Source organism: Candidatus Sphingomonas colombiensis (assembly GCA_029202845.1).
In the GTDB taxonomy this organism is placed as follows: domain Bacteria; phylum Pseudomonadota; class Alphaproteobacteria; order Sphingomonadales; family Sphingomonadaceae; genus Sphingomonas; species Sphingomonas colombiensis.
Genome location: CP119315.1, coordinates 1,989,885 through 2,103,332, shown reverse-complemented (window position 1 = coordinate 2,103,332; position 113,448 = coordinate 1,989,885). Strand labels below are relative to the sequence as shown.

The following is a 113,448-nucleotide window of genomic DNA, read 5'->3' as shown; positions in this document are numbered from 1 at the left end:
CCTCGCCCTGGATCGGCTCGACTAGGAAACCGGCCGTGTTTTCGTCGATCAGCGCCAGCGCACCGGCGAGATCGTTGAACTTGGCGTATTTGAAGCCCGGCAGAAGCGGCTCGAACCCGTCGCGCATCTTCGGCTGGTTGGTGGCGGAGATCGTCCCCAGCGTCCGCCCGTGAAAGGCGGTGTCGAAGGTGATCAGGTCATGCCGCTCGGGATGGCCGTTGGCGAAGTGATAGCGGCGCGCGGTCTTGATCGCGCATTCAACCGCCTCCGCACCCGAATTGGTGAAGAACACCGTATCGGCGAAAGTGGCGTCGATCAGCCGCTGCGCGAAATGCTCGCCCTGCGGACTGCCGTAGAGGTTGCTGACGTGCATCAGCGTCGCCGCCTGATCGGCGATCGCCTTCACCAACTTGGGATGGCTATGGCCGAGGCAGTTGACCGCGATGCCGCTGGCGAAATCGAGATATTTCTCGCCTCGCTCGCCATAGAGATACGCGCCCTCGCCTCGCACCGGCCGTACTCCGCAGCGCGGATAGACGGGCATCAGTGCGGTGATGGTCACGGGGCATCTCCTGAAAAAGAGCAAGGGCGACCCGGAAGGGGCCGCCCGGACAACGCTAATACCGGGGGCGTGGCGGCAGCGTCAACATCGGTGCGTTCGGCGCTTTCGCATCGTGCGATTCCGCGCGTTTCGCGGGATCGAGACTATCGACCCAGCGCGCTATCCTGATCTGCGTATCGGGCAGGAAAGCGATTTCGTGGCCGATATCGCGCAGGATATGCAGCCCCGCACCCGGCACCGCTTCCGCTACCTTGCGTCCCTGCTGCCATGGAATGACGCGGTCGCGGTCCCCGTGGAGGACAAAGAGCGGCAGGTGGCGCCCACGTAGCTTATCGAGATTGGCGTAACGATCGCGCAGCAGCAAACGCACTGGAATATAAGGAAAATGATGTGAGGCGGCGTCCACCAGCCCGGTAAAGGGCGCGATCAGCACCAATCCGCCCACGCCGCGTTCGGTCGCCAGTTGCGATGCGATGCCGGATCCGAGTGAGTAACCGATCAGGATCACGTCGCGCCCCGCGATTCCCCGCGCCGCGAGCCAGTCCAGTGCGGCGCGACCGTCACGATAGAGCCCATCCTCGGTCGGCGCACCCGGGTTGCCGGCATAGCCGCGATATTCCGCAAGCAGCACGCCAAACCCCTGTTCGCGGAGCAGATCGGTCGCGCGGTTCGATCCCTCGAAGGAATCGCCATTGCCGTGGAAGAACACCAACGTCGGGCGTCCGACGGCGGCGGGGTGATAAGCGGCGGTCAGCGTCAGGCCGTCGCTGGTGCGCAGCGTGATACGATCGAAATCGGCGGGGAAATAATGCTCGGCATCGCCTGGCGGCCGATAGATGAGCCATCGCTGCCCGACCGTCAGCGCGAGAACCGCGAGCAGATAGGCAGCCGCCACGACGAGCGCCGCGATCCCCGCCCAGCGGGTCATGCGTCGATGGTTTCCTCGTCGATCCGTGCGGCATTTTCCTGGATGAAGGCGAAACGGTGCGCGGGATTGGTGCCCATCAGCCGATCGACCAGATCCTTCACGCCCGCGCGCTCCTCATATTCCTGCGGCAGGGTAATGCGGATCAGGCTGCGCGTCTTGGGGTCCATCGTCGTTTCGCGGAGCTGCCCGGGATTCATCTCGCCAAGACCCTTGAAGCGCGCCACTTCCACCTTGCGGCCCTTGAACGGCCCGGCCTCGATCTCGGCGCGGTGCGCGTCGTCACGGGCATAGAGGGACTTTGCGCCATGCCGTCAGACGGTAAAGCGGCGGCAGGGCGAGATAGAGGTGCCCGCGCCGTCACGATCATCCGGCATCTGCCTGAAAGAAGAACGTCATCAGCAGGGAGGCGATATGCGCGCCGTCGACATCGGCGTCGGTCATGATGATGACGCGCTCGTACCGCAGGTTATCCGCCTCGCGAATCCTTGCGCGTGCCGCAGCCGAGCGCCTGGCCCAGATCGGCGAGCTGCTGGTTGGCGAAGATCTTGGCCGACGTGGCGGAGGCGACGTTGAGGATCTTGCCGCGAATCGGCAGGATCGCCTGCGTCTTGCGATCGCGCGCCTGCTTGGCCGAGCCGCCGGCCGAATCGCCCTCGACGATGAACAGCTCGGTCCCTGCCGGGCTGTCGGCGGAGCAGTCGGTCGAGCTTGCCGGGCAGGCGCAGCTTGCGGCCGGAAGTGGCGGTCTTGCGCGAGACCTCGCGCTCCTGCTTGCGGCGCAGGCGATCGTCGGCATCCGCTCGAGCACACAGCCGAGCAGCGCGCGTTGCCGCGATCCATGTTGCGGCTGAGCCAATGGTCGAAAGGATCGCGGACCGCCTTCTCGACGATGCCCGGCCGCCTCCGGCGAGGCGAGCCGATCCTTGGTCTGTGCCCTGGAATTGCGGCTCGCGGATGAAGACGGAGAGCATCAGCTCCGATCCGACTATCACGTCGTCGGCGTTCAGATCCTGCGCGCGCTTGGCTTGCCGACGCAGTTCGCCAAAGGCGCGAAGCCGCGCACGCAGGGCGTGCCGCAAGCCCTGTTCATGCGTGCCGCCATCGGGCGTCGGGATGGTGTTGCAATACCAGCTAGTAGCAGCCGTCGCGTCCATAACGGCCAGGCCACCGCCCATTCGACGCGGCCCTGCTCGCCGGGAAATTCCTGCGTGCCCGCGAAGAAGATCCGCCGTCGCGCATTCGCGTGCCGGCGACCTGCTCGCGCAGATGTCCGCCAGCCGCCCGGGGAACTGGAACACCGCTTCGGCGGCGTATCGTCCGAGGATCAGATCGGGCGCGCATTTCCAGCGGATCTCGACGCCGCGCGAAGAGATAGGCCTTGGAGCGCGCCAGCCTGAACAGCCGCGCCGGCTTGAAATGCAGCTCCGTCCCGAAGATCTGCGCATCGGGACGGAAGCGCACCGACGTGCCGCGCCGGTTCGGCGACGGCGCCGACCTCTCGAGCGGACCGAGCGGCAGGCCCCGCGAGAAGCTCTGGCGATAGAACGTCTGGCCGCGCGCGACCTCGACCCAGCCGTGTCGGACGACAGCGCGTTGACCACGCGAGACGCCGACGCCGTGCAGGCCGCCCGAGGTGGCATAGGCCTTGCCGGCGAACTTGCCGCCCGAATGCAGCGTGGAGAGGATCACCTCCAGCGCCGCTCTTGTCCGGGAATTTCGGGTGCGGATCGACCGGCATGCCGCGCCCGTTGTCGATGATCGGTCAGCCGATTGCCGACGGCCAGCGTCGACCTCGATCCGCGTGGCATGCCCCGCGACCGCCTCGTCCATCGCATTGTCGAGCACTTCGGCCGCGAGATGGTGGAGCGCGCGCTCGTCGGTGCCGCCGACATACATGCCGGGCCGCCGCCGCACCGGCTCCAGCCCCTCCAGCACCTCGATCGACGAAGCGTCATAATTGGTGGTGGGGGAGGAAGACGAAGGCGCTGCGAACAGATCGGACATTGCACAGCTATATCGACGCGTGCGGCGACGGCAAACCCATGCGCGGTGGTTACCGTCTCAGGGCCTATGGGGATTCAGCCCACGAGTGCAGCCGCGCCACAGCGCATGCCGGTGGTCCGAAGGTCCGCCCTCGCCGATTCCCACGCCCAACGCGCCGGTGGTGGTCATCAGCAACGTATCGAGCGCGGGCGAGACGAGTTGCAACACGGCCGCCCACGGAGCGCAGCAGCGGGTCGATCGGGATCGGCAGCCCGATCAGCTCGACCTTGAGCGAGGCCTGTGTCGCGGAGCGAGGTCGCCAGCCCGTTCACCGGCGACGTGGCACGAATCGTCCTGCGCGTGCCGGACTGGATCGCATTCCAGTCGAAGTTCAGTTTCTTCTGCCACGGCTCGGCCGCGCCGGGCCGAAATGTTGCTGCTGCCGATCACATCGACCAGCAGCGTATCGACCAGCTTCGCGGGCGTGGGCGTGAGCGGCGCGGGTAAAATCACTCATGCGGGTTTCATCGACATTGCCGATCGCGGCGCGCACCGCATCCGTTCTCGCCTCCAGCGTCACGCCGCGCGTCGTCTCGCTGGCGCAATTGATCGCGTCGAGCCGCCCTTCCGCGCCGGCCAGTTCGACGAAGATCGGCAGATCGACCGAGATCAGGCCTGACAATCCCGCCAGCGCGGTCGGCGCCACGCGGCTGCGCACGTAAAGCCGAGCCTGCACGGTGTGGATCACCGGCGTGCCCTTGTCGGTGATCGATATCCACGGGGACTGCGCCTCACGCTCGCCGATCGCCAGCGTCACGCGGGTCGAGGTGAGGCCGGGCACACTCGGCCCCGAGATCGAGCGACACCTGCCGCGTAGGCGACGCGAGTTGCAGCATCGCCGTCGTCAGCGCCAGCGCATCGACCTTGGCGATCCCCGTGCCGCCCTCGCTCTGCGCGGCGAGCGGACCGGCATCGATCAACGCCGCCAGCGAGATCGAACGCCCGCCGCTCATGTTGAGCAAGGCCTTGATCGCGTTCGCCGCCTGCGGCTGGCCGTCCGCGGACAGCGCCGATGCCAGCGCATCCAGCGCCTGCGGGGTGGAGACGTTGCTCTTGAGAACATCCCCGAAGCTCGCCGCCTGCAACCCCGCCTTGGTGCGTAACAGCGGCAGATAGCGAAACAGATCGACATCCGCCCCGGCGAGCGCGCGATAATCCATCACCGACAGCGAAACATTGCTGCCGGTCAGCGCGGAGAGATAGGCGTTGAGCAGGCCGCCATCGAGGCTCGCCAGCCGCGAACCGATCGAAAAGCTCGCATAGCGTTGCCGCGCCGCGATCGCCTGCCGCCCGATCGCGATATCATGCCGCCCGAAGATCGCGGCGAGGAACGTGGGAGAGGTCGATTCAAGCTCGACCCGCACCGCATCCGCGCTGCCGCTGGCCGGGGTGAAGCGCGCCGCTGCGGCGATGCTTGCGTCGGCTCGATAGCTGCGGTGGTCACCCGCGCCGTCACGGCACGGGGAAAATGCGCGGCTAAAACCATCGCGTCGGCCGCTTTCTGCCCATCGGCCGGATCGCCGGATGCGGCGGCGAGCGCGGCGGCATCCGCCCATCCCCTGCAGCCGCCGGGCATCGAGTTGCCACCGCGCCGAGATCCACCGCGAACGCCGCGATGCCGATCAGCACCGCATCGCCAGCGCCACGAGCATGCCGACCCCCGCCGCGCTTGTCAGCCGCCAGCCACCTCACAACACGCCCGCCCTGCTGGATCACCGCGCTGCGCTCGATCATCGAATCGGGCATCGGCAACAGCTTGATGCGGAACAAGCCGATCGCGCTCGCGTCGATTCGCACCCGCACCGTTATCAACGGGGGCGCTTCCTCCACCGCGATCGCGGCGGTGCCGGCTTTGATTCAGGCAGGCGGGAAAGGGATCGGGCCATCGCCGCGTTGGCAAGGCCCAGTCGCTCCGCCGCGCTCATCCCGGCGATCGTCGCGCGCGCCGAATCGTTGGCGAGTTGCTGCGCGCTGTGCGCCAGCAGGAAATACTGGCCGTAACCCAGCACCCCCAGCAGGACTGCAAGCAATATCGGCGCGAGCAGCGCGAATTCCACGATCGCGGCGCCCGCGAATCGCGGGCGAGCGGACGCTGGCGAATGGCGAAATCTTCCCCTCATCATGGGGAGGATGATCCCGCAGCCCGCTTAAGGGCGGCACCCCATGGCGCGGGCGCGATTTACGCAAATCACGCCGTTTCACGCCCCTAAAGCGACGGGATCGCACCGAAATGGCGCGATCCCACGCAAAATCAGCGCGAGGCGCGGGCCGCCGAACGGAATTGGCGGTGCGCGGCGATCACGGCGCGGCAGCTGCGCCTGATAGGCGTGGCCGCAATGCGCGACGCAATATGGGAAGCCGGGGTTCACCTTGTCGCCGCAGAAGTGGAAATCGGGCTCGCCGGGGTGGCCGAGCGGCCATTTGCAGACCTTGTCGCTGAGATCGAGCAAGCGAGGTCTTGCCGGCGATGTCCGGCCGAAGGCCTGGCCGGGACCAGGCGCCGGGGCGGGGCGGGCGTGACTCCGGCGCCTGCTGCTCGCCGCGGCGCCTGCCGGAGGAAGCCGCCGGGGCCGACCGAGCGCAGGACCGGCTGACGGTGCCAGCGGCTGGCGCGGGCGACAGATCGGCGTGGTCGCCATGGTGATCCGCGTCTTCGGCCTCGGACGGTCTGCGATCAGGACGGGTGCCGGGGCAGGGGCGGGCGGCGGCGTTACGGGGCGACCGGCTTGGGGGCGGGCGGCGCGGCTGGCACCGGCGCGGGCTTGGGCGCGGGGGGTGGCGGTGCGGCGGCGGCGGCCTGCAGCCTTGGCTGTCGGGCTTTGCCTCGGCATCCTTGGGCACCACGGCGACGGGCGCGATTGCAGGCCAAGGCGATGCGCCTTGCCGATCACCGCATTGCGGCTGACACCGCCCAGCGCCTCGGCGATCTGGCTCGCGGTGCTGGCCGCCTTCCCACATGGTCCTGAGCGTCTCGAATACGCTCGTCGGTCCAGCGCATCTCAAATCGTCAAATCTTGGCAATCGTTTACTGCTGGCGGCCGGGTTGCGGGCAGCGCGCGGCACGTCATTAGCCGCGTGCGCGATGAGCAGCCAGCCCCCAATCGGCCCAGAAATCCAGTCAGCGGCAATCGGCGGATGATAACGCGCCCGGCGTTCCCGGTGATCCGGAACGTCAATTGGGGCGGTCTTCGAAGACCCTCTATGTGAAGGAGGTGCGCCGATTCTTCAAGGTGCAGCTCCAGACGATCTGGGCACCGGCGAGTCCAACCACAGTTGCTATTTCTGATCGTTTTCACCGTCGCGACGGGCGGTCGCAGCGGCCGGTGCATGTCGGCGGGACCGAGGTCGCCGTTCGCCGATTTCCTCGCCCCCGGCCTGATCGTCAGCCATGGGCATGCTGGGGCCGACGCCTTCGCCAACGCCAGCTTCTCGCTGCTGGTCGGCAAGATCCAGGGCACGATCGTGGATTATCTGCATGCCGCCGCTGTCGACCGCGGAGCTGCTCGCGGCGCTGGTCGGCGGCGCGGTGACGCGGGCCTTCCTGCGTGGGCATCGATCGGCTGTGGCTGGCGATGCGGCGCTCTGGCCCGGGGTGCATGTCACCCCGGGAGCACCCGATCGCGGTGCTGTGGTTCGGCCTGCTGGGCGCAGGCATTCCTCGTCGCTGCTCGGCGTGCTGACCTCGATCTGGGCGGAGAAATTCGATCACGCGGCGGCGGTGACCAATTTCGTCATCGCGCCGCTCGCGCTGCTATCGGGCACATTCTACTCGGTCGACAATCTCGCGCCGGCATTCCGCGCGTTCAGCCATGCCAATCCGTTCTTCTACATCATATCGGGCTTCCGCTACGGCTTCCTCGGCACCGCCGATTCGCCGGTATTGGTCGGCAGCGTGGTGATCCTCGCGATCGACGTGACGCTGGGCCTGCTGTGCTATCTGCTGCTGCGGAGCGGGTGGAAGCTCAAGAGCTAGGCCAACGCAAGGCGAACGCCGGGCGCATCGCGATCGGATGACCGCACGCGCGCCGGCGAACGCTGGGGCATCAGGCCCGCTTCGCGCAACGGCAATCGTTGCCGCAGGTGCAATTCTCGCAGGTGCACTTGGGCGAGCAGCGGGTCTTTTCGGATTGATCGGTCATGGTCGTTCTCCTCAGTTGGTGAGAAGTTTCCGCTAGACGCGGCCGCCGCTCGCGGATTGAACGTAACGGCTAAAGTCGCTCCAGCGTCGTCGCCGGCAATCCGAAGTTTCGTTTGAAGGTTCGGCTCAGATGCGCCGAATCCGCAAAGCCCGCGGCATGGGCGGCCTCGGTCAGCGACTTTCCCTGCGCATAGACATCCAGCGCGCGCACCAGCCGCAGCCAAAGAAGATAGGTGCGGAAGGCAAGGCCGGTCTGTTCGACGAACAAATGCCGGAGCCGGCTGGACGACAGGTGCACCCCCGCCGCGTCGGCGGCGCGTTCGAGCGAATCGTCCAGATGCATCGATGCCCGATCGATTACGCGCCGAATGCGCGGATCGGGAAGCGGCGCCCGAATCTCCGGTAGCAAAGCGGATACCGCCTGTTGCCCGGCTTGAAGCAATTGATCGGCCGTCGTCTCGGCGTCGAACGCCGCGGCGAGTGGCGCGAGCGCGGGCGCAAGCGGCCCGGCGTCGAACGACGCCAGTGCCCGATCCGCGAACAGGATGCGGCGAAGCGCCCTGCCCGATCGGCTTTCCGGCTCGACGAATATGATGGCCAGCAAGCCGTGCGCCTGAAAGCGATGCGGCACATCGGCGTCGACCGCGATAGCCGGCCCGCGCTCGGAGAAATCGTCGTTCCTCAGCTCGAGCCCGCCGGACAGGCTGATCGTAAGCTGGATCGCGTGATGCGCGTGCGGACGTGCATCGCCAAAGCCGTCCGGCGCGTCCAGCAGCCAGATGCTCACCCCCCCGCCCCATCGCCAGCTTCGCCCGTCCGCGTGTCATGTCACATCACTAGCAAAGCATCCGCATCGGGAAAGACGGCGCGTAACGCGATTCGCCCACCGCCGGGGCGCCGGATTCGCCGTCGCCGGCTAAAACCCCTCCGGCATCGCCACCGGCCCTATCACGCGTTCATATTCGCGGATCGCGAAGCGATCGGTCATGCCCGCGATATAATCGGCGATGTGGCGGCTGAGCGCGGGTTCCTCGCGCGGCACGTCGGCGCGCCACTCCTCCGGCATCAATTGCGGGTCGGCATGGAAGGCCGCGAACAGCCCCGACACCACGTCATGCGCGGCCGCCGCCGCCTCGAGCTGGCGCGGGTGGTGATAGAGATTGGCGTACATGAAGCGTTTGAGGTCGCGCTCCTCCTCGCGCATCGCGTCGGAGAAGGCGACGAGCGCGCGGCCGGCGGCGCGCACGTCCGTCGCATCGCCCACGCCCGATTCGGCGATACGCCGCTTCGTTTCGGTGATCAGATCGAGCACCATCGTCCCGATCTGCTGGCGCACCAGCTCGCGCGACAGCCGCCGGTCGGAGATGTCCGGGAAACGCTCGCGCGCCGCCGCCCAGCCGCGCGCCACCAGCGGCACGTCGCGCAATTGTTCCGGCGTCAGCAGCCCGGCGCGCAGGCCATCGTCGATATCGTGATTGTCATAAGCGATGTCGTCGGCGATCGCCGCGATCTGCGCCTCAAGGCTCGGCCAGGTGTCGAGTTCGAGCGCGGCATCCGCATCCGCCTGCGCCAGCGCCCAGCCGGGATGGCGCACCGGGCCATTGTGCTTGGCCAGCCCCTCCAGCGTCTCCCATGTCAGGTTCAGCCCGTCGAAGCGCGGATAGGAGCGCTCGATCCGCATCAGCGTGCGCAGCGCATGGCCATTATGGTCGAACCCGCCCGCCGCCATCGTCGCCGCCTTCAGCGCATCCTCGCCCGCATGGCCAAACGGCGGATGGCCGATATCGTGCGCGAGACAGATCGCCTCGGTAAGATCCTCGTTCAGTCCAAGCGTGCGCGCGATCGTGCGGCCGATCTGCGCCACCTCCAGGCTGTGCGTCAGCCGGACGCGGAAGTGATCGCCATCGGGGGCGAGGAACACCTGCGTCTTGTGGCGCAGCCGGCGGAAGGCGATCGAGTGGATGATGCGATCGCGATCGCGCTGATAATCGTCGCGCGGCCCGCGCGGCACGCCGCCCTGCTCCTGATGCAGCCGCCCGCGCCCCGCCGCCGGTTGCGACGCCCAGGGCGCGTGGGTGGCGCTCACTTGCTCTCGATCTTCGTCATCTTCTGCCCGGCCGTGCTGGTGAAGGTGAAGGCGGATACGCCCTCCTTCGCCAGCTTGTTGACCATCGCGCGAGCCTCCGCCTCCGTCTTGAACGGGCCGGTGACCACGCGATTGGTGGCGCGCAGCGGGGTGGTATAGGCGCTCTTGCCGGCGAGCGTCGCGGTCTTGCCCTTTACCGATGTCCACGCCTTGTGCAGATCGCCTTCGTTGGCGCCGCCCGCGACCTGCACCCAGATCCGCGCCGGCTGCGCCTTCTCCGCCTTGCGCTCCTCGGCGAGCTTTTTCGCTTCCTCGGCCTTTTTGGCTGCGGCGAGCTTTTTGGCCTCCTCCGCCTTTTTCTCGGCGAGCGTCTTCTTCTTCGGGGCCTCGGCGACCTCTTCCTCGGCCTTGGCGGTCGCCTTGCCGCGCCCGCGCGTCGCTTTCGCCTCGGGTGCGTCGGCGGTTTCGCTTTCCGCTTCCTCGGCCTTCGCGGCGGCCTTGCGCCGTGCCGCCGCGGTGCCGCGTGCCGGCTTCGCCTCCGCGATCTCGCCCGGAGGCTGATCCTTCTTCGGCGCGGCGGCGCGCACCGGCGCGGTTTCGCGCTTCACCGCCACGCGCGGCGGCGCTTCCTCACGCTCCGAATCCGGGACCGAGATACCCGCGATGATCTTCGCCAGGATCGAATCCTCGCTCATCTTGGGCGGCACCGGCGTCTTGGACGCAACCACGCGCGGCGGCGAGCGACGCGGCGGCGGGGCGACGGGCGGCGGCGCGCTCGCGATCTCGGCCGACGGCTGCGGCGCGGAATTGGTCACCACCGGCGGCGTCGGCGTCGGGCGAGCGATTTGCACCGGCGCGCGCGGCGGCAGCTTCTGGGTGATTTCCTGCGGCGCGGCGAAGACCACGCCATTGCCCGGATAGCTCGGCGGCGGCGGCAGCGCAGGGTCGGCCGACTTTTGCGGGACGGGCGTCGACGCCACGGCGATCGGCGCGGCCTTGCCCCCGCGACGCGCACGCTCGCGATCGCGCCGTTCGCGCGCGGTTTCGGCGCGGGCGGCGGGCGGCGGCGGCGTGGCGGCCGCGACTCGCACCGGCGCGCTCGTCTCTGGCCCCAGCGGCGGCAGCGACGGCGCCAGCCGCGCATCGGCCAGCCGCGCCGCGCTCGCCCGCACTTCTCCGAAATGCACCGCGAACGCCTTGTCCACCGGCGCAAGCGTCGGCAACCGCTGGAAGAAGCCCGCCAGCCCACCGGCCAGCCCGGACGGCATCATCGTCGTCGCGATCTTCTCCGCGCCCGGCACGTCGCCACCCAGCGCGAGAATGAAGGCCCGCGCACGCCAGGCACCGCGATCGCCATTACGGAGCAGCGGCTCGATCTGCTTCAGCGCCTCGTCCTGCCGCCCGGAAATGGCGAGCGACAGCGCATAGCGCCGCTGCACCTCATCCTGCGCGCCCGCCTTGAGCACCAGCCGGTAATCGCGTTGCGCGCGCTCCTGCTCACCGATCAGATCATAAGCGAGGCCGCGATCGCCAGCGAAACTGCGCGGATCGAGGCCATAACCCGCCGCCTGATCGAAATAGCGCAACGCCTCGCCCGGCCGCTCCTGCTGCACCAGGATCCGCGCCATGCCGGCTTTCACGCGGCCGTTCATCGGATCGACTTCTTCGGCGCGCTTGAACAGCGCCGCCGCCGCGCTCGCATCACCAAGCTTTAGCGACAGCTCGCCGGCGTTGATCAACGCATTGAGATCGCGGGGATTGGCGCCAAGCGTGCGCATCGCGGCGGCCAGCTGATCGGCATCGGAACCGGCCTGCGGCAGTTGCTGCACCATTTGGGCGGCGGCAGGCGCCGGGAGTGCGGCGGCCGAGGCCAGCAGCAGGAAGGCGAAGGAAATCGTGCGCTTCATCGCGTCGGAAAATGTCTCATCTGATACGGCGGAATGCCGAATTGCCTAGCGCGTGCGCCGCCACGCCGCCAGCGATGGCCGCGCCGCCCGCAATCGTCGAGCGCCGCTATGGCATCGCGCGCATCGGGCAGAAACCCGCCCGCGCCGATCCGGGGGCGGGAAGCGGCGAACGCCATCGACATCGCGACACGCCCCGCCCGCCTTGCGGCGATCCGCGCCGGCCGCTTCACGATCGAGCGGCCGGCGCGGGAATGCCGCAACGGCATATGCTGCTTACTGGTTGTTCTGGCGGTGCAGGAAGCGCGGGATATCCAGCGAATCCTTGTCTTCGCCGTCTTCCGGCCGCGCCGCGCCGCGCGACGCATTCTGCATCCGCTCGAACAACGTGCCGCCAAGCTTCACGCGCGGTGCCGGCGCGGCTTCCTCGCTGGCGTCGCTGCCGGATGACAACCAGCGGCGGCGCGGTGCCGGCGCCGGGGCATCATCCTCGAACACCTTCGGCGCCGCCTGCTCGGCGGCAGGCGCCGGTGCGGCAGCGGCTTCGGGCATGATCGTCTCGCTGCCCAGCAACAGTTCCTCATCGGCCGGCGACGCGGCGGTTTCGGGCTGCGCGACAACCTCGGTCAGTTCGATTTCCGGCTGCGCCGGCTCGGCTGCCTGAGCAGTTGCCGGCTGCTCGGCCACCGGCGCGGGGGCCGGGGCAGCGGGGGCGGGCGCTGGTTCGGCGCGACGCGGCGCGGAGAAGCTGAACGCGCGGGCCGGCTCGGGCGCCGGCGCGTCGGTGCGGGCTTCCGCCTCGATGCCGGTGGCGACGACCGAGACGCGGATCTTGCCTTCCAGCTCGGGGTTGAACGCCGAACCCCAGATGATGTTGGCGTCGGGATCGACCAGTTCGCGGATGTGGTTCGCGGCCTCGTCGACCTCAAGCAGGCGCATGTCCTCGCCGCCGGTGATCGAGATGATGACGCCCTTCGCGCCCTGCATCGACACGCCGTCGAGCAGCGGGTTGGCGATCGCCTTCTGCGCCGCCACGAGCGCACGGTCGTCGCCCTCGGCCTCGCCGGTGCCCATCATCGCCTTGCCCATCTCCTGCATCACCGAGCGGACGTCGGCGAAATCGAGGTTGATGAGGCCCGGCATGACCATCAGGTCGGTGATGCCGCGCACGCCCTGTTGCAGCACCTCGTCGGCCATTTCGAAGGCCTGTTTGAACGTGGTGTTGGCGTTGGCGATCAGGAACAGATTCTGGTTCGGGATGACGATCAGCGTATCGACATACTTCTGCAGCTCCTCGATCCCGCTTTCAGCGGATTTGGAGCGGCGGCTGCCTTCGAACGCGAACGGCTTGGTGACGACGCCGACGGTCAGGATGCCCATGTCACGCGCCGCCTTGGCGATGACCGGGGCCGCGCCCGTGCCAGTGCCGCCGCCCATGCCGGCGGCGATGAAGCACATGTGGGCGCCCTCGAGTCGCTTCGACATCGCCTCGATGGTTTCCTCGGCGGCGGCACGGCCGATTTCCGGCCGACTGCCCGCGCCCAGGCCCTGCGTGATCTTCGCCCCGAGCTGGATCTTTTCCGGCGCATTGGATTGCTTCAGCGCCTGGGCGTCCGTGTTGGCGACCAGGAAGTCGACCCCCTGCACCTCCGCGCGCATCATGTTGGCGATTGCGTTGCCGCCCGCGCCACCAACGCCGATCACCGCAATGCGCGGGGTCAGCTCATCCGATTCCGGGGTGATGAATTCGATTCCCATCGCGTACTTACTCCGCCTGTCCGGGCCGTTCCCCACAACCGGACGTGTCGATTAACCTTCCTGCAACATAGCGCCCGGCCGTGCCAGCCGAAAACCATTATGCAGCCTAATAATTGGCCTTCACCGTCTGGAAGAGGCGTTTGAGCGCCCTGATCCCCTTCGGTCGATAAACCTGCTGTTGCTGCTGCGGCGCCAGACCGCGCAGATCGATCGGATCGTTCGCCGCGAAAAAGGCGAGGCCAGCGAGCGTTGCGAAGCCCGGCCCGGAATGCGCCTCCGGCAATCCGGTCAACCCGCGTGGCCGCCCGACCCGCACCGAACGCCCCAGCACCTGCTGCGCATAATCGGCGATGCCTTTCAACTCCGCGCCGCCGCCGGTCAAGACCACCTGACGGTTGATCGGCCCTTCGAACTTCAATTCCTTGAGCGCGGCCTGCACCTCGCCCACCAATTGCTCCAGCCGGGTGCGGATCACCGCGATCAGCGCCGCCTTGGTGATCTGCAGCGCGTCGCCATCCTCCTCACGTGCGGGCGTGCGGATCGTGATCATCTCGTGATTGTCACGCGGGGAGGCGTTGGCCGAGCCGTGGAAGCACTTCATCCGCTCCGCCTGTCCGCGCGTCGTGCCAAAGGCGGAGGCGATGTCGTCGGTGATGTCGGCCGAGCCGATCGGGATCGATTTCAGCCCGACCAGCATCTCGCCCGCGAACAGCGAGACGTTGGTGATCCCCGCCCCGATCTCCACCAGCGCCACGCCCAGATCGCGCTCCTCGCCCGACAGGCAGGCGAAGCCGGTCGCGACCGGAGAAGCGATGATCGACTTCACCTCCAGATGTGCGGATCGCACGCACAGATCGAGGTTGCGCACCGGCGAGCCATCGGCCGCGATGACATGGATATGCACGCCCAGCCGATCGGCATGGAGCCCGAGCGGCTTCTTCACGCCCTCCAGCCCGTCGATCGTATAGAGCGCGGGCTGCGCGTGGAGCACCATCCGGCCCTGCGGGTCGATCGACTGGCGCCCTTCCTGCAACAGCGCGTCGATATCCGCCTGCTCGATCCGGTGGCCGTTCAGTTCCGATTCGATGAATGCTTCGTCGGACACGAGCCCGCCGGCGGAAAAGCCCGCCCAGACGTTCTCGATATTGATCCCCGCGATCCGCTCCGCCTGCTCCACCGCCTCGCGCACCGCGACCTCGGTGGCGGCCATGTCGGCGATATAGCCGCGCTTCACGCCGCGCGATTCGCGCTGGCCGGTGCCGAGCACGATCAGTTCGCCGCCATCGCCCTTTTGCGCGATCATCGCCGACACCTTGGAGGTGCCGATATCCAGCGCGGTGATCAGGCCCTCCGGTGCTGCCTTAGCCATATCCCCGTTCCCCCTTCATCAGACGTCGCCGACGCGTGCGACGCGCATCTCGCTGGTGGTGCCGCCATTTTCCCCCTGGTCGGCGTCAGCGCGATTGCTTTCCGGCCCCGGCTTGCGCGCGACCAATTTGGTCGGATCGCGCATGTCGAAGCGAACCCATCCCTTGCCGAGCAGCGGGCGAGCGCCCTCCATCTCGGCGAACTTCACCAGCGCGCGATCCGCGCCGTCCTGCGGCAGCAGCAGCGTCTCGCCGCTGTCGAACGTCAGATCCCAGCGCCGGTTCCCGACCCATGTCGCGGCCTTCACGCGCGGGCGCAACGCGGGCGCGGCGGCGAGCAGCTTCTGATAGCCCGCCTCCTGCTGCGCCGCGCCTGGGCCGATCACCAGCGGCAACCCGGCAGGCATATGGCCGGGATCGACCGGATCGAGCAGCGTGCCGGTAGCATCGATCAGCGTGAGCTGCCCTTCGTTCTGCCAGATCGCCGCCGGCTCGCGCTCGACGATGTGGATCAGCAGGCGATCGGGGAACCGCCGCGAGACATAAGCGTCCGCGATCCAGCCGTAAGCGAGCAGCCGCTTGCGCACCGCCTGAAGGTCCACCGCCAGCATCGGCCGCGCCACCGTCTGATTTTCCAGCGCGATGGCATAGACCGTCTCCCGATCCATCCGCTTCAGCCCGGTGATATCGACCTGCTCCACCCGCAAGCCCGCACGCCCGGCGCCCTCGGCCACCGCGCCACCGATCATCCCCGGCACGCCGAACCAGGTCGCGCCGGCAACCATCACCGTCGCGCCGACGCCAAGGAAAATCCACGTCACCGCGTGACGCAGCATATCGTGGCTGACCGGCAGCTTCGCGATCATCCGATCGCCGAGCGAGGCCTTGCGGCGCTTTGGCGCACCCGGACGGCGCGGCGGGGAGCGGCGGACTTGCTGGCGGCTCATACCCCCGCCTCCCGCAACGCTTCGTCGACGATCACCTGCACCAGCTCGGGATAGCTCATGCCGGTGTGCCGCGCCTGTTCGGGGACGAGGCTCAGCGGCGTCATGCCCGGCTGGGTGTTCACCTCGAGCAGGAACAGCCCATCCTCGCCGCGCTCGTCATCCCAGCGGAAATCGGCGCGGCTGCATCCCTTGCAGCCGAGCAGGCGATGCGCCTCGATCGCGATCGACATGCAGGCTTGCGCGATCTCGTCCGGCACCGGCGCGGGAAAGAGATGCTCGGTCATCCCGTCGGTATATTTGGCGTCGTAGTCGTAGAAGCCGCTTTTCGGGCGAAGCTCCGTCACGCCCAGCGCGCGCGGGCCGTCAGCGCCGCCCAGCACGGCAGTGGTCAGTTCGCGGCCGCGCACATAGGGTTCGGCGAGCAGTTCGTCGAACTCCTGCCACGGCCCCTTCACGTCGCGCCCGATCGGCGATCCGTAATTGCCGTTTTCGGTGACGATCGCGATGCCGACCGACGATCCCTCGTTGACCGGCTTCAGCACATAGGGGCGCGCCAGCGGATCGCCCTCGAACAATTCGGCCGACTTCACGATCCGCCCGCCCGGCATCGGGATGCCATGCGGGACGAGCTGGTTCTTGGTCAGCACCTTGTCGATCGCGATCACGGAGGTGGCGAGGCCCGAATGGGTATAGGTCAGGCCGAGCAGGTCCATCAGCCCCTGCACCGATCCGTCTTCCCCCGGCGTGCCGTGCAGCGCGTTGAACACCACATCGGGCTTCGCCTCGCTCAGCCGCGCGGCGACATCGCGCGCCATGTCGATCCGCGTCACGCGATGGCCGAGCGACTCCAGCGCCTCGGCGATCCCCGCGCCCGACGACAGCGACACCTCGCGCTCCGCAGACCAGCCGCCCATCAGCACGACGATGTGAAGTGGACGACGATCAGACACGCGAAACTCCTTGCGAAACAAGCGAAACCACCGGCGCGATACGGGCAGCGCGCATCATGCCGCCACTCCCACGCGCTGAATCTCCCATTCGAGCGTCACGCCGCTATGCGCCTTCACCCGCGCACGCACGTCTTCGCCCAGCCCCTCGATCTCCGCGCTGGTGGCGTGGCCGAGGTTCAGCAGGAAATTGGTGTGCTTTTCGCTCACCTGCGCGTCGCCGTTGCGCAAGCCCCGACAGCCCGCCGCATCGACCAGCGCCCACGCCTTTTCGCCCGGCGGGTTCTTGAAGGTCGATCCGCCGGTCTTGGAGCGCAGCGGCTGCGATGCCTCGCGCGATGCGGCGATGCGATCCATCTCCGCCTGGATCGCGGTCGGCTCGCCGGGTTCGCCGCGGAAGGTCGCGCTCACCACCACCGCGCCTTCGGGCAGGTCCGAATGGCGATAGGTATAGCCAAGCTCGGCCGCCGCCAGCACCCGGCGTTCGCCCGAGCGCAGGACGATCTCGCATTCGACCAGCACGTCCGCCGTCTCGCGGCCATAAGCGCCGCCGTTCATCCGGACGAAACCGCCGACCGTGCCGGGGATCGAGCGCAGGAATTCCACTCCGGCGATGCCGGCATCGCGCGCGGTGGACGAAACGAGGATGCCGCTCGCCCCGCCGCCGCATTTCAGCGTCGTCGTATCGAGCGCCTGAACCTTCGCAAACGCCTTGCCCAGCCGCACCACCACGCCCGCCACGCCGCCATCGCGCACGATCAAATTCGATCCCAGCCCCAGCGCCATCACGGGCACGGCGGGATCGAGCCGCACCATGAATTGCGCGAGATCGTCCGCGTCCTTCGGCTCGAACAGCCATTGCGCCGCACCGCCCGCCTTGAACCAGACGAGCGGCGCGAGCGGTGCATCCGGCGTCAGGCGACCGGCGACCTCAGGCATGGCAGCCAAGGAAACTATAGGCGCGACGCTCATCGTCGCGCCACGATCGCCGGAGCAAGCCCCGCCGCCCATTTGGTGATGTCGCCCGCGCCCAGGCAGACGACCTGATCGCCGCCGCGCACCACGCCCGCGAGCGTCTGCGCCAGCGCGTCCGCGTCCGCGATCGTCGCCGCCGCGCGATGGCCGCGCCGCTTCAACCCTTCGACCAGCGCATCCGCGTCAACGCCCTCGACCGGCGCTTCGCCCGCGGCATAGACCGGGGTGACATAGACCATGTCGGCGTCGTTGAACGCGCTCTGGAAGTCGTCCATCAGATTGCCGAGCCGCGAATAGCGATGCGGCTGCACCACCGCGATCACCCGGCCCTGCGCGCTTTCCCGCGCCGCGGACAGCACCGCGCGGATCTCCACCGGGTGGTGGCCGTAATCGTCGATCACGGTCGCCACGCCGCCTTCGGCCGGGACTTCGCCGACCTTGGTGAAGCGGCGTTTGACCCCGCCGAACTTCTCAAAGCCCTTCTGGATCGTCGCGTCGTCGATGCCCAGTTCCAGCGCCACGCCGATCGCGGCGAGCGCGTTCTGGACATTGTGGCGGCCGGGCATCGGCAGGTCGATATGCTCGATGGAGCGCGTCGCGCCGTCGCGCTCGCGGATGATCGCCTCGAAACGGTTGCCGCCCGGATAGGGGGTGACGTTCACGCCGCGCACGTCGGCGGACGCAGCGAAGCCGTATGTCACGATGCGCCGATCGCGCACGCGCGGGATCAGCGCCTGCACTTCCGGGTGGTCGAGGCACAGCAGTGCCGCACCGTAGAAGGGAACATTCTCGACGAACTCTACATACGCCTCTTTGGCGCGTTCAAAGTCACCGTAATGATCAAGATGTTCGGGATCGATATTCGTGACCACCGCGATCGTGCCGTCGAGCCGCAGGAAACTCCCGTCGCTTTCGTCGGCCTCAACTACCATCCAGTCGCTGCCGCCAAGCCGGGCGTTGCTGCCGTAACTGTTGATAATCCCGCCGTTAATCACGGTCGGGTCCACCCCACCGGCATCGAGCAGCGCCGCTACCATCGAGGTGGTGGTGGTCTTCCCATGCGTCCCCGCCACCGCAACGGTGGATTTCAAACGCATAAGCTCCGCCAGCATTTCCGCCCGCCGAACCACCGGCACCCGTCGTTCCAGCGCCGCTTCCACCTCCGGGTTGCCGCGCTTGATCGCGGTGGAGGTGACAACCACCGCCGCCTCGCCGAGATTTTCCGCCTTGTGCCCAATCGCGACCGGGATGCCGCGCGCCCGCAATCCCTCGATCACATATCCTTCTGCGACGTCGGAGCCCTGCACCTTATAGCCAAGGTTGTTCATCACCTCGGCGATGCCGGACATGCCGATCCCGCCGATACCGACGAAGTGGATCGTGCCGATATTGGTTGGCACGCCCTTCATGCGAACGCCTCCTTGCGGACAACCGGGCCGATCGGCAGCGCCGCACGCGGCGCATCGAGGCTTTCGACCAGATCAGCGAGATCGCGCGCCGCATCGGGCTTGCCGCACGCACGTGCACGCCCGGCGGCATTTTCCAGCGCCTCGGGATCGAGGCCCAGCTTCTGCATCTGCTTGGCAAGCTCAGACGGCGTGAACTGGCTTTGCGGAATCGTCCGCGCGCCCCCCGCCAGCGTGATCTCGCGCGCATTCGCGGTCTGATGATCGTCGGTCGCGATGGGGAGCGGAACGAGGATCGCCGGACGGCCAGCCACGGTGAGTTCCGCGAGCGTCGAGGCGCCCGCGCGCGCGATCACGACATGCGCCCAGCCGAGATGCTCCGGCAAGTCAGGCAGATAGGTCGCGAGATCGGCAGCGATATCGAGTTCGGCATATTTGGCGCGCACGGCATCGATATCCTCGATCCGCGCCTGATGCGTCACCTGCAAGCGCCGCCGGAAGGCGACCGGCAGCATGGCGAGGCCATCTGGCACCACCTTGCTCAGCACGCTCGCACCCTGCGATCCGCCGGTGACGAGCACCCGAAAGATGCCATCCTCCTCGAGCAGCGGATAGGGCTTCGCACGCAACGCCAGCACGCTGTCGCGCACCGGATTGCCGACGCAATGCGCCTTCATCTGATAGGCGGGCTTGAGGCGCTCCGTCTCGGCATAGGAGGTCGCGATCGCGTCCACCCGCCGCGCGACCAGCCGATTGACGCGCCCCAGCACGGCATTCTGCTCGTGAATCGCTGTCGGAATCTTCTCGGCAAAGGCAGCCGCTAGCGCCGGGAAAGCGGGATAGCCGCCAAAACCGATCACCGCCGCCGGGGTGAAGGTGCGATAGAGTTCGCGCGCCATCGCGCGGCCGCGCCACATCTCACGCGCGGCCTTGGCCCAGCCGAGCGGGCCGCCGCTGAGCCGCCCCGCGGGCAGGACATGCGTCTGCACCCCATCGAACAGGCCGGGAAAGCGCACGCCACGTTCGTCAGATACCAGCGCCACGCGATGCCCGCGACGGATCAGCTCTTCGGCCAGTGCAGCGGCGGGAACCATGTGCCCACCAGTCCCGCCGGCCGCGAGAACGAAATGCCGCGCCCGCGTCATAGCGCACCCCAGCGCGTGACATAGGGGCTGCGCAAAAGGAACGGGTTGCGGCGCGTGAAGGTGAGCAACAGGCCCATCCCGATCGACAGCGCGATCATCGATGAGCCGCCATAACTGATGAACGGCAAGGTCATGCCTTTTGACGGTGCGAGGCCGGTGTTGACCGCCATCGAGACCAGCGCCTGAGCGCCGAACTGGGTAGCAAGCCCGCCGGCCGCGAGCAGTTTGAAATTATCCTGTTCGTCGAGCAGCTTAACGAACACGCGCACGACGATCGCCAGAAACATCACCGCGATCACCATGCACGCGATCAAGCCGAACTCCTCGCCGATGACGGAGAAGATATAGTCAGTATGCGCTTCGGGAAGCCCGAATTTCACGCGGCCGCCGCCGGGGCCAGTGCCGGTCCACCCGCCAGCGGTCAGCGTGGCGTGCGCCGCGTTGGTCTGGAAATGGTCGCTCGCCCCTGCCCCCTCGGCATCGGGGAAGAGGAACGCGTCGATCCGCGTCCGCGCCGTGCCGTAGAAGACATAGGCCGCTACCAGCGCCGCCGGGGCCATCGCCACAAAGGCCGCGATCGTCCGCATCGGTGTACCCGCGATCATCAGCAGCGCCAGCCACACCGCGCAGAAGATGATCGTCTGCCCGAGATCCGGCTGAAGCATCAGCATCGCCGCGACCAGCCCGGTCATCGCGAAGGTGATCGTGGTGACGGGCAGCGATTCATCGCGCGCGCGCAGCGAAAGCAGCCACGCGACCGTGACGATGAAACACGGTTTGAGGAATTCGGATGGTTGGAACTGCGCGAGCCCGAAGCCGATCCAGCGCCGCGCGCCGTTCACCGATACGCCGACGAACGGTGTGATCAGCAGCAGCCCCGCGAAGATGCAACACCCCATCACCGCGAGCCGCCGCGCGGTATTCACCGGCAGCATCGAGGTGACGAACAACACCGGCAGTGACACCGCCACCCACATCACCTGCCGCCAGAAATAGTAGAGCGGCGGGAATTTCACATGTTCGCCCGAATAGCGCACCGCGCTCGCCGGGCTGGCCGCCGCAACCGCGAGCAAACCGACCGCGATCAGAGCCAGCGTGAGCAGCAGCAACACGCGGTCGGTATCCCAGAACCACGTGCCAAGCGGCGAGCGATCGCCGCGTCCCCCACGGCCTTTCAGCCGCGCGCGCAGCCCGGCGTCGGTGACGATCTCGACCTGCTCTTCGGTCATGCCAGCGCCCCCACCGCGTCGCGAAATGCCTGCGCGCGATGCTCATAATCGCGAAACTGATCAAAGGATGCCGCTGCCGGCGATAGCAGCACCGTGTCGCCGGGGCGTGCCTCGCGCGCCGCGCTCGCCACGGCGGCTGCGAGCGTTCCCGCCTCCTCCACCGGCATCGTGTCGCGCAGGATCGCGGCGAAGCGCGAACCCGCCTCGCCAATCGTATAGGCGCGCACGACGTGATCGAAATACGGCCGGCACGCGTCCAGATCGTCGCCCTTGGCCCGGCCGCCGACGATCCAGTGCACGCGCGGGAAAGCGCCCAGCGCAGGGGCGGTGCTTTCCGGGTTGGTCGCCTTGCTGTCGTCGACATAAGCGACACCAGCGACTTCGCGCACCTTTTCCATGCGATGCGGCAGACCCGCGAAGGTCTGCAACCCGCGATCGATATCCGTCTCGCTTACGCCCAGCGCCTTGGCCACTGCGATCGCGGCGAGCGCGTTCTGCGCGTTATGTGGGCCTTGCAGGCTCGGCCAGCGGGACTGATCCAGGCACACACCGGGCGCGATCTTGGTGAGGTGCTCGCCGCGCGCGGATAGCGACCGCGCGATCGCGGCCGACGCGGCGTCGCCGATCCCGATCACCGCCTCATGACGCGGCGATTGCATCGCGAACAGCCGCGCCTTGGACGCGACATAGCCATCGAAGCCGTCATAGCGATCGAGATGGTCGGGCGTAATATTGAGCAGAACCGCGACCTCGCAGTCGAGGCTTTGCGTCAGATCGATCTGATAGCTCGACAGCTCCAGCACATAGACGCCGCCCGCCGGCAGAGGCTCCTGCGCGAGAATCGGCAGGCCGATATTGCCGCCCATCAGCGCGGGAATGCCGGCCGTCTTCAGGATATGGGCGACAAGCGCGGTGGTGGTCGATTTGCCGTTGGTGCCGGTGATCCCGATCACTTTGTGCGCCGGCAACCCGGCACGCGCCTCAGCGAACAGCTCGATATCGCCGGTGATCGGGACGCGCGCCGCGCGCGCCCTCGCCGCGAGCGGATGCGTGTTGAGCGGTACGCCCGGCGACACGACGAGCGCATCGAACCCTGCGAGATCGATCGTATCGAGATCGGAGAACTCGACGCCCTCGCCGGCAAGTGCGTCGCGCCGTGCCGCGTCGGTATCCCAGGCCACGACCTGCGCCCCGCCGGCGACGAGCGCACGCACGGTCGCCGCGCCGGTCCGCGCCAGCCCCAGCACCGCATAGCGTTTGCCGCGCCAGAGGGGCGAGACGATCACCTGAGCTTCAGCGTCGACAGGCCGGCGAGCGCCAGCACCAGCGCGATGATCCAGAAACGGATCACCACGGTCGGCTCGCTCCAGCCGAGCTGTTCGAAGTGGTGGTGGATCGGCGCCATGCGGAACACGCGCTTTCCTGTGCGCTTATACACCGCGACCTGGATGATGACGGACATCGCCTCAACCACGAACAGGCCGCCGATGATCCCCAGCACGATCTCGTGATGCGCGATCACCGCGATCGTGCCCAGCGCGCCGCCAAGCGCGAGGCTGCCGGTATCGCCCATGAACACCGCCGCCGGCGGCGCATTGTACCATAAGAACGCCAGCCCCGCTCCGATCATCGCGCCGCAGAAGATTGCCAGATCGCCGGCGCGCGGCACATGCGGCAGCCCGAGATAATCCGCGAACTTCACGTTGCCGACCAGATAGACGATGATCATGAACGCCACCGCCGCGATGATCACCGGCATGGTGGCAAGCCCGTCCAGCCCGTCGGTCAGATTCACCGCATTGCCAAACGACACGATCGTGAAGGCAGCGAACAGCGGGTAAAGATAACCCAGTTCCAGATAATAGCGGTTGGTGAACGGCAGGAATAGGCCGGTGCCGTTTTCCTGGCTGATGATCCATGCCGCGATGCCCGCGATGATGAATTCCAGCAGCAGGCGGACGCGACCGGGGATGCCCGCGGTGGTCGCCTTGGTCACCTTGTCGTAATCGTCCATGAAGCCGATCGCGCCGAAACCCAGCGTGACGAACAGGCTCGCCCAGACGAAGGGATTGCGCAGATCCATCCAGATCAGGATCGCGAGGCTCAGGCTCGTCAGGATCATCAGGCCGCCCATCGTCGGCGTGCCGCGCTTGGCGAGGTGGGTCTGCGGCCCATCCGCCCGGATCGGCTGACCCTTGCCCTGCCGCACGCGTAGCCAGCCGATGAACTTCGGCCCGATGATCAGGCCGATGAACAGCGCCGTGGCGATCGCGCCGCCGGTGCGGAACGACAGATAGCGGATAAGATTGAGGACACTCGGGAAGCCGAGGCTCTCGGCGATCAGATACAACACTATGAAACGCCCCCGGCCAGCGCCGCGACAACCCGCGACAGCCCGACTCCGTTCGATCCCTTGACGAGCACCGCATCACCCGGCGCGATCACTTGTTTGAGGCGATCAAGCGCGGTTGCGGCATCGGGCACATGAACGAAATCGACGCGACCCTCAAGAGCCTGCGCCAGCGGCGCCATCCTTTCGCCGACCAGAAGCGCCGTTTCGACGCGCGCGGCGATCAGCGCCCCGGCCAGCGCGGCGTGATAGGCATCGCTCGCCTCACCCAGCTCGCGCATTTCACCGAGCACCGCAACGTGCCGCCCAGGCTCGTTTCCCAGCACTTCGAGCGTCGCCGCCATCGACGCCGGATTGGCGTTATAGCTTTCGTCGATCACCAGCGCCTCGCCTCCCCCGATCGCCGCCGTGAAACGCTCTCCTCGCCCGGTCAGGCCGCCCAATTCGCCGAGTGCCAGGCCGGCAAGCCCCAGGTCGCCGCCCGCGACATCGACTGCGGCGATCACCGCAAGCGCGTTCGACACCCAATGCTGTCCCGGCTGCGCGACGGTGAAGCTCAGCTCCCGCTCCCCGACCTTCGCGGTGACGAAAGTGCCGGTCGTCAGCCGCATGGTCTCGATCGGATGCACGTCCGCGCCCTTGTCCAGCCCGAAGGTGACGATCCGTGCGGCGTGCGGGCGAGCGGCCGCGATCAGCCGATCACGATGCGGGCTGTCATAGGGCACGATCGCGGTGCCGCCTGGCTCCAGCCCGCGGAAGATCTCGCCCTTGGCATCGGCGATCGCGCTTTCGTCGGCGAAGAATTCGGTATGCGCCGGGGCGATCGCGGTGACCATCGCGATATGCGGGCGGACGAGCGTGGTGAGGTGCGCCAGTTCGCCGGGATGGCTCATGCCCATCTCGAACACGCCGAAGCGCGTTTCGCGCGGCATCCGTGCAAGGCTCAGCGGCACGCCCGTATGGTTGTTGTAGCTTTTGACCGAGCGATGCACCGCGCCGCGTGCGCCACGATCGAGCGCCGCGAACAGCGCCTCCTTCGTGGAGGTCTTGCCGACCGATCCGGTGACACCGATCACCACACCCGCCATCCGCCCCCGGCTCGCACGCGCCATATCCTCCAGCGCGGCGAACGTATCGGCCACACGAACGTAAGGGTGCGCGGTATCTTCCGATACCAGCGCACCCGCCGCGCCCCGCGCGAAGGCATTGTCGAGGAAGCGATGACCGTCGGTCTCCGCGCCCTTCATAGCGACGAACAGATCGCCCGCGCCGATCTCCCGGCTGTCGAACGCGACACCGGAAACCGCAAAGTCGGCGGAGGCATGGCCGCTGGTGGCGGCCGCAATCTCAGCGGAGGTCCAAAGGCTCATCACCGGCCCATAGCATCCCGAAAAAGGCGAGCGGACCGCGTCAACGCAGCCCGCTCACCGTTTCACCGCTGACCAGTTCATAGCGCAACCCGAGCTTCTGGCGCTCGCGTGGGCGTTTCTCGCCATCGGCCTGGGCGAACGGACGAGCTGGAATGTTGATCTTCCTTTTCACGCTACCTCCCTTGCGACAGTCACGTCGTCAAACGGCAGGACGAGATCGCCAACGATCTGCCCCTGCTCATGCCCCTTGCCGGCGATCAGCACGATATCGGCCGCGCCAGCCATACCGACCGCATGGGCGATCGCCGCGCGGCGATCGCCGATTTCGATTGCGCCGGGCGCACCGGTCAGCAACTCCGCGCGGATCGCGGCAGGATTTTCGGTGCGCGGATTATCGTCGGTGACGATCACCACATCGGCCTGCGCCTCCGCGACCTGCCCCATCGGTTCACGCTTGCCATGATCGCGATCACCGCCCGCCCCGAACACCAGGATCAGCCGCCCGGTGACGTGCGGGCGCAGGGCAGCGATCGCCGCTTCCAGCGCATCCGGCGTGTGTGCGTAATCGACATAGATCGGCGCGCCGGATGCGGCGATCGCGGCGCGCTCCAGCCGCCCGCGAACCGGCTGAAGCCGCGCGAGATTGGCGATCGTTGTGGCGACATCCCCGCCGGTCGCGATCACCAGCCCTGCCGCGACAAGGGCGTTGGCGGCCTGATAGGCGCCGATCAGCGGCAGCGTTACCTTATACTCGCGCCCGTCGGCGGCGATCACCAGCCCCTGCCCCAGCAGCGTGGGATCGCGCGACACCAGCCGCAGCGTATCGCCATGTTCGCCCACCGTGATCAGCCCGTTGCGCCGCGCACGGGCGAGATCGATCACCCGCTCGGACTGCGGGTCGTCGACCCACACCACCGCCGTGCCGTCGTCGCCCAGCACCTCCGCGAACAGGCGCAGCTTGGCGGTGAAATAGGCCGCCATGTCGCCATGATAATCGAGGTGATCGCGGCTGAGATTGGTGAAGGCAGCCGCCGTTACGGGCACGCCCTCGGTGCGATATTGGCTGAGGCCATGGCTCGACGCCTCGAACGCCAGATGCGTCACGCCCTCGCGCGCCAGCCCGCCCACATTGGATAGGAATGTCACCACATCCGGGGTGGTGAGGCCCGTCGTCACGCGCTCATCGGCGGTGGCCACGCCAAGCGTGCCGATCGATGCGGCGTGATGCCCCGCCATGCGCCACAATTGGCGCGTCATCTCTACCGTGGAAGTCTTGCCGTTGGTTCCCGTGACGGCCACCGCGATCTCGGGGAACGGCGCGAAGAATTTCGCGGCCAGCGCAGCGAAGGCCGCGCGCGGATTGGTGGAGGCGATATGCAGCGCACCATCGACCTCCGCCTCCGGCCGCGCGACCACGGCGATCGCGCCGGCGGCAATCGCGGCGGGGATGTAATCCTCCCCATTCACGCGCTGCCCCTCGAACGCCCCGAAGATTGTTCCGGGCGCGACCTTGCGGTGATCGATCGCGAAGCCGGTCACCTGCGCGATCTCGTTGCCGCCGGTGAGCTGACCCAGCTTCATTCGGCGCTTCCTTTTTCTTCTTTCTTGCCCGTCGCTTTCCACAACAGCGCGTTCAAATGGCTGACATCGATATCGTGATGATCGTCGGGAATTACACCCAGCAGCGCGCCAGTGCGACTTATCACCCGGCTCACCACCGGGGCCACGGTATAAGCAGCGGTCGTCTGGAACGAATTCGCCTGAACCCGCTTGGGCGAATCCATCATCGCGATCACCACGTAGCGCGGCGCATCCATCGGGAAAGCCGCCGCGAAAGTGGAGACGTTGACGTTCCGCGCATAGCCGCCGCGTTGGGCGACCTCGGCCGTGCCGGTCTTGCCGCCGACGCGATAGCCCGGCGCTTCGCCCCGGCGCCCGGTGCCGTCCAGCACGACGAGCCGGAGCAGCTGGCGCATCCGGTCGCTGGTCGATTGCTGGAGCACGCGGCGCCCCTTCGGCTCCTGGCCCGGCGCGATCTTGAGCAGCGTCGGCGGATGCCAGACGCCGCCGTTGACCATCACGGCATAAGCGCTCGCCAGATGGAGCGGCGTCACCGCGATGCCATGGCCGTAAGCGGTGGTCATCACCGTGGTGCGCGCCCAATAGGTCGGCCACAGCGGCCGCGCCTTTTCGACCAGCTCAACCTCGGGCTTGGTATTGAACCCCAGCTTACGGAACATTTCCTGCATCCGCGCAGCCCCCACCATGTCCGCGATCCGGGCGGTGGCGATGTTCGACGAATAGATCAGGGTTTCGGGGATGTTGAGCCAGCGCTTCTGCTCATGTCCGCGATCGTCGTGGATCGTGAACCCGCCGACCTTCAATGGCACCGTCGCGTCGAAACGGCGGCTCATGTCGGTAACGACGCCATAGTCGATCGCCGCCGCCATCGCGAGCGGCTTAAACGTCGAGCCGAGCTCATAGACCGACTGGGTGACGTTGTTGCGCAATTCCTCGGTGCCGGCCATGCCAACCCGGTTGGGGTTGAACAGCGGGAACGACACCATCGCGATCACTTCGCCGGTATGCGCGTCCATCACGATGCCGGCCGCGCCCTTGGCCTGCATATCGTTCATCGCGCGGCCGAGTTCGCTTTCCATCGCCGCCTGCACGCGGCTGTCGATCGACAGCGCCACCGGCGCCGCGCTCTGCATCGGATCGGTCAGTCGCGCGTCGAGCGCGCGCTCCATCCCGCTCATCGGCTTGCCCTCGGTCGACAGGAAGCCGAGCGCATGCGCCGCCAGCGTCGATTGCGGATAAAGCCGCTGGGTCTGCCGTTCGAAGACGACGCCCGGCTCGCCGATCGCATTCACCGCTTCGACCAGCGCCGGGCTGGCGCGGCGATTGAGATAGGTGAACGGCACTCTCTTGGTAATCTGGGTATAGAACCACGGCTGATTGCCGACATCAGGCATCAGATCGGCGAGTTTTTGCGCGATCGCGCCACGATCACCAAGCAGGCGATCGGGATGTACACCGATCGTCCATGCATCGATCGTGCGCGCCAGCGGCTCGCCATTGCGATCGACGATATCCCCGCGCGGCGGGGCACCAAGGATGGACGCGCGCGTCGGCTTGCCCTCGATCGCCAGCCACACGAGCCGCCCGGCGACCACCGTCACCGCCGCGACGAACAGCAGCATCAGCATCATCAGGCGCATGTGCTGCGTCGCAAGCAGCGCGTGTCGCTGCTCGCTGGCTTTTACCGATCGGGCAGGGCGCGCGACCAGCGTGGTCAACGTAGCCGCCGTGCCTCGGCGCGAGCGCCGCTTGCCAGATCACCCAGGGTAGTGTCGCTCAGCAGCGACTTGTCGAGCATCGCGACCGCCTTCCCCTTACGCGATTCCGCTACCGGCGTCGGCGCGACCACGGCGGTGCGCAGCACGACGGCGGCGGTGAGCTTCGGCGCGTCCGGCTCGACCGGGCGCGACGCGACCTTCACCAGCGCCGCCGGGCGCGCCACGGCGGGCGCCTCATCGATCACCTGCGCCGGCGCGATCGGCGAAGGCAGCGACGGGACTACCAGCGCGGCGGTGCGGATTTCGCCCTGCTGCTGGCCCGGCATCGGCGCGGCGCGATCGAAGTTGATCGACGCAAGCTGCCCCTCGTCGCGCACGAACTGCCCGGCGGTGGGGGAAGCCAGCGCCAGCGTGTCGCCGTTCCAGCGTTCGAGCTGGGTAAGGTTCGAACGCACATCGAACTCCGTCTCCAGCGCACGGATATCGCGCTGCGCGAGGCCGATCCGACCGTTGAGCTGCTCAAGCCGCTTGCGCTCGGCAGCGACCTGAAGCGAGACGAGATAGAAACCCAGCGACACGATCACCACGCCGCCGAACCAACCCAGACCCTTCAACCGATAAGTCGCTGCCATCGTTACGCCTCCACTAACTCGGCGCCATCCCACGGTGCAGCGTCAGTGCGCCGCGCCATGCGCAACGTCGCCGAACGCGCCCGTGGGTTACGCGCCACTTCAGCCGCGGTCGGGCGAACAGCCTTCGCCGCCGGCTCAAAACTCGGTGCCCGCGCTTCGCGCGCTTCGGGGCGATGCCGCGACCCGGCTGGCATCGCCCCGCTCCGCTCGCGCAGAAATCGTTTCACCAGCCGGTCCTCCAGGCTGTGAAAGGTGACGACCGCGAGCCGGCCGCCCGGCGCGAGCACGCGCTCGGCGGCGGCGAGGCCCTGCACCAGTTCCTCCAGTTCGCGGTTCACATGGATGCGGATCGCCTGAAACGCGCGGGTAGCCGGATCCTTCTTGTCATGCGGGCGATGCCCCAGCGCGCGCCGAACGATCTGCGCCAATTGGCCGGTGGTGGTGAGCGGACGCGCCGCCACGATCGCCTTGGCGACACGGCGCGAGCGCGGCTCCTCGCCATAACGCCACAGCACGTCGGCGATCATCGCTTCGTCTGCGGTGTTGAGGAAATCGGCCGCTGACGGGCCCGATTGCGACATGCGCATGTCGAGGGGGCCATCTCCCTGAAAGGAGAAGCCGCGTTCCGGCTGGTCGAGTTGCATCGACGAAACGCCGATATCCATCACCACGCCGTCGACCGGCGGCACATCCCGCGCCTGAAGCTCGCCGGCGAGGGCGGAAAATTCGGCCGGCACGAGGATCAGGCCCGATTCGGACGCTTCGAGCGCACGCCCGCGCTCGATCGCATCAGGATCGCGATCGAACGCGAAGACTCGTGCGCCCGTCGCTAGCAAGGCACGGGTATAGCCGCCCGCGCCGAACGTCGCGTCGACCATAGTCTCGCCGCGCTTGGGGGTAAGCGCGGCGAGCACTTCGTCGAGCAGCACGGGGACATGGGGCTCAGCGCGGGCGGTCACAGCGCATGCCCCTTTTCCTCGCACGCGAACTCGACATATTCCTTGAGGAACGGGTCGATCCCCGGTGTTTCGATCAGGATCTTCGGGCTCCAGATCGTGATCCAGTGGAACGATCCGTGGAAGAACGCGACGTTGCCGATCCGCGCATATTTGCGCTCGAACGCCGGCATGATGAAACGCCCGCTGCCGTCGAACGGCAACGGCTCCGCGCCGCCGGCGCGATCGAGGATATTATAGTCGGTGCGGCCGGTCTTCTCGAACTGGGCGGCGTCGAGCAGCTCCAGCCGCTCTTTCCAGAACGGCACGAACTGCGGATCATACGCGATCAGGCAGCGATGTTCGGGGTGCGGCGCGATGATGACGGTCCCGCCATCCTTGCCGTCTTCGCGCGGGGAGTTCTTCGCGAGCATGGCGCGCAAGGTGTTAGGAATGGCGACCCGCGACTTATCGTCGACGAGTGCGATTCCTTTTCCCTGATAGTCGACCCTGCCCGACACGCCCACCTCATCCGCGACGGACGCGCCTCTCCGGTCCGCGAAACGGCCCATCCGGCCGTCCCGGCAGTCGCGAAGATAAAAAACAGCGAGTCCGCCCCTCTGCAGCTCTGATTAGTATCAGGGCCGCTCGGGGATGGGAAGGGAAATCTGGGGAAATTCGGGGAAATGGGGGTCAGCCGGGCGGCTTTCCTCCGGAATCGCTCTCCGCAAGCCATGCGCGTTCCGCGTTCGTTCGCACGATCAGGCATGCCGAATCCGGGGAGAAGCAGGGAATCCCCGCTCGTTCCCCGGATTTCCCCGGCGATTCCTCGATGATCATGGTCGATGTCACTGGCGCGGCGCGGCGGGGGCGGCGCCGTTGGCGGTGGCGGGTGCCACCCCTAATTCGGCGAGCGGCTCGTTTGGCGCGGTCGCGGGCACGTTATTGTTGGCGAGCGTCATGTTGGCGACCGCATCCGCCTTGGGCGAGTCAATCGCGGCGACCGGCCGCTCCTGGCTGGCCGCACTGAAAATCGCGCTGGCGAGGCCGATGAGCAGAACCACCGCAGCGAGGCCAATCAGGCCCACTCGCACGCGCTGCATCGTCTGGCTGGTTGTTGATGTTTCGGTCTTCATCCGTCCTACAAGACTAACGCCTTGTCGCCCGAATGTCGAATATGGCGCCGATCAGCGACGCTCCAACCCCTTCGCCGCCAGCCATTCCGGGTTGTAGAGCGTGGAAAGATAACGAAAACCCGTGTCGCACAAAATCGTCGCGATCCGCTTGCCCGGCCCCAGATCGCGCGCCAGTCGCACCGCACCGGCGACGTTGATCCCCGACGACAGGCCGAGACACAGCCCCTCTTCGCGCAGCAGACGCTCGACCCAATCGAGCCCCTCCTGATCGGGGATGCGGTATTGCGCGTCGATCGGCGCGCCTTCCAGATTGGCGGTGATCCGGCCCTGCCCGATCCCTTCGGCGACCGAATTGCCCTCGGCCTTCAACTCGCCATGCGCATAATATTCGTAGAGCGCGGCGCCGTGCGGATCGCTGAGCGCGATCGTCACTTTCTCGTCCTTCGCCTTCAGCCCCATGCCGACCCCGGCGAGCGTCCCGCCGGTGCCGACCGCGCATGTGAAGCCGTCGATCCGGCCATCCATCTGCGCCCAGATCTCTTCCGCCGTGCCGATGATATGCGCCTTGCGGTTGGCGATATTGTCGAACTGGTTGGCCCATATCGCGCCCGGCGTTTCCTCCGCGATCCGGCGCGAGGTGTGCACGAAATGGCAGGGATTCGAATATGGCGCCGCCGGGACGGTCACCAGTTCGGCGCCGAGTGCGCGCAGCGTATCCATCTTCTCCTTGGATTGCGTATCCGGCATCACGATGATCGTGCGATAACCCTTCGCATTGGCGACCAGCGCCAGCCCGATCCCCGTGTTGCCGGCCGTGCCCTCAACGATCGTGCCACCCGGCCGCAACTGCCCGCGCGCCTCCGCATCCTCGACGATGAAGAGCGCCGCGCGATCCTTCACGCTGGCGCCGGGATTGGCGAATTCGCATTTGCCGAAGATATCGCAGCCGGTTTCGTCGCTCGGCCCTCTCAGCCGGACGAGCGGGGTGTTGCCGATAAGCGCGAGTGTGTCAGGGGCGGTATGCATGACGCATTAGATGCCCCCGTCGATCGATCGCGGCAACCACGCTTGCGCTTTAGCGGCGAATAGCCCGGCTGATGCCGTGACAATTGAGGGAAAGGGCGGCACGAAGCGGGCGATAATCGCACCATGGCACGCAAATCTTCCTTCCCACCTGTTACCGACAATCGCACCCGCGTGCTTATCCTCGGCAGCCTGCCGGGCGAGCGCAGCCTTGCCGAACAGCGCTATTACGCACATCCGCAGAACCAGTTCTGGCGCCTCCTCGGCCACGCGCTAAGCCGCGATCTCGCGGCACTTCCCTATGACGCGCGACTCACCGCGCTCATCGCGGCGCGGGTTGGGCTGTGGGACGTGGTCGCCTCCGCGCACCGCGCGGGCAGCACCGATGCCGCGATCCGCGATCATGCCGCCAACAATCTCCCCGCAATGATCGACTCGCTGCCGCAACTCCGCGCGGTCGCGTTCAACGGCGGCACCGCGCTGCGCCTCGGGCGACCTTTGCTCGAAACGCGCGCGCTGACGCTCGTAGCCTTGCCGTCGTCGAGCGCGCTTCACACGATCGGCATCGCGGCAAAACAGCCCGCCTGGGACGCGCTCCGTGCATTTTTGGGCTGATTCGCCACCATCACGACGGGTGAAGGATATAAAATTGCATGCGAGGCCGTTTGCCGCCTTGACGAAGGCGGCATCGGGCGTATGGCGTCGCGATGTTATGAAGAGCCTCATCCTCCTCCCTGCCGCTGCGGCGCTGTTCGCGCTTTCCGCCTGCAATTCGAAGCCGGAAAAGCCTGAAGTGCTCGACATCAATCCCGATCCGATGGCCGCCGAGCTCGCCAACAAAGGCACGGTTGAGCTGCCGCCGTCGATCAAGGCGGAAAAGACCTTCCGCTGCAAGGACAACAGCCTCGTCTATGTCACCTTCTTCCAGGGCGACAAGCAGGCGTTCGTGAAGACGAAGAAGGACGGCACGCCGACCGTGCTGAAAGCCGAGAAGACCGGCGATCCGCTGGTTGCCGAGGGCGGCTGGAAGCTGACGGGCGACACCGCGCACATCACGCTGGATCAGGCGGGCAAGGGCTCGCAGACCTGCAAGTCGTAATTCTAGCAAATCATCAATTTACGGGCCGGCGCACATGTTGCGCCGGCCTTTTTAATTGTCGGCGGCGCTTGCCACGCGCGGCGCGGCGCGGCACGTTCGGCATATGGCGACGATCGCGGTCTATAGCCTGAAGGGCGGCGTCGGAAAAACGACGCTGGCCGCCAATCTCGCCTGGTGCGCGGCGACGCGATCGGCGCGCCGCACGCTGCTATGGGATCTCGATCCGCAGGCCGCTGCAAGCTGGATCCTCGGGCGCGAAGGGAAGCGCGATCGGGCGCAGGCCGCCTTTTCACGCGAAGTCGATGCCCATCGGCTGATCCGCACGACCGATACCGAGCGACTCGATCTCCTGCCCGCCGATGCGTCGCTGCGCGATCTCGATCACCTGCTGCGTGAGATGGATAAGAAGAAGCGGCTGAGCAAGCTGATCGCCGGGCTTGGCGACTATGACCGCGTGATCCTCGATTGCCCGCCGGGGCTGACCGAGACCGCAGAGCAAGTCGCCCGCGCGGCCGATCTGATCGTGATACCAGTCGTCCCCTCCCCGCTCGCGCAGCGCGCCTATGAGGAAATCGAGCGCCATCTCGGCGGCCGCACGCCAACGCTGCCGGTGCATGCGCTGGTCGATCGCCGACGGCGGATGCATATCGATGCGGTTGCCGCACAGCCCGATTGGCCGATAATTCCAATGGCCAGCGTGGTGGAGACCGCATCGGCCGCCCACCGCGCGGTGGGCGACGCCGCGCCACGTTCGGCCGCAGCAGCCGCTTTTCTGAATATCTGGCAGAGGATCGAGCGACGACTCGCTTCCTGAATTACGAACGGCTCGATCCGGCGATGGTGCTCGGCGCCTATTCGGTCGGGGTTTTCCCGATGGCCGATGGTCGCGACGCGCCCGGCGTCTATTGGGTCGAGCCGCGCCGCCGCGCGATCCTGCCGCTCGACGAGTTTCATCTCTCGCGCTCGCTGCGCAAGACGCTGCTCGCCGATCGCTTTCGCGTCTCCGTCGACCGAGCTTTCCCCGCGATCATCCGATTGTGTGCGGAAGCGGCGAGCGACCGGCCCGAAACCTGGATCAACCGCTCGATCGAACAGGCATTTCTCACGCTGCATGAAAGCGGCCACGCCCATTCGATCGAATGCTGGGATGGCGAAGAGCTTGTCGGCGGCCTCTATGGCCTCGCACTGGGTCGCGCCTTTTTCGGCGAAAGCATGGTGAGCCGCGCGACCGATGCCTCCAAGGTTGCGATCGCCGCGCTGGTCGCACGGCTGCGGGCAGGTGGCTTCACCCTGCTCGATTGCCAGTTCATGACCGATCACCTCGCCTCGCTCGGCGCGACGGAGATCGATCGCGCCGATTACATGGTGTTGCTGGGCGAAGCGCTGGCCGGGTTGGTTTCCGTGACCGGGGCGTCGTCACCCGAATCCCCGGAATCGTCAGGCGCAGCGGCGGCCGATTTCTTCGCGGTGGAGGCAGCGATCACATCGGTATCCGCGCCCTTCGCCGGGAAGGACATCGTACAGCTCTTGGCCCACACATCGTAAACCGGGTGCTGCACCACATTGAGCGCGGGGCGCTCCTTGTACAGCCAGCCTGAGAAAGCGCGGCGCCACGCCTTGTCCACGCCCTTCACGTCGAGCTGGACGAAGGCGCCGGTCAGTTGCTCCTGCTCCCACGGCGCGGTGCGCTCGCAGGCACGCAGACGCACGATCGTATCGCCGACGCGCAGCGCCTGCCCCGGCTTCATCGTCAGTTCGCGGCTGACGCCATTGCGCTTGTTGAGGATGCCGATCACCGCGACTCGCTCGGCCATCGGCGTCGTGCCCGCGTCGATCGCCTGATCGCCGCCATCGACGGAGGTGACACCATTCGCCGCAGCAGCGCGCGGCGCTGGAACCGCCTGACTGGCGGCGGGCGTGCCCGGCCTCTGCGCATCGGCACTATCAGCGAACCAATGGCTTCCCTGCCAAAGGCCAATGCCGGCCAGCGCGGCGACAAGCGCGCCCGCCGCCAGCGCGCGCTTCACGCTTCCGGGCTCCATGCTTCATAGTCGCCGGTCGCGGCAGCGCGGACGCCGCCCTTTTCCAGCGCGCCCGGCGGACGATATGCCAGCGCGGTGCCGGTCATGTTGGGCAGCGCCGGCTTTTCCCAGCGACGCGGCGCAGGCAGCGCGCGATCCGGCACATCATCGACATGATGATGCAGCCAGCTGAACCAATCGGGCGGCACGCGGCTCGCGTCATTTGCGCCGTTGTAGATTACCCAGCGGCGTGGCTGGCCGCTCGTGTCGGCTCCGCCTTCATAATAGACGTTGCCGAGCGAATCCTCGCCCATGCGCGTCTTTCCGCGCAGGCCAAACCAGGTGCCGATGGTAGCGCCGTTCCACCAAGTGAACGGGTTCAGATTGATGCCCATGAAATCGCGCTTACCCGCGAAGCCGGCGCGCTTCAACCGGGCTTACTTGCCCCACGACACCTTATCGCCTTCGTTTATGCCCAGTTCGGCGGCGCGCCCGGCGTTGATTTCCAGCACCGCGGCGACCGGCTCGCCCGAGGGAATCGGGGCTTCGGAAAAGGGCACCGTGTTCTCGGCCAGCCGCGCGATTGTATGGTCGGCGCGGATGAACAGGATGTCGAGCGAACTCGGCGTGTTCTTCATCCAAAAGGCGGCGGGCTTCGGCTCGCCCCCGGTGGCGGGATAAGGCGAGAACAGCATCCCGCCATCCTTTGGAATATCCTTGCGGAACATCAGGCCGCGCGCCTGTTCTTCCTCGGTCCGCGCCACATCGACGTGGAAAACATGTGCGCCGTTCGCGCTCTCGATCGTCAACGTCACGCGATGCGCGGCGTCTTCGCCACCGGAAGCATTCTCGGCGCCATTGCTCCCAGAGGCACCACCAGACGAGCACGCCGGAACGAGCGTCGCCAGCATCGCTGCGGCGAGGATACGCAACATCTCAATCCTCCAGCGCGGCACCGACGATCACCGCCAGCGGCCCCTTGCGCCCATCCACAACGCGCGCGCGCAGCTTCTGATCCGGCTCGACCTCATGGATCGCGGCGCGTCGCAAGGTTTCCATGTGGACGAAAATATCCTGATTGCCGCCCGGTCGCACCAGAAAACCATAGCCCTTCAGCCGGTTGAACCATTTCACCAGCACCGGCTCCCATTCGCCGGCGTCCGCCACCAGAGTGGCCGGGTCGATGCGGGCGGGATCGCGCGGCTCGCTGGGTTCCACCGCCTGTGACATATCCAGCGACAGAATCTCGACCGCCTGAAAACCCCGGTCGCGCTTCACCGCAATGACTTCAAGACGAGAGCGTTCGGGCAGGCTGCGCCGGCCAAGCGATTGAAGTACGCTGAAATGGATCAGCACATCGCCCGTATCGCCGGTATCGGGCACGAGAAAACCGAAACCGCGCGTGACATCGAACCATTTGAGGGTACCGGAAACCCGCGCGCCTTGCTCGGCGCCGGCCACACCAATCTCCTGTTCGCGGTCATCTACATCGCGAGGCATGTCGCTACGCACTTTTATGCAATCCCCCCCGGATAGTCGTTACGCTAGCATGGTTGACGTTACGTACAACAGCCCAAGCGCGACTTTTGCGTCATTCCTCGCCCTCGAATGGGACACCGGGGGGAGAAACGACGATCCGCCGGGCCAACGCGGGCGAGTGGCCGGCGCGCACCATCGCCGCCACCTGGCGTTCGCGCAGCCGGTCGTCGGGCGCCGTTCTGCCCCACGGGCCAAAGCGACGACGGCGGGCGAAAGCGAGCGCGACGTCGATCGAGCGCTCAGCCGCCGGCTCCATCGCAATCGCCGCGTCGCTTTCACTGACATGCGCCGCACGCAACGCATCGGCGACGCGCCGTCCGCCATAGCCACGCCGCGCCAACGCAGCCGCGCGCATTTCGGCGAAACCGCGATCGTCGACATAGCCGAGCGTCGCCATTCTCTCCGCCACTGCCGCCGGCTCGATCAAGTCCCCTTCCCATCCCCGCTCGCGGATCTTACGGCGCAGATAATCGGCCAGCTTGCCGCGCGTCGTCGCGAATCGCTCGACATAGCGCAGCGCCAGTTGATCGAGCGTGGCGGCGTTTAGCGGGCGCGGCGGGCGACGTTCGGAGGGCACGGCCATGTTGTTGCCACACTGACGAACGAATTTAAACGCGCGGGGCGCGCAAAGGCAGCCATTGAGCGAGCTTGCGCCCGGCAAGGGGCGCGCGAAAGGTTAAGAATTGGAATGACTACCCTGGATCCGACCGCCACGCACGACGCGTTGCCACGCCGCTTCGCGGATTTCGCGACGCTGGGCGAAGCGCTGGACTATGCGGCGCAGGGTACGCGCGGCCTGAATTTTCACGACGCACGGGGCACGTTGAACCGCGCTTATCCCTTCGCGGAGCTGCAACAGGACGCGAAGGCGGCGGCGTGGCGGCTGATGGCGGCCGGAATAACGCCGGGTGACCGCGTTGCGCTCGTCGCGGAAACCGGGGCCGAGTTCGCCGCCCTGTTTTTCGGCACCGTCTATGCCGGTGCATGGCCGGTGCCGCTCCCGTTGCCCACGTCGTTCGGGGGCAAGGAATCCTATATCGACCAGCTCAGCGTCCAGCTTTCGAGCTGTGATCCGGTAATGCTGATCTATCCGCCAGAGCTTGCCGGCATGGCGGGCGCGGCGGCAGAGGGCTGCGGCGTGCGCGGTGTCGACTGGAGCGACCTGCTCGCGACGGAGGCTGTGCCCGTCGCGCTCCCGCAAGCGAACGGCGACGATATCGCCTATCTGCAATATTCCAGCGGCTCGACACGTTTTCCGCACGGCGTCGCGATCACGCATCACGCGTTGCTCAACAATCTCGCGGCGCACGCGCATGGCATGGAACTGATCGACAGCGATCGCTGCATCTCGTGGCTGCCATGGTATCATGACATGGGGCTGGTCGGCTGCTTCCTGTCGCCGATCGCGAACCAGGTTTCGACCGATTATCTGAAAACCGAGGATTTCGCGCGCCGTCCGCTGGCATGGCTGGATATGGTCAGCCGCAATCAGGGCACTTCGATCAGCTATTCGCCGACCTTCGGCTATGACATTTGCGCCCGCCGCATCTCCAGCCAGACGCGTGCATCGGATCGCTTCGATCTGTCGCGCTGGCGCCTCGCCGGCAATGGCGCGGACATGATCCGGCCGGATGTGATGCAGGATTTCGTCGACGCCTTCGCCGATGCCGGCTTCAAGGCCAGCGCATTCCTGCCGAGCTACGGCCTTGCCGAAGCGACGCTGGCGGTGTCGATCATGCCCCCGGGTGAGGGCATCCGCGTCGAGCTGGTCGAGGAAACGCAGCTTTCCGGCGTCCCTGCCGGGCAGGACCGCCCGCAACGTTACCGCGCGATCGTCAATTGCGGGAAGCCGGTGCGCGACATGGCGATCGAGATCCGCGAAGAAGACGGCACCCCGCTTCCCGAGCGCGCGATCGGCAAGGTGTGGTGCGCCGGCCCGTCGGTGATGGTCGGCTATTTCCGCGACGCCGACGCGACCGAGGCCTGCATGAAGGACGGTTGGCTCGACACAGGCGACATGGGCTATATGTCTGACGGCTATATCTATATCGTCGGCCGCGCCAAGGACATGATCATCGTCAACGGCCGCAACCATTGGCCGCAGGACATCGAATGGGCGGTGGAGCAGCTTCCCGGTTTCAAGCAGGGCGATATCGCCGCCTTTGCGATCACCACGCCGGGCGGGGAGGAAACGCCTGCGGTGCTCGTGCAATGTCGTACGTCCGACGACGCCGAGCGCAGCCGCCTGCGCGACGAGATTCGTGATCGCGTGCGCGCGGTGACCGGCATGAATTGCGTTATCGAGCTGATCCCGCCGCGCACATTGCCACGCACCAGCTCCGGCAAGCTCAGCCGCGCCAAGGCACGCAACCTCTACCTCTCCGGTGAGATCAAGCCTTATGCCATCGCCGCCTGAGCGGTGACTGCATCCGGCAAGAATGCTGCTCAAAAATCGCGCGCACGGAAACGATTGATCAACCCCTGATCGCGTAAACGGGGGGGTGTGAGTAACGTGGAACCCCCCACCGTCCGCCATCCCGCGGTCCCACTCGGGCCGTTACTTGGCTTGTCCGAAGGCAGCGACCCCGGCGCCTGGGCGCGAATCCGTGGCGCCACCCTCCATGCCGGGCGACAACTCGCGCTCTTCATGCTTGGCGTGAATCTGATTGGCGCGGCGATCGCCGTGATGCTCTTTACACCGCATGTGCCGCAATCCTGGCTTGGGACATGGGGCATCGCCGTCATGGTCGTCGCTACCGTGATTGCGGTTCGCCGATTGCGAACCAGCCCGCAGCCGGATGCCCTTGCCTCCGTCGGCGAGTTACGCAGCACCGGGTTCGAAGGCATTGCGCTGGCGCTGGTGTGGAGCGTCCCGATATTGCTGTTCGGGCGCCACAGCGATGCGACGACCGCGCTGGCGCTGTGGATGGTGCTGTCGGTGCTGATGTCCGCCGCCGCGATCGCGCTGGCGCCGCTGGTGCTTGCCGCGCTGGGGTTCATCGGCGGCGTGACTCTCGCGGTGGCGACGGCGTTTGCGATCACGCATGTCTATGTCGGCGCGGCGGGCTCTATCCTGTTCGCCGCAATTCTAATCATCGCATGCGTTTCGCGCGCGCGCGCCCTTGTGCTGCTGCGCGGATCGGAACTGACGCTTACCGAGCGCGATGAGACGGTCAGCCTGCTGCTGCGCGAATTTGAGGACACCGGATCGGACTGGCTGTGGGAAACCGACGTGCAGCGCCGCGTTGTCAGGGGCACCACGCGCTTCGCGATGGCGCTGGGCGTCGCCCCCCACGCGATCGAAGGAATGCCGCTGCTTCAGGTGCTCGCCGGGCCGGCATGGGAATCGGGCAATTTCTCGCCCGCCCTTCGCCAGCTCGCGGAAAAGCTCAAGAACCGTGAGAGCTTTCGCGATCTCGCGCTGCCGGTGACGGTCAACGACGAGCAGCATTGGTGGGAAATCGCCGCCAGCCCACGCTATGACGATCGCGGTGAATTCATCGGCTTTCGCGGGGTCGGCTCGGATGTAACGGAGCAACGCGCCACCGCCGACAAGATCAATCGCATGGCGCGCTTCGATGCGCTCACCGGGCTGCCCAACCGCCTGCTGGTCAACGAAGCGCTGGGCAAGGCGCTCACCGAGGCGGAGAAATGGGGATCGCGCTGCGCGTTCATGATGATCGATCTCGATCGCTTCAAAGCGGTCAACGATACGCTGGGTCATCCGATCGGAGACCGGCTGCTCGGGCGCGTATCGGAACGGCTGGCACAGCTCGTCACCGCAAATGAGATGGTCGGGCGGCTCGGCGGTGACGAATTCGCGGTCGTGGTCCGCGACGCGGCCGACACGGGTCGCGTCGAGCAACTCGCGCGGACGATTATCGAGACATTGTCGCGCCCCTATGAGATCGACCAGCATACGTTGTGGATCGGCGCCTCGGTCGGCGTCGCGACCTCGCCTCGCGATGGCCGCACCGCCGAAAACCTTATCCGCTCGGCCGATCTTGCGCTGTATCGCTCCAAGGACGCAGGCGGCGGCGCGTTCCACACCTATGAGCCGCAACTGCACGTCGCGGCGGAGGAACGTCGCGTATTGGAAATCGCGCTGCGCAAGGCGCTCGAACGCGGCGAGCTGCACCTGCAATATCAGCCGGTCGTTGAAACCATGACCGGGCGGCTCACCGGTTTCGAAGCATTGTTGCGGTGGAACAGCCCGCAGTTTGGTATGGTCAGCCCGGCCAAATTTGTGCCGCTCGCGGAAGAAGCGCGATTGATTGGCCCGATCGGCGAATGGGTCGTTCGCACCGCCTGCACCGAAGCGGCGCGCTGGCCGGACGACATCCGGATCGCGGTGAACGTCTCACCCGAGCAATTGCACAATCCCAATTTCGCAACCGTCGTCGCGCAGGCGCTGGCCACCTCCGGCATTTCAGCCAGCCGGCTGGAGCTTGAGGTGACCGAGAGCGTCTTCATGCGCGAAGGCACCGGCGCGGTGAAGGTGCTGGAGCATATCCTCGACATGGGCGTGCGCCTGAGCCTCGACGATTTTGGCACCGGCTATTCCTCGCTGGGTTATCTCAGCCGCACCAGATTTTCCTCGATCAAGATCGATCGCAGCTTCGTTCAGGGCGCGTCGCGTGGCGTGCCGGAAGCGCTGGCGATCATCTGCGCGGTGGTGGCGCTCGCCCGAAGTCTCGGCATGGCGACCACAGCCGAGGGCGTGGAGACCGAGGCCGAGCTGAACATGATCCGCGAACTGGGCTGCACCAAGATCCAGGGCTTCTACTTTGGCCGCCCGCTGCCGGTGGAGGAAGCGCGCGCGCTCGCCGGACGCCATCGCCCGGATGCCTATGCCGCCGCTTGAGCGGTTACGGCAGGAGACGATCGCACCGCCGCGCCGAATTGCGCGCGCAGTTTCATTCTCCCCTATTGCCGCCGCCGCCGCGTCGCGTTAGGGGCAACCGCTCGTAGGGGTGTAGCTCAGCTGGTTAGAGCGTCGGTCTCCAAAACCGAAGGCCCTCGGTTCGAATCCGAGCTCCCCTGCCACTTCCAGAAAATTGAACAATCTCAACATGATAGAGCCTAAAAACCGCCCCGTGTTGGATAGGTTTGCTGGATAGGTTCGGGCTCCTCCGTCTGCCGCGACCCCACCAGATGTCCGCCGCCGCTCTAGGGCTGAACAAAAAAAGCAGGGCGTCGACCGCCCGAGAGTAATCTAACCCGCCCGCTTCTCCACCCGCTGGATCGCGGCGCGACTCACGCCATATTCGTTCGCCAGCGCCCCCAGCGACACCCCATCGGCCCTCCGTGCCTTTACGGTCTCCTGCTGCTCCTTTGAGAGCGCGGAGGGGCGGCCCAACGCCTTCCCTTCGGCCTTAGCCCGAGATAGCCCCGACTGGGTGCGCTCGATCAATAGGTCGCGCTCGAACTCCGCGACGGCGGACAGAACGCCCATCGTCATCTTTCCGGCAGCGCTGGTGAGGTCCACACCCCCGAGGGCGAGGCAATGCACCCGGACCCCATCTGCCGCCAAGCGTTCGACGGTGGCACGTACATCCATCGCATTGCGGCCCAGCCGGTCTAGCTTGGTGACGATGAGGACGTCGCCGGACTCCATGCGGTCGATCAGGCGGGCGAAGCCCTTGCGCTCCATAGCAGCCACCGAACCCGAGACCGTCTCCTCGACAACGCGTTTAGGCTCGACCGCGAAACCGGCGGCGGCAATCTCCCGCACCTGATTGTCGGTGGTCTGGTCCGCTGTGCTGACGCGGCAATAGGCGAAGGTGCGAGCCATGAGGCGTGATCCCGTTGTAACGAAAAGCTGTATCGTTTCTAAGGGTGGATCGAAATGGTTGTCAAGCTAGTTTCCGATACAGCATTTCCGGCAGGCTCGAAAACGGTCGTTTCCGATACAAGGGGCGCACGCACGCAGCGGGTTCGCATTGCACTGGAGCTGCCGGCGCATTCGCTGCACGGTGAAGGAGGCCGAGAGCAAACGCGAGTGGCGGAAAGCTCCGGTCGAGCCGCGCCGCCTCTGCGTCGTTTGACAGCGAGGCCGACAGTGTACCAGGCACAGACCGCGCGCCTCGAACGCGTTGACCTGTTTCCGGCAATCGGATTGATGGCGACACTGGCGCCCTTCGGTGATCCCGGAAGTAGGCTCCGAGCCATCGCGCCATCGCTCCACCGCCACCCCATAAGGGGGGAAATCGGCGCGCGGCCCCTACGATAACCCGCTTCGGAAATTTGCACCAAATATAACGGGCCGCGATTGCCACCCTAAGTCTGCCACGGCCCGCTTGATACCGCCCAACCGGCGACAGCGTAGCAGCAGCAATAGCGCCGGCCATCCGCCAGATAGAACGACTGGCGGAGCTTCGCCTGCTAGCAGCGGGGATACCATTTCCACCCTGCGGGAACTGGAGGTGACGTTCGGGGCATCGAAGGGGCCCGATGCGGGATTTAAGCGCATTTCCAGACCACAGAGCGACGATGGAGACGAGGATGCCCCGATAGGTCCCTGTCCTCCAACGTCGCTCCGTGGCTGGCGATGACCGGATTAAGCCGGCATCGCGACCATCAGGCGGCGGCGCAGCGGCGGTCGATCATATCGAGCTTCATCCTGACGGCATTGATCGCGGCGGGGCCGCAAACTCCGTTCACGATGCAAGATCGCGGGACCGGCCGCACCTCGAACAGCGGACAATTGGCGGAGGGGCATGCGGCGAGCTGCTCGCGCCATGTCCCCGCGACATACGGATCGCAGATACAGGCTTTGCACTTCTCATTAATTGCGGAAGCGCGGGAGCGGCGTGGGTTGTTCAAGGGTTCTCCTACTCGCGGCACGGCGGCGCGATGACGCCAGGAACGGCGATCCGGCGGCGTGGCGTATTCGGGGTTTGAGGAATGATGGAGCGAGGCGGATTTCTCCCCCAATGATGCGGCCCAGTTACAAGATGCGGCCTAATTGGGCTCTCTCTCCGAGAGTGCGCTCTAATCAAAGAGTGTGGGCTATCGGGTCAGCTAGGGCCGAAACTGGTCCGAAGCCGATTCCCTCTCCGAGGGGGAGCACTAATTGGCCACGTTCGGTGCGCTCGACCGTCGACAGTTCCTTCGCCATGTCGATGGTGAGGAGGTAGTCGGTGCGGGAGCATCCGCCGGTTTTGCAAACGCTCGTGCAAAAGTCCGTCCCGTCCTCGAGCCCATATTCCTCCGCCCGACGCTTCACCCACTGATGGAAGTAATCTCGGACGCCCAGCCACCCATGAAGCTGCCGCGCGTCGATCATGATGACACCCTCGCGGTCGATGGAGATCACTGCGGTATCGAAGGCGATCTTCGTGGCTACGACGAACTTGGGAGCAGTGCAGGCCCCTCCTCACATCGCGGTGACAGGCGCACGAAACCCCATAGCCGATAGCTGACGCCGTCACGTCCCTCGACCGTCCGCCCGGCTTCTATGATCGCAGCCCGAACCGCTCGCAGCTCCTCCCGACGTACGCGATCCCGCTCCGCGTAGAACTCGGGCAGCGCTTGGCTTTTTGCGTGCTTCAGCCGCGCAGATACCACTATCTGCCATAGACGGTCGCAGCCGGTCGGAGGGCGGTCGCCACGTTGTGCGTTACAGCGGCGATGCTTCAATAGCCCATTCGTCACTAAGCTTTTGCCGCCCTTGGAGCGCGGGCACACGTGGTCGAAGGTTGGCGCGAGCGGGTCGTTGGACCGACCCGGCTTGCTGCGTATCTTGTTGCCACATCCGGCACAGAAGCCGCTCTGGGCGTGAAACAGGATCAGGCGTAGTCGCCGCGCATCTGTAGGCATAGCCGCGATGCTGCGACGGATATGGTCGGACGGCAAGCGGCTAAGCTTAAGGCTCTTAGTGATGGTATTTGGGGTGTACCTTAAGGCTCCCTCGCCCCCACTTCCTCCAGCCCTGCCGATGGTGCGAGGGCTGGTGTCCAGTCCGGGTCCATCGACCGCATTACCTTCGCTTCCACCGCCGGCGATGACCAGCCGGAAATCGCAGGCCATGCCTTCCGCCCCCCAAAATGCTCCATCTGCCCCCTGAAGGCCATGTACATCGACTCGCCCAACGCCAACTCCTTCGAAGCTGGGACGATGAAGCTGTCATGGATCGGCAAGCAGGGAATGCCCCGATAAGCGAGGCTGTCGAGAACGACGGATGCGATGGCGCTGTCGATCCGCTGCAATTCCATGCCCCGGCCGGCACCGAACCAGCCCGCGATTGCGCTATGCAACTCCTGCACCCCCGCCAGCGCTTCCCGCCAGAGCCGCTTCGGGATGCCTTTGGGGGCACGCGGGGGTAACGCCAGCACTGACGTTGAGGAGGCGCGTGAAGGCCGCCTTGGTGACGCTACGGGCTACGTGGGGCGCGGCGGGCAGCGCGTAAGGATCGGCATCAGCCGGCCAGTCCAGTCGGGAGAGCGCGTAACAGAGCCGGGGATGGAGGGCGCAATAATCCAGTTCGACCGTCACCTCGCCATCGAGCAGTACGGCGGCACGACGATGGCTCGGCAGCGCCATCCACCACCCGCCGTAGAACCGGCCGCCACGATCAAACCGGCCGTCATTGAATACCCGATGGAGGCGGATGGCGGTGTGGTCGGCGGCTTCCGGCCGGTCGTCATCATCGGCACCGTCATCGAACGCATCGCCATCGATCCCGTCATTCCCCGGCGGGACGTCTTTAAGGTCGACGCGCGTGTCCCGAAGGAGTCCATTGAGGCGCTGGAGGTCGGAACGCATCGTCCGCGTGGTCTCATCGTCCTCATATTCCGCCAGCGTGTTGACCTGCGCCAGCCCGACTATGACCCGGCGCTTCAACCGGACCACCTCTGCAACCGGATCGAACGATAGGTCGTGGATCGTCAGCCCTGCCGCCGCGAAATGCTCGACCAGCTTTGCGGTGGCGCGCAGACGGGACCGGCGGCCAATGACACGTCCGGCCTCGCCCCTGCTCTGATAGCCCCTGCGCCTTCCGCCCAGCCGTTGCATTCGAGGAAGTCGACAACGTCGGTGGCGGCGGTGAAGGTGATAGCCGCGTTGCGATAGCGGCTCGCCCGGTATGCATTGCGGTCGCGGGAATACGCAATGAACCGGGACGGGGTGGCGGCGGCGCAAGCGAACAGGTCGAGCGTCAGCGCCGCCATGGCCGCCCGGACGCGCTCCATGGCGTCGGCCCGCCGTGCGCGTTTCCTATCCTCACACGCCACCATCGCATCGACCAGCCCAGCGATAGCCCCTGCCGCACCTTGATGCGTCGTTACACGATCCCAACGGACTGGGCGGCTGTTCTCCAACTCGCGCCGCCGGTCGGAGTTCGGGAAGTGGCCTAAAGGCGCCAAAGAAGCCGCTTCGGCGCTGATTATCGGGATGGAGGATAAGGAGTCATTGGATTTGGCTATCGTGCCTGTGGGGCGGGAAATGACGGGATTATCCTGCATCGCTTGAGGGCCGCGCCGGTGCCGGCAAAGTCACGCCGGGATATTCGATCAGCTCGATAATATCCCGCTTGCGCTCCAACGTGATCCCGTCGGGATTGTAACGCCCGTAGGTGAACCCCTTCTCATGGCCGAACACCTGCGCCCATTCGTTCTCCGGCACGGTGGCCCTCTCCATGATCCGCGTGACGTTCTTGCGGAACGAATGGAACACCTTGCGGCGATCCTTGAAGCCGCGAGCAGACTTGAAGCGAGAAAACTCCTTGCTGGCGTCGGCGCCCGCTTTCTTCCCCGGCCCCTCCCCGTTGAAGGTGGTCCATACTTGTCCCGTGCCACCGGCCGGCTTGCGGTCCCAGAGCCACGCCAGCGACGGGTGGAGGGGCACCTGTCGGTTCCCGGCTGGGGTCTTCGCGTCCTCCACTTGGAAATACCGGACGCCCTCGCCCTCCCGAAGCTGCTCCCACCGGAGCGACGCAATCTCGTCAAGGCGCATCCCGGAGTACATCCCGACTAGGATAACCTCCCGAATGTCCGCCCGCTTCGGCGGCTTGGCGAACAGCGCGCCAAGCTCCTCCTTCTCCCATGCCAGATAGCCCAGCACGTTCACGCCGGTTCGCAGCTTCCGGTGGAAACCATCAAACGGGTTGTGACCAGAGCAATGACCGCGCCTCGCGGCCCAATCCCAAAGGCCCTTCAGGGTCGCCAGATGGCGGTTCATGGTGGCGTCGGCCAATCCGTTGTCGCTGCCCCCAAACAGCTCCTGAACCTTAGCCCATGCCATCTCCTTGGCGCCGTTGGCGCGCGCCCAGTCGCGGTCGGTACGGCGAAGCGCATCGTGAAAGCGGGAAGCGTCGGCGTCGCGGACGCCCCGAATAGGTTTATCGTTCCAGAAGCCCTTGAACAGGCGGAACGTGGCGTCCTTCTGCTGCTCCGTGTTGGTTTCCTTGAGGCCGCGCTGGGTGCGCCATTGGGTCATGTAATCCGACACCACCTCGCTAAAGGCTGGCTCAAGCTCCTTCCGTTGAGGCACCTTCTGCCCCCTCACCTCCCGCAGCGCATCCTGAAGGGCGGCAACGCGGATCGCGGCGTTAGCGGTAAGCTCGCCATCGGGGTCAGGATCGGCGTCGGCCATCTTCCCCAGCTCATGTTCAATTCCAGCCTCAACCGGGTCCTCATCGCCCTGATGGACAACGAACGCACCCTCGGCCGCCTGCCGGCGTAGCATCTGTGTAGATGCGGCGGAGTGCGCCGGGGTCGCTGACGGACCGGCCCTGCTTCTCCTGCCACTCCATCCGCAGCATCGCTTCCCATGCGGCGGCCTCAACCCTCGCCACCTTCACGTCAGAAGTGTGAAGGTTTCGGTATTAGGTGCTTCTTGTCGTCGTAATGATCCTGAAGGCCCTTCGGCGCGCGCACGGTGGCCCAGTATTGGCGATGTTGGAGCTTCAGGCTTGCCATTTTAGGGAGCTTTCAAGGACGTGTAGGATAGGTTTGTTGGATAGGCATCGTCGGATACAACGCTTTGAAAATCACTGAAATTATGCAAAACCAACGCCTTAAACCACCCCTGTCAACGTCTCCGAGATCCCCTGCCACCTTCTCTAGAAATCGATTTGCAGCCAGCATGGCACGGCGCGTTGGCCGCCCGCCCACATCCGTCGCGGGAAGAGCTGCGAATCCTCGTTTCCAGTCAGCGCGGAAATGACTGTTCCGATTTGGGACGCGGCGGAAAACTCGTGGTTAACGGACTGTTGGTCGCCAAACCTTGCCTCTACGGACCACGATCGAACGAGACGACGCGATTCGTCGCTGGCGCTAGCTGGAAAACACGGGGATTTTAAATGCGTAAGTTGGTAGTTGCCGCAGCCCTTTCGACCGTTGCCATGCTCGGCACGGCAGCTCCCGCTTCAGCTGCGGCGGTGTTCAATCTCGACAATGTGAAGCTCGTCGACGGCGGAACGCTGTCCGGCACGTTCACCACGAGCGACGACCTCGCGACGCTTATCGGCTTCTCGATCACGTCGTCCACCAACAGCGGCTGGCCCTATGGCAGCTACACCGGGACTACCTATACGTTCGGCAACGCGACCGCGCTGTTCTGGAACGCCGCTCAGGGCCTGTCGGCGACGTTCTCGAACGCGAAACTCAACGTATTTTTCAACAGCCCGCTCACATCGACCGGCACCTCGCTGAACCAGACCACCAGCGAAACCGAGAAGGGCTATAATCGCTATCTGACTTCCGGCTCCGTTTCCGCCGTCGCGGGCGCCGTTCCCGAGCCGGCCACCTGGGCGATGATGATCGCGGGCTTCGGCCTGGTCGGCGCGGCGATGCGCCGCCGCGCGGTCAAAGTGCGGTTCGCCTGACAGCCTGACAGGTAAGAAACTCGGAAGGCGCCGATTGAACCCGGCGCCTTTTCCTTTGCCTACAACGGTCGCGCAGGCCGGTGCGCAAGGTCGAGGCTGAGAAGGGGCGGCACACACTTCGAGACCGCGAGTCTTCGATAGAGCTAGAATAAGCTGGTGATCCGCCAGCCGCCACCTTTCAGGCCAGTGCGTACCCGGCAGTCGACAACGCGAAATTGTCGCCCCCACAGCCCTTGATCAACGGAGCCCCAACGGAAAAGGACGGGGCGTGGCCACCCCGTCCTTCCCCTGAAACCGTGGCGCATCCAGATACGCCAGGCTCCTCCCCTAGAACTTCGCGCCCGCGCGGATACCGATGGTCCGCGGCGTGATCGGCACGATATAGGGCCGTTGTCCGCACGACCCGCATTCCTGGAAACGTGAGATTTCGCCGCGCACATCCCACAGATTTTGCGCAAAAACCTCGATCGTATAATTGCTGCCGATTTCCGCGCCGAGCGCGAGATTGCCGGTGGTATAGGCGCGCAGCCGTCCCAGCTCCGCGGCGGGATTGATGATCAAGCCGGTGCCCGTTTGATAAACCGCGGTCCGAATATCCGACGACGCCGAACTTTGATGCGACACCAGCGCCTGGACATAGCCCTTCACGCTATCGCCCAGCGGAACGGTATATCGCGCCGTTCCCGTGATTTTGAACTCGGGCGTTATCGGCAGGCGCGTGCCCTTGGGCGCCGAAATAAGGTTTTGATCACCCCCCTCAGTCAACCCGGAGCAGGTGAAGGTCGGATCGGCCTGAAGACACAGATTCTGGCGCGTCCGGGCGTCCGTATAAGACCCCGCAGCCGTCAACGTGAGCGGTCCGGTCGACAGGTTCGCGTCCATCTCCACGCCACGGATACGCGCGCTCGGCCCGTTCTCGATTACCGTGAAGCTGTTCTGACCAAGGAAGGAGAATTGGAACGCATCCCAATTCTGCTGATAGACCGCGCCGTTGAAGCGCAGCATCCCGCCGAGCAACGTCGTTTTCCACCCGACCTCGTAATTGGTCAGGAAGTCGGGCGCATAATCCCGCACGTCGCCGCGCCGGTTGATGCCGCCGGGGCGGAAACCGCGCGACCATGTGGCATAGAGCATCACCTGATCGCTCGGCTTCCACGTCAGGTTGAATTTATAAGTCGCCCCCTGCCCCTGCGTCCGCTTGGGAATGAGGTTGGTACCGGAGATATTGGCGAGGTTGGTGCACGGGCCACCGGCAACCGCGGCCGGCGCGAACGGTGGCGGCACCTGCCCGGCACCCACGGTATCGCGCAACGTCTGCCCGTTGGTGAGATAACAGCCCGCCACGCCGGTGCGAGAGCTTCCCGCCGCGTTATACGGGGTCGCCGTGTAAGGAATGCCGCCGTCGCCAGCATCCGGATTGCGCCCGAAGCCGAAGAAACCAAGTAGCGAATTGTCGTAGATATAGGCGCGTGCGCCCGCCGTGGCGGTCAGCGTTGGCAAAATGTCGAAGCTTGCCTCGCCGAACATCGCATAGTCCTTGTCAACGCGATGCTGTTGGGTGAGCCACAGGGTGCCCGGATGGCCGTTGACCGACAGATTGGGTGCCAGCCCGGCAATCTGATAATCCTGATGAATCAGGTTCGACTGGCGCTGATAGAAAGCGCCCGCGACGATACGAAGCCGCTCCGTGCTCGGCGAAGCAACGCGGAACTCCTGGCTCATTTTCTTGAAATGATCGGTGCCGAGCACGCGCTGGAGCGGGGCGATCGTGTTGCCGAGGGCATCCTGATAATAGAAATAATTCGCGAGGCCGCCGTGCGATTGGTAAAGCGAATCATAGGCTTCGGCGTAATCGGTATAATCGCTGGACTGCGTATCGCGGCGATCGAGATAGGCGCCGGCATAGGTAATGTCCCAATTGCCGACCTTGCCCTCGATCGTCAGCGCGCCCTGAATGAAGCGGTCGCGGCGATATTCCGGCAGGAAATGCTGCACCTTGAGATCGCCGAGCGACGGATCATAGCCATAGCTGCCGTGGCTGCGCTGCTCCTGGTAAAGTACTGTCGGCGTCACCGTCCAATTGTTGTCGAGATCAATCTTCAGCGCGGCGCGGCCGCCCCAGGTTTCGGTGTCGTTATAATCCTTCTTTACCAGCGCATTGTTGTTGACGGTGATCCCGTTCTTGATGCAGCCGTTGATATCCCCGTTTTCATCATAGGTCGGCGAACCGCAGAAGGTCCGCGTACCGGCGACGTTGTCGATATAACCGGCGTCCTTCTGGTAGAAGCCGACCACGCGCAGCGCGACGTTTTCGGAGAAGGGCGTGTTGATCATCCCTTCCAGCTTGCCGCCGACGCCGCCCTTGTGAACAGTGTTCAATTCGCCATCGATGCGGCCGTAAAAGCCAGCGGTATCAGGCTTGTTGGTGATGATACGGATCGTGCCAGCCTCGCTCGACGCGCCGTACAGCGTGCCCTGCGGCCCGGAGAGGCTTTCGATGCGGGCGACGTCGTAGATATGGATATCGAGGGTGCCGCCGATCGTCGTCACCGGCTGTTCGTCGAGATAGCTGCCGACCGAAGGCAGCGAACCGGAGTGATTGCCGTCGCCCCCGGAGGCGACGCCGCGCATGTAAACAGTCGTCACGCCCGGCTGTGAAGTCTGGAAGGCGACCGATGGCAGAAGCTGAGTATATTCGTTGAAATTCGAGATATTGAGCTGATCCAGCTTGCGCGTTGACAAGGCCTGGATTGAAATCGGAACGGTCTGAATATTCTCATCGCGCTTCTGGGCGGTGACGATGATGTCGCTCATCGCATCATTGGATGCACGGGTGGCCGGTTGATCCGTCGTCTGAGCAAGGGCGGGGCTGGACAGCGCGGCCGAAGCAAGAAGCATAACCAACGTGCGGTTCTTGAAACTTGCCACCCATGCCCCCCGAATGATCATTTTGTTGCAAGAATGTTGCGGCGCGGCGCACCCGTCAATCAAGACTTTCCATTAAAAACGACAATGGCCCGAAAGCGTGGCAGATTTGCAACGTGCATCACTCGCCCAATACTGCTCAGCGTTCGTCCGCGAAGATCAGAACATCGCGCCGATCATCATTATCGACGCCGCCCCCATCAACAGCGTGGCGCCCCAGCCGAGCCAGCGAATCGCGCGCGGCGCGACAAACGCCCCCATCACGCTTTTCCGCGATACGAGCAGCAGCAGCACGATCATCAGCGGCACCGCGACGACGCCGTTGATCACCGCGCTCCAGAACAGCGCCCGCATTGGGTTGATCGGTGAAAACTGGATCACCAGCGCGGCGAGCACACACACCGCGATCACCGCATAAAAGCCCCGCGCATCAGTTGCCTTGCGCTCCAGCCCGTTCTTCCAGCCCATTGCCTCCGCCGCTGCATAAGCGGCCGATCCCGCCAGCACCGGCACCCCGATCATCCCCACCCCCAGGATGCCCAGCGCGAACAGCAGAAAGGCGAAATCGCCGGCGATCGGCCGGAGCGCGCTCGCCGCCTGTGCCGCGGTTTCGATGGTGGTGACCCCGCCGGCATGGAGCGTCACGGCCGTCGCCAGCGCGATGAAAAAGGCGGTGAGATCGGAATAAGCCATCCCGCTCCACGTATCCCAGGAGATGCGCGACAATTCGGCCGATGCGTCCGCCGGGGCGTCGATCAGGCCCGGCGCGCCGCGCAGATCCTCCACCTCCTCGGATGCCTGCCAGAAGAACAGATATGGGCTGATCGTCGTCCCGAATACGGCGACGACCATCGTCGCCGCATCGCTGTCCAGCCGAAACCGTGGCCATATCGTATGCGCCAGCACTTCACCCCATGGCACATGCACCGTGAACAGCACCGCCGCATAGGCGAGAAGTGAAATCGTCAGCCATTTCAGAAATTTGACGTAGCGATGATAGGGGACGAACACCTGCAGCCCGAGCGTCGCGATCACGAACGCCACCGTCATCCAGCGCCGCCCGATCCCCGTCACCAGCTCCGCCGCCTCGCCCATCGCGGCGACGTCCGCCGCGATGTTGAGCATATTGGCGATCAGCAGCAGTGCGACCAGCACGCGCAGCAAGCGCGGGGAAAAGGCCGTCTTGATATTGGCCGAAAGCCCCTTGCCCGTCACGCGCCCGAGCCGGGCGCACATCACCTGCACCGCCGACATCAGCGGATAGGCGACCGGCATTGTCCACAACATGTCGAAGCCATATTGCGCGCCGGCCTGGGCATAGGTCGCGATTCCGCTCGGATCGTCGTCCGCCACCCCAGTGATCAGCCCCGGCCCGAGCTGACCGAGCGGATGGTGGAGTATCTCGCTCCATCGCGATTTGCCGACCTCGAGTGCCGGCGCTTCGCTCATGAAAAGGCGGGCGCTTCGGGATAGCGGGCGATCACGTCGCCCAACGCGGCATAGAGCGACGCGAGATGCGCGGCGAAGGGTTGCCACGCGGTATCACCGCCACGGAACATCGGCTGGCGCACCTGCTCAGAGCTGGCGGTGCGGACGGCGCGCTCAGTCTCGTGGAACGACAGACAGGCCGTCTCGAACGGCAGATCAAGTTGATCGAGCAGGCCGCGAATCCCCGCTTCCGGCGCCTCGACCAGGTGCTCATGGATCACGCGATGGACCTGCCCCGGCTGCACCGCATCGAGATGGGCCATCAACCGCACGTAGTCGCGATAATAGCGCCCCATGTCGTCTAGCGCGTAGCTGAACGACTGGCCCCGCGCGAAATGCTGCTTGAAATTGGAGAAGCAGCACGCACGCGGATCGCGCCTCGCATCGATGATCCGCGCGTTGGGCAGGATCAGCCGAATCAGCGGCACGTGGAGCCAGTTGTTCGGCAGCTTGTCGATGAAAAACGGTCGCCCGGTGCGCCGCTGCACCGCCGCCCGGCGCAGATATTCCTCGCCAAGTTCGGCTGCCTCTTTGCGCGTAAGGCTGGCAAGCCCATGCGGATAATCCGCCACGCGCCGCACCATCGCGGGAAGATCGGGAAGCTCGGTCGTCCCCTCCACGGCGCTGTGGCTCGACAATATCTGCTCGATCAGGGTCGATCCCGCGCGCGGCATGCCCAGGATGAAGATCGGGTCCGGCGCCGGGCAGCCCCAGCCGGCGCGTTCAGCGAAAAAGGCCGGCGTCAGCAATTCGATCGAGGCATCCACCCGCCCCGCGATCACCGAGGCGTCATAGCCCAATTGCCCGCGCCGCGCGGCATTGCCGGCCGCGTAATGCGCGAACGCCCGATCCGCCTGCCCGCGATCCTCCAGCGCCTTGCCCAGCGCGAAATCGAGGTGGAGGGCGTCGTCCTCCGCAAGACCCTGCGTGCCCCTCCCCGCCTCCATCGCGGCGATATCCGCATCGTCGAACCGCACCGTCTTCAGGTTGGCGAGGCTCCACCACGCCTCGCCAAGCGTTGGCTGAAGCGCGATCGCACGACGATAGGCGGCGACGCCATCCGCCTGCCGCCCGACCGTCTTGAGCATATGGCCGTAGCTCATCCAGACTTTTGGCTGCTGTGGCGCAGCGGCCAACACGCCTTCGTACAGCGCGATCGCTTCCTCGAACCCGCCGAGCCGCCCCAGCGCCGCCGCCTTCAGATTGGCATGGCCGACATGATCCGGCTCGGTCGCGAGCAGCTCGTCGAGTTCCGCCAGCGCCTCAGGCGCGCGATTCTGGCGATAGAGCACCAACGCCAGATTGGCGCGCGCCGCGGTAAATGCCGGCGCCAGCTCCAGCGCGCGGCGCAGCAGATTCTCCGCATCGCGATTGCGCCCGATCCGCCCCGCCAGCTCCGCCAACATGCGGATCGCCCGCGCATCGAACGGATCGCGCTTCAGATATTGCTTGAGCAGCGGCTCCGCGATGTGAAGCTGCCCGTCGTGCAGCGCCAGCGCGGCATCGAGCAGGGGCGGCGGATAGGAATTGGCTGCGAGGGTCGCCATCACGGGCAACGATGATCGGAAGCGCCCGCCAGCGCAAGCCGCTTGCGGGATCGCGCGGGTTATGACGGATGCTCGCGCGTGCCCCTTGCCTTCGGGCGAAGGCGACGCTATTTCCGCAACCCATCCGACAGCGAGGACGGGCTTTCGCCGTTTCCCTGATGAAAGGGAAGCGGTGGCGGTCTTATGCCTCGCTCGGCACGTTTGCGAAGGCACGCACAGTGGCGAAGACGTCCCCGATCGAATTCATCCGTCAGGTTCAGGCCGAGACGCGCAAGGTTGTCTGGCCGACACGGCGCGAAACGATCATGACCGCGGTAATGGTCCTGATCATGACGACGCTCCTCGCGCTGTTCTTCCTGGGCGTCGATACGCTTTTCGATCAGCTCGTGAAGGGCCTGTTGAGCCTCGCGAAGTAAGGGACAAGGTTTCACGCACATGGCGCGCTGGTACATCATCCACGCTTATTCCGGTTTCGAGGGCAAGGTCCGCGATACGATCCTGACCGAGGCCGCGCGCCTCGGCCTCGAGCAGCTCGTGGAGCAGATCGAGGTGCCGACCGAAACCGTGACCGAGGCGCGTCGCGGCAAGAAGGTGGCGGTCGAGCGCAAGTTCATGCCCGGCTACGTGCTGGCCAAGCTCAGCATGAACGACGACGTCTATCACCTGGTGAAGAACACGCCACGCGTGACCGGCTTCCTCGGTTCGTCGGGCAAGCCGCAGGCGATCAGTGACGCAGAAGCCGCGCGGATGCTCAATTCGAAGGACGAGGCCGCCGCCGCACCGAAGCATTCGGTGAAGATCGATTACGAGATCGGCGATTCGGTGAAGGTGCTCGACGGCCCGTTCGCGAGCTTCAACGGCACCGTCGAAGAGCTCGATTTCGACAAGTCGAAGGTCAAGGTCTCCGTGTCGATCTTCGGCCGCGCCACCCCGGTCGAGCTGGATTTCGAACAGGTCGAACGCAGCAAGTAAGGCGCAGGCGGCACGCGGATAGCCACGCTATCCGTTAGACCGCCAGGCCCGGCCGGCAGGTCGCGCAGCGAACCTGCCCGACGACGCGGGATTCACTCCCGCGTCGGGCCTCTGCAGATTATCTCCTACATCCGTCGCAAGCCCTAAGTTCGCGCGCGCCTAACCGTTGATCGCCCGAAACCCGATCGCGACGATCGCCACCACCATCGGTGGCGCAACGAGGCGCGCCCACATCCCGCGCGACGCAGCGCCGCGCCAGTCCCCCACCGCCAGCACCAGCGCGAGCGCCCCGGCGATCATCGTCCACAGATAGTATCGCAGCTCCGCCGCCACGCCGAGCGGCGCATAACCTAGCCCGTACAGCAGCGCCGACCACGCCAGTACTCGCGTCGGAAATCCCGAACCCCCGGCCCACAACAGCCCGATCATCGCCGCGATCCACACGCACGGCCAGCCAAGCGGCGTCTCTGCGCTCAGGCACGCCAGCCGATCGACCGCGCGCACGATCGCGTTGGGGGTTACGGCAAAACCCCATTCGTTGGGCGGTGCCGTGACCTGCACCGGCCGATCGACCGAATCGAGCGCCAGGAAGCGCGTCTCGACGTTCCAATGCGCCAGCCGGTGCTCGGCATAAGCGATCGGGTGACGCAGGATCGCGCGCAACCAGAACAGGTGCGGCTCGATATGTTGCGCGGCGAAGGCGCGGCGCACCCGTTCGAAGCCGATCGGGCACGGCTCATCGACCCACCAGGCATAGCTGTCCCATTTTACGGGCGTGTAGCAATGCCGGTTGACCGCCACCGCGTCCTTCACCCGCAGCGCCGGGAATTGATCCTCACCCGAATGATAGGTGATGCCACCAAGATCGAAGATGATCAGCGACATCTCCACCCCGCTCGGCTTGGCCGCCGTCAGCCGGTTGGCGAGGGGCATCGCCGCCGCCAGCAGCGCGAGCAGCAGCACCGCGCTTCCCGCCATCCGTATCGGCCGCCCCCGCCACGCTTCGGGCAGAGTCCACAGCGCGAGCGGCAGCGTCGCGAATACGGCATTGAAGCGCAGCATGGAGGCAAACAGCAGCAGCGCGAGCGCGGCCAGCCGCATCGCCCCTTTCCCCGTCGCGCGCTGATCGGCGATCGCGCATAGCCCCGCCGCCGCCAGCAATGCGCCGGTCATCAGGCTGTCCTTGATGATCGTCGCCATCAGCGCGGCCGATAGCGGCAACAGCGCGACGCAGCCGATAGCGAGCGCACGGCGCCCCCATCCGGCCCGCACCGCCGCGAGAATCAGCAGCGTGAAGCCCAGCGCATAGAGCCCGAGTTGCAGCACCAGCATCGGGGCCGGGCCGTGCGCGAGCGGCAGCAATTGCCGCCACACCCATTCCATCGCCGGCGGATGCCAGTCATCGAAATCGCCGCTCAGCGCCTGATCATATTGGCGCAGCGAATCCCAGGTGACGAGGCCGGGCCAGTAAGCGAGCGTCCCCGCACAGGCGATAAACAGCGGCACCAGCGCCGCCGCCACGCGCGTTGCGGGAAAAGCCGACGGCTGCGAATCGCGCTCCATTTCTCCGGCGTAAGTCGGTCCGCGAAAATTGGAAACGGTGCGCGGTTATCGCCCGATCTCGAATGCCGCGCGATATGCCGGTTTCACTGCATTGAGCAGCACCGGCGTCACCGGCAGCGTCACCTCATAACTGCCCTCGGCATAGGGCCCGGCGACATAGGGATCGGCAATCAGCCCGATGCGATTGATCCGGCTGCCATTCGACGAACCCAGCAGCAAGGTGAGTTCATCGACATTCGGGCATTTGTCGAACGTCCCATCGCCCGACGGCGCCGCGCCGCGTCTGCTGGTCCGCTCGCTATTCAGCGCCGCACAGAATGGCGCCGTCACGGCGGCGTGCAATGCGGCGATCGAAGTGAACACCTGCTTCGGCTCCAACCGGCGACCAGTCGCTTTGTCCCACAACATCCCCAGCGATCCGGAATTGCCGTGCGCGCCGCCGGTATAGCTATAGAATTTGCCCGACAGGCTTATGAAGCGCTGCGTGTTCGTCACCAGCTGCCAGGTCTTCTGCGTCTCATATTTGCGATAGGGGAAGCCGCTCTTGCGCGCTTGCCGCCGCGCTTCCGCCGCGTCGCGCGCCGTGGCGGCACGCAGCTTCGTACTATCCGCCTCCAGCCAGGTGCGCAGTGCCGGGATCCGCGCCGCCGCCGGTGGGTAGCCGTAGAGAAATTTGTAATCCTGCGCCGCGCCGCCGGATTGCGCCAGCGCGCCCGTCGCCACGCTCACCGTAAGCGCCAATCCCATCGCAATCCGCATGAACTTCCCCCGATATCGCCAGCCAGCGAGACGCGCGGACGGCGATGAATGTTCCGCTCCGCCGGGCTGGTAAGCCCGCGCCATCCCGCCTAGTCAATCGTCCCAATGATTGGACAGGGGAGCCGTGCATGAAGCCGCTGGAAGGTATTCGCGTTGTGGAACTCGCGCGGATTCTCGCCGGCCCGTGGTGCGGACAGTTGCTCGCCGATCTCGGTGCGGAGGTGACGAAGGTCGAGCGCCCCGGCCCCGGCGACGACACTCGCCACTGGGGGCCACCGTTCCTTCATGACGCCGACGGCAATTCGCTCGACGCGGCTTATTACCATTCCACCAATCGCGGGAAGACCAGCGTCGCGATCGATATCGCCACCCCGGAAGGGCAAGCGGCGGTGAAGCGGCTGATCGCCGATGCCGATGTGGTGATCGAGAATTACAAGGTCGGCGGCCTCGTCAAATACGGTCTCGACGCGGCCACTTTGCGCGCCGCCAATCCGAAGCTGATCGTCTGCTCGATCACCGGCTTCGGGCAGACCGGGCCTTATGCCCATCGCGCGGGATATGACTTCATCATTCAGGGCATGGGCGGCATCATGTCGCTGACGGGCGAGCCGGACGGCGCGCCGCAAAAGACCGGCCTCGCCTATGCGGACATCTTCACCGGCGTCTATTCGGCGGTCGCCATCCTCGCCGCGTTGCGCCGCCGCGACATGAGCGGCGAAGGCGCGCATATCGACATGGCGCTGCTCGACACGCAGGTGGCGGTGCTGGCCAATCAGGCGCTCAACTGGATGGCGAGCGGCAAGGTGCCGCACCGCATGGGCAACGGCCACGCCAACCTCACCCCCTATCAGGCGTTCGCCTGCGCCGATGGCGAGCTGATCATCGCGGTGGGCAATGATTCGCAGTTCGCGAAGCTCTGCGCGGTGCTGAACCTCCCGCTGGCGGACGATCCGCGCTTCGCCACCAACCCCGCGCGGCTGGCGAACCGCGATGCGCTGATCCCGATCCTGACCCGCACCATCCTCGACTGGCACAAGGCGGAGCTAGCCGATGCGCTTGAAGCGGCCGGCGTACCGGCGGGACCGATCAACAATGTCGACGAAGTATTCGCCGACCCACAGGTGATCGCGCGCGGGATGCGATTGTCGCTCGATGGCCTGCCCGGCGTGGCCGGGCCGATCGTTATCGACGGGGAGCGAATGGTGGGGACCAAGGGCTCGCCGAGGCGCCCCGGGTAAGCGGACGCCGGACAGGCGTGAAATTATCGCGACTATTGGGTGGAAGGTGGAATGACGGATTAAGGGATCACGTCAGCACCTAACGATGGTGTGCTTCTGCCGCTCGGGCTGAGCGGTTTAGCGAGCCAAGGCGCCTCTTGATTGATCGGGGCGGCGAACAAGCCAGTATGTTGCTCCCGCAACGGCTCCACCCACGCCAAAAAGAAGTGTGTCGTAGACGATAGCGAAAAGCGCGAGTTTTCCGTGGAAGCCCACCCAGATGCAAGAAACAACCAATGGGGCGGTTACTACTGAACCATAGAACGCATATCTCGGCCATGTTGCAAGCTGTCTTCTAATAACTAAAAGCCAGAGCGGCGCGCCCACCATCAGACCAAAGAAATAGAAGATTAAACACAGCGCTACGAACATAGAGGATGGGTGTTCGAAGATACCCATTCCATGTTTTGGCCATAGCGAGACAACGACGGACTGGAATGCCGCGACTGGCATGGGCGCTATCAAGAACGCACATACTTTTCGAAACATTACCACTCCCGCTTCCCGCTCCGCATCAATCTAACGGCGGCTCTTGAAAAACGTCAAGCCAGTTAGAAACGGCTGCCACCCGCCGCTACACCCCCACCACTTCCCCAATCGACCGCAGCCCCTCGCGCCGCACGCGTTCCGCCAGCCCGCGCACGATGCGGCGCGCAATGCCCGGCCCTTCATACACCATCGCACTATAGAGCTGGACGAGGCTCGCCCCCGCGCGGATGCTCTCCCACGCATGGTCGGCGGTGGCGATGCCGCCGATCGCCACCAGCGGCAACTTGCCGCCCGTCGCCGTGCGGAAGTCGCGCAGCCGCTCCAGCGCCAGCAGCCGCAACGGCTCACCGGACAGGCCGCCCCCCTCCCCCGCATGCGTCGAGCGGAGCGGCGGCCGGGTAATCGTCGTGTTGCTCACCATCAGCGCGCCTAGCCGCCGGTCGAGTGCGGCGCGCGCGATCGCGTCCACATCGGCCGGCTGGAGATCGGGCGCGACCTTCAGGAACACCGGGACGGGCGTATCCGCGATCGCCGCCAGCACGCGATCGAGCAGATCATGGAGCGCCCCGACATCCTGCAACGCGCGCAACCCCGGCGTGTTCGGGCTGGAGATGTTGAGCGTGAGATAGCTCGCATAAGGCGCCATCAACCGCGCCATCGTCACATAATCGGCGATGCGATCGGCGGCATCCTTGTTCGCGCCGATATTGACGCCAACGATCCCCGGCCGCCCCGCGCGCGCCGCGAGCCGCTTCGCCGCCGCCTCTCCGCCCTTGCTGTTGAAGCCGAAGCGGTTGATCACCGCGCGATCCTCGGTCAGCCGGAACAGGCGCGGGCGCGGGTTGCCTGGTTGCGGCAACGGCGTGATCGTCCCCACCTCAGCAAAGCCGAAGCCGAGCGCGAGCAGCGCGTCCGCCACTTCCGCATCCTTGTCGAACCCCGCCGCCATGCCGAGCGGATTGGGAAAGCGCAGTCCGGCGACCTCCACCGCCAGCGCCTCGTCCACCCCCGGCGCGGCGATGCGCGGCATCAGGCGCAGCGCCGCGATCGTCAGCCGGTGCGCGTTTTCGGGATCGAGCTGGAAAATGGCGGGGCGGATCAGGTCGTAAGCGGTCGGCACGGGCGCTCCGGGGAAAAGGCGGTGGTTTCGCGCGCCGCTATCCCCGCAAATGCCCCGGCCGCGCAAGGGCGCTCCGGTTCGGGAGGCCCGACACATTTCACCCCGCCGACAATCGTTTCAATCCTGTAATATCTTCGAGACGATCGTTCCCGAAAGCGTGGTGACAACCGCAACCGGGGGTGCCGCGTGTTCCGATTTTCCATCCTGACCGCTACTTTGCTGCTCGGCGCATGCGCGACCGACCGCCCACCCCCACCGCATCACGGCGGGCCGCCCCGTCACGGCCCACAGGGCGAGGAACAGGCGCACTATCTGTTCATCAGCCCGATGGGCGAGCCGTTCCGCGTCGAGCATCCCGAAAAGGCGTGGTTCGCCGGGGCGGATACCAATCATGACGGCCGGATCGACCGCGCGGAATTCCGCGCCGACGCGATGCGCTTTTTCCATGTGCTCGATCGCAACGGCGATGGCGAGATCGCGCCCGATGAAATCGAATTCTACGAAACCGAGATGGTGCCCGAAATTCGCGTGCGCGATGCGGCGGGCCCCACGCACAGTGCCGCGCCATCGGGCGGGCACGGCGGCGGCGGCCATGGCGGCGGACGCGGCGGGGGAGGCCGTGGCGGCGGCGGATTTGGCGGCGGCGGACGAGGCGGCGGCGGCGGCGATAGTAGCGGGCAAAGCTCTGGCTCTTCATCGCAGGCCGCGCGCGAGCAGCTACAGGGCGCCGCCCGCTGGAGCTATATCGCGCTACCCGAGCCGGTGACGGCCGCCGACACCAATTTCAATCGCGGCGTCGACGCCAATGAATTCATGCAAGCCGCCGATCAGCGTTTCGCGTTGCTCGATCGCAATGGCGACGGCTTTCTAACGCCGGGCGAGCTGCCGGCGATCAACACGCGCGTTCGGGGCGGTTTCGGCGGCGGCAGGCGCGGTGGACACCACGGCGGCTCCTTCCATCGCCCCCCGCCGCAAGCTGACGGGCAAGATGATCGCGGATCGCCACAAGATTGAGTTGCGCGACACGCCCGCGCCAAGCATCCGTTCATCTTCGTTGCGTCATCACCGGGAAATCATGTTCACTTCATCTTCCGCCTCACGCCGCACGCTTCATTCTGCGCTCGCGCTTGTGCTCGCTGCACTCGCATCAACCTCCCCCGCCAGCGCGCAGGAGGCAAAGGAAGCTGCACACGCCCCGGCCGAAACGGATGTGACGGAACAGGAAGACGTGGTCGTCACGGGGCAGGCGCTGCCCGGCGCGGTGATCGGCAACATCCCCCCGGAAAACCAGCTGACGCCGGCCGATATCGCGGCTTACGGCGTGGATTCGGTCAGCGATCTGCTCGATCAGATTTCGGACCAGACCTCGAGCATTCAGGGGCGCGGCAGCAGCGGCCCGGTCGTGCTGGTCAACGGCAAGCGCATTTCCGGCATCAACGAAGTGGGCGACCTGCCGACCGAGGCGATCGCGCGGCTCGATATCCTGCCGGAGGAAGTCGCGCTGAAATACGGTTATAGCGCCACGCAGAAGGTGGTGAACATCATCCTGCGCCGCCGTTTCCACGCGCGCGTCGTCAGCGCGGGCGCGGGTGCGGCGACCGAAGGCGGCGGCGGCAACGTCAATGGCGAGTTCGGCCTCACCAAAATTCACGACAATCAGCGGCTGAACGTCGTGGCCCGCGCCAAGACGAGCGCGGCGCTGCTCGAAAGCCAGCGCGGCATCATCGCCGATCCGGCCGCGAGCGATCCCGCCAACCCATTCGCGAGCGACACCGATTTCCGCACGCTCCAGCCATCGACGCGCAACTATTCGCTCAACGGCACCTATGCCTATCAGATCTCGCCGAAGCTCACCGCGTCGCTGAACGGCACCGCAGGCTATCAGACCAGCCGTGGGCTCGTCGGCGGCGCGCCCCTCTCCGCCGCGCTCGACCCGGATGAGATTGCGGCGCTGCGGCAGGATAGCAATACGTTCACCGCGCATAGCGGCCTGACGCTGAACTACGATCTGTCGACGAACTGGAAGCTCTCCTTCACCGGCACCTACGATCACAGCGACGCGCGCAGCGACACCGATCGCTTCCAGAGCGCCAGCATCCGCGATCAGCATGCGATTGCGATCGGCAACACCGCCGGCGCGTCGTTGCTGGTGTCCGGCCCGTTATTCGCGCTGCCCGGCGGCAAAGTGCGCACATCGTTCCAGATCGGCGGGAACGCCAGCCAGTTGACCTCCACGACTGATCGGCTGGGCGCCTCCACCCTGTCGAGCGCGGTCACGCGCTCCACGGGCAATGCGCAGCTCAGCTTCGACATTCCGCTGACCAGCACCAAAACCGGCTTCCTGAGCGCGATCGGCACGCTGACGGCCAACGTAAACGGCGAACTCAACCAGCTTTCGGATTACGGCACGCTCGGCACATTCGGCTACGGTCTGAACTGGACGCCGCGCACCGGGATCAGCGTGATCGCCTCGGTCAACGAGGATCGCGTCGCGCCGACGTTGCAGCAGCTTGAGGCGCCGCTGCTCGTCGTGCCCAATGTGCGCATCTTCGACTATGTAACCGGCCAGACGGTGCAGGTGTCGCAGATCACCGGCGGCAATCCCAATCTGAAGGCCGATGATCGGCATGTGTTCAAGCTCGGCTTCTCGGTGAAGCCGGTGTCGAAGCTCGATCTGACGATCAACGCCAATTATCTCAACAGCCGGGTGAACAATCCGATCGGCAGCCTGACCGGCGCGAGCCTGTTCGCCCAGAACGCCTTTCCTGATCGCTTCATCCGCGATGAAAATGGCGAGCTTGAGAGCATCGACGCGCGGCCGCTGAACTTCGCGCGCGAGGAAAAGGAACAGCTTCGCTGGGGCGTCGTCTTCTCGAAGGTGCTGCGCGCCGCAACGCGCCCCACGCCGCCGCCGGGCGGATGGCCGCGCCGCAATCGCGAGGGCGGTCAATCCGGTCGGCCCGGTGCGGATGGCGCGACACCGCAGCAGCAGCAGCAACAACTGGAGGCCACGGGCGTGCAGGGCGCGCGCGGCGCGCCGGGCGACGTGGTGGTCAACGGTCAGCGCGGTGGTGGAGCTGATAACTCGCCACCCCCGCCCAACGACATGGGGCCGCCGCCGGAAGGCTTCGGCGGTCCCGGCGGAGCGGGAGGTGACGGCTTTGGCGGCCACGGCGGCCCGGGTGGCGGATTCGGCGGCCCGGGTGGCGGCGGGCGTGGCGGATTCGGCGGCGGGCGCGGTGGCTTCGGCGGCGGACGTGGCGGCGGTGGCAACGAGGCGCGGCTCCAGCTTTCGATCTGGCACACCTGGGCGATCCGCGACACGCTGGTGCTGCGCGATGGCTCGCAACCGCTCGATCTCCTCGCCGGCGACACGATCGGCGCGATCACCCAGCCGCGCCATCAGGTCTCGTTCAACGCCGGGGTTGTCGATAACGGCGTCGGCCTGCGACTGAGCGGAAACTGGAGCGCCGCCGCGACGACGCGGACCTCCGCCACCCCGGCGGTGGGCGATCTGCATTTCTCGTCGCTCGCGACATTCAACCTTCGCCTGTTTGCGAATATCCAGCAGCGCGTGCCGCATGAAAGCTGGGCGCGCGGCTTGCGGCTGTCGCTTGGCGTGAGCAATATCTTAAACAGCCGTCAACGCGTGACGGACGCGACCGGCGCGACGCCGCTCGCCTATCAGCCGGGCTATCTCGATCCGATGGGCCGGACGATCAGCCTGTCACTGCGCAAGATGTTCTAAAATCGTCGGACGCGGGATCCGATCCGTTCGAATCCCGCGTCGATATCGGATCCGCGCAAGCGGATCAGAACAGACGCGTCATCAGATAGAAAAGCGCGCCGATCGCCGCCGATGCGGGGATCGTGATGATCCATGCCACCACCACGTTGCTCGCCACGCCCCAGCGCACCGAGGATGCCCGACGCGCCGTGCCCGCGCCGACGATCGCGCCGGTGATGGTGTGGGTGGTGGACACCGGAATGCCCAGCACGGAGGCGCCGAACAGCACGATCGACCCGGCGAACGACGCGCTAAAGCCTTGATGCTGCGACAGCTTGGTGATCCGCGAGCCCATCGTCTCGATGATCTTCCACCCGCCCGTCACGGTGCCGAGCGCGATCGCGATATAACAGCTCACCGCCACCCAATGCGGCACCTCGAACGGCCCGGTCAGATAGCCGGTGGAATAAAGCAGGACCGTGATGATCCCCATCGTCTTCTGCGCGTCGTTTAGGCCGTGGCTCAGTGAATAAGCCGCCGACGAAAACAGGTGCATCACGCGGAACGAACGCTCCGCATGACCCGAGGTCGCGCGACGCAGCGCCCAGCTGCTGACGAGCATCACCAGCATCGCTAGCATCATGCCCAGCAGCGGCGACAGTACGATCGCGAGCAGCGTCTTGTTGAGCCCGACCCATTTCACCGCGGTCATGCCGCCATGCGTCACGCCGGCGCCGATCAGCCCGCCGACCAGCGCGTGGCTGCTCGATGACGGAATGCCGCGCAGCCAGGTGATGACATTCCACGACATCGCCCCGCCCAGCGCGCCGAAGATCACGGCCGGGGTGACCATATTCTTGTCGATCAGCCCCTTACCGATCGTCTCCGCCACCGCATGCAGGCTGGGGAAAGCGATCGTCAGAAAATATGCGGCGAAGTTGAAGAAGGCGGCGAACACCACCGCCCTCACCGGCGAGAGCAGCCGCGTCGCGACCACCGTGGCGATCGAGTTGGCGGCATCGTGCAGGCCGTTGAGATAATCGAACGCCAGCGCGACGAAGATCAGCCCGACGAGCAGCGGAAAGGCGAGCGAATGCATCGTCGAGATCAGGCGTGATCGATGACGATGCCGTCGATCTCGTCGGCGACATCCTCGAAAGCGTCGACGATCCTCTCCAGATGCTTGTAGAGTTCACGCTCGACGACGAACCGCAGCGTATCCTGCGTCCCGTAATTTTCCAGCGAGCGCTTGAGCCCGGCTGCATGGACCTCATCGGCATGCCCCTCGATCCGCACCAGCCGCTCGGTCAGTTCATGCAGGCGCGGTCCGTTGCGGGAAACGTCGCGCAGCAGTGGCATCGCCTCCGCCGCAACGCGGGCCGCATCTAGCACGATGCCCGCCATGTCGCGCATTTCCGGTGCGAACTCTGTCACCTGATACAGATCGATCGCATTCGCGGCCGCCTGCATCTCATCAATCGTGTCGTCCATCGCGCCGATCAGCGCGGTGATCGCGCCGCGATCGAACGGGGTGAGGAAGGTGACGCGCACCGTGGTCAGCACGTCACGCGTGATCTGATCAGCGTCATGCTCGCGCTCGATGATCTCGCGGATATGCTCGCGCGCCGAGGGGCCGCCCTGCAGCAGCCGCGCGGTCGCTTCCGCCCCGGCCAGGACGGTCGCGGCATGGGCTTCGAACAACTCGAAGAAATTGCCGGTCTTGGGCAGCAATCGCTGGAACCAGGCGAACATTGAGCGGACTCCGGAAATTGGTTGTTGGCTGGTCAGCAGTGATTGTCGGCGCACCGCCACCTCGAATTGCGAGGGAGCGAAGGATCGGATCAGTTCGCGCAAATCGGGTTCGTCGACGGCATGCGCCGCGTCGGCGAGTGAGAACCAGCGGCGCTCGCGCTCCGCCTGCTCCTTCCACGTCGGTAGCTCGGTGGTCACCGCCAGCGGGAACAGCACGACATCCGCCATCAGCGACGCGCCGCTGCTGCGCCGCTTGCGATAGCGATAGGTGCCGAGCGGGACCGGGCACAGCGCACCGCACACGCCGGCTTCCTCCTCCGCTTCCTGCTCGGCGGCAGAATGCGGCGTGGCGCCGGGGCCGATATTGCCCTTGGGCACGACCCAACGCCCCGTCCCCCGCGAGGTTACGAGCAGAACCTGGATTTCGCTGTCGCGCGACGATCCGTCGATACGATAGGGAAGCGCGGCGATCTGGCGAATGACCTGTCTCTTCTGACTGATTCGAGCCGCCCATATCCGGCCAAGCGAAGAATGTCATCGCCAAGCAGCAACGGCAAGGCCACCAGATCACGATGACCCGCCGGTTCGGACAGCCCCGCCGCCACGATCATCACATCGCGCACGGCGGAAATCGGCCCCTTCCTGCTCAGGCGCCCGGCGTTTCCTTGGGTATCAGCGCATCGTCGATCGCGCGCGCGCGCACCGCGGCTTCCCGCGCCATGATTCGCCCGACATAATTTTCGAACACATCGTTTTTGGGCAAGGAGCCGAACTGCATGCCCCAGCCGATATGGCTGCCGACATAAACGTCCGCCGCCGTGAAGCGATCGCCGGCGATATAGGGATGCGCGCGCACCGCCTTCTCCAACACCTCAACGACGCGATCGAGCGACCCGTAGCCCGCCATGGTCTGCTGACGTGCATCGGGCTCGACACCGAGCGAGCGGTTGGTCGTCGCCGCCTCGACCGGGCCTGCGGCGAAGAACATCCAGCGATAATAATCGGCGCGCTCGTCTGCAGTAGGCGCGAGCCCGGCCTGCGGAAAGGCTTCCGCGAGATAGGCGATGATCGCCGCGCCTTCAGTCACGACGCGTCCCTTGTGGACGATCGCCGGCACCTTCCCCATCGGATTGATCGCGAGATATTCAGGCGCCTTCATCGTATCGCCATAACCGAGCAACACCGTTTCATACGGCGCACCAACCTCTTCGAGCATCCAGCGCGCGATCCGCCCGCGCGACATCGGATTGGTATAGAAGATCAGATCGCTCACCATCGCCTCCTATCGATTCTCATCAGAACAAAGAAGGAACATTTCAACGGTCAGCCGTCAAGGAATTTGTGGAAGAACGCGATCGTCCGTCCCCATGCCAGTTCCGCCGCTGCCTTGTCGTATCGCTCGGCGGAAGTGTCGTTGTTGAAGGCATGATCGACCCCCGGATAGGTAAACGCCTCCACCGATTTCCCGGCCGCCTTCAGCGCGGCCACCCATGGCTCCCCGGTTTGCGCGACGCGACTATCCTTGCCGGCATAATGAAGCATCATCGGCGCCTGCACCTTCGCCGCCTGGTCGGGCGATGGCGCGGGGCCGTAATAGGCGACCGCCGCATCGATCGCACCGCCACCGGAAACCGCCAGCCGGTCAACCAGCGCGCCGCCCCAGCAGAAACCGACCATGCCGCCCTTCCCGCTCGTCTCCGGCCCGCTCTTCGCCGCCGCGAGGATCGCGAGGCCCTGTGCGATGATCACGTCATAATCGACCTTGCCGATCATATCGCGCGCCTTGTCCTCATCGGCTGGCGTGCCGCCCCATGGCGCGAGGAAATCGGGCGCCACCGCGCGGAACCCGGCGAGCGCGACGCGGCGGGCGACATCGCGGATATGATCGTTGAGCCCGCGATTCTCGTGGATCACCATCACCGTGCCGAGCTTGCGCCCGCCGGCCTTGGGCCGGGCGAGATAGGCGGTCGACGGCTTTCCCGCGACGGTCGAGTTGACCGTGCGCGTCAACAGCCGCGCATCATCCGGCGGGGTGATCGAAGCGGCCGCGGGCGATGCGCCGATCGCCGCGATCAGCGCCTCCGCGACAACGGCGGAGCCGGCCAGCGCGGTCATCTCGCGCAGCAGCGTCCGCCGGTCACGATGTTCATGGGTGAAAGCGTCATACAGCCGCACGGCGCGGTCGCGTAGCGTGGGATCGGTCATGCAGCCTCCGATTCGCCCCCCGGCGATCGGCGGATCATAGCCACGCGGGGGCGAAGTGAAAGCCGCGCGTCAGGCGCGGGCGTACCACCATATGCCGTCGCGCACCTCCCGAACCGCCCGCCCCTCTACTTCCAGCCGACGCAGGTGGGCCAGCGCCTCGCCGGTCGCCATGCCGACCACCTCGGGCCCGATCGGGCGACGGAACAAGGTGGTAAAGCAATCGACCGCACGGATCGGCCCGGCCGCCATCCGGTCGACCAGCGCATCGAGGCGGTCGCGATGCTCATGGTCCAGCGCGTCCAGCCGGGCGTGGAGGCCGTAGAACGGATCGCCATGCCCCGGCAGCACGAGCAGGTCCTCGGGCAATTGGCGGAACTTGGCGATCGAATCGAGCCAGTCGCCCAGCGGGTCTTCATTGCTCTGGCTGACATGCAGCGAGACGTTGGAACTGATCTTGGGCAGCACCTGATCGCCCGAGATCAGGATGCGGCGATCGTAATCGACGAGACAGGCATGTTCGGGGCTGTGCCCATTGCCGGTGACGACGCTCCAATCCGCCCCGCCGATGCGCAGCACCTCGCCATCACGGATGCGCGTGTAGGTCAGCGGCAAGCGCGAGATCATCTTGGCGAAATTCGACCAGCCGGAGCTCATGCCGCGCGCGATCTGCTCCTCGTCCCACCCTGCACCACGCCAGTGATCGAGCTGCTCGCGCGGCACTTCCGGCCGGCCGTCCGCTGCCAGCATTCGCGCCATCAGCCATTCGGTGCGCGTCATTACAACGGGCGCGTCGTCGAACCGACGCGAGAGCCAGCCGGCGAGCCCGATATGATCGGGGTGCAGATGGGTGCCAAGGATGCGGCTGATCCGCGAGCCGTTGAGCGGGCCGTCGAGGATCGTGTTCCATGCCTCGGTCGATCGCGGCGAGGCGGTGCCGGTGTCGATCGCCATCGCTGCGTGATCGCCATCGTCGAGGATCAGGCCGTTGACGTGCTTGAGCGGGCCGGTCATCGGCACGCGCCACCAGCGGATGCCCTCCGCCAGCGTGAGCAATTCGCCCGGCTGCGGCCCACGCTCGCCAAAGGGAAAGGTGAGACCCGCGTGGCTGGTGGGGGTAAGCCCCTCGTCGCCGATCAGGGTACGCTGGATATTTGCTGCCATCGCGAACGACGGTGCCACCGCCGCGTGCATAACTCAAGCGATCGGCTTAACTTCTCGCGCGGCGAACCGCAGCACGAGCAGAGCGCCGACGAAGGGGAGCAGCGCGCCGCCAATTTGCATCCACAACGGGTGCGGGATTTGCTGGAAGGAGATGATCGCGCCGATCAGAATGCCCACGGCCACCAGCCACGGCACGATGCGCCAGCGCGACACGGCTAGCCCGGCCCACCCGCCCGCTACCGCGCCGGTGAACCATGCGACGACGACCATCATCTTGGTGCCGAGCGGAATCGCCGCCACCGCACGCGCGATAGAGGCGGCGTCGCTCATGTCGATTCCGGGCGGCGGCGGAAATAGAGCGCGGCCGAGCAGCTCGACCAGCGTGATCGCCACCATCGAAACGACGATGCCGACCACCAGACCGATCAATTTGCGCATCGCAGCCTCCCGCGCAGCCGAACCGCGCGGGAGCTATCACAATGCGACCGAAACGGCCAGATCAGCGGCGAAACGGATCCTCGAAGCCACCACCGCCAGCGGCCTCATCACCGGCGGACTCGGCATCGCGCGCCGCCTGAAGGCGCTCGGCGCGAAGCTGTTCGATCAGCGCTTCGCGATCGCCTTCGAGCCGGTGGTCGGTCGGGGCCTGTTCGACGCCCGATGCCTTCGCCGCTTTGGACACGGCAGCGTCAAGCTCGCGCTGCGTGGTGAGGCCGAGCGTCACCGGATCCTTCGGCACGATATTGGCGATGTTCCAGTGCGAGCGCTCGCGGATCGCGGCGATCGTGGTGCGCGTCGTGCCGATCAGCGTGGAGATGGTGCCGTCGGTGATCTCGGGGTGATTGCGGATGATCCAGGCGATGCCGTCCGGCTTGTCCTGCCGCTTCGAAACCGGCGTGTAGCGCGGCCCCTTGGTGCGGCGGACCTGCTCCGGACCCTTGGTCATCTGAAGGCGATAATCGGGGTTTGCCTGCCCCTTTTCGATCTGCTCCATCGTCAGTTCGTGCGCACGCACCGGATCGCGGCCGGTCAGCTTGGTAGCGGCGGTATCGTCCGCGATCGCCTGCACCTCAAGGATGTGGAGGCCGCAGAAATCGGCGATCTGCTCGAAGCTGAGCGCAGTATTATCGACCAGCCATGAAGCGGTCGCATGGGGCATGAGCGGCTGGGCCACGACGAAAACTCCATCGGAAACAAATAGGGCCGCCCCTTACCGGAGCGGCCGCGTCACTTTTGCCGACTTAGTGCGCTGGAGGCGGGAGAGCAAGCCATCAGGCCGCGCGTGCGATCGGAACAGGCGCCAGCGCGGCAAGAAACTGCGTCGCGCTGGCCCGCCAGGTGAAATGCGCGCCCAATTCCGCGCAGCGCCGGGGATCGAGCGCCAGCGCCCGATCGATCGCCGCCGCGAGATCCTCGTCCATCGCCCCGCTCTCGTGCGTCAGCACGTCGATCGGCCCGGTAACGGGATAAGCCGCGACGGGGGTGCCACATGCCAGCGCCTCGATCATCACCAGCCCGAACGTATCGGTGCGGCTGGGGAAGACCAGCACGTCCGCTGTGCGATAGAGCGCCGCCAGCGCCTCGCCGAACCGGCTGCCGAGAAAATGCGCCTGCGGGAAACGTGCTTCCAGTGCCGCGCGCGCCGGGCCGTCGCCCACCACGATTTTGCTGCCGGGATGGTCGGTCGAAAGAAAGGCGGCGACATTCTTTTCCACCGCGACCCGCCCGACATAGAGCATGATCGGCTTTGGCAACTTCGCGATCATCGCGTCGAGCGGGCCGGTCGCGCTGAACTCCGCCGACACGCCCCGCCCCCAGCGGCGGGCGTGAGGCAGGCCATGCGCCGCCAACGTCGCCTCGATCGTCGGGGTGGAGGCGAGGATGCCCTGCGCCGGGGCATGAAACCAGCGGATATAGCGCCACACGAATTCCGGGTTCACCCCGGTGCGCGCCGCGATATAGTCCGGGAATTGCGTGTGATAGGCTGTGGTGAACGGCCGCCCGCGCGCCACGCACCAGCGCCGCGCGGCGACGCCCAGCGGCCCTTCGGTGGCGATATGCACCGCCTCAGCCGCGAACGCCGCGATCCGATCGCCCACCGCGCGCACCCCGGCCAGCGCCAGCCGTATCTCGGGATAGGTCGGGCATGGCAGCGACCGGAACGTGTCCGGCGCGATCACCAGCACCTGATGCCCCATCGCGCGCAACTCGCCGATCACCGCCTCAAGCGAGCGGACAACGCCATTGACCTGAGGCGCCCAGGCGTCCGTGACGATCGCGATGCGCACGTCAGGCCGCCAGCGCGACGACGGTATCGGGCGCGCGACGCGCGATCTCGTCGGCCCAGTGGAGCAATTCCATCCGCCCGTCGAAATGCTCGACCAGCGCGGCGCAGCCCTCCACCCAATCGCCATCGTTATAATATTCCACGCCGGCGATTTCGCGGATTTCGGCGGTATGGATATGCCCGCATACCACGCCTTCCACGCCGCGCGAGCCGGCGGCATGCGCCACGACCTCCTCGAAGTGCGAGATGAAGGCGACAGCGTTTTTCACCTTCGCCTTGGCATGTTTCGACAGCGACCAATAAGGCATGCCGAACCGGCGGCGGAAGGCGTTGACCCAGCGGTTCAGCGCCATCAGCACATGATAGGCCACGTCCCCGGCATGGGCGAGCCAGCGGTGCGCCAGCGTGATCGCGTCGAACTCGTCGCCATGAAGCACCAGCAGGCGGCGCCCGTCCGCCGTTTCGTGGATCGCCTTGCGCCGGATCGCGATGCCGCCGAAATCGAGGCCCGAGAACTGGCGAAACACCTCGTCGTGATTGCCGGGGATATAGATCATCCGCGTGCCCCGCCGCGCTCGCTTCAGCAGCCGCCACACCACGTCGTTGTGCGCGGCGGGCCAGTAGAATTTCTTTTTCAGGCGCCAGCCATCGATCATGTCGCCGACAAGGTACATCGTGTCGCTGTCGACGTGATCGAGGAAGTCGATCAGCATCCCCGCGTTGCAACCCCGCGTGCCGAGATGGACGTCGCTGATCCAGATCGTGCGGTAACGCCGTCGCGCCCCCTCAGGCTCGGGGTGATATGGGCGGCTGTTGGCGAAATCGGTGAAATCGGCAATGTCACCGGCAATCGCGGCGATCGGTAGAACGGTCGTCGGCATGGGCGGCCCTCCCTGCCGCCGCCATGCCCGATACGTGTTACGCGTGTGTCACGCCGCAATGACGGTTTGAAGAAAGCTCAGCCGTGCATCGCGATATGGCGCGGCAAAGCCGCCACGCGCGCCAGCCACGCCTCGATCGCCGGATAACGCGCGAAATCGAACCCGCCCTCGCCGGCTACATGGGTGTAGGCATAAAGCGCGATATCGGCGAGCGTGAAGCGCCCGGCGGCGAACCATTCGGCGCGTTCGAGATGTTCGTCCATCAGCTTCAGCGCGTCATGCCCCGCCGCCTCCTTCGCCGGCAGCGCCGCGCGCTGCGCCTCCGTCAGGTTCTCGGTGCCGACGAAAGCGCGCCAGAATCGCAGCGTCGCGACGTTCGGCTCGTGGTTATATTGCTCCCAGAACATCCAGCGCAGCATGTCGGCATGATCGAAACGATCGACCGGGATCAGCGGCGAGCCATGTGCGAGATAAATGCACGCCGCGCCGCTTTCCGGCAAATAGTCGTCGCCGACCTGAAGCACCGGGATGCGCCCGTTTGGGCTGACCTCCGACAGGAAGGCCGCAGTGCGCGTCTCACCGCGCATGATGTCATACCCGCGCCGCTCGATCGGGATGCCGAGGTGCGCCGCCGTCAGGCGGATCTTGTAGCAATTTCCGGACGGGGCATATTCGTGGAGGATCAGCGCGCTCATCGCGAAAATGTGCCGCTTCCGCCGCCGGCGCGCAAATAAAAGCGACGGCGGCGTTGAAAAGCGGCGCTTATGCCGGTCACCCCATTGTCAGCACGATTTTGCCGACATGCTCGCCCGCCTCCATCCGGCGATGCGCTTCGGCTGCCTCGGCCAGCGGATAGGTGCGGTCGATCACCGGGCGCAATCGCCCCGCCTCGACATAAGGCCACACGATCCGTCGCAATTCCTCCGCCACCAATGTCTTGAAGCCGTTGTCACGCGGGCGCAGCGTCGATCCGGTCAGCGTCAGGCGGCGGCGCATGATATCGAAGATCGGGATCGTCGCCATCGCGCCGCCCTGCACCGCGATCGACACATGCCGCCCGTCCTCGGCGAGGCATTTCAGGTTGCGTGGCACGTAATCTCCACCAACCATGTCGAGCACCGCCGCGACGCCCTTGCCGCCGGTGATTTCCGCCACCCGCGCGACGAAATCCTCGCTGCGATAATTGATCGCATGGTCCGCGCCGAGCCGCTTCGCGGCCGCGACCTTGTCGTCCGAGCCGGCGGTGACGATGATCTCAAGCCCGAAGATATTGGCGAGTGCGATCGCCATCGTGCCGATCCCGCTCGTCCCGCCATGGACCAGCACAGTATCGCCCTCCACGGCAAAGGCGCGCTCGAACAGGTTGGTCCACACGGTGAACAACGTCTCGGGGATCGCCGCCGCCTCGATCATCGTTACCACTTCGGGCACGGGCAGGCACTGGCCGGCAGGCGCGACGGCATATTCGGCATAGGCCCCGCCAGCGACGAGCGCGCAGACCTTCCGCCCGATCATCCCTGCGTCCACGCCCGCGCCCACCGCCGCGACCACGCCGGACAATTCCAGCCCCAGGATCGATGGCGCGCCGGGCGGCGGCGGATAGGCGCCCTTCCGCTGGATGACATCCGGCCGGTTCACCCCGGCAGCGGCAACGCGGATCAACACCTCGCCCGCGTCCGGCTGTGGGACAGGGCGTGCGACGGGAACCAGCACCTCCGGATCGCCAGGCGATTCTGGATCGATCGCCATCATCGTCACCGGAAGGTCGGTCATCGGCTTCAGCCCCCTTTTCACCGCGAAACTCGGGTCGCAAATCCCACCTCGCTTATTGACTTCACCCCGGCAGCGGTCAACGCTCCAGACGTGGACCTTGATGACATCCTTGGCCCCCGGCCCGACGATCCGTTGACCGCGCTGCTGCGCGAGGATCTCGATCGGCTGTCGGTGGCGGAGCTGGAGGCGCGGGTTGCCGCGCTGGAAGGCGAAATCTCGCGCTGCCGCCGCAAGATCGAAGGCGCCGTTAACCATCGCGCAAGCGCCGACGCGTTATTCAAGCGATGAGTGCTGGCGCATCGGGCCGGCTTGTTGCTCCCGGTGCGGAATTCCCGGTGCTTGATGCGGGGCCCCTCCCTTCCGACATAGTGGAAAAGGGGCCGCGCATGTGTCGTGGCCTGTCAGGAGTATCGTAATGCCATCCTTTGCCAGCGCTCTCGAAACCACGCTGCACAAGGCGCTTGAGGCAGCCTCCACCCGCCGCCACGAATATGCGACGCTGGAGCATCTGTTGCTCGCGCTGATCGACGACGAACATGCCAGCCAGGTGATGGCCGCGTGCGGCGTCGATGTCGCCGAACTGAAAACCACCGTCGCCCATTATCTCGATACCGAGCTTGGCGCGCTTAAGGTCGATGCCGCGACCGATCCGTCGCCGACCAGCGGGTTCCAGCGCGTGGTCCAGCGCGCGATCCTGCACGTCCAGTCTTCGGGGCGCGACGAGGTGACCGGCGCCAACGTGCTGGTTGCGCTGTTCTCTGAACGCGAAAGCTATGCGGTCTATTTCCTCCAGCAGCAGGATATGAGCCGGCTCGATGCGGTGAGCTTCATCAGCCACGGCGTCGGCAAGGGCGCCGCTGCCGCTGAGGCCGCCACGCCCAAGGGCGTCGAGGAAGAGAAAAAGGAAAAGGCCGAAACCAAGCAGAAGGGCGAAAGCGCGCTCAAGCAGTTCACGGTCGATCTCAATGAGAAGGCCCGCAACGGCAAGGTCGATCCGCTGATCGGGCGCGGGCCGGAGGTGGATCGCACGGTGCAGATCCTCTGCCGCCGCTCGAAGAACAACCCGCTCTATGTCGGCGATCCCGGCGTCGGCAAGACGGCGATCGCCGAGGGGCTGGCGCGCAAGATCGTCGAGGGCGACGTGCCCGATGTACTGAAGCCCGCCGTGATCTATTCGCTCGACATGGGCGCGCTGCTTGCCGGCACGCGCTATCGCGGCGATTTCGAGGAGCGGCTGAAAGCTGTCGTCAACGAGCTGGAAAAGCTGCCCGACGCGGTGCTGTTCATCGATGAAATCCACACCGTGATCGGTGCCGGTGCGACCAGCGGCGGCGCGATGGATGCGTCGAACCTGCTCAAGCCCGCGCTGTCGGGCGGCACGATCCGTTGCATCGGCTCCACCACCTACAAGGAATTCCGCAACCATTTCGAAAAGGATCGCGCGCTGCTGCGCCGGTTCCAGAAGATCGACGTCAACGAGCCGTCGATCGAGGATACGATCAAGATCCTCGCCGGGTTGCGCTCCGCGTTCGAGAGCCACCACAGCGTGAAATACACCCCCGATGCGATCAAGTCGGCGGTGGAGCTGTCCGCGCGCTACATCAATGATCGCAAGCTGCCCGACAAGGCGATCGACGTGATCGACGAAGTCGGCGCGATGCAGATGCTGGTTGCCCCGTCGAAGCGGAAAAAGACGATCACGCCGAAAGAGATCGAGGCGGTGATCGCCACCATGGCGCGCATCCCGCCGAAGACGGTGAGCAGCGACGACAAGAAGGTGCTGGAAACGCTCGACACCGATCTGAAGCGCGTCGTGTTCGGCCAGAACAAGGCGATCGAAAATCTGTCGTCGGCGATCAAGCTCAGCCGCGCCGGCCTGCGCGATCCGGAAAAGCCGATCGGCTGCTATCTGTTCACCGGCCCCACCGGCGTCGGCAAGACGGAAGTGGCGAAGCAACTCGCCTCGATCATGGGCATCCCGCTCCAGCGGTTCGACATGTCCGAATATATGGAGCGCCATTCGGTCAGCCGGCTGATCGGCGCGCCTCCGGGCTATGTCGGCTATGATCAGGGCGGGCTGCTCACCGACGCGGTCGATCAGAATCCGCATAGCGTGCTGCTGCTCGACGAGATCGAGAAGGCGCATCCCGATCTGTTCAACATCTTGTTGCAGGTGATGGATAACGGCAAGCTGACCGATCACCACGGCAAGACGGTGGATTTCAGGAACGTCATCCTGATCATGACCACCAATGCCGGCGCATCGGACATGGCGCGCGAGACGCTTGGCTTCGGCAACCTCACCCGCGAGGGCGAGGATGAGCAGGCCGTGCAGAAGATGTTCACGCCGGAATTCCGCAATCGCCTCGATGCGATCGTGCCGTTCAGCTATCTCCCGCCGGAGGTGGTCGCGCGGGTGGTGGACAAGTTCATCCTCCAGCTCGAACTCCAGCTCGCCGACCGCGACGTGCATATCAAGCTCGACGATGCGGCGCGCCAGTGGCTGACCGACAAGGGCTATGACAAGCTCTATGGCGCGCGGCCGATGAGCCGGCTGATCCAGGAGAAGATCAAGCAGCCGCTGGCCGAGGAGCTGCTGTTCGGCAAGCTCGTCCATGGCGGCGAGGTTACGGTGAAATTGAAGGACGGCACGCTTTCGTTCGAGATCGTCGCCGCAGCGCCAAAGAAACCACGCAAAAAGGGCGGCCCGAAGGACGGCCGGGTCGAAAAGCTCAAGGCCTGACCTGACACACACCGGCGACCGATCGGGCCAACCGATCCGTCGCCGGTGTCATTTCGTACCATGTCGTTTCCATCCTATCGTCACGCCCGCCACGCGACGAAACTACGCCCCATCGAGAGAATATGGAGGGGGCGATGCGGGCGATATTCGCAACGGCAGCGACGGTGGCAGCGGGAGCTGCAGCGATCACTTTCCATCAGGGTGGCGACGCACAGTCCTCGACGTCCCCAACAGCACGCTACATCATGGACGTCAGCACCGATGGCGGCATGATGGGCAATCCGATGGCCGCGATGCTTGGTGGCGGTGGCGGCACTCGACACAGCCTGCGGCTGCGGCTCGGGTCCTCACTGGCACCGAACGGGGGCAACCCAGTCGCCGATCATTTCATGCCGGCGGTCGCGAACCTCGGGCCATCCGTTCGCCTCGTCTCGCCCGAGCGTGCTGCCGGGCAGGACATGCCGGCCGAGTTCAGGCGACCGAAGGGACGGCTGCTGATCTATTGGGGCTGTGGCGCGCAGGCCGGCCCGGGTCAGCCGGTGGTGATCGATTTCGCAAAGGTGGCCGCGGGGCAGTTTCCGCCGGGACTGTTCAGCGTCTCCGTTCCTGCCGAACGCGGCCCGGAACCGGGCAGCAGCCGCAGCTATGGTGACTGGCCGAATGCGAAGGACCGCAAGTCCGCCGCGCGCGTCGGATCGATCATTGGCGAACATCGTATCGCCGGCAATTACTCGCCCGAGATCAAATTCGCGCTGGCGCAGGACTTCATGCCCGCACTTTCGGCGCGCTCCACCCCCCTCCCCGGCGGCGCGACGACGATGAGTTGGGCGCCGATCGCGGGTGCTACCGGCTATTACGCCTGGGCGATGGGCGGCAAATCCATGGGGCAGGATGATGCGGACATGGTGTGGTGGACATCGGCCAGCGCCAAGGAATTTGGCGGCGGCCTTTCGGACTGGCTCGCGCCGGCTACCGTTACACGGCTGATCGGGCAGAAGATCGTGATGCCCCCGTCGCAAACCAGCTGCGCCATTCCCGCGCAGGTGAAGGAGGCAAGTGGCGGGATGCTGATGAGCATGCTCTATGCCTATGGCCCAGAGCAGAATTTCGCTTATCCGCCGCGCCCGGCCGATCCGCGGGCCGTGTGGCACCCGGAATGGACCGCACGGGTGCGCTATCGTTCGATGACGATGTTGATGCCGGGCATGCCGGCAATGAACGGCGCAATGGAAAGCGATGGCGACGATCAGGGGAGCAAGAAACGCTGCAAGCCCGGTCTCGGCGGGATGCTTGGGGGGATGCTCGGTGGAAAGAACTGCTGAGTTGCGTTACGGCGGAACAACAGAGTCTGCGATGAATGCCATCATCACCGATCCTTTAACTATCACGCATTAAAAGACGGCATGAAAGCGATTAAGGCTCTTAGCGAACGAACCATTGCGTTTCTCGATGGCCAACACCTGCCGCCGACCCCGAATAACTATGCGCTGGGCTATGCCTATCTCGATGGTGTGCAGGCGGAACTCGGGCGGACGATTCTCACGATCATCGACGGCGGCGTGCGAATCACGCAACCGGAAGCGGATTCGCTTTACGCCCGCTTCTTCGGCGACAGGGCAAGTGTTGTAACCGGTGCGGCGCTTCGCTCTCCTGTCTCTGCTCCGCCCCCGGTGGATCGCGGCGCGGACACGTTGCGGCATCAAACGCTGCGGCTGGCCGATCTCGCCGCCGCAGCGCACGCGGTGACCGGGGAGTTCAGCCGTGAACTCGCCTTTCGGCTCGACGATTTCCCCGCCTCCGACGCCGCGCTGTTGCAGGAGCTGATCGTCGCCACGCTCGCTCGTTCGCAGCGTTCGGAAAACGAACTCGCCGCGACCACGCTGCAGGTGGAGCAATTGCGCAACCAGCTTGAAATCGCACAGGGCGATGCGGAACGCGACCTGCTGACCGGCCTGCCGAATCGTCGCGGGATCGAAACCTATCTCGCCCGCGCCTGCGCCACCGGTGATCCGCATGTGATCGCGATGTGCGACATCGATCGCTTCAAATCCTATAACGATCGCTACGGCCATGCCGTCGGCGACCGGGTGCTGCGCACGGTCGCGGCAAGCCTCACGCAATCGCTCGACGGCCAGTTCGTCGGGCGCTGGGGGGGAGAGGAATTCCTGCTGGTGCTGCGCGGCGACCTCGTCGTGGCGCGGATGATCGTCGATGACGCACGCCGCTCGCTGAGCGAGCGCCATTTCCGCCTACGCGAAACCGACGAGCCGATGGGCTGCATCACCTTTTCCGCCGGAATCGCGATACTGCCGCCGGACACGCGCCAGATCGAAGCCGCGATGAAACGCGCCGACGCGCTGCTCTATGAAGCCAAGGAACAGGGGCGCGATCGCGTAATCGCGGGCTGAACCCGCATCGCGAAAAATCCTTTTCGGCTCGTTTACGATCTGTTCGGATGCTTGCGGCTAGAGCACCGGTCATGTCGGGTCGCACGACTTTAAGATTGTTTTACGGGGCGCTCATCTCCTTCCTGGCGCTGCTGACGGCTTGGCCGGCGGCGGCGCAACGGGGCATTCCCGGCACCCCGGTCGCCGTCTGCATCGCGCGAATTCGGGCGGGGGACACGGCTGCGGCGATGCTCCGCGCCGACGATCGCTATGATTGCACGCGGCAACAGACCGATTTCGGCCCCGGCGATTATTGGATTCGCTCCGCACCGCTTTCGACGCACGCGGCGACGATCCGAACGGCGAGCGTATGGCAGGATTCTGCCACGCTCTACATCGTCTATGCCGATGGCGTGGTGCTGCGCGATCATATGGACGGCCGCGCCGCCACGCGCTCGATACGAATGGGCGCGATGTTCGAACGCGCGCTGCCGGCGCGCGCCGCCCCGGTGACGCGCCTGCTGTGGCAGGTGCATGGCGCCGGCAACGCGCGCGGCGTCGTGGTCGGGCCTCGCCTTGCCACTTTACACGAAAGCGCGCGCTCCGATCTGCTGCTCGGATCGCTCTACAGCGCGTTCGGGGGGCTTTGCATCGCCTTGCTCGTGTACAATCTCGCGCTGTGGGGGGCGCTGAAACACAGATTCCAGCTCGCCTATTGCGGGATGGTGGCCGGTCTGATGCTCTATGCTTTCACCTCTTCCGGGGCGATGGCCTGGGTCTTTCCCGGAATGGAGAACAACGAACGGCTGCGGGTCAATTATCTGTTGCTCTCGATCTCCGCGACCAGTGCGCTCGCGTTCGCGCGCAGCTTCTTCGAGCGCGACGTATTCGATGGGTGGATCGGCCGCGCTGCAAACGGCGTGTCGGTCGTGTTGCTGATGACGCCGGTTGTCGTGATCGCGCTGGCGCCGTGGCGGATGGACCTGCTCGACTGGCTCTATGGGGCCAGTTTCACGCTCTTGATCGCGCTGGTCCCATTCATTCTGTGGCAGGCGTGGCGCAAGCGCAGCAATTACCTGTGGCTGTTCACCGTGTCATGGGCCGCGCCGGTGGTGGTGGCGGGGCTGCGGGTGGCGGAAAATTTTCACCTCGTCCCGTGGAGCTTCCTGCTCGACAATTCGACCATCCTGTCGATGACGGTGGAAGCCCTGCTCTCCAGCCTGGCGATCGCCTATCGCTTCCGCCTGATCGCCGTTGAGCGGGACGAGGCGCGTGAGAAGGAGATCGCCGCGCGGTTGCTGGCGGATGTCGATCCGCTCACCGGCCTGCTCAACCGGCGCGGATTCCTGCGCGCCGCGATCGGGCGGGAGCAACCACATCTGCTGGTGCTGGCCGACATCGATCATTTCAAGGCGGTCAATGCGGCGCTGGGCCACGATGGCGGTGACGAGGTGTTGCGGGTGATAGCGCGCGCGCTGCGCACCGCCGCGCCGCCGGATGCGCTGATCGCGCGCCTGGGCGGCGAGGAGTTCGCGTTGCTCGTGCCGGATCACGGGCAGGATCTCTCCGGCGACGTGCTGTCGCGCGTGCGCGGCGAGCGGATGCCATTCGATATCCGGGTGACCGTTTCGCTCGGCACCTGTACCGGGCCGATCGCCGGGGAGCAGGACTGGAAAAACCTCTATCGAAACGCCGATCAGGCCTTGTTCGCCGCAAAGTCGGCCGGTCGAGACCGGGTGCGACATGCGCTCGGTTCGATCGCGGCCTGAGCCTCTTTCGCGTTGCGCCCAAATTCGCTAAGAAACCGGGCATGGAACGTCGTCGTCGCGCCATATTGCTGATCGCCGCCGCGCTGCTGATCGCTGGCGTGGGCGAACGCCGTCCGCTGATCGCGCTCAACCTGCCGGGGACCGATTCGGTAATCAATGCGGAGCCCGGCAAACACGCCACGCTTGAATTGGGCTTGTTCGGCGTTTCGGTGCTGGTGAGGCTGTACAACGCACGCTGAGGGTCGCCATCGTCCTTGACCCCCGGCCAGCCCCTGCCGCATAGCCGGCGCATGGCGTCCGCACCCGACGAAAATGCAATCGCGACAATGACGTTCGAGGCCGCGCTGCGCGAGCTGGAAGCGATCGTTCACAAGCTGGAATCCGGCGAAACGCCGCTGGCCGAGGCTATCGACCTTTATGAGCGCGGCAATGCGCTGCGCGCGCGCTGCGCCGAGCGTCTTGATGCCGCGCAGGCGCGGATCGAGGCGATCCGGCTTGATGCGGAAGGCCGCGCCAGCACCACGCCGTTCACCGCAGGATGAACCCTTCGCCCGCGCTTCAGGCGGCACTGGCCGAAACCGCGCGCGAGATCGATGCCCGTTTCGATACGCTGTTGGCGATTCCGGACGATTCCCGTGCCGACCTGTATCGCGCGATGCGCCATGCCGCGATCGGCGGGGGCAAGCGGCTGCGTCCCCTGCTCGTTTTCGCGACCGCGCAAATATTCGGTTGCGATCGGGATTACACCGCGCGCGTGGCCACTGCGCTGGAATCGATCCACGTCTATTCGCTGATCCACGATGATCTGCCGGCGATGGACAATGATGACATGCGGCGGGGCAAGCCCACCGTCCACAAGGCGTTCAACGAGGCGACCGCGATCCTTGCCGGCGATTGCCTGCACGCGCTCGCATTCGAGGTGCTGGCGGACCCGGCGACCCACCCCGATCCGTTCGTCCGCGCCGAACTGACGCTCGATCTCGCCCGCGCCGCCGGGCCGGCCGGGATGGCCGGCGGCCAGATGATGGATCTGGAGGCGGAGCGCGCGCGCTTCGATCTCGCCACTGTAGGCCGATTGCAGGCGATGAAGACCGGGGCGCTGATTTCCGCGGCGGTGGAGGCAGGCGCGATCCTCGGTCACGTGGCGCCGGAAGGTCGCACCCGCCTGCGCGGTTATGCCCGCGACATCGGCCTCGCCTTCCAGATCGTCGACGACCTGATCGACGTTGAGGGCAATGAGGCGGTCGTCGGCAAGAAACTGCGCAAGGATGCCGGCGCCGGCAAGGAGACGTTCGTCTCGCTGCTCGGCGTGGAGCCCGCGCGCGAGCGTAGCCGGCTGCTCATCGATCAGGCGATCGAGCATCTGCGCCATTATGGGCGGGAAGCGGATTTGTTGCGCGATATCGCGCGTTACGTGCTGGAAAGGGATCGTTGAGGTTATGAGTACCCGTATCGGCGTTTACCCCGGCACTTTCGATCCAATCACGCTGGGCCATATGGACATCATCCGGCGCGGCGCGAAGCTGGTCGATCGGCTGGTGATCGGCGTCACGACCAATCCATCCAAATCCCCGATGTTCTCGCTGCCCGAACGGATGGCGATCGTCGAACGCGAAGTGGAGTCGATCGATGCCGATATCCGGGTCGTCAGCTTCGATTCGCTGCTGATGGACTTCGCCGAGCGCGAGGGCGCCAGCGTGATCGTGCGCGGGCTGCGCGCGGTCGCCGATTTCGAATATGAATATCAGATGGCGGGCATGAATCAGCAGCTCAACGCCACGATCGAGACGATCTTTCTGATGGCCGATGTCGCGCTCCAGCCGATCGCCTCGCGATTGGTGAAGGAAATCGCGATCTTCGGCGGCGAGATCGGCAAGTTCGTCACACCCAGCGTGCGCGAGGAAGTGATGGCGCGCGTCCAGGTGCTCGGCCGGCGCGGCGTGTGAAGGTTCAGATTGGCGCAAGCGGCGCTATGCTCTACGGCGCGCGGTAACTGAGCTGGAAAGTCCGATTGATGCGTTTCTTTGCTATGGTAGCGATCCTTGGTGCGCTCGCGTCGGCTCCGGCCATCGCCAAGGAGAAGAAGGATACGGTCGTGCAGACCGCGGCGCCGGTGGTGCGTGCCGCACCGCCGCCGATGACCGATACGACCAACCAGTGGTTGCTCGATCTTTCGGACGGCGGTCGCGTGACGATTTGGCTGCGCCCCGATGTCGCCCCGCTGATGGTCGAACGGATCAAGATGCTCACCCGCCAGCATTTTTATGACGGGCTGGTCTTTCACCGTGTGATCGACGGCTTCATGGCGCAGGGCGGCGATCCGAAGGGCGACGGGACAGGCGGCTCCACGCTGCCGGACCTGAAGGCGGAGTTCAATTACCTGCCTCACGTGCGTGGCGCGGTGGCGGCGGCGCGTGCCCAGTCGGACGACAGCGCCAATAGCCAGTTCTATATCGTCCTTCAGCCGAAGCTCGCGCTCGATCACAAATATACCGTCTTCGGGCGCGTGATCGAGGGGATGCAATATGTCGACGGGATCGAACGCGGCGAGCCACCGGCGAACCCGACGCGCATCGTCCATGCCTATATCGCCAGCGACAATCCTCCGGCCTATCAGCCCGCCCCGCCGCCGGCGGTGAACGCGGCGGCCGTGCTCGGCCCGGTCGCGCTGCCTGGCGCTGCGAAGGCCGCCCCCGCCAAGGCTCCGGCCAAACCGAAGAAACCGTAACGCGCCGTCGCGCGAGGGTAACCATGAACGTCGACTTGTTCGATTTTACGCTGCCGGCTGAGCGAATAGCACTCCGCCCGGCTTCACCACGCGAATCCGCACGGATGCTGGTGGTGCGCGGCGACGGCATGCACGACCGGACGGTCAGCGATCTGCCGAGCGAATTGCGCGCGGGCGACCTCCTGGTCTTCAACGATACGCGCGTGATCCCCGCCCAGCTTGAAGGCATGCGCGGCAATGCGCGGATCGGCGCGACACTCCACAAACGCGAGGGACCGCGCCGCTGGCGCGCCTTCGTCCGCAATGCCAAGCGGGTGCGCGACGGCGACATGATCGATTTCGGCGCCGACGTCAGCGCGATGGCGAGCGATCGGGGCGCGGACGGCAGTATTGCGCTCGACTTCGCCGGGGACGAGCCGGTCGAGCTACTGCTCGAACGCGCGGGGCGGATGCCGCTCCCGCCCTATATCGCTGCCAAGCGCCCCACCGACGCGCGCGATGCCGATGACTACCAAACGATGTTCGCGCGCGAAGCGGGCGCCGTCGCGGCCCCCACCGCCGCGTTGCACTTCACGCCCGGGCTGATCGCCGCGCTGGACGGCGCAGGGGTGAACCACACTACGCTCACACTGCATGTCGGCGCCGGCACCTTCCTGCCGGTGAAGGCCGACGATACCGACGATCATGTGATGCACGCCGAATGGGGCCGGATCGATCAGGCCACCGCCGATCTCCTCAACGCCACGCGAGCTAACGGCGGCCGGGTGATCTCTGTCGGCACTACCTCGTTGCGGCTGATCGAAAGCGCCGCCGGCCTTGACGGCATCATCCGCCCGTTCGAGGGCGACACCGCGATCTTCATCACTCCTGGCTATCGCTTTCGCGGGATCGACGGTCTTGTCACCAACTTCCACCTGCCGCGATCGACGCTGTTCATGCTGGTCAGCGCACTGATGGGGCTCGATCGAATGCAAGCGGCCTATGCCCATGCAATCGAGCGCGACTACCGTTTCTATTCCTATGGGGACGCATCGCTGCTGCTACCCTGATCGATCGTCAGGAAAACTCCTCGGTATCGATCTCCGTTTGAGTCACGGCGGGATAGCGCGGGCCGGCGATCGCTTCCGGCGTCATCAGCCGGTCGACCTGGTCGAGAATGCTGGCCGGCAGGCTCGTCGGGGCCGCGAAATTCTCCTCGAGATGATTGAGCGACGTCGTTCCGGGGATCGCGGTGAGATGCGGCCCGCGCGACAGCACCCAGCCGAGCGACAATTGCGCCGGCGTGTAACCTGCCCCCTTCGCAAGCGCTCGGAAACGCGCGAGCAATTCGAGGTTCCGCTGAAGATTTTCACCCTGAAAACGCGGCATGGAACGACGGATGTCGCCCTGCTCGAGATCGTCTGGCGAATGCACCGCGTCGGCGAGGAAACCACGCGCTACGGGTGAAAAGGCGACCAGCGACGTCCCCAATTCACGCGTCGCCTCCAGCACGCCTAGTTCGACATTGCGCGACCATGGCGAATATTCGTTTTGCACAGCCGCGATCGGATGCACCGCGTGCGCCCGGCGCAGTGTCGCGGCCGAGATTTCGCTGAGGCCGATCGCGCGGATTTTCCCCGCCTCCACCATTCGTGAAAGCGCGCCGACCGATTCCTCGATCGGCACCTGCTTGTCCCAACGGTGGAGGTAATAGAGATCGATCACATCGGTGTTGAGCCGAGCAAGCGACTGATCGATCGTCGCGAGCAGGGTCTCTGGCCGCCCGTCAATCACGCGCTTGCCGTCGACCCCGGTCATCCCGCATTTCGAAGCAAGGACATATTCCTGCCGGCGATGCGCGATCGCCTCGCCCAGCAACGTCTCGTTCGCGCCGAACCCATAAAGCGCAGCGGTGTCGAGAAAATCGTAGCCCAGATCGAGCGCGCGGTTGAGCAGTCGCACCGCCTGTTCGCGCGGCGGCGGCGAACCATAAGCATGGCTCAACGACATGCAGCCGAGCGCGAGGGGATTGACGTCGAACGGGCCTACCCGGCGTTTTGCGTTCACATTTCCTCCGGCCAATACAGACGCATCGGATTATCGACGAGCAGCTTGCGCCGCAACTCCGGCGTCGGCGCGATACGCGGGATCACGTCGACCAGCGCGCCGTCATCGGGGATAGCATCCTGCATATTGGGATGCGGCCAGTCGGTGCCCCACAGCACGCGATCCGAATAGTCCGCCACCAGCGGCCGCACCGCGCGAACGAAATCGTCATAAGGTGCGCCCTTCGGATCGAGCCGGTCCGGGCAGGTCACCTTGGTCCAGATATCCTCGCGACTGTCGAGCAACGCACGAAATGCGCGCATGTCGGTCCCGTCCGCTCCCTGCGACACATCCGGCCGGCCCATGTGGTCGATCACCAGCGGCACCGGGATCGCGGCGAGGAACGGGCGCAATTCCTCCAATATGTCCGCCTCGAAATAGACTACGACATGCCACCCCAGCCGCTCGATGCGGTGCGACACTTCGATGAATTTGTCCTTCGGCGCATCATCGACCAGTCGCTTGAGGAAGTTGAACCGGATACCGCGAATGCCGCCGGCGTGCAGCCGATCGAGTTCGGCATCGTCGATCGCGGGATCGACCACCGCGACACCGCGCGCACGTCCGTTGGATACCGCAATCGCGTGGAGCGTGGCAGCATTGTCTGTGCCGTGGCAGCTCGCCTGAACGATCACGTTGCGGCCGAAGCCGAGACGGTCGCGCAGCGCGAACAACGTCTCCGCGCCCGCATCCTGCGGCAGATATTTGGCCTTCGCGCTGAAAGGGAATTGCGCCATCGGCCCGAACACATGGCAATGCGCATCAACCGCACCGGCCGGGGGGGTGAAATCGGGTTTCGACGGATTTTGCGTCCAGCTCAGGATGCGGCCCGCTTGATCATTGCTCATCCGAAAACCACTCCATCCATCAGCTTGCGCGCCGTGCGCAGCATCCCCGCCTCCACCGGTTGCCCGGCCTCATCCACCGTCACCACGCATTCGGTGACGCCACTCGGATGCTCGACGCCGAGCGTCTTGCTGCGCCCATCGGGCACTTTGGCGACGGCATGCGCGGGCGATCCTTCGATCAAGCACGCAGTCGCGACACTGACCGCGCCGAGCACACCGATCGAGGCGTGAACGCGATGCGGGATCAACGAGCGCACCGCGACCGCTCCGCCCTCGCGCGGGGCGGCGACCAGCATCATCTTGGGCACCGATTTCGTGGCGACATCGCCGAGATTCATCAACGGCCCAGCGGCCAGGCGGATCGCCTCGACCTTTGCTTTCATCGCCCCATCTGCATCAAGCATGTCGCGATCTTCATAGCCGGTCACCCCGACGCTTTCGGCGCGCAGCACGACGCAGGGCATGCCATTGTCGATCAGCGTGCACGCGACACCGTTGATCTCATCCACCCCGTTGCCGGTCGGCAGTAGCGCGCCACAGGTGGAGCCAGCCGTATCGCGGAAGGCAAGCGGGATCGGCGATGCGGTACCGGGCACGCCGCTGATCGCCGCCCCACCCGCATAAGCGATCTCACCGCCGGGCGTCCGCACCGTCGCCACAGCTACCTGCCCGGTATTTTCCATGAAGATTGCGACGCGTGTCTCAGCTTCCTGCGGTTTGACCAGCCCACGCTCGATCGCGAACGGTCCGACCCCGGCGAGAATGTTGCCGCAATTCTGCGCGTCAGCGACGATCGCCTGATCGACAAAAACCTGAAGAAACAAATAGTCGACATCGACATCTGGCCGCGCCGATTTGCGCACCACCGCGACCTTGGAGGTCAGCGGATCAGCGCCGCCCATCCCGTCGATCTGGCGCGGATCAGGCGACCCCATCACGCGGAGCAGAAAGGCATCGCGGTCGGCGATATCGGCAGGAAGCTCGTCGGCGAGGAAATAGCCGCCCTTGGAGGTGCCGCCGCGCATCCAAATGCAGCGCACGCCAGCCGCCTCAGACATATTTCAGCCCCATCTGCTCCAGCTTGCCGCGCATGTCGTAGATGTCGAGGCCCAGCTCACCTGCCGCGAGCCGCTTGCGCTTGGCCTCTTCATTCGCCTCGCGCGCCCGAGCCTTTTCGAGCACGGACGCCGCATTTGCGCGCGGCACCACGCACACGCCGTCATCGTCGGCGATCACCACATCGCCGGGATTCACCAGCGCGCCGGCGCATACCACCGGCACGTTGACCGAGCCCAACGTCGCCTTGACCGTTCCTTGCGCGAAGACCGCCTTCGACCACACTGGAAAGCCCATCTCGGTCAGGTCGCGAACGTCGCGCACCCCGGCGTCAATGATCAGGGCGCGGCAGTGGCGGGCCATTGCGGAGGTGGCGAGGAGGTCTCCGAAATAGCCGTCTTCGCAGGGGCTGGTGGGAGCGAGCACCAGGACATCGCCTTCGCGCAACTGTTCGATCGCGACATGTAACATCCAGTTATCGCCCGGCGGCGCGGAAATCGTGACCGCGGTGCCCGCGATCCGGGCGCGCGGATAGATCGGGCGCATGTAGCTGGCCATCAGCCCGGTGCGCCCCTGCGCCTCATGCACGGTGGCGACGCCACAGGCGGCGAGGCCATCCACGATGGCGAGTGGGGGGCGCTCCACGCCGGTCACGACCACGCCTGCCATTATCAATCTCCATCAATCGCGAGGCGCCAAGCGTGGGTGAGCTTCCGAGAAAGCACAATTCCGAATTACGGACCGGCGATAAGTTTATGCTATATATCATCGACGCGATGACCCAGCCGTTCGACCTCAACCTGCGCCATTTGCGCGCGCTGCCGCTGATCGCGGAACGCGGCAGCATGAGCGCGGCGGCAGAGGCGATCGGGCTGTCGCAACCGGCGCTCGCGCAGGGGCTGGCGAAGCTGGAGGAACGCTTCGGCGCGCTGCTGTTCGAGCGCTTCCCGGACGGGATGCGCGCGACCCCGGCGGGCGCGCGCGTGATCCCCCGCGTCCACGCCGCGCATGACCGGCTGGCCCGCGCGATGCGCCCGCTGGGGCGCGGCGGACGGCGCGCGTTCGAGCGCCCGGAAAATCTGTTGACCGCGACGCAGGTGCGCGCGCTGCTCAACCTTGCCGAAGCGGGCAGCTTCGTCGGCGCGGCGCGCGCGACCGGCCTGTCGCAACCCGCGCTGCACCGCGCCGTGCGCGAACTGGAAGGGCTGTGCGACACCCCGCTGGCCGAGCGGCAGGGACGCGGCGTCGCGCTGACCACGCACGGCAGACGACTGGCGCGGCAGTTCCGGCTCGTCGCCGCCGATCTGCAGGCCGCGCTGGAGGAGGCACAGGCCGGCGCGACCGGATCGCACCTCGCGATCGGGGCGATGCCGCTGTGCCGCGCGGTGCTGCTGCCCACAGCGGTCGCCACCTTCGCCCGCGCCCAGCCGGCCAGCCACATCGACATCGTCGAAGGCTCTTACGCCGAACTTTCAGAGCTGTTGCGCGACGGGCGGATCGACCTGATGATCGGTGCGCTGCGCGACCCCTGCCCGCCCGATTTCACGCAACGCGCGCTGTTCGTCGACCGGCTGATGATCGCGGCGCGCGCCGGGCATCCGCTCGCTGGCGAACATGATGTACCGGCATCCGATCTTTGCCGCTTTCCGTGGATCGTCGGGCGCGCGGGATCGCCGCTGCGCCATCATTGGGAACGGTTATTCGAGGGCACCGGCCTGCCCTACCCGCCGGCCCCGGTGGAATGCGGATCGGTGATGGCGATCCGGGGCATATTGCTCGATTCCGATTTCCTGACATTGGTTTCCCCGGATCAGATCGCGCTGGAGCTGCGCGCCGGGCTGCTCGCCAGGGTGCCGGCGGCGTTGCCATCGACCGAGCGCATTATCGGCGTGACCACGCGCGCGGACTGGCAGCCCACGGCAAATCAACGCCATTTCCTCGACATTCTCGATGCCGGCCAAAGCGGAAGCAGTATTCCGCAAATCGAATAGCCATCCAGAAGTTCCGATTGGCCCCGCCGTGATGGGAATGGCTACGATCATGTCTATGGTTACGGTTACTTTCATCGGGCTTGGCGAGGCGGCCATCGCGTTCGCGCCACCCGTTCGCGGCGCAGAAAGTGGCGTTCGCGGCTATGACCGGAAACTCGACGATCCCGAAACCCGCGCGGCCAAGCTCGCCGATTTCGCCGCCGCCGGCGTTTCCCCCGCCGACAGCAATGCCGCCGCGATCGACGGCGCCGCGCTGATCCTGTCGCTGGTCACCGCCGATCAGGCGCCAAGCGCGGCCGAGGAGACCAGCGCGACGATCGCCCCCGGCGCGCTTTATTGCGACATGAACAGCATCGCCCCCGACACCAAGCGCGCCGCCGCCGCGCGGATCGAGGCGGCGGGCGGGCGCTATGTCGATGTCGCGGTGATGGCGCCGGTAAACCCCGCGCGCCACGCCACGCCGTTGCTGGTGAGCGGCCCGCACGCCGGGGACGCCGCCGCCGCGCTGCGCGAGCTTGGCTTCGCGAAGGTCTCCATCGCCGACGGGCCGGTCGGCGCGGCCTCCGCGATCAAGATGATCCGATCGGTGATGGTGAAGGGGATCGAGGCGCTGAGCGCGGAATGCTTCCTTGCCGCCCATGCCGCCGGGGTTGCCGACGCGGTGATCGCCTCGCTCGACGCGAGCTGGCCGGGGGCGGACTGGCGCGCCCGCGCGGATTACAATCTCGATCGCATGCTGATCCACGGATTGCGCCGCGCAGCCGAGATGGAGGAGGCGGTGAAGACGCTCGACGCGCTCGGCACCGGGGCGGCGATGACGCGCGGCACGGTGGCGCGCCAGCGCGCGATCGGCGAATTGCGCCTGCCCGTGCCGGACGGCCTTGGCGCCAAGGCCGGCCTGATCCTTGAGCGGACAGCATCCCCCGCCGCCGCCGCGACGGGCGGAGCAATTGAACGTCGACCGGCCCTCGAACCGAAAGCGAATACCGCATGATCATCGATTGTCACGGCCATTACACCACCGCACCGGCCGCGCATAACGAGTGGCGGGACGCGCAAAAGGCCGCGTTCAAGGCCGGCGGGGCGGCGCCGCGCTATCCGCACATCTCCGACGACGAGATCCGCGAGACGATCGAGCAGAACCAGCTTCGCCTGATCCGCGAACGGGCGGCGGACATGACGATCTTTTCCCCGCGCGCCTCCGCCATGGCGCATCATATCGGCGATGCGGCGGTCAGCGAAGCGTGGTCGCGGGTCAACAATGATCTCATCAAGCGCGTGGTCGATCTGTTCCCCGAGGTGTTCGCGGGGGTGTGCATGTTGCCGCAATCGCCGGATACGGGCCTTGAAAGCTCGATCCGCGAGCTGGAACGCTGCGTCAACGAACTCGGCTTCATCGGGTGCAATCTCAACCCCGATCCCGGCGGCGGCCATTTCACCGCCCCGGCGCTGACCGATCGTTACTGGTATCCGTTTTACGAAAAGATGGTCGAGCTGGATGTGCCGGCGATGATCCACGTCTCGGGATCGTGCAATCCGGGGCTTCACGCGACCGGCGGCTTCTATATCGCGGCCGACACGATCGCGTTCATGCAGCTGATCGAGGGCGATCTGTTCAAGCGATTTCCCCACTTTGCGCTTCATCATCCCGCACGGCGGCGGCGCGGTGCCCTATCATTGGGGGCGCTATCGCGGGCTGGCGGATATGCTGAAGAAGCCCGCGCTCGACGGGCATGTGATGAACAACGTGTTCTTCGATACCTGCGTCTATCACCAGCCGGGCGGTGAATCTGCTCGCCGACGGTGATCGACACCAAGAACATCCTGTTCGGCAGCGAGATGGTCGGCGCGGTGCGCGGGATCGACCCGCAGACCGGGCATCATTTCGACGACACCAAGCGCTATGTCGACGCGCTGCCGATCAGCGACGACGGAGCGCCACGCGATCTTCGAGGGCAATGCGCGGCGCGTCTTCCCGCGGCTCGACGCCGAGCTGAAGGAGCGAGGGCTGTGACCGAGCCCGACGCGATCATCCACGCCTATCTCGCCGAGTTCGACGATATCCCCGGCACGCGCGTCTATCACCGCGCAAGCGCGCGCGGGCGGGCTATCACCTGAACCAGTTCGCGATGAGCCTGATGAAGGCGGAAAACCGCGACCGCTGGCAAGGCGGACGAGCGCGCCTATCTCGACGAATGGCCGTTGACCGAGGAGCAGAAGGCGGCCGTGCTGGCGCGCGATTACAACCGCTGCTCGATCTGGGCGGCAACATCTATTTCCTCGCCAAGGTGTTCTCGACCGACGGGCTGAGCTTCGCTTCGAGGCGGTGTCGACGATGACCGGCATGAATTTCGCGGAGGACTATACCAGGCGATGATGATCGCCGGCGGCCGCTCGCCCGAGGGCGTGCGCAGCGATCAAGGGGAAGAATTGATGGCGCGGATCACCGCCGGGGTCGGCTGCAGCCATGTGCCCCTGCTCGGCGTCGCGAGCGATTTCGGCAAGGATAGGGACGATTACTTCGGAACCCGATCTTCGCGGGCTATCGAGTGGACGCGGAATTGGGAGCAGGCCGAAAAGCCCGATGTCGTGATCCTCGTCTATAACGATCACGCTTCCGCCTTCGATATGAAGGTCATCCCGACCTTCGCGATCGGCTGCGGCGAACGCTACAAGCCCGCCGACGAAGGCTGGGGGCCGCGCGCGGTGCCCGATGTCGAGGGCCATGCCGATCTCGCCTGGCATATCGCGCAGAGCCTGATCCTCGACGAATTCGACATGACGATCATCAACGAGATGGACGTCGACCACGGCCTCACCGTTCCGCTGTCGATGATGTTCGGCAAGCCCGATGCGTGGCCGGTGAAGGTGATCCCGCTGGCGGTCAACGTCGTCACCTATCCGCCGCCGCTCGGGCAATCGCTGCTGGGCGCTGGGCGAGGCGATCGCGCGCGCGGTGGAAAGCTTCCCGGAGGATCTCAACGTGCAGGTCTGGGGCACCGGGGGGCATGAGCCACCAGCTTCAGGGGCCGCGCGCCGGGCTGATCAACCGGAGTGGGACAATGGCTTCCTCGATCGCCTGATCGGCGACACGCGACTGCGCTGCGCCATGTCCCGCATATCGAATACCTGCGCGAGACCGGCTCCGAGGGGATCGAGATGGTGATGTGGCTGATCATGCGCGGCGCGCTGGGCAAGCGCACGCGCGCGCTGCACCGCCATTATCACGTCCCCTGCTCGCAACACCGCGATCGGCCATATCGTGCTGCGCCCCGACAATGGCGAAGGCCTCGACATGACCGGCAGCGGCACGGCCTGATTTCCCCTTCCCGACAAGAGAGACCAACATGACCCTCCGCATCGCGCTCGCCGGCGCCGGCGCCTTTGGCGAGAAAGCATCTCGACGGACTGAAGAATATCGACGGGCGTGAGCGGTGACCAGCCTCGTCGGCCGGCGGCTCGAGCCGACGCAGCGCGATGGCCGCCAAATACGGCATCGGCCACGCCACGACCGACCTGGCCGACAGCGCTGGCGCGCGACGACGTCGATGCGGTGATCCTGTGCACCCCGACGCAGATGCACGCCGCGCAGGCGCTGCAATGCCTCGACGCGGGCAAGCATGTGCAGGTCGAGATTCCCTTGTCGCGACAGCCTGGCCGATGCGCGAGGCGGTGCTGGCCAAGCAGCAGGAGACCGGGCTCGTCTGCGATGGTCGGCCACACGCGGCGCTTCAACCCGAGCGCACCAATATCTGCACAACCGCAAATTCGCCAGTGGCGAGAGCGCAGGTGCAGCAGATGGACGTGCAGACCTATTTCTTCCGCCGCCAGAATATGAACGCCAAGGGCGAGCCGCGCAGCTGGACCGATCATCTGTTGTGGCACCACGCCGCGCATACCGTGGACCTGTTCGCCTATCAGGCCGGACCGATCGTCGCCGCCAATGCGATCGAAGGGCCGATCCACCCCGAACTCGGCATCGCGATGGACATGTCGATCCAGCTCAAGGCGGCGACCGGCGCGATCTGCACCTTGTCGCTGAGCTTCAACAACGACGGGCCGCTCGGCACCTTCTTCCGCTATATCTGCGACAATGGCACATGGATCGCGCGCTACGACGATCTCGTGACGGGCCGGGAGGAGCCGATCGACCTCACCGGCGTGACAATATCGAACAACGGCATCGAATTGCAGGACCGCGAATTCGTCGCCGCGATCCGCGAAGGGCGCGAACCCAACGCCTCGGTGGCGCAGGTGATGCCGTGCTACCGCGTGCTGGGCGCGCTGGAGCAACAACTCGCGGGCAAATGATCGCGCCGCTGCAGTGAAAATGAAACGGCCGCCGGCGGATATGCCGGCGGCCGTTTCACTGTGCGACGGAAAGGAAAGGCGCGAAAAGAGCCCGGTGCGTCCGCCGGACCTTCATCACCGCGATCGGATCGGCCGGCGCCACCGGCTTGCCGGCGAAATATTTTCAAATACGAACCCGCGCCGATCACACGGCATATGAATTACCGCAAATATTTCCCCGCCATATGAAATATGGGCCGACGAATTATCGCCGCGTCAGCTTGGTTCAATCATCGCGCGCGCGAATGCAGCGGTCCGACGACAAAATTTCGCATGCGACATCATCGCGGCCTACATATTCGCAAAACGATCAGCTCGGCGCGCCGCGAAAAACGAAATTCTGTAAAAAATCCTACCGTCCACGCGCTGAAATCGCGCGGAAAATAAAATCACGCCGACAAAATTCGGTGTTCCGGACAATATCTGCTATATAGCGTAGCGCTGACGTTGCCCTAGACGGATTTCGGGCTGCGCACGTCGCCCTTGTCCCCACGAGCTTCACGAGGCCGGGATGTGCCAATTCGGCATATGCCCGCACCATGGGCCAAGGAAACTACCATGATCACCGGAACCGTAAAAATTCTTCAACGCCGACAAGGGCTATGGCTTCATCGCCCCGGAAGACGGCGGCAGCGATGCCTTCGTGCACATCTCCGCCGTCGAGCGCGCCGGGATGCGGACGCTCGATAAGGACCAGCGCGTTTCATACGAGCTGGAAACCGACAAGCGCGGCAAGACCTCGGCCGTGAACCTTCAGTCGGCGCTGAACGGGTTCGGGGTGCCTTGCGCACCCCGGCTCCTGCCGCAGCGCGCGCACCGCGCGCCCGGCCAGCATCTCCGCCTGTTCCCGCAGGGCCCCGCCCTGGCGCAGGCCGGTCAATCGTCGGCGAGTTGTCGCAGCAGCGCCGGATCGATCTCCCGATCGAAAGACGACGCCGACGCGGCCCGCGGTCTGCCAGGCGACGCGGCCGGGAACCCAGCCGAGCCCGGCCAGCTCGACCTCGATCGCCGCGTCCGGCGCGGCCGGGCGCGGCAGCTCCGCCATCAGCCCGCCGGCGGAGACGTTGCGGATACGCGACCTTGGTCGCGCGTGGCCGCGCCGGCGATGCGCAGGCGGGCGGCGAGCGTGGACGCTTTCACGCCCGCGCTCGGCCGCCGTCGCGCGGGAACCGCGTCGGCAAAGACGTTCTTGCCGAAATGCTTCATCGTCACGTTTATACGTCGCCAAATCTTGCGGAATTACAAACACGCTCCCTATCGCGCGTTCAATCTTCGCGCGAGACCTTTTCCTGGCGCTCATGCTGTTCCTGCGCCTCGACCGTCATCGTCGCGATCGGCCGGGCCTCCAGCCGCCCGAGGCTGATCGGTTCGCCGGTCACTTCGCAATAGCCATATTCACCCTCGTCGATGCGGCGCAGCGCCGCCTCGATCTTGGAAATCAGCTTGCGCTGCCGGTCACGCGTACGCAGCTCGATCGACCAGTCGGTCTCGCTCGACGCACGATCGTTGAGATCGGCCTCACGCAGCGAATCGACCTGCAGCTGCGAAAGCGTGCCCTGCGACTCGCGCAGAATCGCTTCCTTCCAATTGAGCAACTTAGCGCGAAAATAGGCTTGCTGCCGTTCGCACATAAAGGGCTCGTCAGGGTGCGGTCGATAGCCATCGGAGTCGTTGGAGGCGTTCGGACTGCTGCCGCCGTCCTCCATTCGTTCATACGCGGTCGCCATCAAGCTTCTCCCCGTCCGCGCTGGTGTTTTGCTCCACCGCGCGTTGTCCGTGGCGCGCCTATAATCGGGTGCCGGACAGCAAACAAGCGACCATGAATCGTCACGCGCTCATCTCTGCCATTCTGAGGCTTTCCCGCCGCTGAACCGAGATCCGGCCGCCGTTGCGCGGCCGAAACTGTCTCGCATTGAAACGTTTACCAACCTTCCGGTGCGTTTGCCGCCTAGTGTTGCGCAAATACGCGTTTAATCATGGTTACCGCGCTTGAACTTAAACCTTTGCTTTGCACTTTCTGCGCTAGCGGGGGCGCACATTGTGCGTAAGGGCTGCGGAGACCGTTCTTCGCCGGGAAGATAAGAGAGAAGAACCATGTCGGTGCGGATGGCTTTGGTGAAACTTGCCGCGTGCACAGCGGGCGGCGCATTGATCGGCGGCGGCGCAGTGCATGTCGCGGAGAATGCCAAACCGCGCACCGAGTTCAGCAAGAAGAAGGTCGCGCACAAGCCCGTGCGCCGCCCGGTCGAGCGGGTTCTGCCGGTGGCGCGCGTGCGCCCGGCGCCGGCCTGCCCGCCCTCGGTGGTAACGGTGGCGACGCAGGCGCCCCCGATCGCGCTGCCGGCCGCGCCAATGATCGAGACCAGCGCCCCCGCCGCGCCCCCGGTGGTGTTCGGCGGCAGCGGCGGCTGGGGCGGGTTCGGCGGCGGCTTCTTCGCCGGCGGGTTCTTCGGCGGCAGCGGCGGCGGATCGACCGGAATCGTGATCTCCTCCACCTCCAGCACCAGCGGCGGCTCGACCTCCAGCTCGACCTCGTCGGGCGGATCGGGGGGCTCGTCGACCTCCTCCTCGACCGGCGGCTCCTCCACCTCGACCTCGTCGGGCGGGTCGTCCAGCTCAACCTCGACCGGCGGGGTGAGCAGCACCTCCTCGACATCCACCTCCAGCGGCAACGTCAGCAGCACATCCTCGTCGAGCGGGAATGTGTCGACCTCGACCTCGTCGAGCGGCAACGTGTCGACCTCGACCTCGTCGAGCGGCAACGTGTCGACCTCGACCTCTTCAAGCGGCAACGTGTCGACCTCGACGTCATCCAGCGGCAACGTTTCCACCTCGACCTCGTCGTCGACCTCCTCCTCGTCTTCATCCTCCACCTCGTCGTCGACCTCGTCGAGTAGCAGCTCGAGCGGCGGCTGGTCGTCGAACGGCGGGTGGAGCTCGACCGGCAGCAGCGGATCGAGCAGCGGCAACCCCACGCCGGTGCCCGCGCCGCCGATGGTCCTGCTGTTCGGCGCGGCGGCGGCCGGCGCTGGTCGCGCGGCGGCGACTCGACGCAGGAAAACCACGCTCGCCGCCTGAACCGCGCCCGCGCAGACCCGCGCGGGTTGCCTCCCCTCGCCGGCCCCCGCCATAGCGCGGGGATGCACGATATCCGCCTGATCCGAGAGAATCCGTCCGATTTCGACGCCGCGATGGCGAAGCGCGGCAAGGGGGCGGAAAGCGCCGTCATCCTCGACCTCGACCGCCGCCGGCGCGAGGCGCATCACCGAGTTGCAGGCCGGGCAGGCGCGCCGCAACGAAGCGTCGAAGGCGATCGGCGCGGCCAAGGCGGCGAAGGACGAGGCGACCGCCAGCGCGCTGATGGCCGAGGTGGCGGCGCTCAAGCAGCGGCATGCCCGAGCTGGAGGCGGAGGAAGCGCGGCTGGGCGGCGAGCTGGACGACCTGCTCGCCGCGCTGCCCAACATTCCGCTGCGCCGACGTGCCGGCGGGCGCGGACGAGGACGATAAAGCAGCTGGTCCACGAACGCGGCGACGCGGCGCGACTTCGGGTTCGAGGTGCAGCGAGCATGACGCGATCGGCCCCGCGCTGGGGCTGGATTTCGAGACCGGCGCGCTGATCGCCGGCGCGCGCTTCACGCTTGGTGCGCGGGCAGATGGCGCGGCTCGGCGCGCGCGCTCGGCCAGTTCGGGCTCGACACGCTGACCCGCGCGCACGGCTATGAGGAGGTCGCCCCGCCGCTGCTGGTGCGCAGCGAGGCGATGTTCGGCACCGGGCAGCTGCCCAAATTCGCCGAGGACCTGTTCGAGACGACCGACGGCCGCTGGCTGATCCCGACCGCCGAGGTGAGCCTGACCAATATCGTGCGCGAGCAGCATCCTCAGCCGCCGACGAGCTGCCGCTGCGCTTCACCGCGCTCACCCCCTGCTTCCGCTCCGAGGCGGGCGCGGCGGGGCGCGATACGCGCGGCTTCATCCGCCAGCACCAGTTCGAAAAGGCGGAGATGGTCTCGATCGTCACCGCCCGATCAGTCCGAGGCCGAGCATGAGCGGATGACGGCGGCGGCGGAGGACGTGCTGACGCGGCTCGGGCTGCCGTTCCGCCGGATGAAATTGTGCACCGGCGACATGGGGTTCACCGCCGCGCGGACCTATGACCTGGAGGTGTGGCTGCCGGGGCAGACAGCGCTATCGCGAGATTTCGTCCTGCTCGACCTGCACCGATTTCCAGGCGCGGCGGATGAACGCGCGCTACCGGCCGGAGGGCGAGACGGCGACCAACTTTTTAGCGGCCGGCACGCAGCCGAGATTCATGGGAAAAGGGCCACTCCGTTCGTCCACACCCTCAACGGCTCCGGGCTGGTGGTCGGGCGGATGATCGTCGCGATCCTCGAGAATTATCAGCAGGAGGACGGGTCGGTGTGGGTGCCGGAGGTGCTCCAGCCGTATCTCGGCGGGGTGAACCGGCTGGAGCCGCGCTGATTTGCCCCTGGCCTCCCCTTTCACCGTCATTCCCGCGCAGGCGGGAATCCATTCTGGCTGGCGGCGCGGCTCTTTCGTCGACCTGCGCGAATGGATTCCCGCCTGCGCGGGAATGACGAAATCTTTGAGGTGACGCCCAAATCATGCGCATCCTGCTGACCAACGACGACGGCATCCACGCGCCGGGGCTTGACGGTGCTGGAAGAGATCGCGCGCGCCGATTTCCGACGACATCTGGATCGCCGCCCCGGCGGAGGAGCAATCGGGCGCCGGGCCGCTCGCTCACCCTGTCGCGCCCGCTGCGGCGTGCGGCAGTTCGACGCGCGGCGCTTCGCGGTCGCCGGGACGCCGACCGACGCGGTGCTGATGGCGCTGGCCGAGCTGATGCCGGCGAAGCCCGACCTGATCCTCTCCGGGGTCAATCGCGGCGCCAATCTGGCCGAGGACGTGATGTATTCGGGCACCGTCGCGGCGGCGATGGAGGGCGCGCTGGCCGGCATCCGCGCGATCGCGCTCAGCCAGCGCTATGCGGCGAAACGGGCATGGGCGACGAAGTGTCGTTCGCCACGCGGCACGAGGCATTGGGGCGAACGGGCGCTGCGCCCGCTGCTCGATGCGGCCGTGGGCGCCCGGGCAGCGGTGGTCAACGTCAACTTCCCCCCGGTCGCGCGCCGATGCAGGTGAAGGGCGATCAGCGTCGTGGCGCGGCAGGGCGATGCGCGATTACGGCCGCGCGCGGCTCGAGCGGCGCGACCGATCCGCGCGGCTTTCCCTTATTACTGGCTGTCGCTGGGGCGGATCGAGCATGCGCCGGAGCCGGGCACCGATCTGGCGGCGGTGGCGGACGGCTATGTCACGGTCACCCCGCTGCATCTGGACCTGACGCAGGACGCGTCGCTACAAGCGCTGCGCGAACGCGTATCTGTGAGCGGAGGATGGAGATGCGGCGGCTGAGCGCGGTGGCGACCTGCCTTGCTGCTCGGGGCTGCTGCATTCCGCCAGCAACCCGCACGTCGACCGGCCGCTATCCGTCCGCGCTCACCAGCCGCGTACGCGCCGATTATCCGCCGCCCCGGCCGCAGCAGCCACCACCGCAGCGCCCGCAACCGCAATCGCAGCCGCAACCCCGCGCTCCCGACCAGCAGCTCCCCGCGCCGCGCCCGGCGTGGGAGACACGCGGCGCCGAGGCCGATGCGCGCGACGTGCCCGCGCAAAGCTATGTCGTGCGCCCCGGCGAAACGCTGAGCGAAGCCGCCGACCGCACCGGCGCCGGGCATCACCGTGATCGCCGGCGCCAACGGGCTCGACCCCGCCCTATGACGATCCGCGCCGGGCAGCGGCTGACGATCCCGCCGGGCCGCTATCACCTCGTGCGGCAGGGGCAGACCGGGCATCGCGATCGCGCGGGCTTATGGCGTGCGCATGGTCGCGGATCGTCGTCGGCGAACGATCTGGTCTGAGCCCTATGTGCTGCGCGCCGGGCCAGCGCGTGCTGATCCCGGGCGGCGAGCGCGCGCGGGCCGAGCGCGGCCGAGCGCGCCGCGGCGTTCCGGCTCGATATCGACGACATCATCACCGGCGGCGAACCGGCGATCGCGCAGAACCAGCGCCCCGCCGCGCCGGCCGCCAGCCCGCGCATCGCGTGCTGCCGGCAAGCGCCGCGGTGGCCGCGCCGATCGCATCGCGCCGGGGCGCTTCCTGTGGCCGGTCGACGGGGCCGGTGGTGAAGCGTTTCGGCGCCGGCGCAGAGCGGCGAGCGCAACGACGGGGTCGAGATCGGCGTGCCGCACAACACCCCGGTGCGCGCGACGGCCGACGGCACGGTCGCTTATGCCGGCGACGCGATCGCGGCGCTGGGCGGGCTGGTCATCGTCAAGCACGGCGAGGGCTGGACGAGCGTCTACGGCCACGCCTCGAAGCTGCTCGTCCAGCGCGGACAGGCGGTGAAGAAGGGCCAGACGGTCGCGCTGTCCGGCGCGAGACTGGCTACGCCGACCGGCCCGAGGTGCATTTCGAGCTGCGCAAAGGTCGCAGGACGCCGGTCGACCCGCTGACGCGAATTGCCGCGCTGACACGCGTCATCTGGCTGTGGTGCGCCCGCGAAGGCGGGAGCGCCAGTCTGAGGTCCCGGCGATCGCGGGGACATCAAGTGGGAATGGCGCTGGAGGTGACGGCAGCGCAATCCAAAGCTGGTGACGAACAGCGTATCGAGCCGTGTAACGCCCGCGGTCCACTATGACCGACGCCGAAGTCCGACCTGCGTCCGCCTGCTCACCGAGCGCGGCTATGTCCACCAGATGACCGATGCCGCCGCGCTCGACGCGCTGGCGCTGAAGCAGGTGGTGCCGGGCTATATCGGCTTCGACCCACCGCAGCCCTCGCTCCACGTCGGCAGCCTGGTGCAGATCATGCTGCTGCGCCGGCTCCAGCAGACCGGGCACAAGCCGATCGTGCTGATGGGCGGCGGCACCGGCAAGATCGGCGATCCCAGCTTCAAGGACGAGAGCGCGCAAGATGCTCGCCGACGGACGGGATCGAGGCCAACGTCGCGCTCGATCAAGCGCATCTTCGAACGCTTCCTGACATTCGGCGACGGCGCGTCCGACGCGGTGATGCTCGACAATGCCGAATGGCTCGAGCCGCTCGAATACATCCCGTTCCTGCGCGAGGTGGGCAGCATTTCTCGGTCAACCGCATGCTGTCGTTCGATTCGGTCAAGCTGCGGCTCGATCGCGAACAGTCGCTGTCGTTCCTCGAATTCAACTACATGATCCTGCAGGCCTATGACTTCCGCGAGCTGGCGCAGCGCCAGGGCTGCCGGTTGCAGATGGGCGGCAGCGACCAATGGGGCAATATCGTCAACGGCGTCGAGCTGGCGCGGCGGATGGACGGCACCGAGGTGTTCGGCGTCACCACCCCGCTGATCACCACGGCGGACGGCGGCAAGATGGGCAAGACCATGGCCGGCGCGGTGTGGCTGCACGAGGATCAGCTGCCGCATTTCGATTACTGGCAATTCTGGCGCAACACCGACGATCGCGACGTGGGCCGCTTCCTGCGGCTGTTCACCGACCTGCCGCTGGATGAGATCGCGCGGCTGGAGGCGCTGGGCGGGGCGGAAATCAACGAGGCGAAGAAGATCCTCGCCAACGAAGCGACCGCGATGTGCCGTGGGCGCGATGCGGCCGAGCAGGCGGCGGAAACCGCGCGCCGCACCTTCGAGGAGGGCGCAAGCGGGGATGCGCTGCCGACGTTCGCCGCAACGGGCGTGGTGGCGCTGGTCGATGCGCTGGTGGGCCTCGGCTTCTGCGCATCGAAGGGCGAGGCGCGGCGGCTGATCAAACAGGGCGGCGCGCGAGTCGCAGGCGAGAAGATCGAGGACGAGGCCGCCACGGTTACGGCTGGCGCGGAGCCGCTCCGTATCTCGGCGGGGAAGAAGCATCACGGCTTGCTCGTCGCCGGCTGAACGCCGCGCGCAATATGGCTAATGCCGCGGTGATCCTTTCCGTTGATGATCGATTCATGCGGAAATCCTAGCCCCCCAAGGGACAAATGGGGGGATTTCACGCGTGGCCGCTTCGGGTGCCGCATCGATCAGTTTCGACGCACGCGGCGAGTTGCGCGACGAAGTATATCACCGCACTTCAGCAACACGCGCCGACGGCCCGGCGCTGTCGCTGCTGATCGTCAACATCTCGCCATCGGGCCTGATGGCGCGCAGCACCGAAGTGCTGGAGCCCGGCACCACGCTATCGCTCATGCTGCCGGCGATCGGACAGATCGGCGCGGAGGTACGCTGGTCGCTCGGCGGGCGGCTCGGCTGCCAGCTCGCGCGGACGATCCCGCCGTCGCTTTATTATGAGATGCTGGCCGGATTGAGCCGCTGATCGCTCGGCTCGCGCCCGGCGAGCGCCGCATCGAATGCCGCGCGGTCGAGCTTGCCCTCCCAGCGCGACACCACCACCGTCGCGACCGCATTGCCGATGAAGTTGGTCAGGCTGCGGCATTCGCTCATGAAGCGATCGACGCCAAGGATCAGCGCCATCCCCGCGACCGGCACGGCCGGCACGATGGAGAGCGTCGCCGCGAGCGTGATGAAGCCCGCGCCGGTAACCCCCGCCGCGCCCTTCGACGACAGCATCGCCACCGCCAGCAACAGCAATTGATGCCCGAGCGTGAGATGCACGTCGCACGCCTGCGCGATGAACAGCGCGGCCAGCGTCATATAGATGTTGGTGCCGTCGAGGTTGAAGCTGTAGCCGGTCGGCACGACCAGCCCGACGACCGATTTGGGGCAGCCGGCGCGCTCCATCTTCTCGATCAGCAGCGGCAGCGCGCTTTCGGACGAGGAGGTGCCGAGCACCAGCAGCAGCTCCGCCTTGAAATAGACGATCAGCCGCAGGATCGAAAAGCCGCACACCCGCGCGACCGCGCCCAGCACCAGCAGCACGAACAGCAGCGAGGTGAGATAGAAAGTGCCGACCAGCGCGGCGAGGTTGGCAAGCGTGCCGACGCCATATTTGCCGATCGTGAAGGCCATCGCGCCGAACGCGCCGACGGGTGCCGCCTTCATCAGGATCGCGACGACGCGGAACACCGCCGCCGACACGTCCTCCAGCAGCGCGACCACCCGCTCCCCACGCTCGCCGATCGTGGCGAGGCCGATGCCGAACAGGATCGCGACGAACAATGTCTGGAGGATATTGCCCTCGGTCAACGCGGACAGGAAACTGTCCGGGATGATCGCCATCAGGAAGCCGGTGACGCTCGTTTCATGCGCCTTGGCGGCGTAATCGGCAACCTTGCTGGCATCGAGCGTGGCGGGATCGATGTGCAGCCCGGCGCCCGGCCGCACGGTATTGGCGACGATCAGCCCGACGATCAGCGCAAAGCGTGGAGAAGGTGAAGAAATAGGCGAACGCCTTGCCCGCGACGCGCCCCACCGCACGCAGATCGCGCATCCCCGCGATGCCGGTGACGATGGTGAGGAAGATCACCGGCGCGATGATCATCTTGACCAGCTTGATGAAGCCATCGCCGATCGGCTTCATCGCCTCGCCGGTCGCGGGCCAGAAATGACCGAGCGTCACCCCGGCGGCGATCGCGATCAGCACCTGAAGATAGAGATGGGCATACCATGGCCGGGGCGCGGGCGGCGACGCATCCTGCGATATCGCAACCATCTGAATCCCCTTCCCTCACCCGAATTAGCGCTTCTTATGCGCAACTGGCGGTGGGCGGAATCCCTGACGTGCGCATCGCGATGATCGCCGCGCGGGCGATCTCGTGCCGCAGTGACGGGGGTAACGCGCCGGAGCAAGGCCGACGGCGTTTTTTCCGGACCGTCAGGCGGCGATCGGCGCGACGCCCAGCCGCGGTATTTCGATCGCGGGGCAGCGATCCATCACCACCTTCAGCCCGGCCGCCTCGGCGCGCGCGGCGGCGGCCGCATCGATCACGCCAAGCTGCATCCACACCGATCGCGCGCCCGAAGCGATCGCCTCGTCGACCGCCACGCCGGCGGCATCGGAGCGGCGAAAGATATCCACCATGTCGATCGGCTCACCGATCTGCGACAGATCGTGGAAGACGAATTCGCCGTGGAGATGCTCGCCGGTGATCTGCGGATTGACCGGGATGACGCGATAGCCGTGCGCCTGAAGCATCGCCATCACGCGATAGGAGGCGCGATCCGGCCGGTCCGACGCGCCGATCATCGCGATCGTGCGCGTTCCTTCGAGAAGCGCCTTGATCGCGGCGGGTTCAGTCAGCGGCACGGATCACACCTCTATAATCTGGTCCGCTCGTGCCGGCGGCGTCACGCGCGCCAGCACGACCGGTATTAGACCAACTCCCCTACCGGCCTTCGGTTTCCAGCCAGCGAACGACCTGTTCCGCAATGGGACGGAATGTGCGGTCGCCAGGATCGGCAGCGGGAGGCTCGCCGGCGTCCGAGGCGCGGCGGATCGCGATGTCGAGCGGCACCCGGCCGAGGAACGGCACACCATGCGCTTTCGCCGCCGCCTCCGCCCCGCCGCTTCCGAACGGATCGGATACCTCGCCGCAATGCGGGCAGGCGTAACCCGCCATATTCTCGATCACGCCGATGATCGGCACGCCGGCCTGCTCGAACAGATCGATCGCGCGCACCGCGTCGATCAGCGCAAGATCCTGCGGGGTGCAGACGATCACCGCGCCCGCCGGGCGGTGCTTCTGGATCATGGTGAGCTGCACATCGCCCGTACCCGGCGGCATATCGACCACCAGAGTATCGGCCAGCCCCCATTCGGCATCCATCAACTGGCCGAGCGCGCCCGCCGTCATCGGCCCGCGCCACGCGATCGCCTTGCCCGGCGCGACGAGCTGCCCCATCGAGAGCAGTGGCACGCCATAAGGCGTCTGGACCGGCAGCAGCGCCTTGTCCTTCGCCTCCGGCCGTGTGCCCTCGGCGCCCAGCAGGCGCGGCTGCGATGGGCCGTAGATATCGGCATCGACCATGCCGACGCGGCGCCCCAGCCCGGAAAGCGCGATGGCGAGATTGGCGGAAACGGTCGATTTGCCGACCCCGCCCTTGCCGCTCGCCACCGCGATGACGCGACGGCGCGCGCGCTCGGCGGTGACGACCACGCGCACCTCGCGCCCCGGCGCGGCCGCGGCCATCTTCACCGTCGCCTCCAGCGCATCGCGCGCCTTGGCGTCCAGCCCGGTCGCGTCGAGCACAACGCCGACCCGCGCCCCATCCACCTTCACCGTGGCGCGCGCGCCAGCCACTGCGGCAACGGCCGCCTTCACCTCATTCTCGTCCATAACCGTCGCGATACGATCGATCTGCACGCTTGGCACTGTTTTTCGCGGATTCGATTCTTATAAGGGGAATATGATCAAATTGCCGCGCTGGTTCGGGCGCCCCGCCATCCTGATGACCGAAACGCCCAAAGGCCCGTGGGGCCAGGGCGATGACGACGGTAAAAGCGGCCCGCGCAATCCGTGGGCGGTGCCTCCGGGCGGCCGCAAGACAAACGCCAAGCCGACCGCGCTCGACGAATTCCTGCGCCGCGCGCGTGGCGGGAACGGCGGCGGCCCGCAGCTTCCGCCGGGCGTCAACGCGCGCAACCTGTGGCTGATCGGCACGGCGGTGATCGTCGGCGTGTGGCTGATCTTCACCTCGGTCCACCAGATCGGGCCGCAGCAGCGCGGCGTCGTCACCTATTTCGGGCGTTATTCGGGGATATTGCAGCCGGGCATCCGCCTCACGCTTCCCGCGCCGATCGTCGATGTCGAGAAGGTCGACGTCGAGCAGGTGCGCAACGACGATTTCCCGCGTGACGGCGGCGAGAACGTGCTGACCGGCGATCGCAACATCATCGACCTCGCCTATACGGTGCGCTGGCGCGTGGAAAATCCGCGCGACTTCGTGTTCGAGATCAAGGATCCGGAAGAAACCGTCCGCGCCACCGCCGAAAGCGCGATGCGCGCCGTGGTCGCCACCACCACGCTCAACGAGGCGATCGGCGCCGGCCGCACCACGATCGAGGCGCGCGTCGCCCGCGCGATGCAGGAAATCCTCGACGATTATCAGGCCGGCGTGCGCGTACAGGGCGTGTCGATCAAACAGGCATCGGCTCCCGCCAGCCTGATCGACGATTTCAACGCCGTCACCGCTAAGCAGCAGGAAGCCGTCGCCAATCTCAACAACGCGCGCTCCTATTCGCAACAGGTGATCGCCCAGGCGGAGGGCGAGGCCGCGACCTTCGACAAGATGTACGAACAATATAAGCTCGCCCCGGAAGTGACGCGTCGACGCATGTATTATGAAACGATGGAAGCCGTGCTGCGCCGCACTGACAAGGTAGTCGTCGAGACGCCGGGGATCGCCCCGTGGGTGCCGCTCGACAAGCTGCGCAAGCTGCCCGACAATGCGGAGGTGCAGGTGCAGGCCCCGGCCCAGCAACCCGCTCAGCCCGCCCAGCAGCAGGGGGCGCAACGATGAGCATCCTGCGCAACCCCGTCGCGATGGGCTTCGCCGCTTTGGGCGTGGTGATCGTCGGTGCCGCGACCTTCGCGATCGTGCCCGAAACCAAGCAGGCGGTGATCCTGCGGTTCGAAAATCCGGTGACGACGATCAACCAGTGGCAGCCCGGTCAGGTGATCGGCCAGAACACCGGCGCCGGGATGATCGCGCGCATCCCGTTCATCGATAAGATCGTATGGGTCGACAAGCGCGTGCTCGACGCCGATCTCGACGATACATTGGTGCTGTCGACCGATCAGCTGCGGCTCAACGTCGACGCCTTCGCACGCTTCCGCATCGTCGATCCGCTGAAGGCGGTGACCTCGACCGGATCGACATCGGCGACCGAGGAACGCGTCGCGGATCAGCTTCGCCCGCTGCTCGGCACCGCGCTGCGCAACGAGCTGGGCAAGGTGCCCTTCTCCACCCTGCTCACCCCTGAACGCGGCAAGGTGATGGACGCGATCCAGAACTCGCTCCAGCGCAACGCGCGGCAATATGGCGTGCAGATCGTCGACGTCCGCATCAAGCACGCCGAACTGCCCGAGGGCAGCCCGCTGGAAAGCGCGCTGCAATCGATGCGCACCGCGCGCCAGCAGGAGGCGAACACGATCCGCGCACAGGGCCAGAAACAGGCCCAGATCGTCCGCGCCGAGGCCGACGCCACCGCCGCGCGCATCTATGCCGACGCATTCGGCAAGGATGCCGATTTCTATAACTTCTACCGCGCGATGCAGTCTTATCGCCGCACCTTCGGCGCGGACGGCGGACCGGCGCCGGAAGGTGCAACGACAATCCTGATGTCACGCGACAATGCGTATCTGAAGGAATTCGAAGGTCGCGGAAAATGATCGCATGGACCGGGGGTGCGCCCCGTCCATGGATCGTTCATATTCAATCGTCGTTCATCGGCCAAAGCCCATTGAAACGCACCCGATAGACACCGGGTGATTGAGAGGAACATGAAGACCGTGCGCTACGCCTATGCCCTCACTGGCGCCCTCCTCCTTGGCGGCACCGCCGCCTCGCTGACGCTGCAACATCCCGCGAGCGCGGCGCAGGTCGCGCAGAACGAACCCGGCGCGATCAGTGCCTCAGCGCCCCGCGCCGGTGCGCCGATGAGCTTCGCGGACATGGTGGCGAAGCTCCAGCCGGCCGTGGTCAACATCTCCACCGATCAGAAGGTGACGGTGCAACAGCCCGCGAACCCGTTCGCCGGCACGCCGTTCGGCGACCTGTTCGGCCAGTTCGGCGGCGGACGTGGCGGCGGCGGCGGTGGCGCCCCGGTGACGCGCGAGGCGCAGTCGCTCGGCTCGGGCTTCATCATCTCGCCTGACGGCTATATCGTGACGAACAACCACGTCGTCGCCGCCGGTATGCGCGGCGCGGTGGTCACCTCGATCCGCGTGACGCTGCCGGATCGCAAGGAATATGTCGCCAAGCTGATCGGGCGCGATGCCGCATCCGATCTCGCCCTGCTCAAGATTTCCGCACCGCAGCCGCTGCCGTTCGTGCGCTGGGGCGATTCCGCCCATGCCCGTGTTGGCGATTGGGTGCTGGCGATCGGCAATCCGTTCGGCCTTGGCGGCACCGTCACCGCCGGCATCGTTTCCGCCGTCCACCGCGTCACCGGACAGGGCGGCGCGAACGACCGTTTCATCCAGACCGACGCGTCGATCAATCAGGGCAATTCCGGCGGCCCGATGTTCGACATGAACGGCAACGTGATCGGCATCAACTCGCAGATCTTCTCGCAATCCGGCGGCAATATCGGCATCGGCTTCGCCATCCCGGCGGAAGAGGCCAAGCCGATCATCGATACGCTGATGAAGGGCGGCAGCGTGAAGCGCGGCTATCTCGGCATCGGCATTCAGGCGATGACCGACGATATCGCTGCAGCGCTCGCCCTGCCGAAGAATTCGGGCGAGATCGTCGGCCGCGTCGAGCCGAACGGCCCGGCGGCGAAGGCCGGGCTGCGTGCCGGCGACGTGGTGACCAAGGTGAACGGCACCGCCGTCACCCCGGATACCACCCTGTCGTATCTGATCGCCAACGTGAACCCCGGCTCCACCGCGAAGCTGGACATCGTTCGCGAAGGCAAGCCGATGTCGATCACCGCCAATGTCGCCGTGCGGCCCCCGGAGGACCAGCTCGCCGCGACCGCCGGCAGCGGCGACGATTTCTCGGCCGACGACGATAGCGATCAGCCGAGCGATCAGGCCGCCGCGCCGACCAATGCGATCGGCATCACCGTCCAGCCGCTGACCCCGGCGATCGCACGGCAGGTGGGCGTCGATTCGACCATCCAGGGCGTGGTCATCAGCCAGGTCGATGCGTCGAGCGATGCGGGGCAGAAGCTGCGTCGCGGCGATGTGATCTCCGCGATCAACGGCTCCCCGGTGCGCACCGCCGCCGATCTGGCGCGTGGCGTGGCCGCGGCGAAATCGGCCGGGCGCCCGCAGGTATTGCTGATGATCAACCGCGCACGCGGGCAGAGCGGCTTCGTGCCGGTCAAGATCAAGTAAGCGGCTCGCCGAGCCAGACGATCGGGGCGTCGCGCGATCTTCGCGCGGCGCCCTTTTCGTGTTCGCAACACACCGCTAGAACTTTCATTCGTTCACGTTTTCCGGGGAAATGGGCATGACCGACAGCATCCTGATCGGCGCGGGCAGCGGGGGCGCCAACCCGCAGACGCTCCAGCTCAAGCGCGCCAACCGCCACGGGCTGATCGCAGGCGCGACCGGCACCGGCAAGACAGTGACGATCCAGGGCATCATCGAGGGGCTGTCGGCGGCCGGCGTCCCGTGCTTCGTGGCCGACGTGAAGGGCGACCTTTCGGGCATCGCCATGGCCGGATCGCCACAGGCCAAGACGCATGAGGCATTCGCCGCGCGCGCCGCGGAGATCGGCCTGACCGACTGGCATTATGCCGACAATCCCGTGCAATTCTGGGATCTCTACGGCGAACAGGGCCATCCGATCCGCACCACCATCAGCGAGATGGGGCCGTTGCTGCTCGCGCGGCTGATGGATCTGAACGACGTGCAGGAAGGCGTGCTGACCATCGCCTTTCACGTCGCCGACAAGGAAGGGCTGCTGCTGCTCGACCTCGACGACCTGCAATCCATGCTGACCAATTGCGCCGAACGCGCCGACGAGCTGACCACCACTTACGGCAACGTATCGAAACAGTCGGTCGGCGCGATCCAGCGCTCGCTGCTCCAGCTTCGTTCACAAGGCGCGGAGCATTTCTTCGGCGAACCCGCGCTGGAGATGGACGATTTCATCCGCACCGACGACAAGGGGCGCGGGATCATCAACGTGCTTGCCGCCGACAAATTGATGGCGAGCCCCAAGCTCTATTCCACTTTCCTGTTGTGGCTGATGAGCGAATTGTTCGAGCATCTCCCCGAGGTGGGCGATCCCGACAAGCCGAAGCTGTGCTTCTTCTTCGATGAGGCGCATCTGCTGTTCGACGAGGCGCCCAAGGCGCTGCTGGAGAAGATCGAACAGGTCGTGCGGCTGATCCGATCCAAGGGCGTCGGCGTCTATTTCATCACGCAGAACCCGATCGACGTGCCCGATACGATCGCGGGGCAACTCGGCAACCGCGTGCAGCACGCGCTGCGCGCCTTCACCCCGCGCGATCAGGCGGCGGTGAAAGCCGCGGCGCAGACCTTCCGCGCCAATCCCGGCGTGGACGTGACCACCGCGATCACCGAACTGAAGGTGGGCGAGGCGCTCGTCTCGCTGCTCCAGCCCGATGGCGCGCCCTCCCCCGTAGAGCGTACGCTGATCCGCCCGCCATCGAGCCGCGTCGGGCCGATCACCCCGGTCGAACGCGGCGTGCTGATCCAGACCGATGCGATCGGCGCGAAATACGACACGCTGGTCAATCGTGAATCGGCACAGGAGCTGCTCGCCGCCAAGACGGCGGAGGCAGCCGCGGCCGCATCCGCCGCGCGCGCGCAGGACGATGCGAGCAAAGCGGCGGCGCTTCAGGCGAAACAGGATGCGCAGGAGGCCAAGGAGGCCGAACGCGCCCGCATCGCCGCCGAGCGCGAGGCAGCCAATTCGCCGTGGAACAAGGCGATCACCTCCGCCACGCGCGCGGCCAGCTCGTCGATCGGGCGGCAGGTGGCGAATGAGATCGGCAAGCAGGTGTTCGGCACCAAGAGCCGCTCGTCATCCGGCGGCGGCCTGCTCGGCAGCGTGGTGCGCGGCGTGCTCGGCGGCTTGTTCAGGCGGTAGAGCGCCGGTCCCCGCGTTGCGCCAAGCACAGGTGTATGTGGGACGGCTCGCTCGGCCGTGCTGCCCGATGCCCCCGGAAGGCCGATAGCCCCGGGGGGTCATGTGCCGCGCATGTGAGAACCAGCCTCCCGCGCTCCCGCGCGCGGCGATGAGCGCGCGTTACGCGACGCGATCCGGTTGCGCTGCGATCAGTGCCTCCAGGAACAGCCGCACCTCGCCCTCGATCGGGATCGGCGTGCCGGTGGGCAGATGGACGTTGACGCTGACCATCTCCACCTCGGTGCATAATTCACCGCGCTGATTGGCCAGTTCGAACTTCTTGGTGATGCTCGACGTGCCGAGCCGCTCGATCCGCACCGACGCCTCGATCGTATCGCCCCACACCAGCGGCCGGAGATAATCGACCGAACAGCGGCGAACGTGGAATTCGGTTTCCAGCCACGTCTTGCCCAGCACCTCGGCGATGCCGGTCCATTCCCAATAATCCGTATCCGCCACATCGGCATATTCGAGGTAGCGCGAGTTGAACACCACGCGCTGCCCGTCGATCTCCGCATAACGGACCTTGAAACGGGTGGAGAAAGCGAAGCCGGGACGGGTCATGCGCTATCGATGCGGTGACGCGATGCGCGCGTCAACCGCGGCGGCGAAAGGCGGCCGCCGTTACTTATAAGATATCGTGCACAAACGCGCCTTGGTAAGCCGAACCGCATGACCGGCATACGCATCGCGCAACCATCGGACGATGATCTCGTCGCCCAGCTTCTGATCCGAACCTTCTCGCACCTCTACGCCGCAATGGACGTGAAAATGTCTCCGGCACGGGAAGCCTATCTGAAAGACCAGGCGGCTCGACGGGCCTTCGCCACGGCCTTCGTCTGCGAAATCGCGGGAGAGGTGGTAGGCACGGTCACGCTGGTGCCACCATGCCCAGATTCCGAGGCGTGGATAAGTGGCGCCTGGGATCTGCGGCTACTCGCGGTTGACCCCCGGATGCAGGGGCGCGGGATCGCCGGGGCGCTTATCGAGGCCGCGGAGCAAAGCGCGAGCGCCGCGGGCGCGACGATGATGTGCCTGCATGCCCGGCGAGGTGTCGCCAATCAGGCGCGATTCTACCTGGCCGGCAATTATGTGCGCGACCCGGCCGGCGATCTCGACACAGAGCCTTTCCAGGAAGGCTATCGGAAGAGTTTGTAGCCCCGCCCGATCGTTGCGAATATCGGCCTTGCGCGGGTGAATCCCCCGAAACCCGCCGCCTCTAGCCGCGATCGCGCAGCCACATCGCGATCGACGCGGCGATTGCCAGCGTCAGGCCGATCAGCAGGCCGATCGTCGCCTGACCGAACGCGAAACCGATGATCGCGCCGCCCAGCACGCCGCTGGCGATGAGGAAACCGCCGGCGGCGGAGGGACGGGAAGACTTGTCAGACATCGCCGCGCGCCTTGCCATGCCGTGCGCCCGGACGCCAGCCGCCGTGCACGCGGAAACCCTTTGGAAAGGCATTTTCCGAACGGACTTTTAGGCAGGGCGTGCGCAATAAGGGCGCCACATGGACCATTTCCCTTTCGTTGCCGATCGCGCCACGCTGGCTGACGCGCAGACCCTGCTTCTCGCCTTTGGCGAGGCGGCGGGAGAGGAAGCCGCCGCGCGCGCGGATCGCAGCCGCGACATCGGCAACCACATTCATTTCTGCCACTGGCGCCAGATCGAGCGGCTGGTGCTGTTGCTCTCCGTCGACCGCGCGCCGGGCACGGTTCACTAGAGCCACTCGCGATATGGTTGCCGCCCGGTGCGGTAGCACGCTATCAGCCTGAAATGGTTCGGCGAGGCGCCGCATTACTGGTCGCGATCCTCGCCGTGTCACCTGCCGTGGCACAGCAACAACCGAGCGCGCCCGCCGCTCCCCCCCCACAGCCGGCCGCGCACGTCGACGACATGCTCGATCCCAACGCTCCGCTTGCGCCGATGCCCGATATCGGCGTGGCGTGGCCCGATCTCGCCAAGGCCCCGGCGGACACCGATGTGGAGCAGGCGAAGGTCTCCACCGAAACCCGCTACGGCTATCGCATCGACGGAATAGACGCGGTGCCCTCCCAGTTGTTGCGCCAGCGCTTCGCCGAGCTTTCCGTGCTGGATCAGCATGATGGCGAGCCGGC

110 protein-coding genes, 1 tRNA gene and 11 pseudogenes (2 of these 122 running past the window's edge) are annotated in these 113,448 nt (G+C 66.1%); 47 read left to right on the top strand and 75 right to left on the bottom strand.

The annotated features are described in order from the left end of the window. From P0Y64_10140 to P0Y64_10085, 12 genes and pseudogenes are all read right to left on the bottom strand, one after another. Positions 1-562, bottom strand: partial view of an aspartate aminotransferase family protein gene (locus P0Y64_10140; GenBank protein WEK41772.1) — the beginning only. Its footprint begins 629 nt before the window's first position; 562 of the gene's 1,191 nt are visible here — the first part of the coding sequence; the start codon lies at positions 560-562; the stop codon falls past the left edge of the window. Between the two features lie 55 nt (positions 563-617). Beyond that, positions 618-1,490, bottom strand: a complete 873-nt coding sequence (locus P0Y64_10135) for an alpha/beta fold hydrolase (protein WEK41771.1) — start codon at positions 1,488-1,490, stop codon at positions 618-620. Further along, complete coding sequence (locus tag P0Y64_10130) at positions 1,487-1,720, bottom strand: hypothetical protein (protein ID WEK41770.1); 234 nt, start codon at positions 1,718-1,720, stop codon at positions 1,487-1,489. Before P0Y64_10130 ends, P0Y64_10135 begins: the two co-directional genes overlap by 4 nt. 133 nt (positions 1,721-1,853) lie before the next feature. Beyond that, positions 1,854-1,931 (bottom strand): hypothetical protein, encoded by a 78-nt coding sequence (locus P0Y64_10125; protein ID WEK45032.1) that lies wholly within the window; start codon positions 1,929-1,931, stop codon positions 1,854-1,856. A 25-nt stretch (positions 1,932-1,956) separates the two neighbouring features. Further along, entirely contained in the window at positions 1,957-2,346 is a 390-nt protein-coding gene (locus P0Y64_10120) for a toprim domain-containing protein (GenBank protein WEK41769.1), read from the bottom strand. Between the two features lie 136 nt (positions 2,347-2,482). Beyond that, positions 2,483-2,644 (bottom strand): annotated as a pseudogene (locus tag P0Y64_10115) (hypothetical protein). Further along, positions 2,622-3,494, bottom strand: a complete 873-nt coding sequence (locus P0Y64_10110; protein ID WEK41768.1) for an ATP-binding protein — start codon at positions 3,492-3,494, stop codon at positions 2,622-2,624. Before P0Y64_10110 ends, P0Y64_10115 begins: the two are co-directional and overlap by 23 nt. A gap of 370 nt (positions 3,495-3,864) precedes the next feature. After that, the gene (locus P0Y64_10105) at positions 3,865-4,314 is read right to left on the bottom strand and encodes a hypothetical protein (protein ID WEK41767.1); all 450 of its coding nucleotides are present in this window, start codon (positions 4,312-4,314) and stop codon (positions 3,865-3,867) included. Beyond that, a complete protein-coding gene (locus tag P0Y64_10100; GenBank protein WEK41766.1) occupies positions 4,265-5,089 on the bottom strand; it encodes a TadG family pilus assembly protein in 825 nt (274 codons plus the stop codon). The genes P0Y64_10105 and P0Y64_10100 overlap by 50 nt, the downstream gene beginning before the upstream one ends. Next, complete coding sequence (locus P0Y64_10095) at positions 5,010-5,330, bottom strand: hypothetical protein (GenBank protein ID WEK41765.1); 321 nt, start codon at positions 5,328-5,330, stop codon at positions 5,010-5,012. Before P0Y64_10095 ends, P0Y64_10100 begins: the two co-directional genes overlap by 80 nt. A gap of 11 nt (positions 5,331-5,341) precedes the next feature. Then, positions 5,342-5,590, bottom strand: a complete 249-nt coding sequence (locus tag P0Y64_10090) for a TadE/TadG family type IV pilus assembly protein (protein WEK41764.1) — start codon at positions 5,588-5,590, stop codon at positions 5,342-5,344. Between the two features lie 141 nt (positions 5,591-5,731). Further along, entirely contained in the window at positions 5,732-6,424 is a 693-nt protein-coding gene (locus P0Y64_10085; GenBank protein ID WEK41763.1) for a GcrA family cell cycle regulator, read from the bottom strand. Between the two features lie 244 nt (positions 6,425-6,668). Here P0Y64_10085 and P0Y64_10080 point away from each other — a divergent pair. Further along, a pseudogene (locus P0Y64_10080) lies at positions 6,669-7,506 on the top strand (ABC transporter permease). A 235-nt stretch (positions 7,507-7,741) separates the two neighbouring features. Here P0Y64_10080 and P0Y64_10075 read toward each other — a convergent pair. The 23 genes from P0Y64_10075 to P0Y64_09965 all read right to left on the bottom strand — a co-directional run bounded on the left by P0Y64_10075 (position 7,742) and on the right by P0Y64_09965 (position 32,183). Then, entirely contained in the window at positions 7,742-8,458 is a 717-nt protein-coding gene (locus tag P0Y64_10075; protein ID WEK41762.1) for an AraC family transcriptional regulator, read from the bottom strand. Positions 8,459-8,587: 129 nt separating this feature from the next. Further along, positions 8,588-9,757 carry a deoxyguanosinetriphosphate triphosphohydrolase gene (locus P0Y64_10070; GenBank protein ID WEK41761.1) on the bottom strand — a complete coding sequence of 390 codons (1,170 nt, stop codon included), beginning with the start codon at positions 9,755-9,757 and terminating at the stop codon, positions 8,588-8,590. Continuing rightward, entirely contained in the window at positions 9,754-11,664 is a 1,911-nt protein-coding gene (locus tag P0Y64_10065) for a tetratricopeptide repeat protein (protein WEK41760.1), read from the bottom strand. The genes P0Y64_10070 and P0Y64_10065 overlap by 4 nt, the downstream gene beginning before the upstream one ends. Further along, positions 11,661-11,930 (bottom strand): hypothetical protein, encoded by a 270-nt coding sequence (locus tag P0Y64_10060; protein ID WEK41759.1) that lies wholly within the window; start codon positions 11,928-11,930, stop codon positions 11,661-11,663. Before P0Y64_10060 ends, P0Y64_10065 begins: the two co-directional genes overlap by 4 nt. A 7-nt stretch (positions 11,931-11,937) precedes the next feature. Further along, entirely contained in the window at positions 11,938-13,419 is a 1,482-nt protein-coding gene (ftsZ, locus tag P0Y64_10055; protein ID WEK41758.1) for a cell division protein FtsZ, read from the bottom strand. 106 nt (positions 13,420-13,525) lie between these two features. Next, positions 13,526-14,788: a cell division protein FtsA gene (gene ftsA, locus P0Y64_10050; GenBank protein WEK41757.1), complete on the bottom strand. Its 1,263-nt coding sequence runs from the start codon at positions 14,786-14,788 to the stop codon at positions 13,526-13,528. An 18-nt stretch (positions 14,789-14,806) separates the two neighbouring features. Continuing rightward, on the bottom strand, positions 14,807-15,733 hold the full coding sequence (locus P0Y64_10045) for an FtsQ-type POTRA domain-containing protein (protein ID WEK41756.1): 927 nt from the start codon (positions 15,731-15,733) through the stop codon (positions 14,807-14,809). After that, a complete protein-coding gene (locus tag P0Y64_10040; GenBank protein WEK45031.1) occupies positions 15,730-16,647 on the bottom strand; it encodes a D-alanine--D-alanine ligase in 918 nt (305 codons plus the stop codon). Before P0Y64_10040 ends, P0Y64_10045 begins: the two co-directional genes overlap by 4 nt. Positions 16,648-16,737: 90 nt before the next feature. Further along, positions 16,738-17,619, bottom strand: a complete 882-nt coding sequence (murB, locus tag P0Y64_10035) for a UDP-N-acetylmuramate dehydrogenase (protein WEK41755.1) — start codon at positions 17,617-17,619, stop codon at positions 16,738-16,740. A 29-nt stretch (positions 17,620-17,648) separates the two neighbouring features. Beyond that, a complete protein-coding gene (gene murC / locus P0Y64_10030; GenBank protein WEK41754.1) occupies positions 17,649-19,064 on the bottom strand; it encodes a UDP-N-acetylmuramate--L-alanine ligase in 1,416 nt (471 codons plus the stop codon). After that, on the bottom strand, positions 19,061-20,206 hold the full coding sequence (gene murG / locus P0Y64_10025; protein ID WEK41753.1) for an undecaprenyldiphospho-muramoylpentapeptide beta-N-acetylglucosaminyltransferase: 1,146 nt from the start codon (positions 20,204-20,206) through the stop codon (positions 19,061-19,063). Before murG ends, murC begins: the two co-directional genes overlap by 4 nt. Further along, positions 20,203-21,435, bottom strand: a complete 1,233-nt coding sequence (locus P0Y64_10020) for a putative peptidoglycan glycosyltransferase FtsW (protein WEK41752.1) — start codon at positions 21,433-21,435, stop codon at positions 20,203-20,205. Before P0Y64_10020 ends, murG begins: the two co-directional genes overlap by 4 nt. Continuing rightward, a complete protein-coding gene (gene murD, locus P0Y64_10015) occupies positions 21,432-22,721 on the bottom strand; it encodes a UDP-N-acetylmuramoyl-L-alanine--D-glutamate ligase (protein WEK41751.1) in 1,290 nt (429 codons plus the stop codon). Before murD ends, P0Y64_10020 begins: the two co-directional genes overlap by 4 nt. Then, positions 22,718-23,788, bottom strand: coding sequence for a phospho-N-acetylmuramoyl-pentapeptide-transferase (gene mraY, locus P0Y64_10010; protein ID WEK41750.1), 1,071 nt, complete (start codon positions 23,786-23,788; stop codon positions 22,718-22,720). Before mraY ends, murD begins: the two co-directional genes overlap by 4 nt. After that, the gene (locus tag P0Y64_10005) at positions 23,788-25,155 is read right to left on the bottom strand and encodes a UDP-N-acetylmuramoyl-tripeptide--D-alanyl-D-alanine ligase (protein WEK41749.1); all 1,368 of its coding nucleotides are present in this window, start codon (positions 25,153-25,155) and stop codon (positions 23,788-23,790) included. Before P0Y64_10005 ends, mraY begins: the two co-directional genes overlap by 1 nt. 40 nt (positions 25,156-25,195) lie before the next feature. Next, complete coding sequence (locus P0Y64_10000; GenBank protein ID WEK41748.1) at positions 25,196-25,327, bottom strand: hypothetical protein; 132 nt, start codon at positions 25,325-25,327, stop codon at positions 25,196-25,198. Continuing rightward, positions 25,324-26,736, bottom strand: a complete 1,413-nt coding sequence (locus P0Y64_09995; GenBank protein ID WEK41747.1) for a UDP-N-acetylmuramoyl-L-alanyl-D-glutamate--2,6-diaminopimelate ligase — start codon at positions 26,734-26,736, stop codon at positions 25,324-25,326. Before P0Y64_09995 ends, P0Y64_10000 begins: the two co-directional genes overlap by 4 nt. After that, positions 26,733-28,454, bottom strand: coding sequence for a penicillin-binding protein 2 (locus P0Y64_09990; protein WEK41746.1), 1,722 nt, complete (start codon positions 28,452-28,454; stop codon positions 26,733-26,735). Before P0Y64_09990 ends, P0Y64_09995 begins: the two co-directional genes overlap by 4 nt. After that, positions 28,451-29,086 (bottom strand): hypothetical protein, encoded by a 636-nt coding sequence (locus P0Y64_09985; protein ID WEK41745.1) that lies wholly within the window; start codon positions 29,084-29,086, stop codon positions 28,451-28,453. Before P0Y64_09985 ends, P0Y64_09990 begins: the two co-directional genes overlap by 4 nt. A 2-nt stretch (positions 29,087-29,088) precedes the next feature. Beyond that, complete coding sequence (rsmH, locus tag P0Y64_09980; GenBank protein ID WEK41744.1) at positions 29,089-30,045, bottom strand: 16S rRNA (cytosine(1402)-N(4))-methyltransferase RsmH; 957 nt, start codon at positions 30,043-30,045, stop codon at positions 29,089-29,091. Further along, positions 30,042-30,593 carry a division/cell wall cluster transcriptional repressor MraZ gene (locus tag P0Y64_09975; protein WEK41743.1) on the bottom strand — a complete coding sequence of 184 codons (552 nt, stop codon included), beginning with the start codon at positions 30,591-30,593 and terminating at the stop codon, positions 30,042-30,044. Before P0Y64_09975 ends, rsmH begins: the two co-directional genes overlap by 4 nt. A 276-nt stretch (positions 30,594-30,869) precedes the next feature. Further along, positions 30,870-31,157 carry a hypothetical protein gene (locus P0Y64_09970; GenBank protein ID WEK41742.1) on the bottom strand — a complete coding sequence of 96 codons (288 nt, stop codon included), beginning with the start codon at positions 31,155-31,157 and terminating at the stop codon, positions 30,870-30,872. Positions 31,158-31,208: 51 nt separating this feature from the next. Beyond that, entirely contained in the window at positions 31,209-32,183 is a 975-nt protein-coding gene (locus P0Y64_09965) for a cysteine synthase A (GenBank protein WEK41741.1), read from the bottom strand. A gap of 123 nt (positions 32,184-32,306) precedes the next feature. Here P0Y64_09965 and P0Y64_09960 point away from each other — a divergent pair, with 123 nt between their 5' ends. The 4 genes from P0Y64_09960 to aat all read left to right on the top strand — a co-directional run bounded on the left by P0Y64_09960 (position 32,307) and on the right by aat (position 34,824). Continuing rightward, positions 32,307-32,795: a DNA-deoxyinosine glycosylase gene (locus P0Y64_09960; protein WEK41740.1), complete on the top strand. Its 489-nt coding sequence runs from the start codon at positions 32,307-32,309 to the stop codon at positions 32,793-32,795. A 97-nt stretch (positions 32,796-32,892) separates the two neighbouring features. Then, entirely contained in the window at positions 32,893-33,279 is a 387-nt protein-coding gene (locus tag P0Y64_09955) for a hypothetical protein (protein WEK41739.1), read from the top strand. Between the two features lie 103 nt (positions 33,280-33,382). Continuing rightward, positions 33,383-34,093, top strand: a complete 711-nt coding sequence (locus tag P0Y64_09950; GenBank protein WEK45030.1) for a ParA family protein — start codon at positions 33,383-33,385, stop codon at positions 34,091-34,093. A gap of 23 nt (positions 34,094-34,116) precedes the next feature. Beyond that, complete coding sequence (gene aat, locus P0Y64_09945) at positions 34,117-34,824, top strand: leucyl/phenylalanyl-tRNA--protein transferase (GenBank protein ID WEK45029.1); 708 nt, start codon at positions 34,117-34,119, stop codon at positions 34,822-34,824. Between the two features lie 35 nt (positions 34,825-34,859). Here aat and P0Y64_09940 read toward each other — a convergent pair. From P0Y64_09940 to P0Y64_09920, 5 genes and pseudogenes are all read right to left on the bottom strand, one after another. Beyond that, positions 34,860-35,027 (bottom strand): annotated as a pseudogene (locus tag P0Y64_09940) (DUF2155 domain-containing protein). 275 nt (positions 35,028-35,302) lie between these two features. Then, entirely contained in the window at positions 35,303-35,695 is a 393-nt protein-coding gene (locus P0Y64_09935) for an NADH:ubiquinone oxidoreductase subunit NDUFA12 (protein WEK45028.1), read from the bottom strand. A 42-nt stretch (positions 35,696-35,737) separates the two neighbouring features. After that, complete coding sequence (locus P0Y64_09930) at positions 35,738-36,235, bottom strand: DUF192 domain-containing protein (protein WEK41738.1); 498 nt, start codon at positions 36,233-36,235, stop codon at positions 35,738-35,740. Between the two features lies 1 nt (position 36,236). After that, positions 36,237-36,800 carry a cold shock domain-containing protein gene (locus P0Y64_09925; protein ID WEK41737.1) on the bottom strand — a complete coding sequence of 188 codons (564 nt, stop codon included), beginning with the start codon at positions 36,798-36,800 and terminating at the stop codon, positions 36,237-36,239. Positions 36,801-36,891: 91 nt separating this feature from the next. Beyond that, entirely contained in the window at positions 36,892-37,422 is a 531-nt protein-coding gene (locus P0Y64_09920; protein WEK41736.1) for a RecX family transcriptional regulator, read from the bottom strand. A 105-nt stretch (positions 37,423-37,527) separates the two neighbouring features. On the opposite strand from P0Y64_09920, the gene P0Y64_09915 reads away from it, so the two are divergent. The 3 genes from P0Y64_09915 (at position 37,528) to P0Y64_09905 (ending at position 41,885) form a co-directional block, all read left to right on the top strand. After that, positions 37,528-39,255: a fatty acyl-AMP ligase gene (locus P0Y64_09915; GenBank protein ID WEK41735.1), complete on the top strand. Its 1,728-nt coding sequence runs from the start codon at positions 37,528-37,530 to the stop codon at positions 39,253-39,255. An 87-nt stretch (positions 39,256-39,342) separates the two neighbouring features. After that, positions 39,343-41,703 carry an EAL domain-containing protein gene (locus P0Y64_09910; GenBank protein ID WEK41734.1) on the top strand — a complete coding sequence of 787 codons (2,361 nt, stop codon included), beginning with the start codon at positions 39,343-39,345 and terminating at the stop codon, positions 41,701-41,703. A gap of 105 nt (positions 41,704-41,808) precedes the next feature. Beyond that, positions 41,809-41,885, top strand: a tRNA-Trp gene (locus P0Y64_09905). A 169-nt stretch (positions 41,886-42,054) separates the two neighbouring features. Here P0Y64_09905 and P0Y64_09900 read toward each other — a convergent pair. Next, positions 42,055-42,633: a recombinase family protein gene (locus P0Y64_09900; protein WEK41733.1), complete on the bottom strand. Its 579-nt coding sequence runs from the start codon at positions 42,631-42,633 to the stop codon at positions 42,055-42,057. Positions 42,634-43,389: 756 nt separating this feature from the next. Here P0Y64_09900 and P0Y64_09895 point away from each other — a divergent pair. Beyond that, positions 43,390-43,698, top strand: a complete 309-nt coding sequence (locus tag P0Y64_09895; protein ID WEK41732.1) for a hypothetical protein — start codon at positions 43,390-43,392, stop codon at positions 43,696-43,698. Positions 43,699-43,836: 138 nt separating this feature from the next. On the opposite strand, the gene P0Y64_09890 is transcribed toward P0Y64_09895, so the two are convergent. Next, entirely contained in the window at positions 43,837-44,157 is a 321-nt protein-coding gene (locus tag P0Y64_09890) for an antA/AntB antirepressor family protein (GenBank protein ID WEK41731.1), read from the bottom strand. A gap of 869 nt (positions 44,158-45,026) precedes the next feature. On the opposite strand from P0Y64_09890, the gene P0Y64_09885 reads away from it, so the two are divergent. Continuing rightward, positions 45,027-45,716, top strand: a complete 690-nt coding sequence (locus P0Y64_09885; protein WEK41730.1) for a hypothetical protein — start codon at positions 45,027-45,029, stop codon at positions 45,714-45,716. Positions 45,717-45,727: 11 nt separating this feature from the next. Here P0Y64_09885 and P0Y64_09880 read toward each other — a convergent pair whose 3' ends face one another. Next, positions 45,728-46,303, bottom strand: coding sequence for a hypothetical protein (locus tag P0Y64_09880; GenBank protein WEK41729.1), 576 nt, complete (start codon positions 46,301-46,303; stop codon positions 45,728-45,730). Further along, entirely contained in the window at positions 46,293-47,432 is a 1,140-nt protein-coding gene (locus P0Y64_09875) for a hypothetical protein (GenBank protein WEK41728.1), read from the bottom strand. The genes P0Y64_09880 and P0Y64_09875 overlap by 11 nt, the downstream gene beginning before the upstream one ends. 709 nt (positions 47,433-48,141) lie before the next feature. Here P0Y64_09875 and P0Y64_09870 point away from each other — a divergent pair. After that, positions 48,142-48,666, top strand: a complete 525-nt coding sequence (locus tag P0Y64_09870; GenBank protein WEK41727.1) for a PEPxxWA-CTERM sorting domain-containing protein — start codon at positions 48,142-48,144, stop codon at positions 48,664-48,666. A gap of 327 nt (positions 48,667-48,993) precedes the next feature. On the opposite strand, the gene P0Y64_09865 is transcribed toward P0Y64_09870, so the two are convergent. The 3 genes from P0Y64_09865 to P0Y64_09855 all read right to left on the bottom strand — a co-directional run bounded on the left by P0Y64_09865 (position 48,994) and on the right by P0Y64_09855 (position 54,626). Further along, positions 48,994-51,615, bottom strand: coding sequence for a TonB-dependent receptor (locus P0Y64_09865; GenBank protein ID WEK41726.1), 2,622 nt, complete (start codon positions 51,613-51,615; stop codon positions 48,994-48,996). A gap of 135 nt (positions 51,616-51,750) precedes the next feature. Then, positions 51,751-53,040, bottom strand: coding sequence for a divalent metal cation transporter (locus P0Y64_09860; GenBank protein ID WEK41725.1), 1,290 nt, complete (start codon positions 53,038-53,040; stop codon positions 51,751-51,753). Then, the gene (locus tag P0Y64_09855; GenBank protein WEK41724.1) at positions 53,037-54,626 is read right to left on the bottom strand and encodes a sulfotransferase; all 1,590 of its coding nucleotides are present in this window, start codon (positions 54,624-54,626) and stop codon (positions 53,037-53,039) included. Before P0Y64_09855 ends, P0Y64_09860 begins: the two co-directional genes overlap by 4 nt. A 218-nt stretch (positions 54,627-54,844) precedes the next feature. Between P0Y64_09855 and secE the strand changes: the two genes are divergently transcribed. Further along, entirely contained in the window at positions 54,845-55,042 is a 198-nt protein-coding gene (gene secE, locus P0Y64_09850) for a preprotein translocase subunit SecE (protein WEK41723.1), read from the top strand. A gap of 19 nt (positions 55,043-55,061) precedes the next feature. Continuing rightward, entirely contained in the window at positions 55,062-55,598 is a 537-nt protein-coding gene (nusG, locus tag P0Y64_09845) for a transcription termination/antitermination protein NusG (GenBank protein WEK41722.1), read from the top strand. A gap of 159 nt (positions 55,599-55,757) precedes the next feature. On the opposite strand, the gene P0Y64_09840 is transcribed toward nusG, so the two are convergent. Together P0Y64_09840 and P0Y64_09835 are read right to left on the bottom strand one after the other, a co-directional pair. After that, the gene (locus P0Y64_09840; protein WEK41721.1) at positions 55,758-57,161 is read right to left on the bottom strand and encodes a hypothetical protein; all 1,404 of its coding nucleotides are present in this window, start codon (positions 57,159-57,161) and stop codon (positions 55,758-55,760) included. 45 nt (positions 57,162-57,206) lie between these two features. Further along, positions 57,207-57,920, bottom strand: a complete 714-nt coding sequence (locus P0Y64_09835) for a DUF4163 domain-containing protein (GenBank protein ID WEK41720.1) — start codon at positions 57,918-57,920, stop codon at positions 57,207-57,209. Between the two features lie 128 nt (positions 57,921-58,048). On the opposite strand from P0Y64_09835, the gene P0Y64_09830 reads away from it, so the two are divergent. After that, the gene (locus P0Y64_09830; protein ID WEK41719.1) at positions 58,049-59,158 is read left to right on the top strand and encodes a CaiB/BaiF CoA-transferase family protein; all 1,110 of its coding nucleotides are present in this window, start codon (positions 58,049-58,051) and stop codon (positions 59,156-59,158) included. A 117-nt stretch (positions 59,159-59,275) separates the two neighbouring features. Here the strand turns inward: P0Y64_09830 and P0Y64_09825 are convergent, their stop codons facing one another. Then, positions 59,276-59,596 carry a hypothetical protein gene (locus P0Y64_09825; GenBank protein ID WEK41718.1) on the bottom strand — a complete coding sequence of 107 codons (321 nt, stop codon included), beginning with the start codon at positions 59,594-59,596 and terminating at the stop codon, positions 59,276-59,278. A gap of 175 nt (positions 59,597-59,771) precedes the next feature. After that, entirely contained in the window at positions 59,772-60,806 is a 1,035-nt protein-coding gene (locus tag P0Y64_09820) for a quinone-dependent dihydroorotate dehydrogenase (GenBank protein WEK41717.1), read from the bottom strand. A 186-nt stretch (positions 60,807-60,992) separates the two neighbouring features. Between P0Y64_09820 and P0Y64_09815 the strand changes: the two genes are divergently transcribed. After that, positions 60,993-61,820: an EF-hand domain-containing protein gene (locus P0Y64_09815; GenBank protein ID WEK41716.1), complete on the top strand. Its 828-nt coding sequence runs from the start codon at positions 60,993-60,995 to the stop codon at positions 61,818-61,820. A 61-nt stretch (positions 61,821-61,881) separates the two neighbouring features. Beyond that, positions 61,882-64,554, top strand: coding sequence for a TonB-dependent receptor (locus tag P0Y64_09810; protein ID WEK41715.1), 2,673 nt, complete (start codon positions 61,882-61,884; stop codon positions 64,552-64,554). A 64-nt stretch (positions 64,555-64,618) separates the two neighbouring features. On the opposite strand, the gene P0Y64_09805 is transcribed toward P0Y64_09810, so the two are convergent. The 11 genes from P0Y64_09805 to P0Y64_09755 all read right to left on the bottom strand — a co-directional run bounded on the left by P0Y64_09805 (position 64,619) and on the right by P0Y64_09755 (position 74,592). Then, positions 64,619-65,632, bottom strand: coding sequence for an inorganic phosphate transporter (locus tag P0Y64_09805; protein WEK41714.1), 1,014 nt, complete (start codon positions 65,630-65,632; stop codon positions 64,619-64,621). Positions 65,633-65,640: 8 nt separating this feature from the next. Further along, positions 65,641-66,765 carry a DUF47 family protein gene (locus P0Y64_09800; GenBank protein WEK45027.1) on the bottom strand — a complete coding sequence of 375 codons (1,125 nt, stop codon included), beginning with the start codon at positions 66,763-66,765 and terminating at the stop codon, positions 65,641-65,643. A 166-nt stretch (positions 66,766-66,931) separates the two neighbouring features. After that, complete coding sequence (locus tag P0Y64_09795; GenBank protein ID WEK41713.1) at positions 66,932-67,561, bottom strand: glutathione S-transferase family protein; 630 nt, start codon at positions 67,559-67,561, stop codon at positions 66,932-66,934. 47 nt (positions 67,562-67,608) lie between these two features. Continuing rightward, positions 67,609-68,490, bottom strand: a complete 882-nt coding sequence (locus P0Y64_09790) for a dienelactone hydrolase family protein (GenBank protein WEK41712.1) — start codon at positions 68,488-68,490, stop codon at positions 67,609-67,611. Positions 68,491-68,559: 69 nt separating this feature from the next. Then, the gene (locus P0Y64_09785; protein WEK41711.1) at positions 68,560-69,651 is read right to left on the bottom strand and encodes an MBL fold metallo-hydrolase; all 1,092 of its coding nucleotides are present in this window, start codon (positions 69,649-69,651) and stop codon (positions 68,560-68,562) included. A gap of 33 nt (positions 69,652-69,684) precedes the next feature. Further along, the gene (locus P0Y64_09780; protein ID WEK41710.1) at positions 69,685-70,089 is read right to left on the bottom strand and encodes a hypothetical protein; all 405 of its coding nucleotides are present in this window, start codon (positions 70,087-70,089) and stop codon (positions 69,685-69,687) included. A gap of 61 nt (positions 70,090-70,150) precedes the next feature. Continuing rightward, positions 70,151-70,825 carry a DUF1013 domain-containing protein gene (locus P0Y64_09775; GenBank protein WEK41709.1) on the bottom strand — a complete coding sequence of 225 codons (675 nt, stop codon included), beginning with the start codon at positions 70,823-70,825 and terminating at the stop codon, positions 70,151-70,153. A 97-nt stretch (positions 70,826-70,922) separates the two neighbouring features. After that, positions 70,923-71,939: a glycosyltransferase family 1 protein gene (locus tag P0Y64_09770; GenBank protein ID WEK41708.1), complete on the bottom strand. Its 1,017-nt coding sequence runs from the start codon at positions 71,937-71,939 to the stop codon at positions 70,923-70,925. 1 nt (position 71,940) lies between these two features. Then, complete coding sequence (locus tag P0Y64_09765) at positions 71,941-72,819, bottom strand: UDP-2,3-diacylglucosamine diphosphatase (protein ID WEK41707.1); 879 nt, start codon at positions 72,817-72,819, stop codon at positions 71,941-71,943. A 77-nt stretch (positions 72,820-72,896) separates the two neighbouring features. After that, complete coding sequence (locus tag P0Y64_09760) at positions 72,897-73,514, bottom strand: glutathione S-transferase family protein (GenBank protein ID WEK41706.1); 618 nt, start codon at positions 73,512-73,514, stop codon at positions 72,897-72,899. A gap of 76 nt (positions 73,515-73,590) precedes the next feature. After that, positions 73,591-74,592: an NAD(P)H-quinone oxidoreductase gene (locus P0Y64_09755; protein WEK41705.1), complete on the bottom strand. Its 1,002-nt coding sequence runs from the start codon at positions 74,590-74,592 to the stop codon at positions 73,591-73,593. A gap of 90 nt (positions 74,593-74,682) precedes the next feature. Between P0Y64_09755 and P0Y64_09750 the strand changes: the two genes are divergently transcribed. The 11 genes from P0Y64_09750 to queA all read left to right on the top strand — a co-directional run bounded on the left by P0Y64_09750 (position 74,683) and on the right by queA (position 85,268). Next, positions 74,683-74,880, top strand: coding sequence for a DUF1192 domain-containing protein (locus P0Y64_09750; GenBank protein ID WEK41704.1), 198 nt, complete (start codon positions 74,683-74,685; stop codon positions 74,878-74,880). 127 nt (positions 74,881-75,007) lie between these two features. Further along, complete coding sequence (gene clpA / locus P0Y64_09745) at positions 75,008-77,335, top strand: ATP-dependent Clp protease ATP-binding subunit ClpA (protein WEK41703.1); 2,328 nt, start codon at positions 75,008-75,010, stop codon at positions 77,333-77,335. 134 nt (positions 77,336-77,469) lie between these two features. Then, positions 77,470-78,657 (top strand): hypothetical protein, encoded by a 1,188-nt coding sequence (locus P0Y64_09740; protein ID WEK41702.1) that lies wholly within the window; start codon positions 77,470-77,472, stop codon positions 78,655-78,657. An 81-nt stretch (positions 78,658-78,738) separates the two neighbouring features. Continuing rightward, complete coding sequence (locus tag P0Y64_09735) at positions 78,739-79,743, top strand: GGDEF domain-containing protein (GenBank protein ID WEK41701.1); 1,005 nt, start codon at positions 78,739-78,741, stop codon at positions 79,741-79,743. Between the two features lie 71 nt (positions 79,744-79,814). Further along, entirely contained in the window at positions 79,815-81,491 is a 1,677-nt protein-coding gene (locus tag P0Y64_09730) for a GGDEF domain-containing protein (GenBank protein WEK41700.1), read from the top strand. Positions 81,492-81,532: 41 nt separating this feature from the next. Beyond that, positions 81,533-81,730, top strand: coding sequence for a hypothetical protein (locus tag P0Y64_09725; GenBank protein WEK41699.1), 198 nt, complete (start codon positions 81,533-81,535; stop codon positions 81,728-81,730). A gap of 87 nt (positions 81,731-81,817) precedes the next feature. Then, positions 81,818-82,033 carry an exodeoxyribonuclease VII small subunit gene (locus P0Y64_09720; GenBank protein ID WEK41698.1) on the top strand — a complete coding sequence of 72 codons (216 nt, stop codon included), beginning with the start codon at positions 81,818-81,820 and terminating at the stop codon, positions 82,031-82,033. Continuing rightward, positions 82,030-82,926: a polyprenyl synthetase family protein gene (locus P0Y64_09715; protein ID WEK41697.1), complete on the top strand. Its 897-nt coding sequence runs from the start codon at positions 82,030-82,032 to the stop codon at positions 82,924-82,926. Before P0Y64_09720 ends, P0Y64_09715 begins: the two co-directional genes overlap by 4 nt. Positions 82,927-82,930: 4 nt before the next feature. Beyond that, on the top strand, positions 82,931-83,437 hold the full coding sequence (gene coaD, locus P0Y64_09710) for a pantetheine-phosphate adenylyltransferase (GenBank protein ID WEK41696.1): 507 nt from the start codon (positions 82,931-82,933) through the stop codon (positions 83,435-83,437). Positions 83,438-83,505: 68 nt separating this feature from the next. Beyond that, a complete protein-coding gene (locus tag P0Y64_09705; GenBank protein WEK41695.1) occupies positions 83,506-84,219 on the top strand; it encodes a peptidylprolyl isomerase in 714 nt (237 codons plus the stop codon). 23 nt (positions 84,220-84,242) lie between these two features. Next, positions 84,243-85,268: a tRNA preQ1(34) S-adenosylmethionine ribosyltransferase-isomerase QueA gene (gene queA / locus P0Y64_09700; protein ID WEK41694.1), complete on the top strand. Its 1,026-nt coding sequence runs from the start codon at positions 84,243-84,245 to the stop codon at positions 85,266-85,268. A gap of 7 nt (positions 85,269-85,275) precedes the next feature. On the opposite strand, the gene P0Y64_09695 is transcribed toward queA, so the two are convergent. From P0Y64_09695 to ligK, 4 genes are read right to left on the bottom strand one after another with little or no spacing between them, the layout of a single operon-like run. Beyond that, the gene (locus P0Y64_09695) at positions 85,276-86,208 is read right to left on the bottom strand and encodes an aldo/keto reductase (GenBank protein WEK45026.1); all 933 of its coding nucleotides are present in this window, start codon (positions 86,206-86,208) and stop codon (positions 85,276-85,278) included. 53 nt (positions 86,209-86,261) lie between these two features. Further along, positions 86,262-87,152 (bottom strand): amidohydrolase family protein, encoded by an 891-nt coding sequence (locus P0Y64_09690; GenBank protein WEK41693.1) that lies wholly within the window; start codon positions 87,150-87,152, stop codon positions 86,262-86,264. Beyond that, a complete protein-coding gene (locus P0Y64_09685) occupies positions 87,149-88,210 on the bottom strand; it encodes a 4-oxalomesaconate tautomerase (GenBank protein WEK41692.1) in 1,062 nt (353 codons plus the stop codon). The genes P0Y64_09690 and P0Y64_09685 overlap by 4 nt, the downstream gene beginning before the upstream one ends. Beyond that, a complete protein-coding gene (gene ligK, locus P0Y64_09680) occupies positions 88,203-88,877 on the bottom strand; it encodes a 4-carboxy-4-hydroxy-2-oxoadipate aldolase/oxaloacetate decarboxylase (protein ID WEK41691.1) in 675 nt (224 codons plus the stop codon). Before ligK ends, P0Y64_09685 begins: the two co-directional genes overlap by 8 nt. An 86-nt stretch (positions 88,878-88,963) precedes the next feature. Between ligK and P0Y64_09675 the strand changes: the two genes are divergently transcribed. From P0Y64_09675 to P0Y64_09645, 7 genes and pseudogenes are all read left to right on the top strand, one after another. After that, positions 88,964-90,199 carry a LysR family transcriptional regulator gene (locus tag P0Y64_09675; GenBank protein ID WEK41690.1) on the top strand — a complete coding sequence of 412 codons (1,236 nt, stop codon included), beginning with the start codon at positions 88,964-88,966 and terminating at the stop codon, positions 90,197-90,199. Positions 90,200-90,248: 49 nt separating this feature from the next. Further along, positions 90,249-91,193 carry a DUF1932 domain-containing protein gene (locus P0Y64_09670; protein ID WEK41689.1) on the top strand — a complete coding sequence of 315 codons (945 nt, stop codon included), beginning with the start codon at positions 90,249-90,251 and terminating at the stop codon, positions 91,191-91,193. Further along, a pseudogene (locus P0Y64_09665) lies at positions 91,190-92,213 on the top strand (amidohydrolase family protein). Before P0Y64_09670 ends, P0Y64_09665 begins: the two are co-directional and overlap by 4 nt. Positions 92,214-92,328: 115 nt before the next feature. Beyond that, a complete protein-coding gene (locus tag P0Y64_09660) occupies positions 92,329-92,538 on the top strand; it encodes a hypothetical protein (GenBank protein ID WEK41688.1) in 210 nt (69 codons plus the stop codon). Positions 92,539-92,632: 94 nt separating this feature from the next. Then, a pseudogene (locus P0Y64_09655) lies at positions 92,633-93,518 on the top strand (class III extradiol dioxygenase subunit beta). 28 nt (positions 93,519-93,546) lie between these two features. Next, positions 93,547-94,510, top strand: a pseudogene (locus P0Y64_09650) (Gfo/Idh/MocA family oxidoreductase). A gap of 597 nt (positions 94,511-95,107) precedes the next feature. After that, positions 95,108-95,312: pseudogene (locus P0Y64_09645) on the top strand (cold-shock protein). Here the strand turns inward: P0Y64_09645 and P0Y64_09640 are convergent. The 4 genes from P0Y64_09640 to P0Y64_09625 all read right to left on the bottom strand — a co-directional run bounded on the left by P0Y64_09640 (position 95,253) and on the right by P0Y64_09625 (position 97,695). Then, complete coding sequence (locus P0Y64_09640) at positions 95,253-95,594, bottom strand: hypothetical protein (protein ID WEK45025.1); 342 nt, start codon at positions 95,592-95,594, stop codon at positions 95,253-95,255. The pseudogene P0Y64_09645 and the gene P0Y64_09640 overlap by 60 nt on opposite strands. After that, positions 95,594-95,755 (bottom strand): hypothetical protein, encoded by a 162-nt coding sequence (locus tag P0Y64_09635; GenBank protein ID WEK45118.1) that lies wholly within the window; start codon positions 95,753-95,755, stop codon positions 95,594-95,596. The genes P0Y64_09640 and P0Y64_09635 overlap by 1 nt, the downstream gene beginning before the upstream one ends. 59 nt (positions 95,756-95,814) lie before the next feature. Then, positions 95,815-96,255: an RNA polymerase-binding protein DksA gene (gene dksA / locus P0Y64_09630; GenBank protein WEK45024.1), complete on the bottom strand. Its 441-nt coding sequence runs from the start codon at positions 96,253-96,255 to the stop codon at positions 95,815-95,817. Between the two features lie 264 nt (positions 96,256-96,519). Continuing rightward, complete coding sequence (locus P0Y64_09625) at positions 96,520-97,695, bottom strand: hypothetical protein (GenBank protein WEK41687.1); 1,176 nt, start codon at positions 97,693-97,695, stop codon at positions 96,520-96,522. On the opposite strand from P0Y64_09625, the pseudogene serS reads away from it, so the two are divergent. From serS to P0Y64_09595, 6 genes and pseudogenes are all read left to right on the top strand, one after another. Continuing rightward, positions 97,690-99,029: pseudogene (serS, locus tag P0Y64_09620) on the top strand (serine--tRNA ligase). The gene P0Y64_09625 and the pseudogene serS sit on opposite strands and share 6 nt — an antisense overlap. A 143-nt stretch (positions 99,030-99,172) precedes the next feature. Then, positions 99,173-99,983: pseudogene (surE, locus tag P0Y64_09615) on the top strand (5'/3'-nucleotidase SurE). Beyond that, entirely contained in the window at positions 99,971-100,489 is a 519-nt protein-coding gene (locus tag P0Y64_09610) for a hypothetical protein (GenBank protein WEK41686.1), read from the top strand. The pseudogene surE and the gene P0Y64_09610 overlap by 13 nt, the downstream one beginning before the upstream one ends. Before the next feature lie 321 nt (positions 100,490-100,810). Continuing rightward, on the top strand, positions 100,811-101,083 hold the full coding sequence (locus P0Y64_09605) for a M23 family metallopeptidase (protein WEK41685.1): 273 nt from the start codon (positions 100,811-100,813) through the stop codon (positions 101,081-101,083). Positions 101,084-101,326: 243 nt separating this feature from the next. Then, a pseudogene (gene tyrS, locus P0Y64_09600) lies at positions 101,327-102,495 on the top strand (tyrosine--tRNA ligase). A gap of 103 nt (positions 102,496-102,598) precedes the next feature. Next, on the top strand, positions 102,599-102,916 hold the full coding sequence (locus P0Y64_09595) for a PilZ domain-containing protein (protein WEK41684.1): 318 nt from the start codon (positions 102,599-102,601) through the stop codon (positions 102,914-102,916). Here the strand turns inward: P0Y64_09595 and P0Y64_09590 are convergent. The 3 genes and pseudogenes from P0Y64_09590 to P0Y64_09580 all read right to left on the bottom strand — a co-directional run bounded on the left by P0Y64_09590 (position 102,886) and on the right by P0Y64_09580 (position 105,836). Beyond that, positions 102,886-104,212, bottom strand: a pseudogene (locus tag P0Y64_09590) (dicarboxylate/amino acid:cation symporter). The gene P0Y64_09595 and the pseudogene P0Y64_09590 overlap by 31 nt on opposite strands. Before the next feature lie 162 nt (positions 104,213-104,374). Continuing rightward, positions 104,375-104,806, bottom strand: a complete 432-nt coding sequence (locus P0Y64_09585; protein ID WEK41683.1) for a CoA-binding protein — start codon at positions 104,804-104,806, stop codon at positions 104,375-104,377. A gap of 79 nt (positions 104,807-104,885) precedes the next feature. After that, a complete protein-coding gene (locus tag P0Y64_09580; protein WEK45023.1) occupies positions 104,886-105,836 on the bottom strand; it encodes an Mrp/NBP35 family ATP-binding protein in 951 nt (316 codons plus the stop codon). A 70-nt stretch (positions 105,837-105,906) separates the two neighbouring features. Between P0Y64_09580 and P0Y64_09575 the strand changes: the two genes are divergently transcribed. From P0Y64_09575 to P0Y64_09560, 4 genes are all read left to right on the top strand, one after another. Next, complete coding sequence (locus tag P0Y64_09575) at positions 105,907-107,019, top strand: protease modulator HflK (protein ID WEK41682.1); 1,113 nt, start codon at positions 105,907-105,909, stop codon at positions 107,017-107,019. After that, positions 107,016-107,891 (top strand): protease modulator HflC, encoded by an 876-nt coding sequence (locus P0Y64_09570; protein WEK41681.1) that lies wholly within the window; start codon positions 107,016-107,018, stop codon positions 107,889-107,891. Before P0Y64_09575 ends, P0Y64_09570 begins: the two co-directional genes overlap by 4 nt. Positions 107,892-108,011: 120 nt before the next feature. Beyond that, on the top strand, positions 108,012-109,565 hold the full coding sequence (locus P0Y64_09565) for a Do family serine endopeptidase (protein ID WEK45022.1): 1,554 nt from the start codon (positions 108,012-108,014) through the stop codon (positions 109,563-109,565). A gap of 115 nt (positions 109,566-109,680) precedes the next feature. After that, entirely contained in the window at positions 109,681-111,291 is a 1,611-nt protein-coding gene (locus P0Y64_09560) for a DUF853 family protein (GenBank protein WEK41680.1), read from the top strand. A 159-nt stretch (positions 111,292-111,450) separates the two neighbouring features. On the opposite strand, the gene P0Y64_09555 is transcribed toward P0Y64_09560, so the two are convergent. Then, on the bottom strand, positions 111,451-111,894 hold the full coding sequence (locus tag P0Y64_09555; protein WEK41679.1) for a thioesterase family protein: 444 nt from the start codon (positions 111,892-111,894) through the stop codon (positions 111,451-111,453). A 108-nt stretch (positions 111,895-112,002) separates the two neighbouring features. Between P0Y64_09555 and P0Y64_09550 the strand changes: the two genes are divergently transcribed. Further along, positions 112,003-112,488 carry a GNAT family N-acetyltransferase gene (locus P0Y64_09550; protein ID WEK41678.1) on the top strand — a complete coding sequence of 162 codons (486 nt, stop codon included), beginning with the start codon at positions 112,003-112,005 and terminating at the stop codon, positions 112,486-112,488. Between the two features lie 61 nt (positions 112,489-112,549). Here P0Y64_09550 and P0Y64_09545 read toward each other — a convergent pair whose 3' ends face one another. After that, positions 112,550-112,723 (bottom strand): hypothetical protein, encoded by a 174-nt coding sequence (locus P0Y64_09545; GenBank protein WEK41677.1) that lies wholly within the window; start codon positions 112,721-112,723, stop codon positions 112,550-112,552. A gap of 118 nt (positions 112,724-112,841) precedes the next feature. On the opposite strand from P0Y64_09545, the gene P0Y64_09540 reads away from it, so the two are divergent. Together P0Y64_09540 and P0Y64_09535 are read left to right on the top strand one after the other, a co-directional pair. Next, on the top strand, positions 112,842-113,054 hold the full coding sequence (locus P0Y64_09540; GenBank protein WEK41676.1) for a hypothetical protein: 213 nt from the start codon (positions 112,842-112,844) through the stop codon (positions 113,052-113,054). Positions 113,055-113,107: 53 nt separating this feature from the next. Continuing rightward, positions 113,108-113,448, top strand: the beginning of a protein-coding gene (locus tag P0Y64_09535; GenBank protein WEK41675.1) for an autotransporter assembly complex protein TamA. Its footprint extends 1,612 nt past the window's final position; only the first 341 of its 1,953 coding nucleotides appear in the window; the start codon lies at positions 113,108-113,110; the stop codon falls past the right edge of the window.

Excerpts from the sequence above, each read along its gene's own strand:
- P0Y64_10135 (WEK41771.1), bottom strand. The coding sequence starts at position 1,490 with ATGACCCGCTGGGCGGGGATCGCGGCGCTCGTCGTGGCGGCTGCCTAT.
- P0Y64_10125 (WEK45032.1), bottom strand. The coding sequence starts at position 1,931 with ATGACCGACGCCGATGTCGACGGCGCGCATATCGCCTCCCTGCTGATG.
- P0Y64_10110 (WEK41768.1), bottom strand. The coding sequence starts at position 3,494 with ATGTCCGATCTGTTCGCAGCGCCTTCGTCTTCCTCCCCCACCACCAAT.
- P0Y64_10100 (WEK41766.1), bottom strand. The coding sequence starts at position 5,089 with ATGGGCGGATGCCGCCGCGCTCGCCGCCGCATCCGGCGATCCGGCCGA.
- P0Y64_10065 (WEK41760.1), bottom strand. The coding sequence starts at position 11,664 with ATGAAGCGCACGATTTCCTTCGCCTTCCTGCTGCTGGCCTCGGCCGCC.
- P0Y64_10060 (WEK41759.1), bottom strand. The coding sequence starts at position 11,930 with ATGCCGTTGCGGCATTCCCGCGCCGGCCGCTCGATCGTGAAGCGGCCG.
- ftsZ (WEK41758.1), bottom strand. The coding sequence starts at position 13,419 with ATGGGAATCGAATTCATCACCCCGGAATCGGATGAGCTGACCCCGCGC.
- ftsA (WEK41757.1), bottom strand. The coding sequence starts at position 14,788 with ATGGCTAAGGCAGCACCGGAGGGCCTGATCACCGCGCTGGATATCGGC.
- P0Y64_10045 (WEK41756.1), bottom strand. The coding sequence starts at position 15,733 with ATGAGCCGCCAGCAAGTCCGCCGCTCCCCGCCGCGCCGTCCGGGTGCG.
- P0Y64_10040 (WEK45031.1), bottom strand. The coding sequence starts at position 16,647 with ATGGGCGGCTGGTCTGCGGAGCGCGAGGTGTCGCTGTCGTCGGGCGCG.
- murB (WEK41755.1), bottom strand. The coding sequence starts at position 17,619 with ATGCCTGAGGTCGCCGGTCGCCTGACGCCGGATGCACCGCTCGCGCCG.
- murC (WEK41754.1), bottom strand. The coding sequence starts at position 19,064 with ATGAAGGGCGTGCCAACCAATATCGGCACGATCCACTTCGTCGGTATC.
- murG (WEK41753.1), bottom strand. The coding sequence starts at position 20,206 with ATGACGCGGGCGCGGCATTTCGTTCTCGCGGCCGGCGGGACTGGTGGG.
- P0Y64_10020 (WEK41752.1), bottom strand. The coding sequence starts at position 21,435 with ATGACCGAAGAGCAGGTCGAGATCGTCACCGACGCCGGGCTGCGCGCG.
- P0Y64_10005 (WEK41749.1), bottom strand. The coding sequence starts at position 25,155 with ATGAGCCTTTGGACCTCCGCTGAGATTGCGGCCGCCACCAGCGGCCAT.
- P0Y64_09995 (WEK41747.1), bottom strand. The coding sequence starts at position 26,736 with ATGAAGCTGGGTCAGCTCACCGGCGGCAACGAGATCGCGCAGGTGACC.
- P0Y64_09985 (WEK41745.1), bottom strand. The coding sequence starts at position 29,086 with ATGGCAGCGACTTATCGGTTGAAGGGTCTGGGTTGGTTCGGCGGCGTG.
- P0Y64_09975 (WEK41743.1), bottom strand. The coding sequence starts at position 30,593 with ATGGGCCGTTTCGCGGACCGGAGAGGCGCGTCCGTCGCGGATGAGGTG.
- P0Y64_09970 (WEK41742.1), bottom strand. The coding sequence starts at position 31,157 with ATGAAGACCGAAACATCAACAACCAGCCAGACGATGCAGCGCGTGCGA.
- P0Y64_09965 (WEK41741.1), bottom strand. The coding sequence starts at position 32,183 with ATGCATACCGCCCCTGACACACTCGCGCTTATCGGCAACACCCCGCTC.
- P0Y64_09960 (WEK41740.1), top strand. The coding sequence starts at position 32,307 with ATGGCACGCAAATCTTCCTTCCCACCTGTTACCGACAATCGCACCCGC.
- P0Y64_09955 (WEK41739.1), top strand. The coding sequence starts at position 32,893 with ATGAAGAGCCTCATCCTCCTCCCTGCCGCTGCGGCGCTGTTCGCGCTT.
- P0Y64_09950 (WEK45030.1), top strand. The coding sequence starts at position 33,383 with ATGGCGACGATCGCGGTCTATAGCCTGAAGGGCGGCGTCGGAAAAACG.
- aat (WEK45029.1), top strand. The coding sequence starts at position 34,117 with ATGGTGCTCGGCGCCTATTCGGTCGGGGTTTTCCCGATGGCCGATGGT.
- P0Y64_09935 (WEK45028.1), bottom strand. The coding sequence starts at position 35,695 with ATGGGCATCAATCTGAACCCGTTCACTTGGTGGAACGGCGCTACCATC.
- P0Y64_09930 (WEK41738.1), bottom strand. The coding sequence starts at position 36,235 with ATGTTGCGTATCCTCGCCGCAGCGATGCTGGCGACGCTCGTTCCGGCG.
- P0Y64_09925 (WEK41737.1), bottom strand. The coding sequence starts at position 36,800 with ATGCCTCGCGATGTAGATGACCGCGAACAGGAGATTGGTGTGGCCGGC.
- P0Y64_09920 (WEK41736.1), bottom strand. The coding sequence starts at position 37,422 with ATGGCCGTGCCCTCCGAACGTCGCCCGCCGCGCCCGCTAAACGCCGCC.
- P0Y64_09915 (WEK41735.1), top strand. The coding sequence starts at position 37,528 with ATGACTACCCTGGATCCGACCGCCACGCACGACGCGTTGCCACGCCGC.
- P0Y64_09900 (WEK41733.1), bottom strand. The coding sequence starts at position 42,633 with ATGGCTCGCACCTTCGCCTATTGCCGCGTCAGCACAGCGGACCAGACC.
- P0Y64_09895 (WEK41732.1), top strand. The coding sequence starts at position 43,390 with ATGACCGGATTAAGCCGGCATCGCGACCATCAGGCGGCGGCGCAGCGG.
- P0Y64_09885 (WEK41730.1), top strand. The coding sequence starts at position 45,027 with ATGGCGCTGTCGATCCGCTGCAATTCCATGCCCCGGCCGGCACCGAAC.
- P0Y64_09880 (WEK41729.1), bottom strand. The coding sequence starts at position 46,303 with ATGCAGGATAATCCCGTCATTTCCCGCCCCACAGGCACGATAGCCAAA.
- P0Y64_09875 (WEK41728.1), bottom strand. The coding sequence starts at position 47,432 with ATGGCCGACGCCGATCCTGACCCCGATGGCGAGCTTACCGCTAACGCC.
- P0Y64_09870 (WEK41727.1), top strand. The coding sequence starts at position 48,142 with ATGCGTAAGTTGGTAGTTGCCGCAGCCCTTTCGACCGTTGCCATGCTC.
- P0Y64_09865 (WEK41726.1), bottom strand. The coding sequence starts at position 51,615 with ATGATCATTCGGGGGGCATGGGTGGCAAGTTTCAAGAACCGCACGTTG.
- P0Y64_09860 (WEK41725.1), bottom strand. The coding sequence starts at position 53,040 with ATGAGCGAAGCGCCGGCACTCGAGGTCGGCAAATCGCGATGGAGCGAG.
- P0Y64_09855 (WEK41724.1), bottom strand. The coding sequence starts at position 54,626 with ATGGCGACCCTCGCAGCCAATTCCTATCCGCCGCCCCTGCTCGATGCC.
- nusG (WEK41722.1), top strand. The coding sequence starts at position 55,062 with ATGGCGCGCTGGTACATCATCCACGCTTATTCCGGTTTCGAGGGCAAG.
- P0Y64_09840 (WEK41721.1), bottom strand. The coding sequence starts at position 57,161 with ATGGAGCGCGATTCGCAGCCGTCGGCTTTTCCCGCAACGCGCGTGGCG.
- P0Y64_09835 (WEK41720.1), bottom strand. The coding sequence starts at position 57,920 with ATGCGGATTGCGATGGGATTGGCGCTTACGGTGAGCGTGGCGACGGGC.
- P0Y64_09830 (WEK41719.1), top strand. The coding sequence starts at position 58,049 with ATGAAGCCGCTGGAAGGTATTCGCGTTGTGGAACTCGCGCGGATTCTC.
- P0Y64_09825 (WEK41718.1), bottom strand. The coding sequence starts at position 59,596 with ATGGGTATCTTCGAACACCCATCCTCTATGTTCGTAGCGCTGTGTTTA.
- P0Y64_09810 (WEK41715.1), top strand. The coding sequence starts at position 61,882 with ATGTTCACTTCATCTTCCGCCTCACGCCGCACGCTTCATTCTGCGCTC.
- P0Y64_09805 (WEK41714.1), bottom strand. The coding sequence starts at position 65,632 with ATGCATTCGCTCGCCTTTCCGCTGCTCGTCGGGCTGATCTTCGTCGCG.
- P0Y64_09795 (WEK41713.1), bottom strand. The coding sequence starts at position 67,561 with ATGGTGAGCGATCTGATCTTCTATACCAATCCGATGTCGCGCGGGCGG.
- P0Y64_09790 (WEK41712.1), bottom strand. The coding sequence starts at position 68,490 with ATGACCGATCCCACGCTACGCGACCGCGCCGTGCGGCTGTATGACGCT.
- P0Y64_09785 (WEK41711.1), bottom strand. The coding sequence starts at position 69,651 with ATGGCAGCAAATATCCAGCGTACCCTGATCGGCGACGAGGGGCTTACC.
- P0Y64_09780 (WEK41710.1), bottom strand. The coding sequence starts at position 70,089 with ATGCGCAAATTGATCGGTCTGGTGGTCGGCATCGTCGTTTCGATGGTG.
- P0Y64_09765 (WEK41707.1), bottom strand. The coding sequence starts at position 72,819 with ATGCCGACGACCGTTCTACCGATCGCCGCGATTGCCGGTGACATTGCC.
- P0Y64_09760 (WEK41706.1), bottom strand. The coding sequence starts at position 73,514 with ATGAGCGCGCTGATCCTCCACGAATATGCCCCGTCCGGAAATTGCTAC.
- P0Y64_09755 (WEK41705.1), bottom strand. The coding sequence starts at position 74,592 with ATGACCGACCTTCCGGTGACGATGATGGCGATCGATCCAGAATCGCCT.
- clpA (WEK41703.1), top strand. The coding sequence starts at position 75,008 with ATGCCATCCTTTGCCAGCGCTCTCGAAACCACGCTGCACAAGGCGCTT.
- P0Y64_09740 (WEK41702.1), top strand. The coding sequence starts at position 77,470 with ATGCGGGCGATATTCGCAACGGCAGCGACGGTGGCAGCGGGAGCTGCA.
- P0Y64_09735 (WEK41701.1), top strand. The coding sequence starts at position 78,739 with ATGAAAGCGATTAAGGCTCTTAGCGAACGAACCATTGCGTTTCTCGAT.
- P0Y64_09730 (WEK41700.1), top strand. The coding sequence starts at position 79,815 with ATGTCGGGTCGCACGACTTTAAGATTGTTTTACGGGGCGCTCATCTCC.
- P0Y64_09725 (WEK41699.1), top strand. The coding sequence starts at position 81,533 with ATGGAACGTCGTCGTCGCGCCATATTGCTGATCGCCGCCGCGCTGCTG.
- P0Y64_09720 (WEK41698.1), top strand. The coding sequence starts at position 81,818 with ATGACGTTCGAGGCCGCGCTGCGCGAGCTGGAAGCGATCGTTCACAAG.
- P0Y64_09715 (WEK41697.1), top strand. The coding sequence starts at position 82,030 with ATGAACCCTTCGCCCGCGCTTCAGGCGGCACTGGCCGAAACCGCGCGC.
- coaD (WEK41696.1), top strand. The coding sequence starts at position 82,931 with ATGAGTACCCGTATCGGCGTTTACCCCGGCACTTTCGATCCAATCACG.
- P0Y64_09705 (WEK41695.1), top strand. The coding sequence starts at position 83,506 with ATGCGTTTCTTTGCTATGGTAGCGATCCTTGGTGCGCTCGCGTCGGCT.
- queA (WEK41694.1), top strand. The coding sequence starts at position 84,243 with ATGAACGTCGACTTGTTCGATTTTACGCTGCCGGCTGAGCGAATAGCA.
- P0Y64_09695 (WEK45026.1), bottom strand. The coding sequence starts at position 86,208 with ATGTCGTTGAGCCATGCTTATGGTTCGCCGCCGCCGCGCGAACAGGCG.
- P0Y64_09690 (WEK41693.1), bottom strand. The coding sequence starts at position 87,152 with ATGAGCAATGATCAAGCGGGCCGCATCCTGAGCTGGACGCAAAATCCG.
- P0Y64_09685 (WEK41692.1), bottom strand. The coding sequence starts at position 88,210 with ATGTCTGAGGCGGCTGGCGTGCGCTGCATTTGGATGCGCGGCGGCACC.
- ligK (WEK41691.1), bottom strand. The coding sequence starts at position 88,877 with ATGGCAGGCGTGGTCGTGACCGGCGTGGAGCGCCCCCCACTCGCCATC.
- P0Y64_09675 (WEK41690.1), top strand. The coding sequence starts at position 88,964 with ATGCTATATATCATCGACGCGATGACCCAGCCGTTCGACCTCAACCTG.
- P0Y64_09670 (WEK41689.1), top strand. The coding sequence starts at position 90,249 with ATGTCTATGGTTACGGTTACTTTCATCGGGCTTGGCGAGGCGGCCATC.
- P0Y64_09660 (WEK41688.1), top strand. The coding sequence starts at position 92,329 with ATGAGCCTGATGAAGGCGGAAAACCGCGACCGCTGGCAAGGCGGACGA.
- P0Y64_09640 (WEK45025.1), bottom strand. The coding sequence starts at position 95,594 with ATGGCGGAGCTGCCGCGCCCGGCCGCGCCGGACGCGGCGATCGAGGTC.
- P0Y64_09635 (WEK45118.1), bottom strand. The coding sequence starts at position 95,755 with ATGAAGCATTTCGGCAAGAACGTCTTTGCCGACGCGGTTCCCGCGCGA.
- dksA (WEK45024.1), bottom strand. The coding sequence starts at position 96,255 with ATGGAGGACGGCGGCAGCAGTCCGAACGCCTCCAACGACTCCGATGGC.
- P0Y64_09610 (WEK41686.1), top strand. The coding sequence starts at position 99,971 with ATGCGGCGGCTGAGCGCGGTGGCGACCTGCCTTGCTGCTCGGGGCTGC.
- P0Y64_09580 (WEK45023.1), bottom strand. The coding sequence starts at position 105,836 with ATGGACGAGAATGAGGTGAAGGCGGCCGTTGCCGCAGTGGCTGGCGCG.
- P0Y64_09575 (WEK41682.1), top strand. The coding sequence starts at position 105,907 with ATGATCAAATTGCCGCGCTGGTTCGGGCGCCCCGCCATCCTGATGACC.
- P0Y64_09570 (WEK41681.1), top strand. The coding sequence starts at position 107,016 with ATGAGCATCCTGCGCAACCCCGTCGCGATGGGCTTCGCCGCTTTGGGC.
- P0Y64_09560 (WEK41680.1), top strand. The coding sequence starts at position 109,681 with ATGACCGACAGCATCCTGATCGGCGCGGGCAGCGGGGGCGCCAACCCG.
- P0Y64_09555 (WEK41679.1), bottom strand. The coding sequence starts at position 111,894 with ATGACCCGTCCCGGCTTCGCTTTCTCCACCCGTTTCAAGGTCCGTTAT.
- P0Y64_09550 (WEK41678.1), top strand. The coding sequence starts at position 112,003 with ATGACCGGCATACGCATCGCGCAACCATCGGACGATGATCTCGTCGCC.
- P0Y64_09545 (WEK41677.1), bottom strand. The coding sequence starts at position 112,723 with ATGTCTGACAAGTCTTCCCGTCCCTCCGCCGCCGGCGGTTTCCTCATC.
- P0Y64_09540 (WEK41676.1), top strand. The coding sequence starts at position 112,842 with ATGGACCATTTCCCTTTCGTTGCCGATCGCGCCACGCTGGCTGACGCG.